Here is an 81,862-nt window from a genome sequence, read left to right as displayed (position 1 = left end):
GTACTTTGCCAGACGGTTGCACCCGTCGTCTTGTCAAGACACGCGATAGACGCAACAACGCCGGGCTCGCCCGACTTGAATATGTCCGTGCGGACAAAAAAGAGGTGCTTCCCATCCGTCGTAAATGTCGTATACGGTCGTATATACGCAAACGCGTTCGTGTATACTGACCAAAGCTTCTTCCCCGTTGCCTGGTCCCATGCAGTCGTCCATTGAGTCAAGTCGTCATGGTACGAGAAGGTATATAGCGTACCATCCAGGAACTGTGGTATGCCGGCGCAAGCATCATTGCCCAGGTTCAGATTTTCAGTGGCGTATGATGCAACAGCCTTGGCAGGTACCGCAAGCAGGCCGTTTACATCGACAAAGGTGCTATTGACAGTGCCCGACGTTGCCTGGTTCTGACATCCTGTCATGGCAGTACTGAGCAGTGTCAGTATGAGCAACCCTGCGATGATCCATGGACGCTTCTGTAGTTGTTTGTTCGTGTCCATTTCTTGCCCTCCGTCTTCCCTTCTTGATCCAATGGTGGACAGGAACCCGGTCACCAGAGCCGTCAGCGCGCCGTATCGGTGCGGTATCGCAGCGGACATTGTGTCCTCCACTACAAATATAACGCGTTGGTGATGTTTTTGCTAATCGGCTGGGCAGCAGACTTGGTCGCAGGTCTGTTCCACGTTGCACGTCTCTCGTTTTGTGTACTATACTAAACAAGGAGGCTTCATGGAGAATCTGCCGGACGAACTGGTCCAACTGATCGACCGCTTCAAGGAACACTTGGAGCAGTACAAGGGTGTCTCGTACGATGAAGCCAACACACGTACTGACTTCATCGATCCCCTGTTTGAGCTACTGGGCTGGGACGTCGCCAACACGGCCGGCTATGCCGAGCAGTACCGCGAGGTCATCCGGGAGGACAAGGTCAGCATCGAGGGCGGCACCAAAGCCCCTGATTACTGCTTCCGCATCGGTGGTGTCCGCAAGTTCTTTGTGGAAGCCAAGAAGCCGTCGGTCGATCTGCGCAACGACCCCAGTCCCGCCTACCAGTTGCGCCGCTACGCCTACTCGGCCAAACTGCCGCTGTCGATCTTAACTGACTTCCAGGAATTCGCTGTCTATGACACGCGCATCAAGCCCGGCCCCAATGACAGCGCCTCTGTGGCTCGTATCCAGTACTTCACTTTCGAGGACTATCCCGGGAAGTGGGCGTTCCTCACCGGTACCTTCTCCCGCGAGGCCATCCTGCACGGTGCCTTCGACAAGTATGTTGAGGACACGCGCAGTAAGCGGGGCACCAGCGAAGTCGACAAGGAGTTCCTGAACCTCATCGACCAGTGGCGCGAGAAGTTGGCGCGCAATATCGCCCTCCGCAACCGCGACCTGCCCCTCCACCAGCTCAACTTCGCCGTCCAGAAGACAATCGACCGCATCGTGTTCCTGCGCATCGCCGAGGACCGCGGCATCGACATCTATGGCACACTGCACTCCCTGCTCAACGGCACGAACCAGTACACGCGCCTGCTGCAGCTCTTCACCCAGGCCGACGCGCGGTACAACGGTGGACTCTTCAACTTCGCCGAGGACACGCTGACCCCGGGCCTGACGGTCGACGACAACATCATCAAGGACATCGTCCGCAGCGTCTACTACCCGCAGAGCCCCTACGAGTTCTCGGTGCTGGACGTCGCCATCCTGGGCAACATCTATGAGCAGTTCCTGGGCAAGACCATTCGCCTCACCACCGAGCACCGCGTCAAAGTGGAGGAAAAGCCCGAAGTCAAGAAAGCCGGCGGCGTCTACTACACCCCACGGGATATCGTGGAGTACATCGTGGACCATACCGTCGGGGAGGCACTCAAGGAGACGACCCCCACCAAGGTCGAGCAACTGCATATCCTCGACCCCGCCTGCGGTTCCGGCAGCTTCCTGCTGGGAGCATACGACAAGCTGCTCAGCTGGCACCTGGACTGGTACACTCAGGACGTACACCTCGCCAAAGCGCTCAAGGACCACTGTATCATTGAGCCGCGCGCAGGCGACTATCGCCTGACCATCGACGAGAAGCGCCGCATCCTGACCAACAATATCTACGGCGTGGACATCGACGACCAGGCAGTCGAGATCGCCAAGCTGTCGCTGACCCTGCGGCTGCTGGAGGGTGAGACCTCCGAGACCGCTGAGCTGTTCACGAGGGGTGGCCGCCAGCGCCTGCTCCCCAAGCTGGAGAGCAACATCAAGTGTGGCAACTCCCTTATCGGTCCCGACTTCTACAGCGACAAGCCCGAGAGTCTGTTTGTTGACGACGACACGCGCTACCGCATCAATGCCTTCGACTGGAAGGGCCCCAACGGTTTCAAGCAGGTCTTTGATACCCATGGCGGCTTCGACGTCGTGCTGGGAAACCCACCCTATATCCGTATCCAGACTCTCAAGGAATTCAACCCCCTTGAGGTCGAATACTACAAGGGAAAATACAAGGCAGCGAGCAAGGGCAACTACGACCTGTACGCCGTCTTCGTCGAGCAGGGTCTGAACCTGCTGAATGAACACGGCCGCCTGGGCTACATCCTGCCACATAAGTTCTTCAATGCCCAGTATGGCGAACCGCTGCGCAAGTTGATTGCTGATGGCAGTCATCTGCGGAGCATTGTTCATTTCGGAGACCAGCAGGTCTTTGGCAACGCGACCACGTACACATGCCTGCTCTTCCTTGACGCCCAGCCACACGAGAGCTTCCACATCGCCAAGGTCACCGACCTTGCCGCATGGCGCCGTGACCGTTCCGCCACCGAGGGAGATCTTCCAGCGATCACGGCCACCTCAGCCGCATGGAATTTCACCGTCGGCGATGGTGCAGCTCTCTTCGAGAAGTTGAACAAGATGCCGGTGAAACTGGGGGATGTGACACTGCGGATATTCCAGGGCATCAAGACAAGTGCTGACGCCGTGTACATTTTGGAGGAACGCGAACAAGGGAGCACAGACGTTCGCATCTACTCGCGAGCGACCGGACAGGAACACTCGCTGGAAACCGAACTCCTCCATCCTCTCGTCAAGGGCGGCAATAGCAAGCCTTATGCTCTGACTCGCGGCAAACTGCTTATCCTCTTCCCCTATTCACGCAGCACAGGAACGATGGCACTCATCAACGACAAGGAGCTACAGTCCCGGTTTCCACTTACATGGGAGTATCTGTTAGCCAACAAGCCGTACCTTGAACAGCGCGAAGGTGGCAGAATGCGCGGTCCGAAATGGTATGGCTACATCTACCCGAAAGCACTCGATGTCATGCATCTACCTAAGCTCTTCACCCCCGATATTGCGCCGCGTGCCTCGTTTTCACTCGACGAGATCGGTGACATCTTCTTCACCGGTGGCGTTGCTGGCGGCTACGGACTGCTTGCCGCACCGCCATACTCGCCAAAGTTTCTACTGGGGCTCCTCAACAGCAGGCTCCTGGATTGGATGCTGAAGAGAATCGCTACTTCCATGCGGGGAGGGTACTACAGTTTCGAGTCCCGCTTCATTCGAGACCTCCCCATCCGTCCCATCGACTTCACGAACCCCGCCGACAAGGTGGTACACGACGAGATGGTCCGCGTCGTCGACCAAATGCTGACGCTTCACCACCAGCTCGCTGCCTCCGGCACCGACCGCGAGAAGTCCGGTCTTCAGCTCCAGATAGCCGCCCTCGACCGCGCCATCGACTCCCTCGTCTTCCGTTTGTACGGCTTGAGGGTGGCAGAAAACGAAGTGCTTCAGCAAACCAAATAGGGGAGACTTTCGTGAGAACAGAGGCAGATGAACTCATTACCTATCTGGGCAGTTTCCGCAAGCGCTGGAATGTGGACACAACGGCAATACAGCGATTCGAGGAATTTCAGAGTCGAGCACTCCATACAGTGTCCACCGTGGTCGGATCCGATCTGATCTCTCGCCCTGAGCTCTCAAATGACTATTTGAGAATCATCGGGCGTCCACCTGATGTCCGTCTCAACTGGCTAGTCCATAGCGTCAGAGATACGCCGGTCTGGAAAGTTCTGGCAGACACAATGGTACAGGCGTGGGAGTTCGTCTTTCGCCTTGAGTCATTGTTTCACCTATCGTTTCGAGCGGAGACTCTGGAGCACTTGGCTGCTGGGATTCGAGAAGATATCAGAGCCTCCGGTGCGCCGATGGTGTTGGCACGCAGCAAAGGCAACTATCTCATCTACCGAAAGGGAGCGAGACTCCTTGATGAGAAGGTAGTGAATACAGACCTAGAATGGCTATCTGACTACCCAAAGGCGTTGACTGCGCTTGAGAACGCCCTAGCGCAGTCTGCTGATCCCGCCAAGCAACGAGAAATGCTGGACTCGCTGAGAGTCTCCTTGGAGAACTTCGTCAAGCAGCTGCTCGGAAACAGAAGAAGCCTGGAGAACAACAAAGAGGCTCTTCTCAAGTGGATGGACGAGCGTGGCTCTAATACCGAAACTCGGCAAATGATGAGCCAACTGTTCCAGTCCTACTGCAACTACCAGAACAATCACGTCAAGCACGGCGACGGCTGGAAGCCAGCCGAGGTTGGCTTCATCCTCTATCTGACCGCAACGTTCATCAACCTTCTTGTAGAACTGGACCACTAGCGGGGAAGCCCAACTTCGAGCATGCCCCTCTCCGACGACGACAGCATGTACAGCTATTCTGTGGAATTCATGGGGCTCACTGGGTCCTACCCCGATACTCCCGTACATACGAGACTCTGTTCCTATGACATCATCGATGGAGTGCCGGTGCTAATCGAATCGGCACCTCCAAATCAGACGCGACTATATGAACGCGCTTGGGATGACACTGATGGGCCGTTCGCTCCGCCTGCCGAGCTCCTCAAAGTAGCTATGTGGTTGTGCTTCCCCACGTTCCCAATGTTCGAGTTTGGCGAACGTTCTCCCGACTCGATGTTGGTGCAAAGCCCCTGTCCGCTAAGATGGCGTGCAGTTGGGGCCATCATCCGACGTGTGTTCTCCGATGCCACTGGCGAACTGGCAGTGCGCAACCCCTCCAATGGCTACAGAAGGCAAGTGCTGGATACTGGTGTGTCCACTGTGCATCTTGCAGGGTCGTCATCTTCCGTAGATACACTTGTGGAAATATGAAGCCATGACGATCGACAGACAGGGGCCGCTATTGCCAGTGAGGCCAGGATTCATGCTCTGTTCAGACACGACATACACGTACCAGAAAAGCTCGCCAAGCGATACTTCGACCTTCTATCAACCTCACCTCGGCTGGTACAGGTTGCCGTTCATTACTACGCCAGAGCATGCGCTCTCGTTAACCAGGGTTTTGCCGAAGAAGCAGGACTCAGCCTCTATTTGGTCTATGAGACGATCATGAAGGACTTCGAGCTTCTCCATGACCTGAAAGGCAAGAAGCGATCGCTGAAAGGACTCAAGAGGGCAATCAGACTTCCCTCTGGCTACTACGCCTGGCTGGATGAGCTCAGGGACGCAAGAAGTCATCTCCTTGCTCATCCCGACTACTGGATGTTTACGTGTGATCAAGGTGTAAACGATCCTGATAGCTACTGCTACGACCATTTCGTTGCACTCAGCCTGCTGCTCGTGAAATACGCACACTACCGTCGCCGGTATCCTGGAGAGGTCGAACTTCCTGATCCGAACGACTGACAACAGGGACTCCTGCCAGAACCACATACTAGGACACACACTCTCCTAATCCCGATCCTGCGCCTTCCCCGTATCAAACCAGTGTCACGTCAGTTTACATTTCTCACATTTGTGGTATCTTGTTAACCGTTCGTATGAGTGATTCGTGTGAATACGTAGAACTTTTCCCACGCGGCAACGTGGAGGTGCGAGATGGAGATTGGTACCAGACTACGTGTAGCTCGCAAGCAGAAGGGACTGTCCGTGCGAAAGCTGGGAGAGATCGTGGGCGTAAGCGGAGTTGCTGTATCCAAATATGAACGTGATCTGGACATGCCAAGTTCAGGCGTCCTCATGCGACTGTGCCAAGCGCTGGATCTGAGCCTGGAGCGACTCTTCAGGTCGACAGCCGTTGTCCTGTCGGAACCAGCATACCGCAAGCGCTCAGATCTGGCGGTCAAAGAGTGCAAGGCCATCATGAAGGCCGTTCAAGACAAAGCTGAGCGTTATAGCGAAGCCGAGGAGCTCGCACAACGTCACGAAAAGCTGAAGTTGCCCGTATTGAGTGTCAGCGATGCCGCAGATGTGGAAGACGCGGCCAAGAGATTACGTTCTGATTGGCATCTGGGCCATGATGCCATTCCGAGCATGGTGGCACTGCTGGAAGACCACGAGATCCAAGTCATTGAGCTGACTGCGCATGATCACTTCGATGCCTGTGCTCTGGAATCCGACGGTCGGCCCTTTGTCGTCGTTCGTACCGGAGCTCCCGTCGATCGAGTCCGATTCACGCTTGCCCACGAGCTGGCTCACCTGGTCCTGCAACATCCGTCAGGCAAGGTGCCAGAGGGACTAGCCAACCGCTTCGCCGGGGCATTTCTCGTTCCTGCTGATACTGCAATGCGCGAACTCGGTGAGCACCGCGATCATCTGAGCAGGGTTGAGCTGCAGTTACTCAAGGCAAAGTATGGCCTAAGCATGGGTGGATGGGTTCACCGCGCAGCGGACCTCAAGATCATCTCGTCCACCGAGAACATTCGATGGCAGAAGCTGCGCAATCGGGAGGGATGGCGCACGGAAGAGCCTTCGTGCGGGCTGACGCCCGAGACGCCACAGCGAATGGAGCGCATGGTCATGCGCGCGTATGCTGAGGGTGAAGTCACGGGAATGCGTGCGGCCGAGCTCCTTGGTTGGAGCCTGGAGAAGGTTCTCGGTAACGGAGAGGGGCATGTCGATTCACTCGTCGCTGAGCCTGGTCATTGACAGCAATATCTGGATATATCTGAGCACGTGCGGTCTTGTTGACGCCGCCTTCAGATTGGGCTCTCTTCACGTCCCAGATCTCATGCGCACCAAAGAACTCCTCACTGAACTGACGTGGCAGGACCTGAAGGATAAAGGTGCAGCGTTCGAGGAACTCACGTCCGATAGCGTGAGGACTCTCACCGAAATCCTGGACAGTACTGGTAGAGTTTCGGTCTGCGATGTGGTGTGCCTCGTACTAGCAGAACAGATGAATATCCCTCTCGTCACTCATGACAAGAGACTTCTCGCGGTAGCAAGAAAGAGGAATGTGCTCACACATAACTTTGACGCATTGCTTGAACTTATGGTGACAGCCGGCATCATTGATGAATCCGTCCGCACGGACGCCATCCAGACCCTGGTCGAACACAATATGAGGCCACAATGAACAACGATCGTCTCTTGACGCCTACAACGTCTGAGCCGTATTCTGCATTTCTTGAAGGAGGAAAGATATGAAGAGCATTCGTGAAATGACGGCCGATACTGAAGTGTATCGGCAGGAAATCAGAAGACTTGTCGAGACCGATCCGAAGGCAAAGCAGATATACCTCGAAATGAAGACTGAACTGGCTGCAGAATGGCAGTTGTGTGACCTGCGCAAGAGTGCTGACTGACTCAGAGGGTCGCCGCCGAACGCACCCACAAGACAGAGTGATTTGACTATCCATATGATTGCACAATACTTAAGAAAATGTTAAGGGTTGTGCAGATGGGAAAGACACGGGAATCGGAACGCAACATACGGAGCATTGCCTCTCGCCAGCAGGGATACTTCACTGCCAGGCAGGCTCTTGAAGCTGGTTACTCATATCCCTCACAGTACTACCAGAGTGAGACCGGAAACTGGATACGGGAGGGGTACGGCGTTTACCGCATTGCCGACTACACGGCGGCTGATCGACCGGACCTTGTGCTGTGGTCGCTCTGGTCACGTGACAGACAGGGCAAACCTCAGGGCGTGTTCTCTCATGAGACGGCCCTGTCCATCTATGAACTCTCCGACGTGATGCCTGCAAACCTCCATATGACAGTCCCGCTAGTATTCAGGAAGTCGGCCAGGGTACCCGCCGTCCTCGTCGTCCATCGTACAACGCTCGAGCCCGTCGACATTCAGGTAATGGAGGGGTACAGCATCACACGTCCCTTGAGAACAATCATCGATGTTGCTACCGCCGGGACCATCTCCAATGACCTTCTCGATCAGACCATCCGCCAAGCCCTCCAGCGTGGGCTCGTGCAGCAGGACGACCTGACCAACGCTGCTGAACTGAACTCGTCGTCTGCCTTCGCGGAGATCATGCGGAGCAACGCCTTGTTGCACTGCCGAGTGACCCGGCATAGAATGCTGCCATGAAATACTGCATCATCGACGCGTTTGCAGGCATTCTGGCCAAAGGGCCCGAAGAGGAGGTTTGACATGCCATTGAAGAAGGGGTACGGCAAAAAGACGGTTGGGGAGAACATCAAGACCGAACTCAAGGCCGGCCGTCCTCAGAAACAAGCCGTAGCAATTGCTCTTTCTGTTGCAAGGAAGGCCAAGAAGAGTCACGGCAAGTAGCAGAACGTGTCTGGACAGTCCAAAGCATCTGGCCAAGTTCGTCAGCACAGGCTGGAGTGTTGGGTGCGTTAGTCTGTAGCTCCAGATAACCTCACAGAGGCCTTGCTATTGTGTTTCGGGAATACTGACATTGCGCAACGAGGCTTCTCATCATAGAATACTGACATGAAATACTACATCATCGATGCGTTTACCGATAGGTTATTTGCAGGGAATCCAGCAGCGGTGTGCCTCCTGCAGGAACCGCTGGCGGACGAGGTCATGGCGTCCATCGCACGAGAGATGAACCTGTCGGAGACAGCGTTCGTCCTGTGGGAGAACGACGCCTGGCGTCTGCGGTGGTTCACGCCAACAGTGGAAGTGCCACTGTGCGGCCACGGGACCCTCGCTACTGCCCGGGCGCTGCGCGAGGCCGGCATCGTGACAGACGACGAAGTCTACTTCCGCAGCCTGAGTGGGGACCTTGCCGCCCGGTACCAGGAGGACTGGATCGAGCTCGACTTCCCATCGCTGCCCCCCACGCCTGCGCCCGTCCCCGCAGGGGTCCTCGACGCCCTGAAGCTCGACAGCGCTCCCCGTTGGACCGGTGTCAACGCCCACCGCTACTGGCTGCTCGACCTTGGGTCGGCGGCGGCCGTGCGTGTCCTGGCGCCTGACCGTGCAGCCACGATGGCAATCGACCTGCCCGGCATTGTCGTGACGGGAGCGGGTGATGCGCCATATGACTTCACGTCCCGCTTCTTCGCGCCCGCCGACGGCATCTTCGAGGACCCGGTCACCGGCTCCGCGCACGCGGCCCTGGCGCCCTACTGGAGCAGTGTGCTTGGCAAGACCGACTTCGTCGCCTACCAGGCATCCTCACGCGGAGGCATCCTGAAGGTGCGCCTCGCGGGCGACCGCGTGCTCATCGCAGGCGAAACGGTCGTGGTGGCCACCGGAGACCTGCGCATTCCCTGAGGCACCACCTGTAGGGCCACGCCTGCAGACAACGGTAGGATTGGATTCCTGCATGTGCGGGATGACATACCACACCACTGATGCCCCGCCGCTCCTGACCCTCGCACATATTCCCTCCTCCTTCAGCGCTGCCGACCCCCGGCAGCGCTGAACTATTTCTGGATACCTCCGTCAGCAAAAACAAACCCATTGCGTTATAGAGGTGAGGGGGTAAGGCAAATGCGTGCAGAGAAGTAGGGATACTGAAACGTCCTGACTTGTTGAAACATTTGGCCCAGTGATGGGAAGAAGTAGCGTCATTAACGAGAGGAGTAGTAGATGAAGTATCTCAAGAGCATTTTGGTTCTTGTTGTTCTGCTTGCACTCCTGGGGGCAAACCAGTCGGTCCTTGTCCGCGCCGACAAAGTATCTGCCGCCACAAATACTGAACAGGTACCTGTGATGGCAAATGGAAAGATCCATCCTTTCAGTGTCAGCATCGGAACTTTTGGTTATAAGGATACGAGTGAAACGTATACTGTTAAGGCTGGCAAGTATATCATCGCGTATCTGGAGAAGTCTGGTGGCCACGATGTCTATATGACGGTCATCTGCCCAGACGATCAGCATCTGGTCGGCGGAAACAACTATAAGGTGAAGTTCGCCAAAGAAGGCCAGACAAAGCTTCTATGGACAAACATTACTGCTACAACGAAATACGTGACGATCAGAATGAGTTCACCTGCACTGGCTCCCGTCCATGCAACAGGCACAGTCTCCACCGGCTGGTACACTAAAAATGACACGACGATCTATTAGTACTGACTGACAAAGGTCAGATCCCGGGCCTCTGCGGCTCTTTCTAAAGGAGTGGAATGGACATGAATCAGAAACAATCAAAAAAGGCAGACACATATTCAAGTGGATTCTATGTTCCTGACGCTCAACAGAAACAGCACAGGTCCTCGCCGCGAATGCATCGGCGCAGAAAAGGATGCCTGACGATTGTTCTTGTCCTGGCTCTTGCGACTGGATCGTGGATGTGGTACCGGTCACAGGTGACTGCACATGGAGACATCACTCCTTCGTCTCTCAACGCACCGTTCAGTATCCTGCACCCTATTTCATCTCTGGAAGCACGGAGAACGGAACAAGCAACATGGGGTGCTGTTGAAGCACAGAATCCGACTGCAATGGTGCACGAACTAACGCTTGAAGATGCTTTCTTTCGCCGTATGACGACAAAAGCACGGCAGTGGCAGGTTGTTGCCCTGGCAACTCCCAAGCAACTGACTGCTCCTCTTGATGGTGACCTGGAGGTAACATCGCCGTTTGGCCCGCGCGAGCATCCCGTTATTGGCCAGGAACTCGACCATCTCGGCATTGACCTGGTTGCGCCTCTGGGAACGTCCGTCAAGGCAGCCGAACGAGGAGTTGTCGCCTGGGAGGGACGCAAATGGGGATATGGCAATTGTATCGTGATCCGCCACTCCACCCATCTGGCGAGCATCTATGGGCACTTGAGCCATACCAATGTGCACGTTGGACAATCGGTCAGCAAAGGAGAGGCCATCGGGCTGTCGGGTTCCACCGGATTCAGCACCGGACCGCACCTACACTTTGAAGTACGAAGGGACAGTACGCCGGTTAATCCCCTGCCGCTCCTGGCATCTTCTTCAGGTGGATAACAAACACATCGTACATTGGTCAATTGGCACTATCCTAGCGGAGGCATACTATGGAAACAGAACGAAAGATACAGAAGAGACACCTCCTGCATATAAGCAGGAAAACAAGAAAACTGCTGCTCCTTATCATTCCAGTCGTTGTCATGCTCAGCGCCGTGCTCCTTGTCTGGCGGCCATGGTACACACCAAAGCCATATTCTTCTCTTCCCCCCGATCCATGGATCCATATGGTGTCCCCCCATTCAGAACTGCTGGAGGATCAGAAACTGGCGGACAGTGGCAAACACCCCGAACTTCTGGACCCACGAAAAGCATTGGCCGCCTCTCTTGCAACAGATGATGATTATCTCGATCTACGGCCTCAATATAGATTCAAAGTACAAGCCTCGGACTTTCAGGATTATGGAAAAGATCCCAAGAATGGAGACCAGCTCTTTCTTGGTATGTTTCCAAAGCAAGGTATATTCGTCTTCTTCCGGCTGCGCCAAGTTCTTGGTGCAGGACCAACCAAAGCCTGGTCTGTTATTGGATACCTGATTGTTCCTTACAGCTCATCATGGCAGGAAATAACAGAGGGTCAGTTTCTCCTCAACGGTCCCCAATAATCCCCTCAATAAGAGTTGTATACCCCCGAGCAATCCTCGGGGGTATACTATCATTGAAAAAGGGGGCGGATCTGGTGGAAGGCAAGTCTGACAAGGAACTTCTGAAAGATGCATTAAGCGACACGGGTGCAGTAGCTGTGCTGTATGAGCGATACCGTGACCGCATCCTTGCGTGTCTCATCCATACAGTGCTGGAACGAGACCTGGCCGAGGAGCTGACCGAGGCCACCTTTGCCAAGATGGTGGACAACCTGCCTAAGCTGGCGCATGGCAGTGCTCCTTTGGTTCAATGGCTGTATCGCGTCGCTAACAACGAGGCTATGTCATGGTTTCGCCATCATCGTGCTGAGGAACGGTACCTTGCGCGTGTCCGCGTCGGAGATAATGAGTCTGACCCTGACTATGATGACATGGTCAGTGAAGCACAACGTCACGAGAGCGAGCTGCGGACCGCTGCAGTGGGCCTGACCCCCTTTGAACGAGCGTGCGTCATGCTTTGTTACAGTGAGGAACTGAAGCCACGGGAGGTTGCCGCGATTCTTGGCTGTACAGCGAAGCGAGTGAGCAATGCCCTTCAGCATGCCTGTCGCATCCTACGCTCAGGCATCGAAGTAAATCCAGATGAATCGCGTTGTACTCATGAGGGGAAGGTGAGAGAATGTTGACGCAAGAGGAACTGGAACGTATTCTCCGGTCGGCCAACTGGAATGAGATCGACCCGGCACCCGACGACAAATGGAAGGAGAAAAGCGAACAACGCCTGATTAAACGGCTTGAACGCCTGCAGACCCATTGGCGTCATGTGCGGATCTGGCGCGGAGTCTGCTGTTCTGCAGTTGCAGTAACTCTTGTGATCGGGTGGTTTGTTGGAACCGCTCCGCTGAGAACAGCGATCCACGCCACGGCACAATTGTCCCCCAGTGTGCGTTTGCTTCAGGAAACACAGAAAGAAACACCCATCCCCGATGCAACGGAGCTGCTGCTGCATCAGATGTGGAATAAACTGATAGTACTAGTCACACCCGGGGCACGTTCAGCAGTAGTCACAGATGCACGATGGGATTCTGCGACGGGCCTGGTCCGCGCAGAAGTGCGGGGCGTGGATGGCTACATTCTGGTTGACCCTCACTCTGCGTCCGTTGTCGGCGTAGTGGGTATGAAAACGCCGGCCGATGCCAGTGTCCAGGAGTCGTCCATGCCTCTCTTTGTTCGGCTGGAGCTGGCACGGCAGCTTGCCATGGCTGATCCCATGGTACAAACGACCGGCCGCCGGGCGGTAGCAGTCTCTTCTCTGGCGGTTTATCATCTTGAGTCCACAAATCGTGCGTCCTCATATCCCACTTCTGAAAAGCAGCAGCGCATTCCGCCGGGAACGCTTGTTGCTGTGCTTCTGCAGAAATCCAGTGAAACCAGTCCCGACTTGATAGCGATCGTGGATACCAATGAACGGCGCGTCGTCCAGGTCATTAATTCAGCCCGATTAAAAGGACTGGTGGTTAGTAACCTCATCGGAACATACGTTGTGATAGATAACGACGGTAACTAGTCCGATCACGTCTTGTCCCTCTTGGCGGTAAGCGTAGACTGAGAAGTCAGGAGGCATCACAATGGCGACAGAGATGATCAGGCTGCACATAGAAGAGACCGGCCAGGACGTCCTATACCCGCGAGGGGTCCGTCTGGACTCGCTGGCAAAGGATTACGCAGCGTACCACACGTCACGCATCATGGCGGCACGCGTCAACAACGACATCCGTGAGCTGTTCAAGACGCTGAACCACGACGCCACCGTCCGCTTCATCGACATGAGCGTCGAAGACGGCGCACGCATCTACCAGCGTGGTCTCGTGTTCATCCTGTACGCTGCAGCACGTGACCTCTTTCCCGACCGGAGGCTCCGGGTCCTTCATTCGCTGGGGCAGGGGCTGTTCTGCGACTTCCGGGAGATGCGCGTGACCGACGACGAGATCGCCCAGATCAAGCAGCACATGCACGAGCTCATCGACCAGGACCTGGAGTACCAGAAGCAGGAGCTGTACAAGTGGGATGCCCTGCAGCTGCTGGAGAACCTGGGCATGCACGACAAAGCCGAGCTGCTGCGCTACCGCAGCAAGTCCACCGTCAACATCTACTACCTGGGCAAACACCCCAACTACTTCTACGGCTTCATGCCACACAGCACCGGTGATACGCCGCTCTTCGACCTCATCCCCTATCGCACCGGTATGGTGCTTGTCTTCCCCGGCATCACCAGCCCCACCGCTCTGCCGGACTACGTGCCTCAGGCCAAACTGGCCGACATCTTCGATGAGGCGGAGGAGTGGGGACGCATCATCGGCGTGGAAACGACGGGAGACCTCAACGATGTCGTGGCCGGCGGCGGAACCCGCGAACTCATCATGGTGAGCGAGATGCTGCATGAGAAAAAGATCGCGCAGCTGGCCGACCGCGTTACGGCCTCTGGAGCCCACCTGGTCCTCATCGCAGGCCCGTCCTCGTCCGGCAAGACAACAGTCAGTAAGCGGCTTGCCCTGCAGCTCAGGGTCAACGGCTTCGACCCTCATGCTATCTCGCTGGACGACTACTTCGTCGACCGCGACAAGACACCTCGGGACGCAGAGAGCCAACCCGACTTCGAGTGTCTGGAGTCGCTCAACACGGCGAGGTTCAACGACGATCTCAACCGTATCCTGGCCGGGGTGACTGTCACGCTGCCGAGGTACAGCTTCAAGGCCGGGACCTCCTCCGATACTGGCGAAACCGTCATTCCCAACGACCGCACCATTCTCGTCGTCGAGGGCATCCATGGGCTGAACCCACAGCTGACCGCGCAGATACCGGACCCCTTCAAGTTCCGCATCTACGTGTCGGCTCTCACCTTCCTCAACCTGGACGCCGACAACCGCATCCCGACGACGGACGTACGGATCCTGCGGCGCATGGTGCGTGACCACAACTTCCGCGGGTACTCGGCCCTGCAGACCCTGCAGATCTGGCACTCTGTCCGCATGGGCGAGGAACGGCACATCTTCCCCTTCCAGGAGAACGCCGACGCCATGTTCAACTCGTCGCTTGTGTACGAGCTGGCCTTCCTCAAGAACTACGCCATGCAGCTTCTGCTGCAGATCGACAACACGGTGCCCGAGTACTCCGAGGCACGCCGGCTGATCCGGTTCCTGGACTACTTCCTGCCGGTGATGGACATCGACGTCATCCCCAGCACATCCATCATTCGCGAGTTCATCGGCAACAGCTACTTCAACTACTAGGCGGGGGCACTCATGCACACGGACAGAATCATGCAACTGGCACTGGACATGGCGGGACTCACGGAGGTCCCGGAGGACACACAGGTGTACGTACCCGGTGAGATCACGAAGGCACTGGTGTGCATTGACGCCGACACGGGTCTGCTGAGCATCGCCCGCGACCTGGGGTACGATGGCGTTATCGTGCACCACCCGCAGGGAGACGACGCCATGCTGAATCTCCACCTCGTCATGAACCGACAACTGCAGACCCTCACGAAAGCAGGTGTACCAGAGGACGAGGCACGTGAGGCCCTGAGGCCCCGGCAATTCGGTGTCGAGCGAAACAACCATATGCGCAACTGGGACTACATGCCCAGCGTCGCCCGCCTGATGGGGATGCCATTCATGAACGTCCACTATCCCTGCGACCTGATGATGGAACGCATCGTGGACGCCCACGTTCAGCGGCGCCTGGCCGAGACTGGTCCTGCAGCGACCGTACAGGACCTCACCGCTATCCTGCTCGAACTCCCAGAGTACGCGCACGCGAAGACACGTCCCGCGGTGGTCGTCGGGGACCCCGCTGCGCCAGCCGGCAAGGTCGTCACCGCCTTCGCGGGCGGCACCAACGGTGGCGCTGCCGTCGTCCAGACGTACTGGCGCCATGGCGTCGGGACCGTGATGACCCTCCACATGGAGGTCGCCGACATCCTGAAGCTCCGCCAGTCAGAGGTCAAAGGGACGCTCGTCGTCGCCGGTCACATGGCCTGCGATTCCGTGGGACTCAATGCACTCATTCGGGTTCTGCGGGCAAACGGGCTCAATCTGACGCCAATGGGCGGCATCGTGCCAGGGGCGTAAAGACGACGATGTTGACACCTGCTTCACTTGTTTATTAGAATAGCTACATATACTTTCTTGCTGAGCGCCTGTTGTGAGCCGGCACGAAAGGGTGAGATATGCTGAATACGTTCATTATAACACTTCGAGAGGGAGTAGAGATAGCGGTCGTGCTGGCTATCATTCTGGCCCACCTGCGTCAACTGGGCGCCAGCCGGTCTGCGGGCAAGGTGTGGCTGGGGACAGTGGCGGCGGCGATTCTCAGCGTTGCGGCAGCTGTTGGTATCTTCGCCGTCCTGCACACGACGAAGGTCGAACGCTTCCAGGCGCCCCTCGAGGGAAGTCTGAAGTTCCTGGCGGTCATCATCCTGACGTGGATGACCCTCTGGATGAAGCGCGAGTCAGCAACGATCGGTTCCAGCCTACGGCAACGCGTGCTGCATGCCGTCAGTGGCGGTTCTGTGTGGACACTCGCCTCGCTCGCATTCATCTCTGTGATCCGGGAGGGTATCGAGACCGTCCTCTTCGTCGTCGGCTCCACGCAGCATGCCAGTCCAGCTGCAACCATCAGCGGCGCCGTGCTCGGCTTCACCGTTGCCGCCATTCTTGGCGAGATCGTTTATGGCGGGAGCAGGCGTATGGCTCTCAAGCCGTTTTTCACCGTCATGAGCGTCCTCCTCATCGTCATGGCCGCCGGTCTCCTGGTCGGGGGTATCGGCGAGTTCCAGGGTCTTGGGCTTCTGCCGACAGGAATCGCCCCTCTCTGGTCCACGCGGGCTCTACTGAGTGACACCAGTATCGTCGGCGGGCTCCTGGGTTCTATCTTCGGATATGTTGACAGCCCCAATCTCGTCCAGGTCATCACATGGATTGCCTACCTGACCGGAGCGCTGTGGGCATACTTTCGCCCAGCAACGTCAGCATCGATCACCCCACATCAGTCAGCTTGAGAACTCTTTGACTCTAGTGCGGAGCGCCAAACACTGAGGATGCGGTCACTGATGACCGTCCCCTATTCGGTTGTCTCGATGGGAGGCAGCCACTCCAGCGGATTGGTCGGTTCGCCATTCTGGCGCACCTCGAAGTGAAGGTGGGGACCAGTGCTGAAACCAGTGTTGCCCGTATACCCGAGGAGCTGCCCTTTCTGGACGCGTTCGTAGGGCTGGACCGTAAACTTCCACAGGTGGCCGTAGACGGTGGCAATGCCTCCACCATGCAGGAGGACGATCATGTTGCCATAGGCAGTCTTGCGGCCGATGTACAGGACCACCCCATCAGCGGGCGCAACGATGGGTGAGCCGTAGTGAGTGCGCAGGTCGATGCCCCGGTGAAACGCCTCTTCACGGATGATGGGGTGCATCCGTTCGCCATAGGGCGACGTGACCATCATGGGTCCTGCCAGCGGCCATGCCAGCTCCACCACGGGTTGGAGCTGGGCGACGATTGTGGGGTCGACACCGGCGATGACAGACCGGACCAGCTGGTCCTCGCGGTTGTCCTGGCGTATCATGGCCTCGTGGTCTCCGGCCTCGACTGCAGCCACGTCTGCCGCTTCTTCAGCCTCGGTCATCTGCAGAATGCGCTCCTGCTGTGCCACCTGGGCATCATAAACGACGCCAATCTCCTGCCACAGGAGACGTTGTCTGGCTTGCCAGACGTCCGCCGACTGCACGTAGGCGACCACATGACGCCCGTCCGCACGGTTACGGCTGAATCCGACTGCAACGACGACTGCCGCTGCAACGGCTATCACCAGCAGGATCCATCCCACTGCCTTGCGCATTTTCACTATCCAAACCTCCACGTTCGCGGCGCAGACTCATCTGGGCCTGACCTTTTAGTATATGGCGCTCGGCGCCCTGGGCAACGGCAACAATGCATTACGTTAGCCCTGATGCCTTCGCCGTCATGCTCGCGAAGGAGGGGACCAGGCAATGATGGAGGTATGGATTCCCGCATGCGCGGGAATGACAGATCAGAACAATGGTACGGTCGGCGTCACGAGGACGACCACGATCCTACTGCTTTGCCGGAAGGTCCTGCTGCGCCGTCAGCGCGCGGTCGATCTCCTGCAAGATGTGCTTGGCGCTGCGCCAATCCAGCATCAGGACGAGCAGGTCCCTCTTGTGTGCCTCGTTGATCACCTTGCCCGAGAAGGAATGGCTGATGTACGACGTCAGGACGACCACGAGGCGGGTAGTGGAAAGGACTGCCGGGTCGAGGTCTTCCTTGCCATTTGTGGCGATACAGACGCTGTTGGGAAGCCATGTCTGCAGGTTTCGGGACAATGTCTCATGTCCACCGGCGACCAGGACCCGCTCGGTGATGGAGCGCACGGTGTACTGCACTTCGGCCTCAGGCTCCTCGCGCGCCGAGAGAATGCCCATCAGCCGCGAGATCTCGGCCTCGCGCGCGCTCAGCCGGTCGCGTGCCCGGTCCAGCTCGCCGGTCAGGCGGTGCGCCTCGCGCAGTTGTATCACAAGGTCTGCGCGTGCCCTGCGCAGTTCCTCGCCATCTGCCGGGGCGCCGACCGACGGAGTCGGTTCGTAGGCAGTCGATGACTGTGTCACCGGCACCTGCCTCAGGGCGAAGAGTCCGGCGAGCATGCTGACGGCCGTCGCATCGTCGAGTCTGGCATCGGTTCCAGCAAGCAGGAAGGCAGACTGCCAGACGTCTCCCGGTCCTGGAGAGATGGTCTGGTCCACCTGCGCCACCTGCCTGAGAACGTCACGGGCAGCGCTCAGGCGCGTCGCAAGCTCCCGGTCTCCACTGTCGCCACCGGTCGCTCGCCACCACAGCTGGTCATACCTCAAAGCGGCATCATAGCGGGACCGGCTTACCAGATCGATCTCCGCGGCTGCCAGGGTCAGGCGGTGCAGCGCCTTGACGAGAGAATGGTCCAGAGCCTCACGCAACGGGGTCTCCGCCACTGGGACACCACAGACGCCAGCGTACCATGCCAGTACCACCAGTTCCACATCGGGCTCTTGCTGCTGTTCCCTGGGATGCATCGCCCTGAACCGCTCCAGGCTGATGCTCTCGCCGGCGCTGACCGTTTGCCACGCGCGGCGCCAGCCGTCCCGCATGATCTCACCCAGGCAGGCCCGCGCCTGCTGGTCATGCTGTGCCGCCAGCGATACTCCCACCAGCCTGCACGCATACGCAGCGTCTTCCATGGACAAGGTGACCAGCGCCGGGTGACGCACGAGCATGCTGCCCGCCGCGTGCGCGTCCCAGGTGGGGTGAGCCAGCCGCAGCGCGTCATCGATATGCCGATGCAGATGGGCATTCGCGGCACAGGCCGCAAGCGCAAACGGAGCAAGATCGGGCCGGATGGCCGGACGTACGGATGGGATGACGGAACCAGGGTGCTGTCCCCCAGCTAGTTGCGCTTTCAGTGCCTGCGCCAACCGTGCCTTCTCGTTCTCATCCATCGCTCACCTCCCATCATAAACAGTATATTGCCCGTCATGGCGTTGTCACGCCGCAACCATCAACATTCTGAAAGGGTACAGGAGCTGCGTGCGTTGGGCCAAGCCTTGCTGCAGAAAACCTGCTACAATAGAATTCGGATCGCTCAGCAAGGCGGTCTCGCATGACGACATCGCCGCCTTCTCCGTGCCGGGAAGCGGCCGCGACTGTTGCGCCGAGGATGCCGCACTCTGTTACATGGAGGTTTGGCATGAAAACACCGCTTAAAAGAAAAACTGTCACTCTGACCCAATTCGCCATGTTTCTCGCTATTGAAGCTTTGGTCTGCTTTACACCACTCGGCTCCCTTCCGGCGGTGGGACCGATCGTCGCGACGCTCGGCATGGTCCCCGTCATCATCACGGCCATCCTTCTCGGCACCGGCGCGGGCGCTTGTATGGGAGCGTTCGCCGGCTTGTTCAGCTTTTTGGTCTGGACGTTCACCCCGCCGAACCCTCTGGTCGCGTTTGTCTTTACTCCGTTCTACGCGCTCGGGACTACGCGAGGAAATGTGTGGAGCCTTGTCATCTGCTTTGTACCGAGGATTCTCGTCGGCGTGGTAGCGGGCGCCTGTTTCAAGCTGTTTACCCACCTGAACTGGAAAAGCGGCGTTGTCTATGGCCTCAGCGGAGCGCTGGGCAGTCTCACGAACACCCTGGGGGTCCTGGGAGGCATCTACGTCTTCTTCGGGCATAACTATGCAACGGTGCTGGGAAAAGGGTTCGACCTGCTCCTCGGATTGATCGGCCTGACCATCCTGACGAGCGGCATTCCCGAAGCGATAATCGGCGGGGTCGCCGCGTACGCCGTCTGTCGACCCATACAGAAGAATATGAAGCACGATTCTGACTAAATCCTACCGTTCAGCACCTTCGCCTTTATCCGGGTGCTGACAGGGACGGTATAGCGGGACATCCCTGCGGCTTGATATGACCGCGCAGCCCGCTGGACATGGAACGTTTCACAGTCCTGTTGGACGCCCAGCGCTGGCGTGGTACAATGCTTGCCGTAGTCATCCTTTGCGGGAGGAACACATGAATGTACTGGAAGAGATACGGGTCAAGGCGAAGGCCCTGCACCGCACCGTTATTCTGCCCGAGGGCAATGAAGACCTCACCCTGAAAGCGGCACGGATGCTGGTCGACGGCGGACTGGCCGACGTCATCCTAGTCGAGGACGAGACATCCATCCGTACCAACGCGACCCGCCTAGGCGTCGACCTGACCGGGGTGCAGATCGTGGATCCGAAGACGTCACCCAAGGCAGCCGAGTTTGCCTCCCTCATCTATGAGAAGCGCAAGGCCAAGGGCATGACGTCCGAGAAAGCGGCTGAACTGTCGGTTGACCCGATCTACTTCGCCACCTGCATGCTGGAGACCGGGATGGCGCATGCGCTGGTGACGGGCGCTGTACACAACACCGGCGACATGCTGCGGCCGGCGCTGCAGATCATCGGTACCGCCCCAGGCAACAAGACGGTCAGCTCGATGTTCCTCATGGTCATGCCCGACGGCAAGTTGCTGGGCTTTGGCGATTGCGCCGTCATCCCAGACCCCACTGTCGACCAGCTGGCGGACATCGCGATCGCTACTGCAAAGACGTACAAGACGCTGACCGGCATCGAGCCCGCTGTCGCGATGCTATCCTTCAGCACCAAGGGCTCCACCGAGCACGATATGGTTACCAAGGTCCGTGAGGCGACTGCACTGGCACACCAGAAGGCGCCCGAGCTCCTGCTCGACGGCGAACTACAGTTCGACGCCGCATATGTGCCGTCCGTCGGTGCGCGCAAGGCACCGGGAAGCCCGGTCGCGGGAAAGGCCAACGTCTTCATCTTCCCCGAGCTCAATGCCAGCAACATCGGATACAAGCTGGTCCAGCGGCTGGCGGGCGCCCAGGCGATCGGGCCCATCTCGCAGGGCCTGGCCAAGCCGGCCAACGACCTTTCCCGCGGCTGCTCGCCCGAGGACATCCGCGACGTCTGCTGCATCGCCCTTCTGAACGCGTAGTTGCAGGAACAGGCCCCCACGACATAGAAATCTGGGGGCAGTCGTGTGCTGCCCCTTTCGTGACTCCGGAGGAATGAATGGAACGGAAGAAACTCATCATCTACACAGCCGGTCATGCGTCAGTCAGAAAACAGCTTCTGCTGTTCTGGATCTTCTTCATCATCGGGGCGTTTACCATCGGAGGCGGGTACGCCATGATCCTCATGATGAAGCGCTATCTCGCCGAACAGTATCACTGGCTCAAAGACGAGGAATTCTATGACATGTTGGCCATCAGCCAGGTCACGCCCGGCCCGATCGCCGTCAACATGGCGACATTCGTCGGCTACACGCAAGGCGGTGTCCTGGGGTCCGTCCTTGCCACACTCGGCGTCAGTATCCCAGCCGTGGCTGTCATCATCGTCATTGCCGTCTTCTTCCCCGGCTTCAAAGACAACGTGTGGGTCCAACGCTTCTTCGCCGGCGTCATCGTAGGCGTCGTCGCACAGATAGCGACCATCGTCCTCGACATGGGCAAACGGCAGAAATGGACCATTGTCTCCGCTGTCGCCTGCGCGGCATCGCTCGGCATCCTGTTCTTCGTCCGCCAGGTCAGCCCCATCTGGCTCATTCTTGGCGGCGGCCTGGTCGGCCTCGCCATCGAAGCGTTCAAACCGCATGGGGCAACGCCGGCCGCCACAAAGAGGCCGTCATGATCAGCTTCCTCGCCTTGTTCGGCGTTTTCTTCAAGATAGGGATGTTCACGTTCGGCGGCGGACAGGCCATGATCCCGCTGCTGCAGAAAGATCTGGTCATCAATCTGGCCTGGATTCCCATGAAGGAGTTCCTGGACTTCGTGGCCATCAGCGAAATCACTCCCGGCCCCGTCGCCATCAACATGGCGACCTTTGTGGGGTACAAGCTGCGCGGTCTCACCGGCGCGCTGGTCACGTCGCTGGGTGTCATCCTGCCCTCGTTCATCATCATCCTCATCATCGCGACTGTCGCACACACGTTCCGCACAAACCGCTGGGTCTCTGCGTTTCTCGACGGCCTGCAACCGGTCGTGCTGGCCCTGCTCATCTATGCGGTCTACTCCATCGCCAGGGGCGGAATCCCCGCGTGGTGGGGATACGTCGCATCACTCGGCATCCTTTTGCTTATACTGAAGTATGGAAAGAAGCTCAATCTGTTCCTGGTGTTGCTTGCAGCCGGCGGACTCGGGCTCCTGATGTTCAGATAAAGGGGGAACTAAATGAAGAAAGCTATCGACAACTATCTCAACGAACACGAGAACGAGATGATGGTGGCGCTGTCCGGCGCCATAGCTATCCCATCGGTCAAAGACCCAGCGACGGCCAACTCGCATGCACCGTTTGGCAAAGAGGTCGGCCGTGCCCTCGAGTTCATGCTCAGGACCGCCGAAGGACGACGGTTCACAGCCGAAAACATGAAGAACTACGTCGGTCGCGTCCGCTGGGGCGGCGACGGGACACAATATGCCGTCCTGACCCATGTCGACGTCGTGCCGGAAGGAACAGGCTGGAGTGTTCCCCCTTTTGCCGGGACCATCAAGGACGGCCGGCTGTATGGCCGTGGCTCTACCGACGACAAAGGACCCGCCATTGCCTCCATCTTTGCGCTGGCTGCCGCCCGTGCGGCGCTGCAAGCGCAGCACATCGAGCCCAGGAACGCTATCATGCTGCTGTTTGGCACCGACGAAGAGTCCGGAATGGTCGACTTTGACTACTACTTCAAGAAGTACGGCATCCCCGAGGCCGGATTCAGCCCGGATGGTGAGTTCCCTATCGTCAACGGCGAGAAGGGTATCCTCAACCTGCAGCTGGTCGGTCACGGCATGCACGGAGGCATCCTGCGTCACGCCGAGGGCGGCACGCGTTCCAACGTCGTACCGCAGCACGCCGAGGCGGTCCTGATCACCGATCATGACAAGATGCAGCGCCTGCAAGGGTTGATCGAGCGCCTGCCCAAGGACGAGTTCTCAGTGTCAACGACGCTTGCAAACGGCGAGCTGAAGCTCAACGTGGAAGGCATGCCTGCTCATGCGTCTACTCCCGAGAAGGGCCGCAACGCCATCGGCAAGCTGCTGCAGGTGCTGGACGCCGTGCACTGTCTTGAGGACGACGAGTCCCTGCAGTTCCTTGCACGCGAGGTCGGTACCGAGTGGACCGGACATCGTGTGGGCGTCGACTTTGCGGATGAAGTCTCGGGTGTCCTCACGCTCAACCTGGGCACCCTGCATATTGACCACGATGACAGCACCGCGGTCATCAATATTCGGTATCCCATCAAGGTCACAAGCAAACAGGTCACCGACCAGTTCGTCGAGAAGTTGCTAGGGACCAAGATCGAATTCACGGTTATGTCTGACAGCACGCCACATTACGTCGACCCCGGCACGCCACTGATCCAGACACTCCAGAAAGCGTACACAGAGTACACGGGAACGGAAGCAAAGTGCTTTGCCATCGGTGGTGGCACATACGCGCGGCTCATCCCTGGCGCAGTGGCCTTTGGGCCACTGTTCCCCGGTCAGCCGATGACTGAACACGCTCCGGACGAGTTTATTGATGTCGACTCCCTGCTCAAGGCGACGCGCATCTATGCGTACGCCATGGCAGAGCTTCTGAAGGGATAAGGTGAGCATAGAGCGCGAAGTCAAGTATCAGGTCCTGGACCAGGCGTTGTTTCGCCGCCTGAACGCCATGGACCACATTGGAAACTTCGCGCTCGAGCACGCCGGAACCGTCGACATCCTGACCATCTACCTCGACACTCCCGAACTGGCCCTGTTCTACAGCCACCACGCCCTGCGCCTGCGCATCATGCAGGGCAGGGTTTTTCTCTCTCTCAAGGGTCCGTCCGCCGCACCGGATGGGCTGGTGCAGGAACGTCCCGAGGACGAGGTCGACGCCCCGGGGTTTTCGGAGAAATCGCTGCCAAGCGCAGAGGACATCCTGCGCCTGATGCCCTCGTCAGTGGAACTGCTGAAGGACGTGACCCTGTCTGCTTCCCTGCGATCGATGGATAAGCGCTCCCTGCACTACGTCCTCCATGGGGGCGAGCGCGCTTACGAGATCGCGTGTGACACAGTCGTCTTCAGCTCCCCCCGCAAGCCCGGTCACAAGGCAGACGCAACCGAACTGGAGATCGAACAGAAAGCCGGTTCGGTCGAGGGTCTTCAGGACCTGATGCGCGCGTTCGAGACGTTCTTCGCCGTCGTCCCCCGCCGCGCCTCATCCAAGTACCAGGACGGGCTCAAGGCACTCGAACTCATCTGACGGACATTCTGTCATCAATTGTGAATCCCATTGTGCCTGACACCAAAGGAATTCACAATTGATCAGCGAAAGACGCGAGTGAGCATACGACGCAGATCGTCGAGGTCGAGGGGCTGTCCCAAAACGCCGTCGATGGACGATGCCTTGTCGGCAGGATAGCCGATACCCTGTGGACAGATGACAATGACTGGCAGACCCAGACGCCCGCGGCCTTCCACCGCCGCATCCAGGTCGGAGCTGTCGCCGATGACGGCCAGTACTACGCTTGGAGCGAAGCGCGCCACGTCCTGCGCAGCGTCTTCCCAGGTCAACGCCGCTTGCGCTGTACATCCTGTCGCGCCGAGCAGCATGACCATCGGTGACGGCTTGCCGACGACCAGCACCCGCGTCCCCCTGAGGTCCATCCCCTGAGCCGGCGTCGTGGCGCCAGAGCCGGACGAAGCCTGTTGTGCTACCTCTCTTGCCACCGTCAGAACTATGCTGATGACTCCGGGGGCGGACGTGACGTCAAGCGACGCTCCACTCCTGGTTGCCACCGCCTGCGCCGCCGACGCCAGCAGTTCTGCCTCCGTGCCATCCTCACTACTGATCGCCTGGGTAACACCGTGGAGCTCCAGTCGAATCTCTGCACGTTCGCTCGTCGGATCACCGGCAATGGTCAACTGGGCGCCCGTGACCGGCCTGAGCCGAAGGACACCGGATTTGATGAGCAGAACCAGGTCGTTCTGCAGATCGTTCTCGGTCATCCGCACGGGAACGGCATGTCCGGGCAATTCCTTTGTGACTGTGACTCCCTTGAGATACAGCGTCCCTGCCAAGTCGAGCGCATCCGAGGCCGCCTTGACCGCGTCGCACGTCGCCCCACCTTTTGCGGTGTCGCGCGCGAAGTTCAGGAGCTTGCGTGCCAGAACTGAGGCCCGCGTGGCGGACTCCTCGATAGCAGCCATCGACACCGCGACGGGACTATCTTCGGGTACGTCCATCTTGGCCAGCGCCGCGTTGCCAAGCACCCCCTGCATCATGTTGTTAAAGTCGTGGGTCACCTGCACGGACAGCTCCGCCACACTGCGATAACGGGCCAACGTCAGCAGGTTCCCCTGCACTTCGTCGACCATTGCTCTGAGGATAACCACACTCATGACGGAGGCCACGCAGCGCAGACAAACCGCAGACGGCTTGCCGACACCCATACCGTCGCGTGCAAACTCGGCGACCACCAGTCCAATGGTCTGCCCCCGGTCGCGGAGCGCTGCCACGCCGACCGCGGAAACATCGCCCTCATCCGCCGTCGCCCAGCGGACCACGCCATCCGTCAGCACGGCTCCCAGCATCGAGGCCTCCACAACCGGCACTCTGACGCGCGCAAGCGTCTCACCGGGATTATGTCCTGTCGCAACAAGGTCCAGCAGGTCCTCGGCCACTACCTTGCGGTAGACGGAGAGGAGCATCTTGCCGGTCACGTCGCCGAGAGCCGCCTGGGCTTCCAGCACGGCCTGCTCAGTCGAGACTGCGTCCACCACGCGCACCATGCTCCGAAGGCACGAACACGGGCAGCTCCCAGGAACACAGGAAGCATCCGGCTCCTGCCGTGCCTGGTCGGCCGGCAGCTCCACCATCGTTTTCCAGCTCCATTCCTTCATCCCGTCCCCCTCTCGACTGTGTCTCATGCACCGGTGTAGACGGTATGCACATATGGACTTGCCGCAGCGCGTGCCAGTGCAGCATAGGAGAGCTGGAACTCCAGGACATCGCCGGTGGCGACGTCACTCTCCCCGTCTGTGATGTCGACAATCAGGTGATCGCTGGACCCTCCCAGCACCACTGCACCGTCCATGACCGGCGTCAGTCCATCGATATCAGTGTCCATCCTGCCCAGCGCAACCACCGCTCGGCGTCGCAGCCCTTTCGAACTGACGCGCAACCGTGGGCTGGGGCCTGCGATATCCGACCGGACCAGTCCCTCGGGTTCAGCCTGCTTGTCCTGCAGCTCGATGACTTCCGCCCGCAAAATGGCGGTGTCCTGACGCAGCCACGGGATAAACCTGCCGTCGGCCGTGCTCGTCCCCAGCACCAGAGCCTCACCGATGCGGACCTGGGTGATGCCGGCGGGCATGGCACCGTGTTCGACGAGCGCCAGCGTCAGCGAACCCCCTGTCGAGACAGTCTCGCACGCCAGTCCCAGCTGGTCACGCAGCGCCTGCGCAGAGCGCACCAGCAGTTGATGATTGCGCGGCGTCGCCTGAACGCGGGCAAAGCACCCCACGTTGGTAGCCACGCCAGCCACATGAAGGCCCGGCAACATCATCGCATACCGCGCAAAGGCAACCAGCTGGTCGGGGGACATCCCTTCGCGCCGGTCACCGACGTCGATCATGGGAACAACGTTGATGGTGCGGTGAGCAGCCCGAGCGGCGTCCGAAACGCATACCAGGATATGCCGCTCGCTGACGAGAATGCAGTCACAGGCTTTGACTGCCGCTTCCACCTGGCCAATCATCGGAGACCGGATCAGCATGCACCGTGAGGCATCGGGGTTGTCTGCCTTGAGCCGTGTAAGGTTCTCCACACGCGAATCTGCCACATGCACCAGTCCGCCTCGGGCGCAAGCGCGGACCACCTCGGGAGTCGAGCGCAAACTCTTGAGCACCGGGACGACCTCGATGCCGGCAGCGTCGCAGCATTCTTTCAGCCTCCTCGCATTGTCTGCGAGAGCGTCCAACGAAATTGCCAGCTCTGGAAGTATCTTCATGGGAATCCCTTTCTTCACCCACCGCCAGCGGGAGCAGCAGTCCCCCCGGCGGCGCCATCTGTGCCGATCTGATGTGCCTGTGTCAATCGACCCTCCCAGGTCAGTGTCTCAACAACCGCGTTCTGGGTCCGCCGATACTCCCGTGCCACGTACGGTGACAGCATAGAGTGCAGCAGTGCCACGTACTTCATCCTGAAACGCACGACATCGCCTTCGCAGAAGTCGTGCTCAGCCTCTGTCACGTCGAGGACCATATGATCGCTGGAGCTGCCGGCTATCGTGACACCGTCGTCCAGTGGTATCAAAGCGTCCGCATCCGTGTCGGCGTATCCCAGCGCCACCACGGCGCGCCTGCGGACACCGCGGTCCACGACATGGGGCTGCCGGCCTTCCGCGTCCAAGCCCACCGGCCCGTCGGGCGCGCTGGGCTTCTCCCGGACCTCGATGACCTCGGCCTCCAGTACGAACGCGTCCTGGCGCAGCCAGGGAATGACACGCGAGTCGGTCGTGCTGACACCCAGCAGCAACGCCTCGCCGGCTCGCAGCTCGGTCACCGACGGTGACAGCCGGCCGTGCTCGATCAGGTCGAGGGCTACTGTTCCGCCAGTCGAGACAATCTTCAGGGGCAGCCCCGTCTCGCGACGGACACGCGCGGCTGAAGCACCGAACAGCTCCTGATTCTCGGCGGTGGGCAAAAGTCCGGTGATGCATCCCACGTTCGCCGCCAGACCCACGACCTCGACACCCGCAATCCTCGATGTAGCAAGGACGAAGGAGGTCAGCTCCGACGTCGGAACGCCGTCGCGACGGTCTCCCATTTCGACCACCACCAGGACATCACAGGTCGTTCCCTTGGCCAGAGCAGCCTCACCCAGCGCCTCCATAGCACTCAGCTCCGACATGAACGCACGGTCGGTGATATGGGGAACCAGATGGATCTGTGAGCGCGGAGGCTGCCTGAGGAGCGTCAATTCCAGGACGCCGAACTCCCCTTGACGCAGACTGGGAAAGTCGCGGATGCGCGAGTCGCCGATGCCGTGAATGCCGCCGCGCATAAACGCCTGAACGATCTCGACGTCGGACGTCACACCTTTGGTGACAGCCACGACACCCAGTCCGTGCTCCTGACAGAGTGAGCGGACCTTGGCGGCATTGTCGGTCAGACAATCGAGGTCGACGACGACGCGCGGAAAACTACTCACTGCATGCACACTCCTGCCGGCAGCGCTTGATTGGACTGGCAGCTCTGCGACGTATTCAGTGTAGCTCTCCCCTCAACTATGGAAAGACCAGGCCGCCGGCTTGCCCAAGTCGTACCACCTGAACGGAGATGGACGTCGACCGGAGCCGGCGTCCATCAATGTTGGGCTGAAATTGCAGAAGGTCACACGGTCGCGCGCTGAGCCTCCGTGACCATCCTGGTCTCAGGCCGCTCCGCGTCGATGCGTTCGACGGCAGCCTGAATGATGCGGCCGATAAGGTCCTCATAGGATAGTCCCATCAGTTCGGCCATGACGGGGATATCGCTCTTGCTCTTGGTCAGACCGGCCAGCGGGTTGATCTCCATGAACGATGGCTCGCCGTTTGCGTCGAATCGCATGTCGATACGGGCGCAGTCGCGACAATGCAGTGCCTTGAAGACACCCACGGCCAGGTTGCGCACCTTCTGGTATTCGTCGCCACTGAGATCGGCGGGGCACTCGGGAACGACGTACTTCTCCCAGTGGTGCTTGATCTCCGGCGTGTAGAAGAAATCCTTCTCGGTCCCGCTCAGCAGCTTGAACGACATCACACCCAGAACCTCAGGCTCCCGGTTGCCGATGACACCCACGGTAACTTCGCGGCCAGGCAGAAACTCCTCGATGAGGATACTCGAGCCGGGATATGCTGCCAGCACCACACTCACCTGGTTGCGGAGCTCATCGTCGCACGTGACCCGGGAGTTGTCGTTGATGCCCATGCTGGAGCCCTCACGGGATGGCTTGACGAACAGCGGGTACTTAAGCGCACCCGTCCGGATGATGGCCTCTACTTGAACAGGATTGTCCACAGACCAGAAGGCCGGCGTGTTGATACCGTTCTGCATCAGGACCTGTTTGGTCATCGTCTTGTCGAGCGCAAGGGACAAAGCCAGAGTGTCGGAGAAAGTGTACGGGATCCCCATCATGTCGAGGATGGCCGGCATCTGCGACTCACGCGCGCAGCCGTACAGTCCCTCGGCAATGTTGAAGACCAGGTCGACCGGCTGACGTTTCAGGTGCGCGATGGCGTCCAGTCCAAATCCAAGCCGCACAGGTTCGTGCCCGGCTGCGATAATGCCTTTCTCGATATTCCGAACCGTCTCCAGGGAATCAAACTCGTCCGCCCTGTCGGATGGGATTCCTTCTGCGGCTGCGACTTCAGTAGACAGATTGTAGGTAATACCTATGCGCATGATGCGTTCTCCTGGTTGTTGGATGGGTGGTGATGAGTAAGGTTTTGCTCATGACTATCCAGACCGACCATCGCCGAGGAGCGTAGAGAACGGCTGGAGCCGCCGCTCATCAGCGGGGAGAATCAATGCTGAAAGGCTGTTACCAACAGAAAGGGAACGTGTGTACAGCCCCCGCCTATGCCGCTTGCGGCTTGGGGGTGGTTCGTCGACAGACTCGTGGTCTTCGTACGAAAGAACCATTCTTGTATCTGTGTTCACGCAGTTGTCTCCCATGAAGCAAATTGACTTCGCACAAACTATAGTGAGGTCGATTTTCTTGTCAATAGCATCGACCCCACTTGTCACCCGCATTATGTGAGCATCTGAAAGAGGCTCTGTGTCAACGTTTCAGCTTCTTCTTGACCCCCGTAGCGCTCACAGCCTTCACTTCAGAACCGGACCCCTTGTGGTGCGAAACGGCCCTAGAAGCAGTGGCAGGAGCTTTTGAAACATTGTTCGGGACGGCGGTTGCTGCAGGAGACTTCACATTTCGTCTCGCGCCGACAGCCGGGGTCGCCGGCCTGCCGAAGGTCCCGTGCGCACCAGTGACCACGGCCAGCCGCTTTTCCACCAGACCCTTGCGGGCCTCAAGCGGCTTCAGCAGCTCATCACACGTCAGGTCGAGATTGATCGGCGTTACGGAAACATAGTCGCTGATCAGTGCATAGCCGTCGCTGCCGGGCTTGGCATCATGGGGACCCGAGTTGCCGGCAATCCAGTAGTAGGCACGACCGCGCGGGCTGAACTGCTTCTCCACGAAGTTCTCGTAGGCCCTGAACCCTTGTTTGGTGATCATGACCCCCTTGACGTCACTCAAGGGGACGTTGGGAACGTTGACGTTGAGGATGGCGGGTGCTTTGACCAGATTGGCATAGAACGCCGGTTCGGCCAGGACCTCCATGAGCACCGCCGCGGCCGTCTCAAAATGGTGGGGCTGCACGCCATGCACCATGTCCAGGCTGACCGCGATGGACGGATGCCCCTGGCGGAGTCCTTCGAGGGCGGCACTGACCGTCCCACTGTAGAGAACGTCCACCCCGACGTTCGGTCCATGATTGCACCCGCTGACCACGATATCCGGTGGATTGTCCTTCATCAGGTCGAGCAGAGCCACCAGGACACAGTCGGTAGGAGTCCCGCGAAGAGCAAAACCCTTCAGACCGCACGGCATGGTCACCTCGCGGATCGGCAGGATGTCACCCAGCGTAAGAGAATGGCTGGAGCCGCTCTGGTTGCCCTCCGGGGCGACGACCGTTACGTCGTACGTTGCTGCCAGTGCCGCTCCAACGGCGTTGATGCCGTTGGCAAAGATACCATCGTCGTTGGTGAGCAGGATCCGTATGCGTCGAACCTTCCTGGTTGCGCTCATGTCAGCTCCTTAGAACTCGTACGTCATGCCTTTCCTCAATGCGATCGTGTCCTTGATGTACCCGTTCAGTGCCTCGGGCGCCTTGGAATGCATAGGCACCAGAACACTGGGGTCTGCCCGCATGACCAGATCCCTGATATCGAGTTCACTCGCATGCCCGGGGGTAGCGATGCGGTAGAAGTCCATCCTGAAGTCCTTGACCCACTTCATAAGAACAGTATAGTTCGGATCGTATTGCCCGAGGGGTTCGCCGCCGGACTGGATGAAAACGGTATGCGGGGCGGGGTTGATCTCCACCAGCTCGCCAAGGTCGGAAAAATCGAGCTGCAGCATATACTTGGTGGGTTCTGCTGCGATGTCAGTCGCGCGCAGCGCGGTCACCAGGTACTCTTGCTCGAACAGCCGATAGTCGGGCGCCAGGTACTTGCCCGAACCACGCCTGGCAAGGTACACTTCGGCGTTCTTGATGAGCCGCTCGAGCTCGCTGTCGAAACGAGCGAACTTTCGGGCCATCAGCATATGCTGCGGCTGCAGGACCATTGTCCGTCCCGTCTTCTCTGCGACGCGCAGGAACACCTTGAGACGATCCGTGTCGAGGATGTAATAGTTGGTCAGCACGAGGCCGGCAGCCGTGCCAACCGCCCTCGTGGCAAGCTCCTGGATCTCATTCTCGGTCAACTGGTCGATACTGCCGAACCCGAGTCTGGTCCCCTCGGTGAGAAGAACCGTCTTGGCATGCTGCTTCTCCTGACGCATCAGCTCGAAGAAGGTGCGCACCCGCTCCGGATGCTTACCATGCAGACGATAGTCACTTGTATAGATGATCGACGTGGCCCCGCACCGCACTATGAACCCGAGAATGCCCAGGATGTCGTGGTCGCTGCGGACCGGCAGGACTTCGCAGTTCCCAATGTGCATGACCTTGTCGTGCTCGAACACGGTCACAGGACGCTGATCCATGCGGAGATCGAACTCACCCGTTTCGTCAAAGAACCGCAGAACCTCGAGCGTCTCGGCGCTCATGTACAACGGAACATTGACGTCCACCAGCGGCAGGAACCCGAAATGGTCGATGTGCCCGTGGCTCAGCAGGATGCCGTCCACCTTGCCACTGTCGAGGGTGGCGCCGAATTCCTGCTGAAGGAACTGCGACTGGGTCGGCGGATATAGACCCGCCATCGGCGGCAGATTGCCAAACCGGAGATAGTCTCGGATCTGCAGGTACGCCGCCGGTCTCAGGCGATCGCTGAAGTGGTCCGCACCGCCAAAGAAGTCCTTGCCGAAGTCGAGAAACAGGTTCGTGCCGTTGTACTGCAGGAGGGTCTTGCTCCCGCCTATCTCGTTTACCGCGCCATAGAAGGTCAATTTGACTGACATACTTCCTCCATGCAATCCAGGTACGAGCACGACCATCGTGCCCTGTGCAAAGCTATGTATTATACCTTTAAGTGATGGTAACAATATTCGTAGTAATAGGGGGAGTTCAGAGTGGGAGTTGATACTTGGTAATAAATGGTGTGGATAACCCCCCCTCTTCGACACCAGCCAGAGCCTCCGATAGAGTAACAACAAGAAGGAATGGGTTCTGGTATGAGCGAGCAAGAATTTCTTTATCAGATGAGATTAAAGATATTTCAAGAAGCGGATAAGAAAGAGATCCCAATTGTTCTTCTCTGTAAAAAACATCACGTGAGTAGAAAATGGTTCTACAAGCGGAAAAAGAGAAGAGAAAGATGAGGAGACGAAGGTTTAAGGTCCCAGATAAGAGCAGTTCCCAAGATACCCAATAGAGTGCCAAAAGAAATAGAAGAGCAGATTCTAAACTTCATAAAAGAGTATCCTCCCTATGGACCAGAATGGACAGAGGCAGAACTAGGATCTGTTGGTATCTTTGTTGGTCATAGCCGTATCTACAATATCCTTAAGAAAAGAGGCTTAACTACAGCGAAAGCTCGCATGGAATGGGTAAGGAAAGTATCTGGAGAGATCATCACCCAAGATGAAATAGCCAGAGATAAGGAGAAAACAAAGAATAATCACATAGAAGCAAATTAGGACAGGACACTTTCTATATCGGTTGCTTAAAAGGAAGAGGAAGAATCTATCATCAAGTTGCCTGTGATTGCTTCTCCTCTGTTGGAGCAGCTAACGTTTATGATAACAAACCTACCAAGGTTTCTCCAGACGTTGTAGAGAATCGTCTTGCCAAGAAGGTTGCTCCAGGAAAGATAGAGAGAATCCTTACCGATTGTGGAACAGAGGATACCCCCTGGCATGAGGAAGCAATACCAAATCACGAAGTTGAGAAGACATGCAACAGACTTGGGATAAAGCACGCCACGACTAAGGTAAAGCATCCCTGGACCAATGGTTACGGAGAGAGGCTCAATAAAACCCTCTTAGATGAATTCTACTTTGTTGCCTTCTGAAAGAAGTGATATGAGCGTATTGAGGAGTTGCAAATTGATTTGGATAACCTTATGGATTATTGCAACTACCGAAGGATGCATCACGGATACAAATTGAAGCAGAGTGGCTTTAGAATACCAGCAAAGGCACATCTTCAGAAGAATTTGACGTCAAATAAGAAAAGTGTTATACCAAAAGTACGAGAATCAATCAGAGGCGAAAAGGAGGGGGAAGAGAATTTGACTTTTGCCCATGATTCTGTTGAGACAGAGAACAACAAGAAGGAGGTTCTGGAGTGCCAACTTGTAATCACATCTTGAAGCCAGGACATTTTATAGAAGAAGGTATTTTAGTTAAAAGTATTTTAGTTAAAAGGAGATGAGAGAATTGAGAGAATTTAGAAAAATAATGGTTTTTACTGTACTCGTAACTTTTATGGTTTCAATGTTATTTATTGGAACTTCTTGCAAGCAAAAAGCAGTGGCACCCCAAACAACGGCAGCTAAGCCGGTTACTATTACCTGGTGGCACATCCAGACTGCAGACGCTGAAAAGGCACTGTGGCAAAGTCTTGCCGATGAATATATGGCCGCTCATCCGAATGTTACCATTGAGATTACAGTCCTCGCAAACGAGAACTTCAAGACCAAGCTGACCACTGTTATGCAATCTAATACCCCCCCCGACATTTTCCAGAGCTGGGGCGGCGGCGAGATGAACGAATACGCCAAGGCCGGTCTGCTCAAGGATATCACTGCCAACCTGGACAGTGGTGGCTGGCGTGATACATTTTCACCCGGTGCCCTGGGTGCGTATAGCTTCGAGGGGCGAAACTACGGCGTGCCGCGTGACATGGGCATGGTTGGCTTCTGGTACAACAAAGAGCTGTTTACTAAGGCCGGTATCGATAATCCGCCCACGACCTGGACCGAACTTCTTAAAGATGTAAAAATGCTGAAGAATGCTGGCATCACGCCCATCGCTGTGGGCGAGGGAGATAAATGGCCCGGTGCCTTCTGGTGGGAATACCTCGCCACCCGCATTGGCGGCCAGGCTGCCTTTGACGCAGCTTACTCCCGCAAGGGTGCCTTCACTGATGCCCCGTTTGTGGAAGCTGGCAATAAAATCAAAGAACTTGTCGCACTTAAGCCTTTTCAGAACGGCTTCCTGGGCGCGACCCAGAACGATGACGCCGCCTCGATGGGCAATGGTAAGTCTGCGATGGATTTAATGGGGCAGTGGGCTCCCGGTACCTATAACGACAGTAGTGCCGATAAAAAGGGACTTGGTGACAAGCTGGGCTGGTTCCCCTTCCCGACTGTTGAGGGAGGTGCTGGTAATCCTACCGACGCACTTGGTGGTGGAAACGGTTTCATTGTTGGTAAAAATGCCCCTCCAGAGGCCGTAGATTTCCTCAAATATATCAGCAGTGTGGATTCGCAAATCGCTCAGGCTAAAATAAACCTGAGTGTACCTGTTGTTAAAGGTGCTGAAGGCGGTCTGACCGATCCCTTGCTTAAGATCGTTCAGCAAGGTACAGCCGCCGCGAAATACTTCCAGCTTTACTACGACCAGGCAATGCCTCCAGCGGTTGGTTCTGTTGTGAACGATAGCGTGCAAGGACTTTTCGCTGGTACGTTGACGCCTGAAAAGGCTGCTCAACAGATTGAAAATTCCGCCGCTAAAGAAATAAAGTAAGTCACGTTTAAGTAAGAATGTGTGGGGATTGGGTTTTATAATACTCGATCCCCGCACTCTTTGTCAGTCAGAAAGGAGATTTTTTATGAAGACGACTTCAGTTAGCGAAGATGTTGTGGCATTGTCACGAAAGGCCGGCTCTGCTCGCCGCCTTCAAGACAAGCTGACCATTGTGTTGTTCTTGTTGCCAGCTATTGTACTTTTCTCTATCTTCCTAGTCTATCCAATCTTTCAATCCGTTTACTATAGTCTTTTTAGCTGGAAGGGTTTTGGTCCCGCGGTTGATTTTATTGGGCTGGACAACTTCAAACACATCCTGACCGACCGGATCTTTCTAAAGTCAGTGGGGAATGGGCTGTTAATCGTCGTATTATCTTTAACTATTCAACTGCCATTGTCTCTGGTATTGGCTCTCATGGTGCGGCGCAATCTGCGTGGGCGCGCCTTTTTCCGCATGATCTTTTTCATCCCTTACGTTCTTTCGGAGGTCATTACGGGCATTATATGGTTGATTCTCTACAACCCCGATCCAGCCTACGGTTTTATCAATGCTCTTTTGACCCGCATCCCGGGCTTCGAACCTCAAGCTTGGTTGGGAGATACCAGGACGGTTATGCTGGCCCTCTTTGTTGTGGTGACTTGGAAATATTTTGGATTTCACATGTTGTTGTATCTGGCAGGGCTGCAAAGCATACCGCCGGAAATCGAAGAAGCTGCTCTTATTGACGGCGTAAATGAACGCCAAATGATAACCTATATAACCATACCGTTGATCCGAAGCACCATCCGCACATCCGTCTATTTGTCTGTTTTGGGGTCGCTGCAGGTATTTGCCCTGGTCTGGATCATGACCAAGGGCGGACCGGTCAATGCCAGCGAGGTTATGTCAACGTATATGTATCGTTTTACCTTTGAGCGTTTCGAGTTTGGATATGGGTCGGCGGTGGCCATCGTGATGTTACTCATTTCCCTGATCTTTTCGCTGGTTTACCAGCGTCTTGTACGGCAAAAGATTACTTAAATTAGAAAGGATTAGTTTATGTCAGATAATTATTCATACCGACGCAGAACTCTTAAAAAAAATCTCCCAAGGTTTTTTCAGTATCTTATCCTTATTTTTGCCGCACTGTTTATAATTGTGCCTATTGTGATGATTATTTTCGGAGCACTCAAGACGCGCGGTGAGTTTATAACCCATCCTTACACTATTCCCATTCCCCCGAACTGGGAAAACTTCGCCAAAGTTTTAAGCATGCCAATTTTTTGGTCCATGCTGCGCAATAGTTTACTAGTAATGCTGGCGGCAACGGCTGGCGTGGTAATAATTTCCAGCATGGCTGCCTTTGTGTTTTCCCGCATGAAATTCCGTGGCCAGAGTATAGTCCTTAATTTTCTTACCCTGGGCCTCATGTTCCCCATTACTATTGCAATTTTGCCGGTATATCTTGTGGTGCGCCAAATAGGATTGACTAACAATCTTTTGGGAGTAGTCCTGGTTCAAATGGCATTTCAGCTTTCCATCTGTATCATAATTCTACGCACCTCTTTCGAGTCCGTACCTTATGAGTTACAAGAAGCTGCTTACATAGACGGTTGTAGTACCTTTGGCTTTTTCTGGCGCATCCTGCTCCCACTATCGCGTCCAGCTCTGGCGGCGATTGCATCTTTAACTATGGTTACCAGTTGGAACGATTTGCTCGTACCTCTAGTGTTGATAGATAAGAACTCGCTTTGGACTCTACCCCTCGGCACGATGCAGTTCCAGGGTGAATATGGAGTGAATTTGGCGTTGGTAGCGGCTTTCGTAACCTTGTCCGCGGTGCCAGCGGTCATCTTCTATCTCTTAGCGGAGCGGCAGCTTGTTTCCGGCCTTACTGCAGGCGCCCTCAAAGGTTAGGTATCTTGCGTAAAACACCGGATTTTTAACAAACCGTGGGCTCTGCCTGAGAAAGTCATATGGGATAATTTTATATATGTAAGGAGCTATTAGAATGGCAAAACAACGCGATATACAAAAGGAATCTTATCTAGATGCAAATCAACCGGTTAAAAAAAGAGTGAAGAATCTTTTGTCCCTTATGACCCTGGATGAGAAAATTGCTCAACTCAGCGGTATTTGGGTATATGAAATATTGGAGGGAAAACAGTTTTCAGATAACAAGGCCGATAGCCTAATGGGTCACGGTATTGGGCAAATAACCCGTCTTGGCGGAGCAAGTAATTTTGATCCAACGGTTTCTGCCAGAATGGCAAATCAAATACAGAGGTATCTGGTTGCAAATACCCGTCTTGGTGTTCCGGCTATCATCCATGAAGAAGCCTGTAGCGGGTATATGGCCAAAGGGGCCACCTGTTTCCCCCAGACCATAGGAGTAGCCAGCACCTGGGACTCTAAATTGGCAGAGGAAATGGGTGCGGTTATAAAAGAGCAAATGAGATCGGTGGGTGCCCATCAAGCTCTTGCTCCTGTATTAGATGTTTCCAGGGATGCAAGGTGGGGAAGGGTGGAAGAAACTTTTGGAGAAGACCCCTACCTTGTTTCGAAGATGGGGACATCCTATATAAAGGGAATTCAGGATAGTGACTGGAAGCAGGGGGTCATGGCAACTGGAAAACACTTTGTCGGGTATGGTATATCAGAAGGAGGAATGAACTGGGCACCGGCAGATATTTCCCAAAGAGAAATGCGCGAGGTATTCTTGATGCCTTTCGAAGCGGCTGTGAAAGAAGCCGGGATTGCCTCCATCATGGCAGGATACCATGAACTGGATGGCATTCCCTGTCATAGTTCAAAAGAGCTTTTAACGGATATCCTGAGAAATCAATGGGGCTTCGACGGGCTGCTGGTATCCGATTATTTCGGCATCAATATGCTCTATGACTATCACCATGTCGCAAAAGACAAGGATCATGCGGCCAAGCTGGCCCTTGAGTCCGGCATCGATGTGGAACTCCCGAGCACCGACTGCTACGGAAAATCATTGAAGGCTGTGGTGGAAAAGGGTTTGGTGAAGGAGTCGGTGATTGACACAGCGGTTATGAGGATACTCAAAATCAAATTTTTACTGGGGCTTTTTGAAAACCCCTATGTGGATGAAGAAAAAGCCGCTAAGGTATTTGATACACCAAAGCAGAGGGCACTTGCACACGAAATAGCACAAAAGTCCATTGTGCTTCTAAAAAACCAAGGAGATTTACTTCCCATCAGGAAAGATATTGCATCAATTGCTGTAATCGGGCCAAATGCGGATACTGTGAGAAATATCATCGGGGATTATGCATACCCCTGCCATGTGGAAGCACTCATTGAGATGAGCAAGAATACAGAAGTATTCAATACCCCTGTGCCTGAAAAATTGGAATTGATTGACAGCTTTGTGCCAATCTCCAGCATATTGAAGGGAATAAAGGATAGAGTCTCCAGAGATACTACGGTTCACTATGCAAAGGGCTGTGATGTGCGAAATGATTCCAGAGATGGTTTTACTGAAGCCATTGAAGCTGCGAAAAAATCGGAAGTGGCAGTTGTGGTTGTGGGTGACAAGTCCGGACTTGTTGAAGATTGTACAAGTGGAGAGTCTAGAGACAGGGCCTGTCTTAACCTACCAGGGATACAAGAGGAACTTGTAAGAGCTGTTTATGAAACTGGCACCCCAGTGATCGTTGTGCTTATCAACGGCAGGCCTTTATCCATCAAATGGATTGCTGAAAATATACCGGCGGTACTGGAAGCATGGCTGCCCGGTGAAGAAGGAGCCTGTGCGGTAGCCGACATCCTTTTCGGAGATTATAATCCCGGAGGCAAACTGCCCATATCCTTTCCAAGGTCTGTGGGTCAGGTACCGGTCTATTATAATCACAAACCCTCCGGCGGCCGTTCCCATTGGAAAGGTGATTATGTCGAGATGAGTAGCAAACCGCTGTTTCCATTTGGTTATGGTCTCAGTTATACCAGTTTTGAATATAACAATATGGTTATTATTCCAAAAAGTACGTCCTGGGACGGTCAAGTTGAAATAAGCGTTGATGTAAAGAATACCGGATCCCATACGGGAGATGAGATTGTGCAGCTGTATGTCAATGATATGCAGTCTGAGATAACAAGACCTGTAAAAGAATTGAAGGGTTTTAAGAGGGTCACTTTGAAGCCGGGTGAGAAGAAGACGATTACGTTTATTCTGTCGATAGCTCAGTTGGGCTTCTACAACAAAGACATGAAGTATGTTGTAGAACCTGGAACCATAAAAGTTATGGCAGGGAGTTCTTCGGAGGACATCCAGTCAACGGGGGAATTTGAAATAACCGGCGAAGCAACAGAAATAAGCAATGTAAAGAGATTTTTTACATCAATAAGAGTTAAATGACAAGTGGAACGTCATAGCAGGCAGCTAATAGTATATAGGAAGAGAATACAGCATGAATTTCGGAAAAGATACTGGACAGCGATTGAGGCCCCTTATATACCCTTATATAATTTATCGAAACGGGTATTACTATCTATTTGTTCCATTTGACTTCTGTTGCAGGGGAATACACAGCACTTATAAAATAATGGTTGGACGTTCCTGGAATATAACAGGTCAATATGTGGATAAAAACGGGATTGACATGATAGAGGGCGGCGGAAGCTCGTGCAGGAATGCGGTTCCTTGGCATCTGGACAAATCTGTAAGCGGAGGAAGAAATGGCAAAAGTCGTTCTGCAGAACGTGACGAAGCGCTTCGGCAAGGTCATCGCGGTCAACAGCATGTCCCTGCAAGCGGAGGATAAGGAATTTCTCGTCCTGCTGGGACCGTCCGGCTGTGGCAAGACGACGACGTTGCGCATGATTGCCGGCCTCGAACTGCCTGACGAGGGAAACGTGATCATCGGCGACAACGTCGTGAACGACGTCCCCCCGGCCGCGCGTGACATCGCCATGGTGTTTCAGAACTACGCCCTGTACCCTCACATGACCGTGCGCGACAACATCTCGTTTGGCCTCAAGCTGCACCACATCCCGGCAAAGGAAGTCAACGACCGTGTTGCAGACGTTGCACAGATGCTGGAGCTGCAGGACTACCTCAAGCGCGTCCCCAAGGAGTTATCCGGCGGACAGCGCCAGCGCGTTGCTCTCGCCCGTGCCATCGTGCGCAAGCCCAAGGTCTTCCTGATGGACGAGCCGCTGTCCAACCTGGACGCAAAGTTGCGCGTGCAGACCCGCGAGGAACTGATCAAGCTGCACCAGACGCTGGGCGTCACAACCATCTATGTGACCCATGACCAAGTCGAGGCCATGACTCTTGGTTCGCGCGTCGCCGTCATGGAAAACGGGTTCCTGCGCCAGATCGGCAAGCCACGCCAGGTGTACGACAATCCGACCAACAAGTTCGTCGCCGGGTTCGTCGGCACTCCTTCCTCCAACTTCGTCCCCGTGAACCTGGTCCTGGCCCCGACGCCCGCCCTGGACGTCGAAGGGCAGCGCATACACTTGTCCGCCGGCCAACAGCAGGCCGCCAAGTCCGTATCCGCCGGCAGCTACACGTGGGGCGTCCGGCCCGAGGACCTGCTGGTCGACGGCCAATCCAACATGCCCGAAGTCGCCGCCACGTTCAATGCGAAGATCTCGTTCGTCGAGATCATGGGCAGCGAGACCTTCATCCACACGAGCCTGGCCGGTGCCACAGTCGTCATGCGCGCAAGCAGCGCTTTCGAGTACGGCCGGGGTGACACGGTCAAACTGGTCGTGAACGTCGCCCGCACGCACCTCTTCCATACAGACTCCGGAGAAGCGGTCTTCTAACTGTAACTTTCTCGGGACGGTTCCGTTCCTGCGAGAGTGTTACACTCCCAACCCTGCCGCGACTGCGACGGGGTTTTGCGTATCGCATCAGTGAACAGGAGCGCTGTTGCAAAACAGGAGACGAGATCTTTCGTGCTCGCACAATGCCTGCGCAAGTCGTGGTATGCTATGTTCATATCATGACGGGGGATGAACCGATGAGCGAACAGGACCAGCGTGGACAGAACGAGTTCAGTGGAGGCAGCAGATACGACTGCATTGTCGTCGGGGCAGGTCATGCCGGCTGCGAAGCGGCGCTGGTAGCCGCACGTGCCGGGCTGAGCGTTCTAGTCCTGACCGGCTCCATGGACGCGATCGCGTGGATGCCGTGCAACCCGGCCATCGGCGGCCCCGGCAAGGCACAGGTCGTGCGGGAAGTCGACGCCTTGGGCGGCGAAATGGGCCTCAACGCCGAACGGGCCCTGACCCAGATCAAGCTGCTCAACACCTCCAAGGGGCGCGCAGTGCAGAGTGTGCGCACCCAGTGCGACAAGTGGCAATACAGCGCCAGCATGAAGCAAGTGCTGGAGGACCAGCCAAACCTGACGCTCAAGCAGGAACGCGTGGAGCGCCTGCTGACGCAGTCAGGTCACGTCGTGGGCGTCGTCACCAATTATCGCGTCCCCTACGAGGCGGACACGGTCATCCTGACGACTGGCACGTACCTGGGCGGCGTCATCCACATCAGCGACATCGCCATCCCTGCCGGACGTGCATGGGACTTCGCCAGCAGTGGCATCAGCGACTCACTCCGGGAGCTGGGTTTCGATGTCCAGCGCTTCAACACGGGCACGACACCGCGCATCGACAAGCGGAGTGTGGACCTGACCAAGTTCGTGCTCGAGGAGGGTGACAGTACCCCTCTGCACTGGTCGTTCCGCAGCAAACCGCGCGTCTGGGAGCACCAGTTGCCCAGCTACCTCAACTGGACCAACCCGCAGACCATCGACGTCACTCGCAAGTACATGCACCTGTCGCCATCCGTCATGGGACTCATGGTACATGTCGGCCCACGCACCTGTCCCAGCATCGAGGAGAAGGTCCGGTGGTATCCCGACAAGACGCGGCACCAGCTGTTCCTTGAGCAGGAAGGCCGCAGCACCAGCGAGATGTACGTGCAGGGCATGTATATGAGTGTTCCTCTGCCGATGCAGGAGGAGATCCTGCGCACCATCCCCGGCATGGAGCACGTGGAGATCATGCGGCCTGCCTACGCCATCGCCTACGATTACGTCAACCCGCAAGAGCTGAAGCTGACACTGGAATCAAAGCGCGTCGAGGGCCTGTTCCTGGCCGGTCAGATCAACGGTACGACCGGGTACGACGAGGCGGCGGGTCAGGGCATCATCGCCGGTATCAATGCTGCTCAGAAGGTCAGGGGGCGTGATCCCTTCGTCCTGCGGCGTTCGGACGGCTACCTGGGTGTGCTGGTGGATGACCTCACGACCAAGGAGCTCGTCGAACCGTACCGCATCACACCCAGTCACTGTGAATACCGCCTCATCCTGCGGGAAGACAACGCCGACCTGCGCCTGACGCCTCTCGCCCATGAACTGGGCATCATCGACGATGCCGCCTATCAGCGTGTCGTGTACAAGCAGCAGGAACTGGACCGCCTCAAGGAGGTCCTGCGGGCCCGTATGCTGAACCCGGACGGCCCGACGCTGGGAAGGCTTGCCGCCCTTGGCGTTGGCCCCATCCAGACGCCGACGTCGTTTGCCACGCTGCTGAAGCGCCAGGACTTCTGGAAGAAGGACCTGATCACCCTAGCCCCCGACCTCGCAGACGTCGACGACGAACTGCTGGAGGAGCTAGAGACCGAGGTGAAGTACGAGGGCTACATCGTCCGCCAGCAGGCCAAGGTGCGCGACTTGTCTCAGCTCGAGGGCTACGCCATCCCCGGAGACGTGGACCTTGCACTGGTACCGTCCCTGTCAAAGGAAGGGCGCGAACGCATGGTGACAGCGAAGCCGCAGACCCTGGGCCAGGCGTCCCGCCTCAGTGGTGTCCGCCCCGCCGACGTCGCGGTGCTGTTACATTATCTCCAGAACCGACGGCGCACCGAACTGGAGTCGCCAGAAACTGATAGCGGGTCCTGACAGATCCGCGATGTCGGACAGGCCGCCGTTCCGGCACAACACATGGCGGGCCTTACTGTCTTGCATAAAGCCCGGCAAGCTTGGGCATCTCGGCAAACAACGCGTTCGCTGCCTTATTGTCACCGTCGGCATTGGTGAAGACGATCACGCCGATGTCCCGCGAGGGCTGCAGCAGCACGAACGTGTCGAAGGTGTCACAGCTCCCGCGGTGCCAGCTCGTCGGAATGCCATCGATCAGCTCCTCGTGCCATCCACAGCTGTATTCGAGCACAGGCTCGTGCAGGCGCTGGATGTCCGCCGCCGACAGCACGCTCCCGTCGATATTCTCGAGTCCTGCCAGGTGCAGGCGGGCGAAGACGCTGTAATCCAGGATGGACATGCTGACGTCGCCTGCCGGGGCGAGGACAGTGGGCACCCTGTAGTGATCCGAGGGATTATGCGGCGTGACCACGCCGTTCTTGATGCGGTGGCCCCAAGGTTCGTCGTCACCGCACAGAAGTGGCCAGCCATACGCGGCTCGTATCTTCAGCGGACCGAACACACGCTGCTGCATCAGTTGCTCCCATGTTTTGCCCGTCACCCGCTCGGCGATCGCTACGGCCACGGCGTATCCAGCATTGGAGTACCGATAGACACCTGCCGGGCCGATGGGCGGGCGCGTCAGAAGCATGCGTGCAAATGCCTGCCGCTGCTGCGCCGGCGTCCCGGTGAACGGGGGGATGCTCGCCCATTCGGGATCCGTCGTGTAGTCTGCCAGCCCCGATGTGTGGGTCAGTAACTGTTCCAGCGTCACGTTCTTGTATCGTGAATCCATGACGGATGCAATGGCAGGGAACGCCTGTGCCATGGTCATGTCCCAGCTGAGTTTCCCCTCCTGGACCAGCGTCGCCAGCATTGTCGCTGTCATGGCCTTGGTCATCGAGCCTAGATGGAACAGATCCTTGGATGTGACCGCGTCTGTACCGCCAGCCTTGCGCACGCCATCGGTAGCGACATCGACGATCCCGTTTACATCAATGACACATAGTTCAAGGGCGGGAAGATGATACGTCTCACGGAGGGTCACAACGTCCCGCTGTAACGCCGTCGGCCGCGCGGGAATGACGATGTCCGGGCGGAGTCGGGTGGGAGCGTCCAACTCTAGCGAGGTGGGCCGCCGGGGAATGACGATGTCCGGGCGGAGTCGGGTGGGAGCGTCGGTGCGCGGAACTGGCCCAGCGAAGACCACCGCTGTTGCGACCAGCGCCACAACCGCCATGCTTATCCATCCGCGCCCCGTACGTCTGCTCATTTGTTTATTGTACCACTGGATCAACAGGAACTTCTTCAGAGAAACCTCTCGCGCGTCTCAAATCCCGCCTGGGAGATTCGGCCGTTGCAGGAGAAGCCGAATCATAGTAGGATTAGTTTAGAAACGCCTACGTGCTGGGAGGTCGTTCGTGGACATCGAGCTGGAGTTCGAGAGGGTAGACGAGGTTCTCGGGGTCGCACGCTCGCGTGGCGTGGAGCTGATCTTCGATACGGGCCATGGCATCGACAAGCAGGGCCTGTGGCCGATGGAGGTCCTCGTGGCGTCGCTGGGCGGATGTCTGAACCTCGACTTGGGAGCAGTGATGGGGCTGTCGGGATATCCCGTAGAGAAGCTGACCATGACGTTGCGAGGTCACCGGGACGACAACATTCCCTGCATCGACACTGCGTCGTATCACGTCGACATCTGGTCGGCACATCTATCCCAACAGGCTGCGGAGGAATTACTGTCATATGCACTGGGGCGCAGTACGATCTACAATACGCTGGCCAAGGCCGTCAAGCTCGATATCACCATCACGGCTCACACGTCGTGAACATAGCCGGAACCTTCACAGTCCAATAGGTGCATTTGGAAGTAACCCTGTAGTTGTGGAGGTACACATGACAAGAAAAACTATCGGGTTGATAAGCATTATCTTGGCAGTCGTCGTCGGTATCGGGGCGCTGATGACCATTCCTGCAGTATACGCAGAGACAAAAACAGTTGTCACAAGACAATCAGTCACTGCAGGATGCGCAGTGTCCCTTGCGCACAATGCGGACTCCCCCCGAGCATTTTTTCTCAATGCGAGGGGCGTATTGCCCAGAGTTGCCGCCAGAATCCGCCGTGCTTGCACGGCCTGAAGCAGTCCTCGTGACAGCCAACGTTCTGCGGCTCCGTCTAGCAGGGTACGGATCGGTCGAGGGCGTCTCTGCTGATCCCCCGAGCATGTTTTTTCAATGCGAGGGGCGCTTCTGAGAGATGGTCCACTCCAGCGGCTCTGCCGCGGCACGGTTTCTGTGCCAATCGGTCGTATTCCACAATCTTCATTCAACCAAAGTTAAAAGGAGATTAAACAATGAAGAAATTCCTATCTATATTTGTCGCCCTTGCCATGGTGCTCAGCCTGTTCGCAGGCGTCGGCGCTCGTACGGCAAAGGCAGCTGCAGCTCCTATCACCAAAGCTGCCACTGGCATCTCATTGACGGATGCCACACTGCACGGCCTCAGTGACGATGCTGCTGCGGGCCACAGTTTCTGGGTTTCGCTGAGCACGATCGACACGACAAGCGCGACACTGCCGACTGGCGTTTATTCTACGCCCGATCTTGGCACTATCGCTGCCAGTACGCAGTTCTCCGCCCTGCTTTCGTCTGCTGCCGGTCTCCCTGCGGTGACAGCGAGCACGACGTACTACTTCGTCGCTTGGTGCAGTGACGGTACTACTTGGACTCCAGGCGCTGTCATGTCGTTCACGACTGCAGCACCTCCTATTCTCGTAACGAGTATTGCCGTAACAGGTGCGGGGAATGCAACCACCGTAGTGAATGGTGGAACCCTGGCAATGAGTGCCGCGGTCCTTCCAGCTAACGCAACTGATGCAACTGTAACCTGGTCAGTAGCGGCAGGCACTGGAACAGCAACAATAGGTGCTTCAACAGGCGTGCTGACAGCAACAGGAGTTGGCACCGTAACTGTGACCGCAACCGCCCATGACGCTTCAGGCAAAACAGGCACGGAAGTCATCACCGTTACAACTGCGCCTACGTTGAGCAGCATCGCCATTGCTCCAGCTACAGTCACTCTTGCCGGCGGTGCCCAGCAGGTATTTACTGCGACCGCGACGTACAGACATGCTACGACCGCAACTGTTGCTGCAACCTACACTGCTACGCTTGGAACGTTCAGCGGAAGCACTTATACGGCCCCAGCTGCTACAGTGGCGGCTCAGACTGTCACAGTCATTGGTAGCTATCTTACCAAGACTGCCACCGCTATGGTAACAATTCTTGGTACCCATCTGTTGAGCAGCATCGCCATTGCTCCAGCTACGGTCACTCTTGCTGGCGCTGCTACGCAGGCATTTGTTGCGACCGCGACGTACAGTGATGCTACGACCGCAACTGTTACTGCAACCTACACAGCAACGCTTGGAACGTTCAGCGGAAGCACTTATACAGCCCCAGCTGCTACAGTGGCGACTCAGACTGCCACCGTCACTGGTACCTATACTGAAGGTGCTGTCACCAAGCTTGCCACTGCTGTGGTGACTATTTCTGCTATTCCAGTTACAAACCTTCAGGCGCTGAAGGCGCTGAAAGCGTTGTACAAGCAAATCGGAGACACTGCCAAGCTCATCCGCGACAAGGTCAAAGCCGCAAAGGCGGCGGGCAAGGATCTAACCGGACTTACCGCTGATTTGAAGACCGCCCAGAAGTATGCAACGCACAGAGCAGTCTCTCACGGAATCATGCTGACCGAAGTGGAACGTGCCATGCTGGAAACAATGCAAACGTCCATCCATAAGCTTGAGCAAGATCTGAAGACACTGCGAAAGGTCAAGACGCCCAAGGCAACCAAGGCAACACTTGATCTGTTCAGAGCGCACATCAAGACCGCCATCGCTGAACGTACTGCGTATCTCAAGACCATTCATACCGCTGCGCTGACACAGTACTCGAGCCGTCTCGTCACTCTGATTGCGGACGCCACCATGAAGCTCACATTCCTGCAGACCCTCCTCGGCAAACTTTGATAACAGCTGAGTAATTCTGCATGACCGGCGGGCAGGTGCCATGGCACCTGCCCGCCTTCCCATTTCTGGCGAGCTCGTGTATACTGTCTTATTCTGCCGGTCCGTACTACAGGCCCATGAGCGAAGGAGCCCTCATGAGTCGCACGCGTTTCATGGTCCTGTCATTCGTCGTATTGCTACTGTGTTGCGGTCTCTCCGGGTACATCCCGGTATCGCCCTCCACTGGTACCGGCACCACGACTGTCCGCGTGGTCAGCTACAACGTCGAGAACGCCTTCGACAACCACGTCGACGGCACAGAGTACTCAGACTATGGCCCGTCGTCGAACTACTAGGCGGACCGTCTCTGGAAGGTCAAGATCGACCATATCCATGAGGTCCTGCAGGCAGCGGACAAACCCCAGATTGTGGGCCTGGTAGAGGTAGAGGATGAGCGCATGGCCACGATGGTCCTCGACGCCGTCCGTGACCTTGGCTACAGGAACATGGCTATCACGAAGGGCGGGTCTGCCACGCAGTGCGTTCTCCTCTCCTCGTTCCCTATCCAGTCCGTCGTGTCTCTGCCTACGACCAGTGGGGTCCGCGACATCCTCGTCGCATCTGTGGATGTGGGCGGTCCCTTGCTGCACGTCCTGGTCAACCACTGGAAGGCCAAGGACTCGGGCGAGACGGAATCCCTGCGCATCAAGAGCGCGAAGGTCGCGCGTGCAGAGGTCGACCGGCTGCTGAAGCAGGACCCTGCCACAGATATCGTCCTGATGGGAGACTTCAACAGCACGGAAGATGAGCACAGGGCAACGGGCAAGACGACAGGCATCAACGACGTCCTGCGGACCACGGGAGACAGCACTTCCATGACGGCGCAGACCAGCCGATACCTGTACGACCCGTGGTTTGAGATGCCGGTATCCCAGCGTGGCTCGGAAGTCTACGGTTCCAGTTGGGAGTCCCTCGATCATATTATCATGAGTCCAGGCCTGTTCGACAGGACGGGGTTGAGCTATGACGTTGGGTCCTTCGACGCATTCCGTGCACCATTCCTTCTCTCATACCAGCGGGCCGCTGACGGCCGCCAGGTACCCAACCGCTGGCAGGAGTCAGGCAACCACCACGGGTCGGACGGCTACAGTGACCACCTGCCCATCATGGCCGAATTCACCGTCTGGCCGGACCACACCTGAACGCTTGCCCCATCCTCCCCGCGAAGGTGGAGTCCCACACGATGATGCAAGGATGGATTCCCGCATACGCGGGAATGACAGATGGGAAGATAGCCGCACGTATCTGGCAACAAAGACGCTCGGGTGCTATACTGCCGTCAAGGTGGTGCCCATGAGAAGAAGCACTGTTCTCCTGTTGTTCATCCTGCTCCTGTCCATCGCTGGCTGCAGCTCCGGACCCATGGAGTCGCACGAGGGCAACGTCAAGGTCACACTCCCGGCACGCCAGGAAACGGTCACGTTCGTCAAACAGGTCGACGGCTCATGGAAGAGCAGCGTCCGGACGACCGGCAGTGCCCGTGCGTTCGAGGCCACAGTCAGCTGGGAAGCGATGCAGCAATTATCACCTGACGTCCTGACCTCTCTGGGTCAGGGCAGCTTCATGACGTCGGCGGGAGCCCCCGAATTCGGGACGTTCGACCAGACGCTGATGCTTGTCAGCGCGGCCTCGGAGCCGGCCCCGGATGGCAAGGGAACCCTGCGCATCTTTATTACCAGTATGAAAGATGGCAGTCAGCAGGATATTGTCGACATCCCTGTCGTCCTGACGTCGGCGCCCTAGGAGGGGAACAAACGAGATCTGCTCGTGGTCTAAGAGCTGCGGGGAAATGCCCCGAAGAAGCGAGGTAGCTGCAGCTGCCGCGTCCGATGAGGGACCTGATCCTGCAAGTGGTGACGGGAGGGCCGTGCGTAGGCTCTCCCGTCACTGCGTTCAGTAGCCGGCGTCCCTTGTCACGCCGGCTACTGTCAGAATCCGAATCTCGCTTGTGGCAAGTCGAGGTAGCAGCAGTCCGTCAGCACAGCAGCGATGTCATCCTCCGACCCACCCGGGTACGACATGTCAGGGATCAGCTGCCACGACTCGACGTGCTGCATGGCTTCGCCGGGCTGCAGCGTGCGCAGGGGAGACAGCGTCTCCATCTCCAGCATGAAGTCGGTCGTGTAGCTTTCGTAGTTCACGCCGAAGTCCGGATATGTCTCACCCGGGACAAAAGGGAAACGTTTGATAAACACTGAATGCCGGTTGAAGTATGCAGCCCAGCCGGCCTCGTTTGTGACGCCCAGCTTGAACGGCTGCTTGACCGCCGGGTCCTGATGTAGAATCACAAACCGGTCGCCCCAGCGAACGCGCTCGTCGTCCATACGCGCGTAGGGCCACAGGGCAACACAACGGTTGGGCAGCAATCCGGTATCGACACGTGTCTGCGGGATGATCTCGACGCCTCCGGGCGCCATTACGGTGATAGCCCACGCAGCCAGGGGGACCGGCCACAGTCCCCGGTTGGTCAAGCGGTGTGTGACCGTCACGCCCGTTCCCGTCGGTTCCAGTGACACCTCCATCTCCTTCTGGATCCCTGTCGCCGCTTCGAGAGGGGGCTTCAGGCGTATGAGACCTTCACCCTCCTCAAATGTCACCGGCGCGTTGTCCGGCTGGTACGTCCGCGGACTGGCTTCGGGGCTGTGCCACAGGCGATGACCGCCGAAGGTATGCCACGTGTCGCCACCTGTGATCCCGTCCTCGTCGCGGACCTCACATAGAACGTTGTCCTTGCCCTCGAACCCGTACCGGACCACGCGCGGCCCAACGTCTGTCGTCAGCACCAGGTCCACGGTACCATTGCTAAGTCGCAGGCAATGGGACCAGCCCCGGAACACCACTTGTTCAACCATCGTTTCCTCCTACAAGCTTAGAGAGGTCGCAACTTGTCCGGCAACGGCCCATTGGCCATCCATGCCCGCACCACCTGGGCATACAGACCGGGATCCTGCACCGGCCAGTTGTGGCCGTGTCCCGCAACGATGAACGCGCATGCCGATGGTGCCGCGGCCACCAGGTCGCGAGCTGACTCCTTCATGACCTTCATCTCACGTTCTCCAACGGTGATCAGCACCGGACATGTGACCGATCCTAGTCCAGGCGGAACGCGGAACGCTACGTTCTCGACCGTCATGCGCCGGTATGATGCGGTGGTCAGCGCCGCCGTCTCGCGCGCAACGTCGCTCTCAAACTCGTCGGGAATCTCCAGAGCCTTCATGTTGGCCCGCACCAGCCACCGCGCGTTCCGCATCGGCATATACAGCGGTATCATCGCGTTCACGAGCCCGACGCCGGTGACGGGCCGTACCAGCGTCCCTGACGCGAACGCGCCAAGAACGACGTCCGGCCGAGAACCCAGCAATGCCACGGTCACTTGAGCCCCCAGCGAGAGACCTGCGATAAAGGCCTTGCCCCCGTGTGCGCGCTCCGCGATGAGGTCCGCGACCAGGCGCACCGTTCCAGCAACCGAGAAGGTACCCGCATCCTGACTCTTTCCGTGTTCCGGCATGTCGGGTATCAGCAGGTGAACTTCAGACAGCGCAGCCATCGTGTCGCGCCACATCCAGCCGCCGACACCTGCACCATGCAGCAGAACAATGGTCGGCGCCTTTGCTGGTCCCACTTCCTGAACGTACATGCCCATATCCTGCCTCCGCGCCGAGACCCAGCGTAAAACATGCTCGGCACACGCTCAGTGTATGCCTGCCGGGAAAGCGCGCAAGAACAGGGAGCTCGCACGGTGCCACGGAATGGCAGACGGAGAGAACCGGAGTCCTCTCCCTCGATTTGTATAGTGTTGCAAGGTGGCCCTAGCCGATGATGGCTTTCTCGGTCAGCAGCTCGCCACGGGCGAAGCGGCGGAAATTGTAGTGCTCGATGTCGATGCTGGGCTTGCCGTCGGCGACGTACTCGGCCAGCAGTCTACCGACGATCGGACCCATCATGAAGCCGTGTCCTGAGTAGCCGTTGGCCTGGAAGAAGCCCGGGACCTCATCGATTGGACCAAGCACGGGGTGGGCATCGGGTGAGACGACGTAGTAGCCGGCCCACTGGCGCATAAGCTTGACGCCGGCAAGGCGCGGCACAATCTCGCACGCCTCACTGGCGAATTTGGTGAGGAACTCGAACGTGGAGTCGATGTCCGTGGCGTTCTTGTCGCCGGTGTCGGTGCCACCCACGACGTTGCCGCGGTGCGTCTGCAGGTAATAGAGTGAGTTCTTGACCAGCATGGGACCCAGGAACTGCTCGAGAGGCTCGGTCGCCATGATCTGGTGCTTGTCGAGGCGGTAGGGCAGGTCGACACCGAGCATGGCCGCGATGCCCTTCGAACCGGGCCCGGCGGCGTTGACGACGTTCTTCGTCTCGATGTTGCCTTGGGTCGTGTGCACGGTGAACGTGTGAGCTGCAGTGCCCTCGATGCCAACAACGTCGGTCGTGGTCAGGATGTCCACCCCCAGGCGCCGCGCCGCCTGCGCGTAACCGGTGACAGTGTCGAAGGGGAAGGCCATGCCGTCCTTGTCATACCACTGGCCTGCAAGGAACGAATCGGTGTTGAGCGACGGACAGATCTCCTTCGCCTCCTGGCGGTCGACGATGCAGCTCATGACGCCGTGCTTGTTCTGGAACTCGACGTCGTGCTTCGCCTTCTCCACCAGTTCGGGCGTGTCCCACAGGAAGAGGTAGCCACACGCCTTGAAGTGGATGTCGTACCCGAGCTCGTCGGACATATGTACCCACATCTCCTCGGCTTCCCGAAGCAGGACGATCTGGTCGGGTCCGGTGAACTGGGCGCGAATACCTGAACCACAGCGGCCGGTAGAACCGCTGCCCAGGTAGCACTCTTCGAGAACCGCCACATCCTTGTAGCCCCTTTTGGCAAGTTCGTAGGCGATGGCGAGCCCTGAGATGCCGCCGCCGACAATGATGCAATCATAGCTACTTCTCATCGTCCGCCTCCTTGCCCTTCACGAAGAAACCGATGGGTACGGGATCGAGCGGCGGACGCGTCGTGGGGGTCATGATCTGGTCGAGCGTCCGGCCCGTTTCGCGCGCGAGGATCTGTGCTGCAAGCAAAATACAGGTCTTGCCCTGGCATGGCCCGAGGCCGAACTTGGCGTAGCGCTTCAGCGACTGCAGGTCAGCATAGCCTTCGTGGATGGCGTCTTTGATCTCCTGCACGGAGATGTCCTCACACCGGCAGGCAATCGTCTTCTCGTCTTCTCTGGTCATGTCGTCACCCCACCTTGATATTGCGCACCTGCTCACAGAGAGCAGGGTCATCGAACTCGACAGAAATGAGAGATGACCTGCTGACATTGTCGGCAGCCAGCACAAACTTCACCGTCGCGCTGCCGAGCGAAGCTCCGTCGCGACCCAGCAGTGTGACCGTGCCACCCTTGACGGGCAGCGGCAGGTACTCATACGGGACCGTGACCGACGGCTTCGCCTTTGACTTGTCATGGATGAAGATGGCAAGGCCGGGGCAAACCTTGAGGCAGCTCATGCATCCGGTACACTTGGCAAAGTCGACATGCGGGATGCCGTTGATGCCGTCCATGATGATGGCGTCGAACTTGCAGGCGCTGACACACGGGTTGCAGGGGATCTCCTGGATGCACTCGATAACAGCGACAGGGCCCTTCTTCTCGCGCTCTTCGGGAGGGAGGAAACCGTTCTCGCGCAGGTACGTGATATCGATGATCCCAGTTTCAAAGTAGCTCATTCAAGCACCTCGACGCATTTGAGTCCGATACAGATCTTGGCGCTGAACGGTCCGGCCCGGAGGTCATCCAGGTTGTGCCTGGTCTCCTTCTGTTCTTCGACCGGCACATCCATATGTCCAAGATCGTACGCGGCCTGGAGTCCTGCGATCTTGCCTTCCATCATGGCGGTGGAGGCCTCTTCGATACCGGAGGCGTCACCTGCGGCAAAGATGTCGGGATTGCTGGTACGCATCGCCCAGTTGCGCTTGGCGACCCAGCCGCCCAGCTCGCCCGTATAGGCGAGGTCCAGCTTTGCCTGCTCGAGAAGTTCCGTGGAAGGCTTGAGCCCCGCTGACAGACAGATCGTGTCGCACTCGATGCGCTGTTCGGTACCGGGAATCGGCTGCCACTTCTCATCAACCTCGGCGATAATCGCCGCTTCGACGTGGTCGGTGCCGACCGCTTCCAGCACGGTATGACGCGTCATGATACGGACGCCGTTCCGGGCAATCTTGCTCGCGTGGACGAGATACCCGCCTACCCGTGGCGCGCCCTCGATGACCCCGACAACCTCAATGCCTGCCTGCATCAGCTGGTAGCTGACGATGAGGCCGACGTTGCCAGCCCCGACCATCAGGACCTTCTTGCCAGGCTTGATGCCGTAGACGTTCATCAGCGTCTGCGCGGCTCCAGCCCCGAAGACGCCCGGCATATCGTTGTTCTTGAACATCAGCATCTTCTCGGCCGCGCCGGTGGCGACGATGACCTTGCGAGGGTGGAAGAGGACCGCGTGGTCCTGGTCGGCGGCGCAGATAGCGCCCTGAAACCACCCAAACGCAGTGAAGCCGCTGTACACCGTGATGTTGGGCGTCGCCGCGATCTCCTCGATGAGCTTCTTCGCGATGGTGACGCCGCGCGTCCCGGCGTTCTCTTTCGCCGAGCCGAAGAACTTGTGAGTCTGCTTGACCAGCTGACCACCCAACTGGGGGTTCTGGTCCAGCAGGATGACGTCCGCTCCGGCTTTTTCCGCCCAGAGAGACGCTTCCAGACCCGCCGGCCCACCGCCGATGACCAGGACCTCTACATTCTTCTCCTTCACGCCCTTCATGGCAGCCTGCACGTCAGGGAACTTGCCATCACCGTGCTGCGTCTCGACCTCCATCCCATCCCGAACCTGCAGGACGCAGGTACGCATATTGGGGATCCCGTCAACGCGCATCATACATGACGAGCATTTTCCAATAGCGCAGAACATGCCCCTCGGGCGATAGAACCGGGAGGAGGTACTGTACTGCTTCACGCCGGCTGCATACAGAGCCATCGCTACTGTTTCCTGGGGGTAGGCGGTAATCTGTCTGCCGTCGTACGTGACGTGCACCGGGTTTCCTCGGTTCCACGCAAGGATCGGATGCGTAGCAATGCGATTGTCTTCCACCTTTTTCACCTCTCCGATGCGAATTGATTTCCTACGCTTGCAGTATAGAAGCACACATGCATTTTTTCTACAAGCCAGTAAAAAAAACGACAAATCTCAGCGACACGACGACGCCTCCGAGCGCATGAAACGAAGGTTCAACAAGATATTGACCCCGGCCGGGTTCTGGGTTGACGGTAGAGTTGATATTGCATTTTTCTCTACATCTATCAACATGGTGCAGAACCACGGCCCCAGGAGGTACAACAGAAAAAAATGGACTCCGACAAAGGGGACGCCACCATAGGCTCTACCGAAAAAGCCCGTGCACAGTATCGATCTCACTACATTCCCACGAGAAACAGGAGGTAAGAGAATGAGAAAGGCCGTATCAGTACTACTGGTTTGTATGCTTGCCGCAGTACTCTTCCTTTCCGGCTGTGCCAAGAAGACCGGTACCACCGGACCCATCCAGATAGCGCTGCAAGCTCCCATCACTGGTGATTATGCTTATGAAGGTCAAATGGCAAAGCAGTCAGTCGAAGTTGCCGTAGAAATGATCAACAAAGCCGGCGGCGTCCTGGGACGTCAGATCGAAGTCACGGTGGTCGATGACGCTTCTACCCCCAAAGACAGCGCAATCGCAGCCCAGAAGGCCGTCTCAATGAAGGTTGTCGCCGTCATCGGCAGCTACGGTTCGTCGGTCACGGAACCGGCCGCAGATATCTACGAGAAGAACAAGATGGTCTCAGTGGGCTACGGCTGCACCGCCGTCCGACTGACCATGGACAAGCAGCGCAACTACTTCTTCAGGACCTGCGGCCGCGACGATGCCCAAGGCCTGTTCTTTGCCAAGTACGCCGTCGAAACGATGGGTGCGAAGCGCATCGGCATCATGCACGACAACAGCACCTTCGGCAAGGGTGTCGCGGAGGAAGCCAAGAAAGCACTCCAGCCATACATTGATGCGAAGAAGTGCGAGATCGTGTACTACGACGCCATCACTCCTGGCGAGAAGGACTTTTCGGCTGCCGTCACCAAACTGGGCGCCACCAAGCCTGACGTCTGGTACTTCACCGGTTACTATCCCGAAGCCGGCCTGCTGATCCGCCAGGCACGCGATGCCGGTCTGACCTGCCCGTTTATCGGTGGAAACGCCGCCGTCAACGAAGACTTCGTCAAGATCGCCGGTCTTGATGTAGCAAAGGGCGCTCTCACGACAGAGGAACCTCTGGTCATTGATGTCACGACCACCCTTGCTGGGCAGTTCCGCGACCTGTATCAGCAGAAGTTCAACACGCTCCCGGACTCCCCGTGGCCGGTCTACGCTGCTGACGCCTTGTACGCCATTGTGGGCGCCATCGGCAAGGCCAATTCCACAGATGCAGATACTATCGCTACCACCTTGCACACCAACATGACCGGAGTAGAAGGCATCACCGGCCCCCTGCTCTTCACAGCGCAGGGTGACCGAGAAGACGTCCATCAGGTGATGTACGAGGTCGCTGCCAACGGGAAGCTCGTCCTCCACAAGCCCTAGCCTCAAATCCTGATTGAAGCGAGGTCACCATGGCCACGTTCTTTGAACAGTTGATAAATGGCCTGACCATCGGTTCGTTCTATGCACTGGTGGCACTGGGCTATTCGATGGTGTACGGTGTCATGAAATTGATCAACTTTGCCCATGGTGACCTGTTCGCCCTGGGTTCGTATCTGGGCTACACCCTGCTGATCGCGAGTTCGTCCTGGGTGACGGTTCACTTCGGGCTCTGGGGAGGGATGGCCATAGCGATGCTGTTTGCCTTCGTGGGCATCGGCCTCGCAGGCGTCCTGATGGAACGCATCGCGTATCGCCCCGTCTATCCAGCTGGTCGACTTTCGCTGGTCGTCTCTGCGCTCGGTATGTCCATCTTCCTGCAGAACGGCATCATGGCCATCTGGGGCTCCCGCCCCCAGGCTTATCCCGCAGCCGTCGTCCCCTCCACACGATTCTCCCTCCTGGGACTGCCGGTGACCACCCTGCAGGTTGTCATCCTGCTGCTCTCGTTTACGCTCATGCTGGTCATCTGGTTCATCGTCGAGAAGACGACATTTGGCGCAGCCATACGCGCCACCGCTCTCGACCGCAGCACTGCGACGCTGATGGGCATCGATGTCCGCGTCGTCATTTTCTTCATCTTCGCCCTGGGCCCTGCCCTCGGGGGCATAGCCGGCGTCATGAACGGCATGTACTACCGTGCCATCAGCTTCAACATGGGCTGGACATACGGCCTCAAGGCGTTCACCGCCACCATCCTGGGCGGCATCGGCAACATCCCGGGCGCCATGATCGGCGGGTTGCTGCTGGGACTCATGGAATCGCTGTTTGCCGGTTACGTCAGTGGAGCATGGAAAAATGTCTTTGTCTTCGTCATCCTCATCGCTGTTCTCCTGTGGCGGCCGACCGGGTTGCTGGGCGAGAAGACGGCAGAAAAAGTCTGAGGTCGCTGCCATGGGAATCACAGAGAGCATGCTCAAGCGTGTCGGCCTGGGAGCGAACAAGCCCTCTGGCGACCAGCCCGTCACATTCTGGTCCAAGAACCGTGGGTGGCTCCTGCTTGCCGTCACCGGGGCCCTGTTCGCCGCATATCCGTTCCTGCCGTTTATGACCGACTACTGGATTGACGTCGCCTTCTTCGTAGGCGTCTATGCACTGCTGGGCCTCAGTCTCAACATCGTTCTGGGCGAGGTCGGCCTGTTCGATCTGGGGCACACCGCATTCTATGCCGTCGGCGCCTACGTCACGGCCATCCTGAACACGACCCTGCACGTGCCCATCATCGTGCTGCTGCCACTGAGCGCCCTGGTCGCCGCCGGCTTCGCCTACCTGGTGACATCGCCCGTCATCCACCTGAAAGGCGATTACCTGTGCATCGTGACCATCGGCATCGGCGAGATCGTGCGTCTAACGATGACCAACAATCCCTTCAACCTGACAGGGGGACCCAACGGTATCAACGGCATCGGTGGACCCAACCTCTTCGGGCTGGCCATCAACTCATCGACGCAGTTCTACTTCTACACCTGGATCATCATCGGGATCATCATCTTCTGCCTGGTGCGCCTGCAACACTCTCGCATCGGCAGAGCCTGGAACTACATCCGTGAGGACGAGACTGCGGCTGAAGCGAGTGGTGTGGACGTGCGTTCCTACAAGCTGCTGGCGTTCGTGCTGGGCGCCGCGCTTGCGGGTGTTGCAGGCAACATCTACGCGTCCAAGCAGATGTCTGTCTCACCACAGAGCTTCACCTTCATCGAGTCCTCGCTGCTCTTCTGCATCGTGCTGCTGGGCGGCCTCGGCTCTATCCCCGGCTGTATTCTGGGAGCAGCCGTGGTCGTCGTGTTCCCCGAGGTCTTCCGCCAGTTCGCCAGCTACCGTTTGCTGTTCTTCGGACTCGCGCTCATGCTGATGATGATCTTCCGCCCCGGGGGCATCTGGCCGCGCAAGCGAGAGGGCACCGGGCTGGATGGTCTCGGCATCCGGGGTCTCCCCAAGAAGGATGAAGACCTCATCCCTCTTGGCAAGCCCGACCCTTCCATCCTCAAGCCGGCCAGCAGGGCTGTCGTCAGAGGCGTGAAACTTCCGCCCGTCACCGTGGCGATGGACGAGGGGATGCTGCTGCAGACACATGGGGCTACGCTGAAGTTCGGCGGGCTGACCGCAGTGAACAACTTCGACCTAAACGTGCGGACCGGCAAGATCACCTCGCTCATCGGGCCCAACGGAGCCGGCAAGACGACGCTGTTCAACATGATCACGGGCATCTACAAGCCTACGTCGGGGCAGATCGACTTCCTGGGACGCGACATCACGGGTCTCAAGCCCCATACCATTGTCAGCTACGGCATCGCCCGCACTTTCCAGAACATCCGGCTGTTCCCGTCGTTGACCTGCATCGAGAACATCATGTCCGGCCCCCATTGTCATGCGCGGTCCGGGACATGGGCCGCCGTCATGCATACAATCGCCGAAGTCCGTGAGGAACGCGACATTGTCGCGACGGCTGCTTACCGCCTCGATCAGGTAGGTCTGTGGAAATACCGCAACGAACTGGCCAAGAACCTGCCCTACGGCAAGCAGCGCTACCTGGAGATCGCCCGCGCACTCGCGACCGCTCCCCACCTTCTGATTCTGGACGAGCCCTCTTCTGGACTCAACGACAAGGAAAGCGAGGACTTGATGGTCCTGTTGCAGGCCCTTGTCAAGGAGGGATTCACGCTGCTGCTCATCGAGCATCACATGCAGGTCGTCATGGGTATCTCGGACTGCATTGCCGTCATGGACATGGGGCAGAAAATTGCCGAAGGCCTGCCAAAGGACGTCTACAACAACCAGCGCGTCATCGAAGCCTATTTGGGCAAGGAGGATGACTGACATGGCGACCGTACTGGCAGTGAAGGACCTTGTCGTCAATTATGGGGCTGTGCAGGCTCTGAAGGGCATCACCGTCGAGCTTGGGGAACATGACATCGTCGCCGTGCTCGGCGCAAACGGGGCAGGCAAGACAACGCTGCTCAAGTCCATCTCGCGCATCCAGCCCATCAAGGGAGGTTCCATCGCGCTCAAGGGACGGGACCTTGCCACAGTACCGGCTTTCCAGCTCGCAGGGCTGGGTATCGCGCATGTGCCCGAAGGCAGGCACGTCTTTGCCACTCTGACGACGGAGGAAAACCTGAACTTGGGCGCCTACGGCGTCCGCAACATGCCGGCCGGCAAGGAACTGGAGAAGACCAAGGAATGGATCTTCAGCCTCTTCCCCATCCTCAAGGAACGGCGCAAGCAGCTGGCGGGGACGCTCTCGGGTGGCGAACAGCAGATGCTGGCCATCGGGCGCGGGCTCATCTCCAAACCCCACGTCCTGCTGCTCGACGAACCCTCACTGGGACTTGCCCCCATCATCCTCCAGGAGATCTTCCGGGTTATCCGGCAGATCCACGAGGAAGAGGGTGTCTCCATCCTCCTGGTGGAGCAGAACGCCCGCAAGGCACTGAGTGTCGCACGGTACGGCTATATCCTGGAGCTCGGCAAGATCGCCATCGAGGGCAACGCCTGTGACCTCAGGAACGACGAGGGCGTCCGCGCTGCCTACCTTGGGGGCTCCAAAGTCACTTGCTGACCTGAATCAGCGTTCCTCCTCTCTGGGGCCCGGTGTATGCCGGGCCCTCTTGCCCACACAGCAGAATCGAGGATGCACCACAGACGCAGTCAACCAGTACTGGCGCACCACGACGCGCCACCTTGAACAACGTGTTGATTGACCTACCATGTGAGCGGATTCACAACCAACCGGGAGGTAGAAGGTGAAGACCATCGAGGAAATGCGACAGGCACACAAGGTCCTGGCGACGTATTCCTACAAGCCTGCCAGAATCAACAAGGGGTACACAGACCGCAGATTGTACGTCAACCTGACGACAAATGTCATCGAGGAACGTGCCATCGACCCAATGGTCAAGGAGAAGTTCACGGGGGGGCGCGGCTACGGGCTGTACTATCTCTGGCAGGCGGTCAAACCGACGACGCACTGGAATGACCCCGAGAATGAGCTGATCTTCTGCGCCGGACCGCTCACCGGCATCACGCAGTACCCCGGTGCCGGCAAGATGCATTCGGTCACCATCTCTCCGGAGACGGGGGTTCCCGTCGACAACAATGGCGGTGGGTATCTCGCCCCGTACATGAAGTTCTCTGGCTTCGACATGGTCGAAGTACAGGGCAAGGCCACGGAGGATGTTATCATCTTCATCGATGGCAACAAAGGTCTCGTCACTATCGAGACCGCCCCTGAGGAACCTGACAACAGTTCCGACTTGCCAGAAGTCCTGCATGAGATGTATGCTGACGGCGCCGGCGATCGCAAGAACGTCAGTGTCGCAGTCTCGGGTACTGGTGCAGAGCACTCACTCCTCGGCCTCATCCATGTGAGCTACTGGGACGCCAAACGAAACCACACGCGCCTCAAACAGTTGGCGCGAGGCGGACCTGGGACTGTCTTCAGAGACAAGAAGATCAAGGCGGTGGTCGTTCATTTCGCCGGTACCACTCCTCTCATCAACAATCCAGCTGACCTGGAACCCATCAAGACCGCCGGTACCAGAATGAACAGGGAGATCCTGACGCTCGACCACACGCACAGCAGGATGCGCGAGATCGGCACGGCAAACACTGTTGAAATCCTTGATAATGTCGATGTTCTTCCGGTCAAGAACTTCAAGTTCGGCTCGGACGCCAGAACAGTCGACATCAGGAGCGACGTGTGGTTCCGCCTCATCAGTCAGGACATGCCCGATGGCTGCTGGCTGGGCTGCACCATGTCATGCGCCCATGGCATCGACACAGTTCAACTGAAGACAGGGCCCCTCAAGGGTCAGAAGGTGCTCATTGACGGGCCCGAATACGAGACGGTGGGTGGGCTGGGTTCCAACACAGGCAGTTTCGACCCGCTGTTTGTCGCCGAAGCCAGTTTCTACTGTGACTACTACGGTATCGACCTGGTAGGCTTCGCCACGACGCTCGCCTTCCTCATGGAGTGCTACGAGAACGGCATCATCAACAAGGAGATCACGGGCGGACTCGACCTGCACTTCGGCAGCGACATGGACGCTCTCGAGCTGATTCATCAGCTCGGTGAGGGTCATGGTTTCGGCGTGGTCGCCGGACTCGGCGTCCATAGACTAAAGAAGCTCCTGGCCGAGCAGTACCATGCTGATGCCGACTTTCTGAACGACATCGGCATGGAAATCAAGGGAATGGAAGTCTCAGAGTACATGTCCAAGGATTCGCTGGCTCAACAGGGCGGATACGCTATGGCCACCAAGGGTCCCCAGCACGACGAGGCGTGGCTCATCTTCATGGATCAGGTCAAGGGCCAACTGCCGACGTTCGATGACAAGGCCGAGGCTCTCTCCTTCTTTCCTCTGTTCCGGACCTGGTTCTCGCTCATGGGCCTGTGCAAGCTCCCCTGGAACGATTCTGAGCCGCGTGACAACCGTGACAAATATACGGGAATGCAGGCCGCCAAGATCCCTGAACACATCGAGAACTATCTCTTACTGTACAAGGGCATGACGGGTATCGCACTCGACCTTGACGGACTGCTTGCACAGAGCAAACGCGTGTATGACTTCCAGCGCGTCTTCAATCTGCGCATGGGCCAGGGGACGCGCAAGGACGACTGGATGCCGTACCGTGGCATGGGCCCGGTCACCGAAGAGGAGTACCTGTCCCGAGCGGAGCGCTACGACACGCAGTTGACTGAGGCCGCACACGTGGACATCACAGGCATGAGCCTTCAGCAGAAGATGGCAGCCCTGCGCGAGTACCGTGAATCGCAGTACCGCCAGCTTCAGGACGCGGTGTATGCCCGGCGCGGCTGGGATGCCGACGGAGTCCCCACGCTGGAGACAGTGAAAGCGGATGGTATCGACTTCCCCGAACTCGTCGACCTCATCGGGAAGCACGCACACAAAGTATAGTCTTCAGCCAGCTCTGCCACATCAGAAAGCCCGGCCTCGAAGAGGCCGGGCTTCTTTGCTGTTCGGGGAGAGGTGCGTCGTCTGCAGTTACAGGACCCAGTTGAAGAAATACCCAACGATGAGAATACCAACACCCACGACACCAATGAATGTTGCAAGCAGTCTTGGCTTGAGAACGCGGCGCAAGATAATCATCTCGGGCATCGAGAGTCCGGTGACAGCCATCATGAAAGCCAGTGTCGTCCCCAGAGGCAGACCCTTAGCCCACAACGCCTGAACGACAGGGATGACGCCCTCGGCGTTCGAATACAGCGGAATACCGATCGCAACGGCGATGAGAACCGCAAAGGGATTGTCACGGCCTGCGTATCTGGCCAGGAAATTCTCGGGAGCGTACCCATGGATAAATGCACCGATGGCAACGCCGACCGCCACCCATGGAGCCACTTTGCGGAAGATCTCACCTACGTATCTCCAGCTGGCGACGACGCGGTTGTTGAAGGTCATGGGAGCATCGCCCGCAGCGGCGCCGACCTTGATCATGTAGACATAATCCTCAACGTACTTCTCCATGTGAAGCCGACTGATAATGACACCCGACACAATCGCGATAAGGAGCCCCACTCCCACATAGAGCAAGGCGACCCTGGCCCCAAACAGCCCCCATAACAACACCATCGCGACCTCATTGATCATGGGACTTGCCACCAAAAACGAGAATGTCACACCAAGCGGTACGCCGGACTCCACGAATCCAATAAACATCGGAATGGCCGAGCACGTGCAGAAGGGTGTGAGAATGCCTAGAGAAGCAGCAAGGATGTTGCCGACGAACTGGTGCCGGTGAACGAGCAGACGTTTGATCTTTTCGGCGGGAATCCAAGTTCTGAGCATCGCGACCACAAACACGATAACGACGAGGAGCAGGTAGATTTTGGGGATGTCATACACGAAGAAGTGGATGGCTTCCGTTATCAGGCGCCCCTTTGGCAGGCGCAAAAGCGTATAGGTGAACCAGTCAGCAAACAGTGTCAGCATAGCAACCTCCGTTGATATATCAGCGTTTAAAAAAGGCGGTCGCCCGCCCTCCGGCTACCCCGTCAGGCGCCAGCGCCGACGATGGCTTTCTTTGCTTCCTCTGGCGACAGTACCCTGCCTGCGGTGATGACCTTGCCGTCAATGACAAGAGCAGGTGTGGACATGACACCGTAGGCCATGATCTGCTGAATATCCGTCACGTCGACGACCTCGGCTTCCCTGCCAAGCATTTCCAGCGCCTTGTGGACATTCGCCTCAAGCCCGTGGCAGCGCGCGCAGCCAGGACCCAGAATCTCGATATGCATGATTTCTCCTAGTTTGACAGTAGTCCTTCCATCGCCAGCATCAGTTGATGGATGCGGTCCTCGACTCGCGAGTAGTGCACGAACTGCCCTTCTCTTTGTGCCGAGACCAATCCTGCCTCGCGCAGGACCCTCAGGTGATGCGAGACCAAGTTCTGCGGGATGCCGAGCGAACGTTCGATCTCGCAGACACACTGCTCACCACCGCGCAACAACCTCAGAATCTTGATGCGCTGCAGACCAACCAGAACTGACACAAACTTCGCCTGCTCCTCGCATGCAGAGTTCCAGTCAGTACCTATGTTCCGTACCTCACAGTCAGGCGAACGCTCATCCATGTCACAACTCCCATTGATTCAATGTACATTGATATATTACACGAAGACATTCGAGTGTCAAGATCAACCCTCGAGACAATATACAGTGATGGCATCGACTTCCCGAGCTGGTCGAACTCATCGAGAAGCACGCGAGAGCATAGTCTAAGATTCGCCAACAGCAGGCAGCAAACTGCCCACACCATACGATGCCAGGCAGCTTGCTCTGACCTGGTTGCGTCAGCGAGTCAGCGTACCCCCTTGACCTGCTCTTTCTCCCCAGTCAGGATTTCTCGTATTTTGTGGTAGAACATGTCGTTCGATATGCCACCATAGAACGACCACTTGCCGTTCAGTGCGGTCAGCGGCAGCGAATATCCAGTTTCGACCTGTTGGCGGACTTGGTTGACCTGTGGGTCGCTGTCCTTGATGACGTCGATGAATCTCAGTGAGCACCGCTCCTTGACGTCGCTCGCATCGAGCGACGTCCTCAGACTGTCAAACATCTCACCCATCGTCTGCGTCGGCGTGGCGCACCCGCCTCCACCGCACCCACACGACGAGACCACTGGGGCCTGATCCCAAATGCCATAGACCTCGATCTCAACAATAGTCTCTGCCATTATGCAATCCCTCCAAATACGATTTTGTCCAGCATGTCCAGCTTGTCGATGCCACGAATGTCACTATCCATCATTGGAACCTGCAGCAACGCAGCTCCCGCAAAGCGTCGCTTCATGTCGTCCAGGTATTCCAACTGCATCTTCTTACGCTTCTGGAAGAACGGCGTCGTCGCCTGTTCCTCGGCAATCAGCAGGTTCGCCACGACGAGCTGTGTCGCAACGCCGATTATCACCAACTCCTGAGATGCACGCTGTGCCTCCAGGATGGGGGTGCTCTCGGGGTACATAACGAAGCTGAACGTCGTCAGGCCGGGATCCCGCATTGCGCCCAGTACTCGGTCAAACCGATCTTTCTGTAGCCGATCCCCCTCGGATAACCCCTCGGTCGCACCGGCCTTGAGTCTGATCTGTTCGCCCCAATCCAGAGGAAGTTCGAGGAGTCTCAGAGTATGCCCCGTCGGTGCTGTGTCAAAGACGATAACATCGAATCCCGGGGTACTCGACAGGTCGATAAAACGCTGGAAAGCTGCCATCTCCTCCGTGCAGGGAGAGGCCAGCTCCTCGGTCATGGCGCGGATCGTGGCTTCGTCGAATTTGGCCCGCGCGTCATCGAGAATCCCCTTCTTGTAGTCCTCAGTTGCCTGCTTCTGATCGATCTTCGCTGCAGACAACCCTGAAACACCGTCGACAGGTCCCACCTGGTCCGTCACCGTCCTGCCAAGGACGCTGCCGGTGTGTGCTGCAGGGTCGGTGGTCAGAAGCAGAGTCCGGTACCCTTGTCGAGCCGTGTGTACCGCGGTCAGGCAAGCAATGGTCGTTTTGCCCACTCCGCCCTTGCCTGCAAAGAACACCTGCCTGGCACCCTTCGAACTTGGATGCAACAGGCTCTCGACGTCATACATCTGTGGTGCCTCGCTGAAACAGCATCGGAGCGCACTTGCGGAACATCGCTACTCCCTTGATCTCACTGTCGAGCAACTCCATCGTCTGGACAGGCATACCCGCGTACAACTGCTTGGCGCGTTCCAGGTAGGTCTCCTGCATCTCGCGCCGCCTCCCAAAGAATGGATTCACCGTCTCAGCCTCCGGGATCAGCCCGTTCACGATGATTCTCGATGTCGCCACACCCAAGGCTACTAACTCCGCGATGGAACGTGATGTCTCCTCCAGGGATGTCTGTTCCGCCTGCATCACGAAGACAAACTGCGTCCGGACTGCATCCCGAAGTCGGGCTATCGCGTCGTCGTACTTCTGTTTGCTGTCTTGAATCAAGGCGACAGGGCCCATGCATGTCTGGCCACTCCCTTGAGCGCTGTCCCGAATGTGTTTGCTCCATTCAACCGGCAACTGCAGAAGCCGCAGCGTATGCCCCGTAGGCGCCGTATCGAAGACGATGACATCCCAGTTGTCGTCTTCCATGAAATCGGTGAACTTGTCGAACGCGGCCATCTCCTCTGTACATGGGCCACTGAGCTGCTCCTCCACAACCTTCAGCATCTCATCGTCAAAGAGCCCTCGCATAGGAGCCAACGAGCGCTCCTTGTACTCACGGGTGGCTTCGTCCGGGTCGATTTCCATGGCCCACAGATTGGGGACACCGGTAATGGGCGTTACGTGGTGACCTATGGGTTGCTCGAATACATCGGCCAGGTTCGATGCCGGGTCTGTTGTAACGATGAGGGTCTTCTTGCCGTTGTCTGCATAGTAGACCGCTGCCGTGCACGCCATAGACGTCTTGCCGACACCGCCCTTTCCTGAGAAGAAGATGTACTCAGGACGCATGCGCCCCTCCGTCCAGTGCAGCTCTCATCTCGCTGTATGATGGATAGTCCATGGTCTTGACGACCTTACCGTCGACGGTGGTCACCGGAAGGATCTTCTTGCCATTCGCTGTCACGAGCTTGTAGACGTCGGTATTGTCGCGGAACTTGAACGGCCGCTGGTTGATCGCATACCGCTCGACGGTAATGCCGGGTTCCTCCGCCTGAAGACGCCTCAAGTCCTCGTTGAGACGCACCAGGCGTTCATCAACCGACGGTCCACACAACCCAGTCGTGCAACACATAGCTGGTTCATAGAATTCGATTTTCAACGTGACCTCCCGAACAGCGAATGTGGTGAGAATATGGGTGGAGCTGTTTCGACTACGTGCGTCGAGTTTTCCGATGCAACGCGCGCGGGTGTCCTGCAACAGACCCCGTCTTGGCTTCGGCACGGCACAGGAACACTGGAGCGTCTGCCAGGCGGGCCCGGTCCTCAGGAAACTGGGCGTGAACCTGCTCCACGAGAAGAGACACAAATTGGTGCGTCTCGGGCTGCAGGTCTTCGCGAATCGAATACACCGTCCAGTAGCTCTCTCTGGAGGTCGACAGGAGCCCCGCCTCGAGAAGGACACGCACGTGGTCCGACACAGTCGCCTGAGACAGACTCAGGGCAGCTTTCACCTCACAGACGCATAAAGCCCGCACGCCAAGGACACCGACAATGCGCGCCCGTGTCTCGTCCCCCAGCGCCTTCGCAACCGCAATCATGTCCACAGTGCTTGTACTGTCCATTTGCATCGCCATTCTCCGATTACATCGCCCAATTCCGATTTAGAGTATGTCGATTCCTGGACATGTCAAGAACGAATCTTCTTCCTTTCTCAACGAAGGCAGAGATTGGTAAAGCGCCCCTCGTGTGGAGGCGCTCACAGGGTGTCTGCTGCCTGCAGAGGGTCTGGTTGCCGCTACCCGCAGCAGGTCAGAAGGACTGTTGCTCGGTGCGCGCGATGATCTCCTCCTGCAGGCCAGGCGTCAGATCGCAGAAGTAGTCGCTGTAGCCGGCCACGCGGACGATGAGGTCACGGTACTTGTCCGGCTCGGCCTGAGCGGCACGCAGGGTCGCGGCGGTCACGACGTTGAACTGGATGTGATGCCCGTCCAGCTTGAAATAGGAGCGGATCAGGTGCGTGAGCGCGCCGAGTCCCACATCCCCTTCCACCAGTGATGGCGAGAACTTCTGGTTGAGCAGGGTGCCGCCGGTGCGCACATGATCCATGCGAGCCGCCGACTGGATGACGGCGGTCGGGCCTTGCCTGTCGGCCCCTTGAACAGGCGATATGCCATCTGACAGTGGTTGCCACGCGCGGCGACCATCCGGCATCGCGCCAGTCACCGAGCCAAAGTACACATGAACCGTGGTCGACAGGTAGTTCACATGATACGTCCCGCCCTTGGTATTGGGACGGCCGTCGATCGCGTCGAATACCACGTCGAAGAGCTGAGCCACGATGTCGTCGGCCGCCGGGTCGTCGTTGCCATACTTGGGTGAGCGGTTCCACAGCAGCAACCGCGTTCGTTCATGATCCACAAAGTCGGCGTCGATGGACGCCAGGACCTCGTCCATGGTCAGGTCCTTCTGGTCGAAGACATGCGCCTTCAGCGCAGACAGGCTGTCGGTGCAACTCCCCGGTGCCGTGACCTGGATGTAGGTCGAGTTGTACCGTGGGCCACCGTCGTTGTAGTCACGCCCCCGCGCAATGCAGTCCTCCACAAAGAGTGACAGGAACGGCGCCGGCATCTGCTCGGCATACAGCCGCTCGATGACGTTGTTGCCACGCACCTTGATGTCCACGAAGTGATGCAGCTGCGCTTTGAATGCTTCAAACAGCTCGTCATAGCCGACAAAGGTTCGCGGATCACCTGTGTGCAGACCGATGACCTTGGCTATGCGAGGGTCCAGACCGTCATGCAGGGTCACTTCGAGAATCTTGGGCAGATTCAGGTAGCCGGTGAGGATGTACGCCTCACGGCCGAACGCACCGGTTTCGACACAGCCGGAGATCCCACCCATGCGGGCATCGACCACAGACTTGCCCTGGCGGAGGAGCTCCTCGACGACCATGTCGGCATTGAAGACAGAGGGCTGACCCCAGCCTTCGCGGATGATCTCGGCGGCACGCCTAAGGAAGCGGTCTGGACTCTTGCGGCTGAGCTGGATGTTCGAGGACGGCTGCAGCAGGTGCATGTCGTCGATGACGTCGAGCAGGAGATAGCTGACGTCGTTCACACCGTCAGAGCCATCGGGGCGCAGTCCACCCATATTGATGTTGGCGAAGTCCGTGTACGTTCCGCTTTCGGCAGCCGTCACGCCCACTTTTGGCGGCGCAGGCTGATTGTTGAACTTGACCCAGAAGCACTCCAGGAGTTCCATGGCCGACTCGCGCGTCAGTGTGCCGTCGGCAAGCCCCTTCACGTAGAACGGCTCCAGGTGCTGGTCGAGGCGCCCTGGACAGAACGAATCCCAGGTATTGAGCTCGGTCACGACGCCCAAATGCACAAACCAGTATGCCTGCAGCGCCTCCTGGAATGTGCGCGGAGCCTGCGCCGGAACCCAGGAGCAGACCTCGGCGATGCGCAGAAGTTCCGCCTTGCGCACGGGGTCTTGCTCTGCATTGCCCATTGAACGGGCCAAGGCGGCATTGCGCTCTGCATAGCCCATCATCGCGTCTGCGGCAATGGCCATTGCCTGCAGCTCTTCGCGGCGCGCGGTTGCCTGCGGGTCGTTCAGAAAATCGAGGCGGGCAATGGCTTCTGCCACCTCCGCCTTCAACTCCAGCAACCCCTTGTGATAGATGACGTCGCCCAGCACGGTATGGCCCGGTGCACGCTGCTCCATGAACTCCGTAAACACGCCGGCTTCGTAGGCATCCTTCCATGCAGGTTCCATCAGAGCAAATATGCGGTCACGCATGGACCGCCCGTTCCATGCAGGGATGATCTCGTCCTGCTGGATGCGGCGACCCTCGTCGTCGACCTTGTAGGAGATCTTCTCCCGCGTATCGAGGACGGTGAGGTCCTGCATGCTGTGGCAGCACAGCTCAGGAAAGGACGGCACGGCTTTGGGCGCAGGACCACGCTCGCCCACGATCAACTCGCCAGGCCCGATGAATAGCTGCTTGTGTTCAAGAATGTACTGCAGGAGGCGTGCGCGGTAGACAGGTGCTGACCATCCCCGCGCCTGCCGGTCGAATTCCGTCACCAGATGCGCTCGCTCCAGGGACAGCCGGGGCGCTGCGGCAAGACTCTCCTGACGCAGACGTGCAACACGCTCGTTCATGCTAGCCTCCCACCGACGCTTCGATGCCGGCGTCTGCGAACACGCGCCGGATGTTCTCCATGGCTTCCGATAAAGGAGGCTGCAGGTCGGCCAGCTGGTACGGCCTTCCAAGCCTCCGGTACTTGTCCGTCCCGATGCGATGGTAGGGCAGCAGGTCGATGCGGGGCAGTCCCAGCTGCTTCATCATGACCGCTGTCTGCCGCACGTTGTCATCATCGTCATTGATCCCCGGGATGACCGGCAGCCGCACGATCACATGCAACCCTCGGCGGGCAAGAAGTTCCAGGTTGGCCAGGATGCGTCTGTTATCGACCCCGGTCGCTGCAGCATGCCGTTCTGCATCCATCAGTTTAACATCGTACAAAAAGAGTCCGATATTGTCCGTCAGATTGGTGAGGATCAGTGCCGATGTCATACCGCACGTCTGGACGGCGGTCGTTATGTCAGCTTCTGCGCACGCGTTCAGCAGTTCCGCCAGAAACTCTGGCTGTGCAAAGGGCTCGCCACCGGAAAACGTGACGCCACCACCCGACTCTTCGAAGAACACGCGGTCCCGAACGAGCTCGCGCATCACCTCTGCCACTGTCATGATCCTGCCCACAATCATCCTGGCTCCAGCCAGACAGGCGTCGACACACCGTCCGCATGCGGTACACGCGTCGGTGGCCCCCGGTATTCCATCCACCAGGACTGCCGCGCCCGTCGGGCATGCTGTCAGGCAATCGCCACACCCCGTGCACCGTTCCGCCACAACCATAAGCTCGGGACCCCGGTTCTGGCTCTCGGGGTTGTGGCACCACCGGCACGCCAGCGGACAGCCCTTGAGGAACACGACCGTGCGAATCCCCGGCCCGTCATGCAAAGCATAGTGCATGACATTGAACACTGTGCCACTCATACGTATGCTCCACACGGTCTTTTCATGCATGATGCCCCTTGTCGCCGTTTCATGAAGTCATTCTAGCACAACACGCAGCAAGGTCATATTGTCCAACTGTAGTCACACGACAAGTATGGAATCTACCTCTAGTGGCTCTGCAGATGGGGGGTTTCGGTGCCCCCCTTCCACGTAATGGTGAGGAGAAAACCCCAGTCGCGTTCAGGATCGGAGAGGCCTTCCGAAGCTCCCGTATACCCACTCACCCACGGATGGAATGGTCCGAGGATCCTACTTGCCTGCTCCATTATGCCATGCAGTCCGGTGAGCTGATACTGCGCTTCCGTGACGTCGCCCGACGTGCCGGTCCACCATATTTTGAGCTCATCAAAGGAGCTCTCATGCCAATCCTTGTCCAGCTTTTGGACTCGCACAATGTCCTCCGCCTTCCAGTGCGCAGAGAAACCGACAAGCGTCGTGGTTCTCGCTGGCAGAAGCAAGAAGAAGTAGAGGCATACGCTGGCGAACATGACCCACAGAGACGCCCAGATGATCGTTGCTGCTAGCTTCCTGTTCTTCACAAGGCCCTCCAAGATACACTCTCAACAAGATTGGCGGACTGCAACCCGGTCACCAGATCCGGGTCAGACACACTGATCCGGCTCTGGCATGAACAGAGATGAGTCCTTCGCTATGCGTCATGTCTATGAAACACCCTATTGAAAGAGATCGTTGGAAGGAAAAGAAATAATCCCAAGTGTATCAATGGAGGAGCCCTGCTTTCCGTTCGCGTCAAAACTTGTTATAGCTGTTTTGTCTGAACGAAGGCCTCCAAGGACTATTCCAGATACGTCTACGGCATAATATATAGCGTTCCAACTGGCGTCGGGACACTCAATAATCAATGTACTATTGTCGCTTAACAACTTAGCCTGGATTGAATACTCAGCGTCGGTAGGAGTTCCGAGATAGAGCTTAGCCAAGAGTGTGTTGATCTTCTCCGGCAACGTTACTGAAGGTGAGGTCGCTGCCGTATCAATGCAACCAATTTTCCTATCACTGTGAGTAAAATAAAGGAGTGATCCGACACGTGCAAAACTCGAACCCTGGTCTGAAATGATGATTCCACCAAAGGCGTCGTCACACCGTACCCACGTTCCTTTAGTGCTGTTCATACGAAGAAGCCAGATAGAGCCCGATGCATTCTTCACTACTTTCTCTGATGCTTCAACAAGAACAAACCCATTCGTAATGCTGCCGCTTCCATATTCCACGACCATCTGTGTCTGGCCAGAAGGGACAGGAACGGTCAGTGTTTGTGCCTTTGAACCAGAAGCAACGCCTTGTTCAGTTATGGCAAGAGTCTTGCCATCTAGTGTTTTATTTGGCAGAGCGTCCAATTCCAGGGGCACGCTCACAAAAGCGCTCTCATCTGATACGTACCATCGATCGATAAAGCCGTCTTGTGTTAATAAATGTTGCATTCCCTCTGGAGGAGTCAAAAGATTTACGTCCCAACTGGATATCGTTGTTATGAGGGGCTTCTTGCTTAGGTAGCTCCATTGTTGAACGACTCGAACGGGTGAACCAGGTTGCCAGCACAGTATTCCTCCGTTAGGAATATCTTCCACATGAACGGCAGCCGTACCGGAACTCTTTAAGGTATTTTTTCCAATGTTCCATAAAAAGGGAACCGCATCAAACTTGGAAGGGGAGGCATCAGCTTCCACCATTAGATTGATCTTTGGGCCGTCTACTATAACAACTTTCTGGGCACAACCTGCCACAAGAACTATTGCAAGCAGGATGCTCAGGAATGTGGCCGTTATGGAACAGGATCGTGATTTCGTTGTTCTCATGTTGCATGCCTCCAACGCATACTTCGCCTGCGACATTGCGCACTCGGCTAGCCGGCTCATGCCTTCGGCTGAGTTTCTCCCACCACGTCGTCAATGAGCCATGTGCCGTTGACCTTCTTGAGCGTAAGTGTGATGTTCGTTTCTCCGGCGTTGCCACCATGAGCCAGTTCGTTGCTGTCCATCATGATTCGGTTTCCAACCACCGTGTAAGACCCGTTATCCAGCCTCTGTACGGAGACAATCTCAATGCCTTCCGGCCATGGGCTTGATGCGGCCCTTCCTGGGATCCTCGACGTGTCCTGCACGAATTCCTGATACAGCCGGTTGGTAATGAGCCGCTTCAGGTTAAAGTCCACTGCCGTGATGATGTCCTCCTGTTTGGGGTCGCTCAGACCCACATCCTTGAGGCGCGCGCCGAATTCGCCGACAACCTGGTAGATCGCGTTGATGTCTGCCTGATTCGGCTGAGTCGTCGTAGACGGTCTATACAAGAAATAGCCGCCAACCGAGATGACGAGAAGCAACACTATACCTACTGCGATAAACTTGACTAATCCGTTAGTAGTCATGCTATACGCCTCCAACACGTGCTCTCAACAAGAACAATGGAGTGGAACCCGGTCACCAGCGCCGTCAGTGCGCCACATTGGCTCTACTGCACAAAACGGTACTTCTGAACACACCAGATGCCAGTTGAACCGGTACGGACAGGCTGCACCAGCACAAGCTGAACTGTACGCCCGTCCTGAAGGCTCACCGTAACGTCGCTCTGCCCATTCCGTTGCTTCTTGTCCTGCATATTGCTCACTGGGATAGCAAGGTTATATACCAAGAAGTCACCAGTCACCTGTTCCGGATCAAGTTCTCCTGGCCGATGTCCATCATCAACCTCTGTCTGAAGAGCAGACATCTTCGCTGAGTCAATGGGCACTTGTACCCAGGCAGGACTTGCTGTATCGAATGCATTTGCCCTACAGCCTGTGCACATGACAGCTGCTGCAAGAAAAGCAACAAGGAAAAGAATCCAGCCGATCCTATGTCGCTGAATCTGTCTTGTTAGCGGCATCTTCCTGCTCCTTGATCCAGTTCTGACGGTAGATGGTTTCTTCCTGCCACCAGGTCTGGATCCATGTGCGGAACGCAGGATACTTGGTGCCAAGTGTTTCTTTTGTTTCCTCATCAATAGTGGCAAAGACAGCAGCCTCACGTGCGTTCGCTGCCTCAGCTGTTGCTGCAGTTTCTCCTGTATCCGGGATGAGTTCTATTCCCATAAGGCGCTGACCCTCTTCCATGCCATACTGCTTGAGTTCTGCCATGGCTGCATCGCTGAGGCCAAGGTCTTTCTGCAGTTTGATGATGTCTGCGCTCAGTTTCACATCGTACGCCGTCCAGAACAGATAGTTGAGAACCTCCCTGTTCCCCCATGGGTCGATTACGGCACCTGTGCTGGTTCCACGCTGTCCACTGAACAGGAGAAGCGAGGTAAGCATGACAACAATGATCGAGCCAACCACGAACTTTGTACTTCTTCTCACTGTGTACCTCCCTGAACGATTCTTTCTCTGCATTGGCAATTGCCGAATTCCCGACAGTGGGGCTCTTACGTTCTATCTACCTGTGACCAGCGCCTGCTTTCGCCAGCGACTCACATTGTAGAAACCGAAAGTAACGAAATGGTAACGATTCCTGGTTTCCTCTCAGATCCTTGCCAACTTCCTCTTCTCATGAAGAAGACGCAAAGGGAGGAGGATTTGCTGATGATGTCTTCTCTCACCTATATAACGCAGATCTCGCCAAATGTCTGAGAACAGTCCAAAGAACCACACGCTTCTCGACACAAGAATGGATTCCCGTCTTCGCGGGAATGACGGAGACTGACACACCTTCCACCTCGGTCCGCCAGGCGCCTACCCATCGTGGCACGACTCACCTGCGGGAATCGGCCCACCCACGGAACTCCGGGACAACAGGTTCGACCGCGTCCGAACGTCGTATCAGCGAGGGAGCACCAACGTCACCGTCGTTCCCGACGCAGGTGTACTGACGGCGCTGACGGACCCCCGCATGCACGAAGCAGCCTGCTTCACGATAGCAAGGCCCAGGCCTGCACCACCATAGACGCGGTTGTGGCCGGGATCGGCTCGATAGAATCGTTCAAAGATGTGCGGCAGGGCTTCTGCGGCGATACCCTTTCCATGATCGGTAACGCTTATCCGGATCCTGCGCCGTGAAACCGCACTAGCGCTCATCTCAATTGCAGCGTCGGTCGGCGACCACTGCGCTGCATTCTGCACAAGATTCTTGAGGACTACGACAGTCAGATCGTGATTGGCAGACATCAGGACATCTGGCCCAGCGACCTCTAGCCGCAGATTCTTCCCCTCCAAGAGGGAGGCCAAACTTTGCTGAACTTCAGCACAGAGCATTCCGAAGGGAACGGGCGTTCCGGGGCGTGCAGCTGCATGTGACAGACGGGCCAGCAGGAGGAGCGATTCCACAGTGCTTGAGGCGGAATGCACCTGGCGCCCAATAGCTTCTATATAACTGCGCACCTGATCGGGCGTAGACTGTGGGCGCAATGCCATTTCAGCGTCAAGCTGAATAGCGGCAAGCGGCGTCCTCAATTCATGGCCGGCATCGCCGGTAAACCGCCCCAGGCGTTCCAGAGCCACTGACGCAGGATGGGCGGCGATCCTGCTGAAGGATAGCGTTGCAGTAGCTGCCAGCATCACTCCAAATGCGACCAGCAGCCATGATGTGTGGTGAGATGAATCGATCTCCGGCAGGCTATCGTCTGTGGGCATGCCAAGCAGGATGCGCACAGGCTGACCGCCAATGCCAACTATCCTGGCGGAGACCATGAATGACCGGGCTGGTACACTGCCCTTCGCGGGGACATGGACAATGCCCACTGTTTGACTATGGAAACTACTAATGTCGTCAGGCGGTGTTCCCCAGATTGAACGAACTCCCTGGGTTCCCTCCGCGACGACAAAACCACCGGTCTTGATGCAATTAGTTAGTGATACGGCATGATCAACAAGGCGCGACATTTCTTGCGAGGAAGTGACCGGCACCTGTGTTGTGGGGATAAGCGCCTGCAGTATGTCGCCATCGCTGAGCAACATGTCCTGAGTGAGATTGTGCGCCACATTTAGCTGACCAGAAATGCCCACTTGCACAGCAGACACCAGGAGAAACACCACTAGTAGCGTCACGAGAATCGTATATAGGCCATAGGTACGACGCAGTGGCGCAAGTGCGTCTGGTTCAAGATGGTCATCGAAACTCAACGGCCAGGAAAGGAGGGCCGCGACAACCAGAACGGGCGGTGTCAGCGTCAGGAATGCCTGCCAAACACCTGCACTCCAAGGAGATGTCACCACGACGAAAGCCCACGCCTTCACACCCAGGCGCTCAATGTTCTCAAGGCGATACGGAGACGTCAGCAGAACGAAGGCCAGTTCCGCGCCCAGCAATGGTACTGCCACTGCAACGAAACGTAGAACTACGGAACGGAATTTGCTCGTCATACGTTGTTGTTCCCTACCCCAATACCGTAGCCGATGCCTCGCACCATGCGGATGAAACCCGGTGCGCCCGCCGCGTCCAGTTTCTTGCGCAGCCGCCAAACATGAACCTTGAGCGTGTCAGTCCACAGGGAAGCATGATCGTCCCAGACGTGATCTTCCAGCTCGCCGCGTGGAATGAGACGACCAGCATTACGCAGCAAGTACTCAAGAAGCCGCTCTTCGTGAATGGTCAGGGGCACGGGTTTGCCCGAGACGGCGCACACGCGCGTCACGGGGTCAAACGAAACTGTCCCTGCTGACAAGATGACCTGTTGCACGGCTGGTTCCCTGCGGAGCAACGCACGCACACGTGCCAGCAGTTCATCAATGGCAAACGGCTTGACCAGGTAATCGTCAGCTCCCTGGTCCAGTCCGGCAACGCGTTCCCCGACAGTATCCCGGGCCGTGATGATCAAAACGGGCGTCCGGTTCCCTTCGGATCGGAGTCGTCCCAGAACCTGGAGCCCATCCATCCCCGGGAGCATCAGATCAAGGAGAAGAAGATCATATGCCTGCTCGACATGGACCTTAGTGAGTGCGCTGGTTCCATTGTCTGCGGTGTCGACGGCATAGTGCTCCTGCCGCAGCGCATCTGCGACCGCCCTGCAGATATCCGGTTCGTCTTCAACTACCAGGATTCTCATACGTCGGTTCTCCTTCACCTGACCTGTGGCCGATGCTCGTGTATCTTTGATGAGTATATCATTGATGTCCCGATGGTTGCCTCTCGGGTTGATGCCAACTAGGAGATACTACTACAACCAAGAGCTCGGAGTCGTATCGACAACTTCTGTCACTCGAATAGTGCTGGCGAAATCGAGCACTACGCCCCGCGACACTTCAACACGTTGGCCGGAACGCCCGTCGCGTATTTTTCGGTCCCCTTGGCAAAGCATATCACTATATCGTCACCGGCCGCTACCTTAACCATCCCAACGATCGCATGAGTCACTGCGGCAGGTTGTCTCCGTGGCAGCAATAAGAAACGTGCCCCAATCGAGATGACGAGGAGTAGCAACATCATGCCAACAACGATCGACCTAGCCAGTTCTTCGTATTCATGCTATACGCCTTCCTACAGGGGCTCTCACGAGAAACAATAGAGCTGGAACCCGGTCACTAGATCCGGACCAGTGTGTCTGTGTTGGGTCTGGTGCGAACAGAAACAAGCCCTTCGATGATGTCCAAGAAACATCCTATTGAAAGAGGTCGATGGAAGGAAAGGAGGTACTCCCTGGTGTAGGAATCGAGGAGCCCTGCTTGCCCTTCGCGTCAAAACTCACTATCGAAATCTTGTTCCCATACAGACTTCCAAGGATTGTTCCGGATGTGTCCACTGCGTAGTCATACCCGCCATTCCAATTGGCAGCGGGATATTCAATAATCAGCACGCCATTGTCGCTGGCCAGCTGTGCCTGAAGTGGCCCCTCAGTATTTGTCGGCCCGTTACTGTAAAGCTTGGCAAGGAGCGTATTGATGTTCTCTGGCAATGTTACTGAAGGTGAGGTCGCTGCCGTATCAATGCAACCGATTCTCGTATGTGAGTGAGTGAAGTAGAGCAGCGATCCGACCCTGGCGAAACTTGGATCCTGACCAGCAATGATCTCTCCATCGAATGCGGACAAATCACCGCACCGTGCCCATGATCCCGCCCCATTGTTCATGCGAAGAAGCCAAAGGGAGTCCGCCGCATTCTTTGCCACTTTATCTCGTGTTTCAACGAGAACAAACCCGTTGGTAATGCTGCCGCTTCCATATACCACGTCTATCTGCGTCAGGCCAGAGGGGACAGGGACAGTCAGTGTCTGTGCCTTTGAAGCAGGGGCAACGCCCTGCTCTGTTATTGTGATAGTCTTAGTGCCAGGCGTTTCATTGGATAGACCTGGTTGCTCGGGAACGTTCACAAAAGCGTTTTCATCTGAAGCGTACCATCGTTGGATGGGGGCACTGTCTTTTGTCAGCAAGTACTGCATTCCCTCAGGAGGAGTCAGAAGATTTGCATCCTTGGATATCGTTGTTATGAGGGCTTTCTTGCTCAGGTAGTTCCATTGTTGAACGACTCGAACCGGTGAACCAGGTTGCCAGTATAGCGGAAGACCCCCGTTATCGGAATCGGTCACGTGCACGACGGATGTGCCAGAGGTCTGCAGTGTGCTTTGCCCGATATTCCACAGAAGAAGTGCTCCTGCGTCGTATTCTGACGATGTGAAATTGGTTTCCACCATCATGCTGATCTGCGGGCCTTCCACTGGGACAACTTTCGGGGTACAACCCGTTGTTACTAAAACCACCGCAAGCAGGATGCTTACGAATGTAACAATCCTCGAACAGTACCGTGATGTCATGGTCTTCATGCTATGCGCCTCCAACACGTGCGTTCAAAGAAAGCGGTGGATTGGAGCCCGGGCACCAAAGCCGTTAGCGTGCCGTATCGATCTGGCAGCGTGACGGAGACCATGCTCTCCGTCACGAAATGCAGCGAAGCTCTATGAACCCGGAGTGGCTACAGGTGCCACAGAACCCTTAACGGACGCATCTGAAGCTATGGATGCGGCATTGGCATACGCTTGTGCAACGGTCGTCCAGACGGAACGCATGTCCTTGAAGAACTGAGCTGCAGGAATGAAGTTGCTCCCCACTGCTCCGCTATCTACGTATACCTGAAGAGTGCTGATGTCGATGTTCCCGGCAATATCTACGTTTGCAGTAACCTTGATTGGATAGCATGTCTCGGTCGGAACGGTCATGGCAGACTCAATCGTGCTGCGCCAGTAGGCAATGTCGTCTTCGACAGCTTTCTTGGCGGTGACAGAGAGTGCAGCGCCATGATCTTGAAGATACTGAAGTTCTCCGGCAATGATCGGTTGATCATCGCGAGGTCCACCATTCAGGACATCCATTGCTTCGATGTCCATCGTGACTGCCATCTTGCCTGCCTGAATCTGTTTGCTGGTGACCGTGATGACGGGTTCAGCAGTCAGGTGATGGTTTCCCGCCGCTTCTGCCTGTTCAGCGAAAGAACGCGCTGCGGTGAGAAACGGCTGCGTATTAGTACCGTCCGACGCCGTGACAACGACAGCAGGCCGTATTGCTGTCGCACACAAGACCAGAATCAGAACGATCGAAAGGTACACTAGCCTCTTCTGAGTTCTCAGTTGTTTCATTCCTCTCCTTCTCTTGGATGTACCAAGAACATGTACAAACCTTCCTTCTGGTTCGCTTCTACGCCGCGAACTTGCAGCGCCCCAGTATGTGGAGGCCGGCACGTGTCACCCCATTCGTCTTACTCACTCCCCCATCTATATAACGTACATCTCACCAGATGTCCGAAAGAGCCGGCTATCGTCGAACTAGGCCGCGCACGGCAAACGCTTGTTTAACCCCTCGTCGGTATACAAAGATGCGTAGACCTGTCCGTAGGAGGATGGCAAAACGCTCGTTATGTGATATGAGTCCCACTCCCAGTGAATGCGACAATACAGACCATAGATAGGACTGCCAAGAACGTAGGCCACTACGCTAGGCGTGACATCATTGGATCCAGGGACCAATGCCTTGGGAGATGCAGTGGCCGGTTCTTCGTGAAACCAATCATTGCTCGTCGACTGCGCCTTGATCTGAGTATCGATGGCAGCTTGGAGATCAGGAGCTACCCGTGGTACGATCTTGGATACCAAGTCGGCATTCCAGCGAACATGCACGCCTTTGGCGGGGTTGTCGGCATACGCGATCACTTCGGAAAGGTGGGATCTGCAGAACTCCTCGAAGTCCGCGTCGCTCATGGTCAGAACCTGTTGTGTGAACGCTTCCTCTTGGGACCGTGTCAGCACTTGATGGCCGGGGACTTTATCCAACAGTGACGCTGACGACGCTGTCATCGAATAGATCGGTGAAGAGAGCACCATTTCCCGGAATTGTTGATCATAGTGAGTGGTCTCGGCCCTTGATATACAGCCTCTCGAAACATAGCAGGTTGCGATCACCGCGATGATGACAAGCATGGAACCGATTGCACTGCCATGACGGTGCCATTGCATCTATCACCTCCTGTTTCAGACTCCGCACAATCTTGTGCGGGCACCAATGGTGTAATCAGCGAAAGTAACGGAATGGTAACGGAATCTTCCCCTCAGGGATGTTTCTTGACGATGAGGATCGCTGGCACTTGTTGTTGAGCCAGTTCAGCCCAATTTTGAATGAGTCGATGCGCTTCATTGCCCTTTGTGTCTGCTCGCCTACAATGGTTGCTGAGGTGAGACGATGGCGACGGTAACGGTGAGAGTGTATCTGACAGAAGCCTTCAAACAGGGCCCCATTCCACTCTCGGCCACAACCTGCATCGAGGCGCTGCGAAGACTTGTCACGGAGTATCCCGTGCTGAAGGGCGTCATCCTCACCGAAGAGATGAAGCTGAAGCGGGATTACATTTACCTGCTCAACGGGAAAAGTATCGAGTTCCTGGGCAAGGAAGACACGTTACTCAAGGATGGCGACACAATTTCACTGTTTCCACCGATCGGCGGTGGCTAGACAGCAGAGACGCTCGACGATCCCCTGGTCTCCTGACAAGGTGGCCCCTTACAGGGCCACCTTGAAAACAGACGGATACAAGTCTGCGTGCGCAATGGTTCCATGCAGGACAGGGTTGATCATGGTACTGATGTCGGTCTGGTCTCTCATCATCCTGAGATACACACCGGGGTTGACGACGCCTTCGCCGACGAAGACAAAGCCTTTCAACCGGCCGTCCTTGACGACGATCTTCCTGTACTCACCGTCACTCACGTTCCTGTAGACATCGCCTTCGTCATGCGTACTGAGCCCGCCGGTGAAGATAGTCTGTCCAAAGACCATCAGGATATTCCTGAGGACGTCGCCACCGTAGGGCATCTCCATGCCGAGCATATTTTCGGCAGCGTTGTTCGCTTGCTCTACAGCTACAGGCCAGAGAGCGTGAAGCGTTTTCTGGCCCAGCAGGATGTCGTCGGTCTCGACGGCATCCCCCGCGCCATAGATACCCGGTACACTTGTTTCAAGAAACCGTCCAAGAACGACACCTTTGTTGAGCCGTACATCCGTTCCCTTGAGAAAGCCGGTGTTGGGGCGCACGCCTTTGCCATAGACGACGCAGGAGCTGCTGAGAACTTTTCCTGATGCGAGCTTCACCTCCAGGGCGCCGTCCTTCTCCCCTATTTCCTGGATGTCCTCGCCCTTGAGCAGCTCCACATCGAGTCCTGCAAACGACTTCTCGATGATTGCAGAGGCTTCTCGATCGACGATCTGGGACAGGACCCTGTCCGAAGAAATGACATAGGTCACAGGGATACCAAGCTTCACAAGAGCGTCACCTATTTCAGCATTGACCAGCCCGGCGCCCGCCAGAATGACCCTCTTTTCCGTTGACTCCGCTATTCTCTTCCGAATGACCTCAATATCTCCGATATTCCTGACACCGACCACTGAAAGAAGTCTTGCGCCAGGTATGTCGGGGATGAACGGAGAAGTGCCCGTCGCTATCAGGAGTCTGTCATAGTCGAGCTGCTCGCCATCCTTGGTATGCACGGTTTTCGACACCGTGTCGACCCCGTCGACGTACTTGTTGAGCATGACGTCGACCCCGTCCACTGAAGGCAGCGTACAGTTCGCAAACCAGGTCATCCCGGAAAGCATGTAGGGAAGGGACATCTTGCCATATGGCTGGACTCCCTCCCCCGAGAGGACGATCACCTCCTGCTCCGGGCTGAGTTTCTTTATCTTCGCTGCTGCCGTTATTCCGGCGACAGAGGCGCCGATAATCACGTGTCTCATGACAGGTCTTCGAGTCCCAGATCTTTCAGTCTGTCCTTTGTGGGAACGCTGTCCTCGCCCCATCCTCTCAGGGAGTAGTACTCACCCAGCATCTTGCCGAGGTCCTCGACTTCGCCTTTGGAAGGGCCTGATGGGATCGGCTCCTTGAGGATTCTCGGAGGCAGAGTGTCGTCCTTCCCGGTAAGCCCTGACTTCAGGTTGAAGAGTTTCTCCATGTTCCAGATTCTCTCGCCGATCTTCAGGAACTCCTTGTCGTCACAGTCAAAACCGGTAGCAGCTGAGTAAAGTTGTGCAAGGTCCTTTGCCTGTAATCCAAATGTCGTAAACAGGCATGTCCCCGTAGAATCAAGTGCTGCCGTCAGGTCCTGCAGGAACTTGGTAACAGCGGCCTTACCCTCATAAACCAGCCTGTCAAGACCCGGGGAGAGTATTTC

Annotated in this window: 78 protein-coding genes and 1 pseudogene; 42 read left to right on the top strand and 37 right to left on the bottom strand. The window is 57.0% G+C overall.

Going from position 1 to position 81,862, the window contains the following annotated elements:
- A partial coding sequence (locus tag SMC1_RS03795; protein WP_133299407.1) for a hypothetical protein occupies positions 1-593 on the bottom strand: 593 nt, incomplete at its 3' end.
- Positions 594-723: 130 nt separating this feature from the next.
- Between SMC1_RS03795 and SMC1_RS03790 the strand changes: the two genes are divergently transcribed.
- From SMC1_RS03790 to SMC1_RS03715, 17 genes are all read left to right on the top strand, one after another.
- Positions 724-3,774 (top strand): Eco57I restriction-modification methylase domain-containing protein, encoded by a 3,051-nt coding sequence (locus SMC1_RS03790; RefSeq protein WP_119085470.1) that lies wholly within the window; start codon positions 724-726, stop codon positions 3,772-3,774.
- Between the two features lie 11 nt (positions 3,775-3,785).
- On the top strand, positions 3,786-4,625 hold the full coding sequence (locus SMC1_RS03785) for a hypothetical protein (RefSeq protein ID WP_119085469.1): 840 nt from the start codon (positions 3,786-3,788) through the stop codon (positions 4,623-4,625).
- 747 nt (positions 4,626-5,372) lie between these two features.
- Positions 5,373-5,669, top strand: coding sequence for a hypothetical protein (locus SMC1_RS10335; RefSeq protein ID WP_126855162.1), 297 nt, complete (start codon positions 5,373-5,375; stop codon positions 5,667-5,669).
- A gap of 192 nt (positions 5,670-5,861) precedes the next feature.
- The gene (locus SMC1_RS03770) at positions 5,862-6,911 is read left to right on the top strand and encodes a helix-turn-helix domain-containing protein (RefSeq protein WP_119085466.1); all 1,050 of its coding nucleotides are present in this window, start codon (positions 5,862-5,864) and stop codon (positions 6,909-6,911) included.
- Entirely contained in the window at positions 6,877-7,341 is a 465-nt protein-coding gene (locus SMC1_RS03765; RefSeq protein ID WP_119085465.1) for a PIN domain-containing protein, read from the top strand. Before SMC1_RS03770 ends, SMC1_RS03765 begins: the two co-directional genes overlap by 35 nt.
- Positions 7,342-7,408: 67 nt before the next feature.
- A complete protein-coding gene (locus SMC1_RS10530) occupies positions 7,409-7,570 on the top strand; it encodes a hypothetical protein (RefSeq protein WP_165849190.1) in 162 nt (53 codons plus the stop codon).
- Positions 7,571-7,665: 95 nt separating this feature from the next.
- Positions 7,666-8,310, top strand: coding sequence for a type IV toxin-antitoxin system AbiEi family antitoxin domain-containing protein (locus tag SMC1_RS03760; protein ID WP_119085464.1), 645 nt, complete (start codon positions 7,666-7,668; stop codon positions 8,308-8,310).
- A gap of 63 nt (positions 8,311-8,373) precedes the next feature.
- Positions 8,374-8,514, top strand: a complete 141-nt coding sequence (locus SMC1_RS10525) for a hypothetical protein (RefSeq protein ID WP_165846669.1) — start codon at positions 8,374-8,376, stop codon at positions 8,512-8,514.
- 165 nt (positions 8,515-8,679) lie between these two features.
- Positions 8,680-9,471 carry a PhzF family phenazine biosynthesis protein gene (locus SMC1_RS03755; protein ID WP_119085463.1) on the top strand — a complete coding sequence of 264 codons (792 nt, stop codon included), beginning with the start codon at positions 8,680-8,682 and terminating at the stop codon, positions 9,469-9,471.
- A gap of 318 nt (positions 9,472-9,789) precedes the next feature.
- Complete coding sequence (locus tag SMC1_RS03750; RefSeq protein WP_119085462.1) at positions 9,790-10,269, top strand: hypothetical protein; 480 nt, start codon at positions 9,790-9,792, stop codon at positions 10,267-10,269.
- A gap of 62 nt (positions 10,270-10,331) precedes the next feature.
- Entirely contained in the window at positions 10,332-11,138 is an 807-nt protein-coding gene (locus SMC1_RS03745) for a M23 family metallopeptidase (RefSeq protein WP_165849188.1), read from the top strand.
- Positions 11,139-11,188: 50 nt separating this feature from the next.
- A complete protein-coding gene (locus tag SMC1_RS03740) occupies positions 11,189-11,743 on the top strand; it encodes a hypothetical protein (RefSeq protein ID WP_119085460.1) in 555 nt (184 codons plus the stop codon).
- Positions 11,744-11,817: 74 nt separating this feature from the next.
- On the top strand, positions 11,818-12,408 hold the full coding sequence (locus tag SMC1_RS03735) for an RNA polymerase sigma factor (protein WP_165849187.1): 591 nt from the start codon (positions 11,818-11,820) through the stop codon (positions 12,406-12,408).
- Entirely contained in the window at positions 12,402-13,289 is an 888-nt protein-coding gene (locus SMC1_RS03730; RefSeq protein WP_119085458.1) for a hypothetical protein, read from the top strand. The genes SMC1_RS03735 and SMC1_RS03730 overlap by 7 nt, the downstream gene beginning before the upstream one ends.
- A gap of 61 nt (positions 13,290-13,350) precedes the next feature.
- On the top strand, positions 13,351-15,012 hold the full coding sequence (locus tag SMC1_RS03725) for a nucleoside kinase (protein ID WP_119085457.1): 1,662 nt from the start codon (positions 13,351-13,353) through the stop codon (positions 15,010-15,012).
- 12 nt (positions 15,013-15,024) lie between these two features.
- Positions 15,025-15,855: a hypothetical protein gene (locus SMC1_RS03720; protein ID WP_119085456.1), complete on the top strand. Its 831-nt coding sequence runs from the start codon at positions 15,025-15,027 to the stop codon at positions 15,853-15,855.
- A 98-nt stretch (positions 15,856-15,953) separates the two neighbouring features.
- The gene (locus SMC1_RS03715) at positions 15,954-16,784 is read left to right on the top strand and encodes an FTR1 family iron permease (RefSeq protein WP_119085455.1); all 831 of its coding nucleotides are present in this window, start codon (positions 15,954-15,956) and stop codon (positions 16,782-16,784) included.
- Between the two features lie 62 nt (positions 16,785-16,846).
- On the opposite strand, the gene SMC1_RS03710 is transcribed toward SMC1_RS03715, so the two are convergent.
- Both SMC1_RS03710 and SMC1_RS03705 read right to left on the bottom strand, forming a co-directional pair.
- The gene (locus tag SMC1_RS03710; protein ID WP_119085454.1) at positions 16,847-17,617 is read right to left on the bottom strand and encodes a M23 family metallopeptidase; all 771 of its coding nucleotides are present in this window, start codon (positions 17,615-17,617) and stop codon (positions 16,847-16,849) included.
- 235 nt (positions 17,618-17,852) lie between these two features.
- The gene (locus SMC1_RS03705) at positions 17,853-19,268 is read right to left on the bottom strand and encodes a hypothetical protein (RefSeq protein ID WP_119085453.1); all 1,416 of its coding nucleotides are present in this window, start codon (positions 19,266-19,268) and stop codon (positions 17,853-17,855) included.
- Between the two features lie 248 nt (positions 19,269-19,516).
- On the opposite strand from SMC1_RS03705, the gene SMC1_RS03700 reads away from it, so the two are divergent.
- The 6 genes from SMC1_RS03700 to SMC1_RS03675 all read left to right on the top strand — a co-directional run bounded on the left by SMC1_RS03700 (position 19,517) and on the right by SMC1_RS03675 (position 24,595).
- Positions 19,517-20,158 carry an ECF transporter S component gene (locus SMC1_RS03700; protein WP_119085452.1) on the top strand — a complete coding sequence of 214 codons (642 nt, stop codon included), beginning with the start codon at positions 19,517-19,519 and terminating at the stop codon, positions 20,156-20,158.
- A gap of 181 nt (positions 20,159-20,339) precedes the next feature.
- Positions 20,340-21,314: a phosphate acetyltransferase gene (gene pta / locus SMC1_RS03695; RefSeq protein WP_119085451.1), complete on the top strand. Its 975-nt coding sequence runs from the start codon at positions 20,340-20,342 to the stop codon at positions 21,312-21,314.
- A 77-nt stretch (positions 21,315-21,391) separates the two neighbouring features.
- Entirely contained in the window at positions 21,392-22,009 is a 618-nt protein-coding gene (locus SMC1_RS03690; RefSeq protein WP_119085450.1) for a chromate transporter, read from the top strand.
- Entirely contained in the window at positions 22,006-22,536 is a 531-nt protein-coding gene (locus SMC1_RS03685; RefSeq protein ID WP_165849186.1) for a chromate transporter, read from the top strand. Before SMC1_RS03690 ends, SMC1_RS03685 begins: the two co-directional genes overlap by 4 nt.
- Before the next feature lie 12 nt (positions 22,537-22,548).
- The gene (gene pepV / locus SMC1_RS03680) at positions 22,549-23,952 is read left to right on the top strand and encodes a dipeptidase PepV (protein ID WP_119085448.1); all 1,404 of its coding nucleotides are present in this window, start codon (positions 22,549-22,551) and stop codon (positions 23,950-23,952) included.
- A 1-nt stretch (position 23,953) separates the two neighbouring features.
- Entirely contained in the window at positions 23,954-24,595 is a 642-nt protein-coding gene (locus SMC1_RS03675; protein ID WP_119085447.1) for a CYTH domain-containing protein, read from the top strand.
- A gap of 62 nt (positions 24,596-24,657) precedes the next feature.
- Here the strand turns inward: SMC1_RS03675 and SMC1_RS03670 are convergent, their stop codons facing one another.
- From SMC1_RS03670 to SMC1_RS03645, 6 genes are all read right to left on the bottom strand, one after another.
- Complete coding sequence (locus SMC1_RS03670) at positions 24,658-26,235, bottom strand: hypothetical protein (protein ID WP_119085446.1); 1,578 nt, start codon at positions 26,233-26,235, stop codon at positions 24,658-24,660.
- Between the two features lie 23 nt (positions 26,236-26,258).
- Entirely contained in the window at positions 26,259-27,344 is a 1,086-nt protein-coding gene (locus tag SMC1_RS03665) for an alanine racemase (RefSeq protein WP_126855160.1), read from the bottom strand.
- A gap of 14 nt (positions 27,345-27,358) precedes the next feature.
- A complete protein-coding gene (locus SMC1_RS03660) occupies positions 27,359-28,546 on the bottom strand; it encodes an alanine racemase (protein ID WP_165849185.1) in 1,188 nt (395 codons plus the stop codon).
- A gap of 182 nt (positions 28,547-28,728) precedes the next feature.
- Positions 28,729-29,778, bottom strand: a complete 1,050-nt coding sequence (locus SMC1_RS03655; protein WP_119085443.1) for an ATP-grasp domain-containing protein — start codon at positions 29,776-29,778, stop codon at positions 28,729-28,731.
- Between the two features lie 379 nt (positions 29,779-30,157).
- Entirely contained in the window at positions 30,158-31,186 is a 1,029-nt protein-coding gene (surE, locus tag SMC1_RS03650) for a 5'/3'-nucleotidase SurE (protein WP_119085442.1), read from the bottom strand.
- 9 nt (positions 31,187-31,195) lie between these two features.
- Positions 31,196-32,563: an MBL fold metallo-hydrolase gene (locus SMC1_RS03645; protein WP_165849184.1), complete on the bottom strand. Its 1,368-nt coding sequence runs from the start codon at positions 32,561-32,563 to the stop codon at positions 31,196-31,198.
- Positions 32,564-32,977: 414 nt separating this feature from the next.
- Between SMC1_RS03645 and SMC1_RS10330 the strand changes: the two genes are divergently transcribed.
- The 8 genes and pseudogenes from SMC1_RS10330 to mnmG all read left to right on the top strand — a co-directional run bounded on the left by SMC1_RS10330 (position 32,978) and on the right by mnmG (position 43,213).
- Positions 32,978-33,241 (top strand): hypothetical protein, encoded by a 264-nt coding sequence (locus SMC1_RS10330; protein WP_126855159.1) that lies wholly within the window; start codon positions 32,978-32,980, stop codon positions 33,239-33,241.
- A 741-nt stretch (positions 33,242-33,982) separates the two neighbouring features.
- Positions 33,983-35,293, top strand: coding sequence for an extracellular solute-binding protein (locus SMC1_RS03630; protein WP_207799293.1), 1,311 nt, complete (start codon positions 33,983-33,985; stop codon positions 35,291-35,293).
- Between the two features lie 85 nt (positions 35,294-35,378).
- Positions 35,379-36,314, top strand: coding sequence for a carbohydrate ABC transporter permease (locus SMC1_RS03625; protein WP_119085438.1), 936 nt, complete (start codon positions 35,379-35,381; stop codon positions 36,312-36,314).
- Positions 36,315-36,332: 18 nt separating this feature from the next.
- Positions 36,333-37,190, top strand: coding sequence for a carbohydrate ABC transporter permease (locus SMC1_RS03620; protein ID WP_119085437.1), 858 nt, complete (start codon positions 36,333-36,335; stop codon positions 37,188-37,190).
- 94 nt (positions 37,191-37,284) lie between these two features.
- The gene (locus SMC1_RS03615; protein WP_207799292.1) at positions 37,285-39,657 is read left to right on the top strand and encodes a glycoside hydrolase family 3 N-terminal domain-containing protein; all 2,373 of its coding nucleotides are present in this window, start codon (positions 37,285-37,287) and stop codon (positions 39,655-39,657) included.
- Between the two features lie 100 nt (positions 39,658-39,757).
- Positions 39,758-39,922 (top strand): annotated as a pseudogene (locus SMC1_RS11225) (family 43 glycosylhydrolase); the annotation flags it as partial.
- Positions 39,923-39,977: 55 nt separating this feature from the next.
- Entirely contained in the window at positions 39,978-41,075 is a 1,098-nt protein-coding gene (locus tag SMC1_RS03605; RefSeq protein WP_119085435.1) for an ABC transporter ATP-binding protein, read from the top strand.
- A gap of 197 nt (positions 41,076-41,272) precedes the next feature.
- Positions 41,273-43,213 carry a tRNA uridine-5-carboxymethylaminomethyl(34) synthesis enzyme MnmG gene (gene mnmG / locus SMC1_RS03600; RefSeq protein WP_119085473.1) on the top strand — a complete coding sequence of 647 codons (1,941 nt, stop codon included), beginning with the start codon at positions 41,273-41,275 and terminating at the stop codon, positions 43,211-43,213.
- Between the two features lie 52 nt (positions 43,214-43,265).
- On the opposite strand, the gene SMC1_RS03595 is transcribed toward mnmG, so the two are convergent.
- On the bottom strand, positions 43,266-44,471 hold the full coding sequence (locus SMC1_RS03595; RefSeq protein ID WP_207799291.1) for a serine hydrolase domain-containing protein: 1,206 nt from the start codon (positions 44,469-44,471) through the stop codon (positions 43,266-43,268).
- A gap of 181 nt (positions 44,472-44,652) precedes the next feature.
- Between SMC1_RS03595 and SMC1_RS03590 the strand changes: the two genes are divergently transcribed.
- The 5 genes from SMC1_RS03590 to SMC1_RS03565 all read left to right on the top strand — a co-directional run bounded on the left by SMC1_RS03590 (position 44,653) and on the right by SMC1_RS03565 (position 49,044).
- The gene (locus SMC1_RS03590) at positions 44,653-45,060 is read left to right on the top strand and encodes an OsmC family protein (protein ID WP_119085433.1); all 408 of its coding nucleotides are present in this window, start codon (positions 44,653-44,655) and stop codon (positions 45,058-45,060) included.
- Between the two features lie 525 nt (positions 45,061-45,585).
- Positions 45,586-47,262: an Ig-like domain-containing protein gene (locus SMC1_RS03580; protein ID WP_119085431.1), complete on the top strand. Its 1,677-nt coding sequence runs from the start codon at positions 45,586-45,588 to the stop codon at positions 47,260-47,262.
- A gap of 134 nt (positions 47,263-47,396) precedes the next feature.
- Positions 47,397-47,597: a hypothetical protein gene (locus SMC1_RS03575; protein ID WP_119085430.1), complete on the top strand. Its 201-nt coding sequence runs from the start codon at positions 47,397-47,399 to the stop codon at positions 47,595-47,597.
- A gap of 24 nt (positions 47,598-47,621) precedes the next feature.
- The gene (locus SMC1_RS03570; protein ID WP_119085429.1) at positions 47,622-48,443 is read left to right on the top strand and encodes an endonuclease/exonuclease/phosphatase family protein; all 822 of its coding nucleotides are present in this window, start codon (positions 47,622-47,624) and stop codon (positions 48,441-48,443) included.
- Positions 48,444-48,594: 151 nt separating this feature from the next.
- Positions 48,595-49,044 carry a Gmad2 immunoglobulin-like domain-containing protein gene (locus tag SMC1_RS03565; protein ID WP_165849182.1) on the top strand — a complete coding sequence of 150 codons (450 nt, stop codon included), beginning with the start codon at positions 48,595-48,597 and terminating at the stop codon, positions 49,042-49,044.
- A gap of 185 nt (positions 49,045-49,229) precedes the next feature.
- On the opposite strand, the gene SMC1_RS03560 is transcribed toward SMC1_RS03565, so the two are convergent.
- The 6 genes from SMC1_RS03560 to SMC1_RS03535 all read right to left on the bottom strand — a co-directional run bounded on the left by SMC1_RS03560 (position 49,230) and on the right by SMC1_RS03535 (position 54,438).
- A complete protein-coding gene (locus tag SMC1_RS03560) occupies positions 49,230-50,153 on the bottom strand; it encodes a DUF4380 domain-containing protein (protein ID WP_119085427.1) in 924 nt (307 codons plus the stop codon).
- A gap of 17 nt (positions 50,154-50,170) precedes the next feature.
- Positions 50,171-50,938: an alpha/beta fold hydrolase gene (locus SMC1_RS03555; protein ID WP_207799290.1), complete on the bottom strand. Its 768-nt coding sequence runs from the start codon at positions 50,936-50,938 to the stop codon at positions 50,171-50,173.
- Positions 50,939-51,110: 172 nt separating this feature from the next.
- Complete coding sequence (locus SMC1_RS03550) at positions 51,111-52,247, bottom strand: NAD(P)/FAD-dependent oxidoreductase (RefSeq protein WP_119085425.1); 1,137 nt, start codon at positions 52,245-52,247, stop codon at positions 51,111-51,113.
- The gene (locus SMC1_RS03545) at positions 52,237-52,530 is read right to left on the bottom strand and encodes a (2Fe-2S)-binding protein (RefSeq protein ID WP_119085424.1); all 294 of its coding nucleotides are present in this window, start codon (positions 52,528-52,530) and stop codon (positions 52,237-52,239) included. The genes SMC1_RS03550 and SMC1_RS03545 overlap by 11 nt, the downstream gene beginning before the upstream one ends.
- Before the next feature lie 4 nt (positions 52,531-52,534).
- Positions 52,535-53,023 (bottom strand): 4Fe-4S binding protein, encoded by a 489-nt coding sequence (locus SMC1_RS03540; RefSeq protein ID WP_119085423.1) that lies wholly within the window; start codon positions 53,021-53,023, stop codon positions 52,535-52,537.
- The gene (locus tag SMC1_RS03535) at positions 53,020-54,438 is read right to left on the bottom strand and encodes an FAD-dependent oxidoreductase (protein WP_119085422.1); all 1,419 of its coding nucleotides are present in this window, start codon (positions 54,436-54,438) and stop codon (positions 53,020-53,022) included. The genes SMC1_RS03540 and SMC1_RS03535 overlap by 4 nt, the downstream gene beginning before the upstream one ends.
- A 355-nt stretch (positions 54,439-54,793) precedes the next feature.
- Here SMC1_RS03535 and SMC1_RS03530 point away from each other — a divergent pair, with 355 nt between their 5' ends.
- The 5 genes from SMC1_RS03530 (at position 54,794) to SMC1_RS03510 (ending at position 61,932) form a co-directional block, all read left to right on the top strand.
- Positions 54,794-55,957 (top strand): branched-chain amino acid ABC transporter substrate-binding protein, encoded by a 1,164-nt coding sequence (locus SMC1_RS03530; RefSeq protein ID WP_119085421.1) that lies wholly within the window; start codon positions 54,794-54,796, stop codon positions 55,955-55,957.
- Positions 55,958-55,986: 29 nt separating this feature from the next.
- Positions 55,987-56,898 (top strand): branched-chain amino acid ABC transporter permease, encoded by a 912-nt coding sequence (locus tag SMC1_RS03525; RefSeq protein WP_119085420.1) that lies wholly within the window; start codon positions 55,987-55,989, stop codon positions 56,896-56,898.
- Positions 56,899-56,908: 10 nt separating this feature from the next.
- The gene (locus SMC1_RS03520; RefSeq protein ID WP_207799289.1) at positions 56,909-58,831 is read left to right on the top strand and encodes an ABC transporter permease subunit; all 1,923 of its coding nucleotides are present in this window, start codon (positions 56,909-56,911) and stop codon (positions 58,829-58,831) included.
- Position 58,832: 1 nt separating this feature from the next.
- On the top strand, positions 58,833-59,573 hold the full coding sequence (locus tag SMC1_RS03515) for an ABC transporter ATP-binding protein (protein WP_119085419.1): 741 nt from the start codon (positions 58,833-58,835) through the stop codon (positions 59,571-59,573).
- A 184-nt stretch (positions 59,574-59,757) separates the two neighbouring features.
- Positions 59,758-61,932, top strand: coding sequence for an aldehyde ferredoxin oxidoreductase family protein (locus SMC1_RS03510; protein ID WP_207799288.1), 2,175 nt, complete (start codon positions 59,758-59,760; stop codon positions 61,930-61,932).
- An 87-nt stretch (positions 61,933-62,019) separates the two neighbouring features.
- Here the strand turns inward: SMC1_RS03510 and SMC1_RS03505 are convergent, their stop codons facing one another.
- The 19 genes from SMC1_RS03505 to SMC1_RS03405 form a co-directional block, all read right to left on the bottom strand.
- Complete coding sequence (locus SMC1_RS03505; RefSeq protein ID WP_119085418.1) at positions 62,020-62,970, bottom strand: permease; 951 nt, start codon at positions 62,968-62,970, stop codon at positions 62,020-62,022.
- Positions 62,971-63,032: 62 nt separating this feature from the next.
- Complete coding sequence (locus tag SMC1_RS03500) at positions 63,033-63,275, bottom strand: thioredoxin family protein (RefSeq protein WP_119085417.1); 243 nt, start codon at positions 63,273-63,275, stop codon at positions 63,033-63,035.
- 8 nt (positions 63,276-63,283) lie between these two features.
- The gene (locus tag SMC1_RS03495) at positions 63,284-63,610 is read right to left on the bottom strand and encodes an ArsR/SmtB family transcription factor (RefSeq protein WP_119085416.1); all 327 of its coding nucleotides are present in this window, start codon (positions 63,608-63,610) and stop codon (positions 63,284-63,286) included.
- A gap of 227 nt (positions 63,611-63,837) precedes the next feature.
- Positions 63,838-64,212: a hypothetical protein gene (locus SMC1_RS03490; protein ID WP_119085415.1), complete on the bottom strand. Its 375-nt coding sequence runs from the start codon at positions 64,210-64,212 to the stop codon at positions 63,838-63,840.
- Positions 64,212-65,114 carry an ArsA family ATPase gene (locus SMC1_RS03485; RefSeq protein WP_119085414.1) on the bottom strand — a complete coding sequence of 301 codons (903 nt, stop codon included), beginning with the start codon at positions 65,112-65,114 and terminating at the stop codon, positions 64,212-64,214. The genes SMC1_RS03490 and SMC1_RS03485 overlap by 1 nt, the downstream gene beginning before the upstream one ends.
- Positions 65,107-65,994: an ArsA family ATPase gene (locus SMC1_RS03480; protein WP_119085413.1), complete on the bottom strand. Its 888-nt coding sequence runs from the start codon at positions 65,992-65,994 to the stop codon at positions 65,107-65,109. The genes SMC1_RS03485 and SMC1_RS03480 overlap by 8 nt, the downstream gene beginning before the upstream one ends.
- Entirely contained in the window at positions 65,984-66,304 is a 321-nt protein-coding gene (arsD, locus tag SMC1_RS03475; protein ID WP_119085412.1) for an arsenite efflux transporter metallochaperone ArsD, read from the bottom strand. The genes SMC1_RS03480 and arsD overlap by 11 nt, the downstream gene beginning before the upstream one ends.
- 52 nt (positions 66,305-66,356) lie before the next feature.
- Positions 66,357-66,773: an ArsR/SmtB family transcription factor gene (locus SMC1_RS03470; RefSeq protein WP_207799287.1), complete on the bottom strand. Its 417-nt coding sequence runs from the start codon at positions 66,771-66,773 to the stop codon at positions 66,357-66,359.
- Between the two features lie 181 nt (positions 66,774-66,954).
- Positions 66,955-69,312: a trans-4-hydroxy-L-proline dehydratase gene (gene hypD / locus SMC1_RS03465; protein ID WP_119085410.1), complete on the bottom strand. Its 2,358-nt coding sequence runs from the start codon at positions 69,310-69,312 to the stop codon at positions 66,955-66,957.
- 1 nt (position 69,313) lies between these two features.
- The gene (locus tag SMC1_RS03460; protein ID WP_119085409.1) at positions 69,314-70,210 is read right to left on the bottom strand and encodes a glycyl-radical enzyme activating protein; all 897 of its coding nucleotides are present in this window, start codon (positions 70,208-70,210) and stop codon (positions 69,314-69,316) included.
- A 128-nt stretch (positions 70,211-70,338) separates the two neighbouring features.
- On the bottom strand, positions 70,339-70,770 hold the full coding sequence (locus SMC1_RS03455) for a hypothetical protein (RefSeq protein ID WP_119085408.1): 432 nt from the start codon (positions 70,768-70,770) through the stop codon (positions 70,339-70,341).
- Positions 70,771-70,905: 135 nt separating this feature from the next.
- Positions 70,906-72,048: a hypothetical protein gene (locus SMC1_RS03450; protein WP_126855158.1), complete on the bottom strand. Its 1,143-nt coding sequence runs from the start codon at positions 72,046-72,048 to the stop codon at positions 70,906-70,908.
- A 56-nt stretch (positions 72,049-72,104) separates the two neighbouring features.
- Positions 72,105-72,617: a hypothetical protein gene (locus SMC1_RS03445; RefSeq protein WP_119085406.1), complete on the bottom strand. Its 513-nt coding sequence runs from the start codon at positions 72,615-72,617 to the stop codon at positions 72,105-72,107.
- Positions 72,618-73,082: 465 nt separating this feature from the next.
- Complete coding sequence (locus tag SMC1_RS03435) at positions 73,083-73,583, bottom strand: hypothetical protein (protein WP_119085404.1); 501 nt, start codon at positions 73,581-73,583, stop codon at positions 73,083-73,085.
- Positions 73,584-74,042: 459 nt separating this feature from the next.
- On the bottom strand, positions 74,043-75,581 hold the full coding sequence (locus tag SMC1_RS03430; protein ID WP_119085403.1) for a sensor histidine kinase: 1,539 nt from the start codon (positions 75,579-75,581) through the stop codon (positions 74,043-74,045).
- Positions 75,578-76,264 carry a response regulator transcription factor gene (locus SMC1_RS03425; RefSeq protein WP_119085402.1) on the bottom strand — a complete coding sequence of 229 codons (687 nt, stop codon included), beginning with the start codon at positions 76,262-76,264 and terminating at the stop codon, positions 75,578-75,580. Before SMC1_RS03425 ends, SMC1_RS03430 begins: the two co-directional genes overlap by 4 nt.
- Before the next feature lie 552 nt (positions 76,265-76,816).
- Positions 76,817-77,974 (bottom strand): hypothetical protein, encoded by a 1,158-nt coding sequence (locus SMC1_RS03415; RefSeq protein ID WP_119085400.1) that lies wholly within the window; start codon positions 77,972-77,974, stop codon positions 76,817-76,819.
- Between the two features lie 132 nt (positions 77,975-78,106).
- On the bottom strand, positions 78,107-78,784 hold the full coding sequence (locus SMC1_RS03410) for a hypothetical protein (protein ID WP_119085399.1): 678 nt from the start codon (positions 78,782-78,784) through the stop codon (positions 78,107-78,109).
- Positions 78,785-78,970: 186 nt separating this feature from the next.
- Positions 78,971-79,657, bottom strand: coding sequence for a hypothetical protein (locus SMC1_RS03405; RefSeq protein WP_119085398.1), 687 nt, complete (start codon positions 79,655-79,657; stop codon positions 78,971-78,973).
- Positions 79,658-79,880: 223 nt separating this feature from the next.
- On the opposite strand from SMC1_RS03405, the gene SMC1_RS03400 reads away from it, so the two are divergent.
- Positions 79,881-80,150 carry a MoaD/ThiS family protein gene (locus SMC1_RS03400; RefSeq protein WP_119085397.1) on the top strand — a complete coding sequence of 90 codons (270 nt, stop codon included), beginning with the start codon at positions 79,881-79,883 and terminating at the stop codon, positions 80,148-80,150.
- Between the two features lie 48 nt (positions 80,151-80,198).
- Here SMC1_RS03400 and SMC1_RS03395 read toward each other — a convergent pair whose 3' ends face one another.
- Together SMC1_RS03395 and SMC1_RS03390 are read right to left on the bottom strand one after the other, a co-directional pair.
- Positions 80,199-81,428 carry an NAD(P)/FAD-dependent oxidoreductase gene (locus SMC1_RS03395; protein WP_165849179.1) on the bottom strand — a complete coding sequence of 410 codons (1,230 nt, stop codon included), beginning with the start codon at positions 81,426-81,428 and terminating at the stop codon, positions 80,199-80,201.
- On the bottom strand, positions 81,425-81,862 hold a 438-nt coding region (locus tag SMC1_RS03390; RefSeq protein WP_207799286.1), incomplete at its 5' end, for an aldehyde ferredoxin oxidoreductase C-terminal domain-containing protein. The genes SMC1_RS03390 and SMC1_RS03395, both read right to left, overlap by 4 nt.

This window comes from Candidatus Cryosericum septentrionale (assembly GCF_003570995.1).
GTDB lineage: Bacteria > Caldisericota > Caldisericia > Cryosericales > Cryosericaceae > Cryosericum > Cryosericum septentrionale.
This window is presented reverse-complemented; position numbering and strand designations above follow the sequence as displayed.

Excerpts from the sequence above, each read along its gene's own strand:
- SMC1_RS03485 (WP_119085414.1), bottom strand. The coding sequence starts at position 65,114 with ATGTATGACGTCGAGAGCCTGTTGCATCCAAGTTCGAAGGGTGCCAGG.
- SMC1_RS03670 (WP_119085446.1), bottom strand. The coding sequence starts at position 26,235 with ATGAAGGAATGGAGCTGGAAAACGATGGTGGAGCTGCCGGCCGACCAG.
- SMC1_RS03545 (WP_119085424.1), bottom strand. The coding sequence starts at position 52,530 with ATGACCAGAGAAGACGAGAAGACGATTGCCTGCCGGTGTGAGGACATC.
- SMC1_RS03615 (WP_207799292.1), top strand. The coding sequence starts at position 37,285 with ATGGCAAAACAACGCGATATACAAAAGGAATCTTATCTAGATGCAAAT.
- SMC1_RS03760 (WP_119085464.1), top strand. The coding sequence starts at position 7,666 with ATGGGAAAGACACGGGAATCGGAACGCAACATACGGAGCATTGCCTCT.
- SMC1_RS03690 (WP_119085450.1), top strand. The coding sequence starts at position 21,392 with ATGGAACGGAAGAAACTCATCATCTACACAGCCGGTCATGCGTCAGTC.
- SMC1_RS03555 (WP_207799290.1), bottom strand. The coding sequence starts at position 50,938 with ATGTACGTTCAGGAAGTGGGACCAGCAAAGGCGCCGACCATTGTTCTG.
- SMC1_RS03745 (WP_165849188.1), top strand. The coding sequence starts at position 10,332 with ATGAATCAGAAACAATCAAAAAAGGCAGACACATATTCAAGTGGATTC.
- SMC1_RS03425 (WP_119085402.1), bottom strand. The coding sequence starts at position 76,264 with ATGAGAATCCTGGTAGTTGAAGACGAACCGGATATCTGCAGGGCGGTC.
- SMC1_RS03400 (WP_119085397.1), top strand. The coding sequence starts at position 79,881 with ATGGCGACGGTAACGGTGAGAGTGTATCTGACAGAAGCCTTCAAACAG.
- SMC1_RS03415 (WP_119085400.1), bottom strand. The coding sequence starts at position 77,974 with ATGAAGACCATGACATCACGGTACTGTTCGAGGATTGTTACATTCGTA.
- SMC1_RS03580 (WP_119085431.1), top strand. The coding sequence starts at position 45,586 with ATGAAGAAATTCCTATCTATATTTGTCGCCCTTGCCATGGTGCTCAGC.
- SMC1_RS03490 (WP_119085415.1), bottom strand. The coding sequence starts at position 64,212 with ATGGCAGAGACTATTGTTGAGATCGAGGTCTATGGCATTTGGGATCAG.
- SMC1_RS03700 (WP_119085452.1), top strand. The coding sequence starts at position 19,517 with ATGAAAACACCGCTTAAAAGAAAAACTGTCACTCTGACCCAATTCGCC.
- SMC1_RS03445 (WP_119085406.1), bottom strand. The coding sequence starts at position 72,617 with ATGACTACTAACGGATTAGTCAAGTTTATCGCAGTAGGTATAGTGTTG.
- SMC1_RS03530 (WP_119085421.1), top strand. The coding sequence starts at position 54,794 with ATGAGAAAGGCCGTATCAGTACTACTGGTTTGTATGCTTGCCGCAGTA.
- SMC1_RS03750 (WP_119085462.1), top strand. The coding sequence starts at position 9,790 with ATGAAGTATCTCAAGAGCATTTTGGTTCTTGTTGTTCTGCTTGCACTC.
- SMC1_RS03550 (WP_119085425.1), bottom strand. The coding sequence starts at position 52,247 with ATGAGAAGTAGCTATGATTGCATCATTGTCGGCGGCGGCATCTCAGGG.
- SMC1_RS03540 (WP_119085423.1), bottom strand. The coding sequence starts at position 53,023 with ATGAGCTACTTTGAAACTGGGATCATCGATATCACGTACCTGCGCGAG.
- SMC1_RS03410 (WP_119085399.1), bottom strand. The coding sequence starts at position 78,784 with ATGAAACAACTGAGAACTCAGAAGAGGCTAGTGTACCTTTCGATCGTT.
- SMC1_RS03770 (WP_119085466.1), top strand. The coding sequence starts at position 5,862 with ATGGAGATTGGTACCAGACTACGTGTAGCTCGCAAGCAGAAGGGACTG.
- SMC1_RS03625 (WP_119085438.1), top strand. The coding sequence starts at position 35,379 with ATGAAGACGACTTCAGTTAGCGAAGATGTTGTGGCATTGTCACGAAAG.
- SMC1_RS03505 (WP_119085418.1), bottom strand. The coding sequence starts at position 62,970 with ATGCTGACACTGTTTGCTGACTGGTTCACCTATACGCTTTTGCGCCTG.
- SMC1_RS03665 (WP_126855160.1), bottom strand. The coding sequence starts at position 27,344 with ATGAAGATACTTCCAGAGCTGGCAATTTCGTTGGACGCTCTCGCAGAC.
- SMC1_RS03470 (WP_207799287.1), bottom strand. The coding sequence starts at position 66,773 with ATGCAAATGGACAGTACAAGCACTGTGGACATGATTGCGGTTGCGAAG.
- pepV (WP_119085448.1), top strand. The coding sequence starts at position 22,549 with ATGAAGAAAGCTATCGACAACTATCTCAACGAACACGAGAACGAGATG.
- SMC1_RS03595 (WP_207799291.1), bottom strand. The coding sequence starts at position 44,471 with ATGGCGGTTGTGGCGCTGGTCGCAACAGCGGTGGTCTTCGCTGGGCCA.
- SMC1_RS03495 (WP_119085416.1), bottom strand. The coding sequence starts at position 63,610 with ATGGATGAGCGTTCGCCTGACTGTGAGGTACGGAACATAGGTACTGAC.
- mnmG (WP_119085473.1), top strand. The coding sequence starts at position 41,273 with ATGAGCGAACAGGACCAGCGTGGACAGAACGAGTTCAGTGGAGGCAGC.
- SMC1_RS03575 (WP_119085430.1), top strand. The coding sequence starts at position 47,397 with ATGAGTCGCACGCGTTTCATGGTCCTGTCATTCGTCGTATTGCTACTG.
- SMC1_RS03405 (WP_119085398.1), bottom strand. The coding sequence starts at position 79,657 with ATGCAATGGCACCGTCATGGCAGTGCAATCGGTTCCATGCTTGTCATC.
- SMC1_RS10335 (WP_126855162.1), top strand. The coding sequence starts at position 5,373 with ATGAAGGACTTCGAGCTTCTCCATGACCTGAAAGGCAAGAAGCGATCG.
- hypD (WP_119085410.1), bottom strand. The coding sequence starts at position 69,312 with ATGAACGAGCGTGTTGCACGTCTGCGTCAGGAGAGTCTTGCCGCAGCG.
- pta (WP_119085451.1), top strand. The coding sequence starts at position 20,340 with ATGAATGTACTGGAAGAGATACGGGTCAAGGCGAAGGCCCTGCACCGC.
- SMC1_RS03655 (WP_119085443.1), bottom strand. The coding sequence starts at position 29,778 with ATGCGCATAGGTATTACCTACAATCTGTCTACTGAAGTCGCAGCCGCA.
- SMC1_RS03525 (WP_119085420.1), top strand. The coding sequence starts at position 55,987 with ATGGCCACGTTCTTTGAACAGTTGATAAATGGCCTGACCATCGGTTCG.
- SMC1_RS03430 (WP_119085403.1), bottom strand. The coding sequence starts at position 75,581 with ATGACGAGCAAATTCCGTTCCGTAGTTCTACGTTTCGTTGCAGTGGCA.
- SMC1_RS03710 (WP_119085454.1), bottom strand. The coding sequence starts at position 17,617 with ATGCGCAAGGCAGTGGGATGGATCCTGCTGGTGATAGCCGTTGCAGCG.
- SMC1_RS03450 (WP_126855158.1), bottom strand. The coding sequence starts at position 72,048 with ATGAGAACAACGAAATCACGATCCTGTTCCATAACGGCCACATTCCTG.
- SMC1_RS03395 (WP_165849179.1), bottom strand. The coding sequence starts at position 81,428 with ATGAGACACGTGATTATCGGCGCCTCTGTCGCCGGAATAACGGCAGCA.
- SMC1_RS03520 (WP_207799289.1), top strand. The coding sequence starts at position 56,909 with ATGGGAATCACAGAGAGCATGCTCAAGCGTGTCGGCCTGGGAGCGAAC.
- SMC1_RS03480 (WP_119085413.1), bottom strand. The coding sequence starts at position 65,994 with ATGCGTCCTGAGTACATCTTCTTCTCAGGAAAGGGCGGTGTCGGCAAG.
- SMC1_RS03720 (WP_119085456.1), top strand. The coding sequence starts at position 15,025 with ATGCACACGGACAGAATCATGCAACTGGCACTGGACATGGCGGGACTC.
- SMC1_RS03715 (WP_119085455.1), top strand. The coding sequence starts at position 15,954 with ATGCTGAATACGTTCATTATAACACTTCGAGAGGGAGTAGAGATAGCG.
- SMC1_RS10530 (WP_165849190.1), top strand. The coding sequence starts at position 7,409 with ATGAAGAGCATTCGTGAAATGACGGCCGATACTGAAGTGTATCGGCAG.
- SMC1_RS03790 (WP_119085470.1), top strand. The coding sequence starts at position 724 with ATGGAGAATCTGCCGGACGAACTGGTCCAACTGATCGACCGCTTCAAG.
- SMC1_RS03645 (WP_165849184.1), bottom strand. The coding sequence starts at position 32,563 with ATGTCAGTCAAATTGACCTTCTATGGCGCGGTAAACGAGATAGGCGGG.
- SMC1_RS03730 (WP_119085458.1), top strand. The coding sequence starts at position 12,402 with ATGTTGACGCAAGAGGAACTGGAACGTATTCTCCGGTCGGCCAACTGG.
- SMC1_RS03755 (WP_119085463.1), top strand. The coding sequence starts at position 8,680 with ATGAAATACTACATCATCGATGCGTTTACCGATAGGTTATTTGCAGGG.
- SMC1_RS03740 (WP_119085460.1), top strand. The coding sequence starts at position 11,189 with ATGGAAACAGAACGAAAGATACAGAAGAGACACCTCCTGCATATAAGC.
- SMC1_RS03560 (WP_119085427.1), bottom strand. The coding sequence starts at position 50,153 with ATGGTTGAACAAGTGGTGTTCCGGGGCTGGTCCCATTGCCTGCGACTT.
- SMC1_RS03685 (WP_165849186.1), top strand. The coding sequence starts at position 22,006 with ATGATCAGCTTCCTCGCCTTGTTCGGCGTTTTCTTCAAGATAGGGATG.
- SMC1_RS10525 (WP_165846669.1), top strand. The coding sequence starts at position 8,374 with ATGCCATTGAAGAAGGGGTACGGCAAAAAGACGGTTGGGGAGAACATC.
- SMC1_RS03500 (WP_119085417.1), bottom strand. The coding sequence starts at position 63,275 with ATGCATATCGAGATTCTGGGTCCTGGCTGCGCGCGCTGCCACGGGCTT.
- surE (WP_119085442.1), bottom strand. The coding sequence starts at position 31,186 with ATGAGCGCAACCAGGAAGGTTCGACGCATACGGATCCTGCTCACCAAC.
- SMC1_RS03765 (WP_119085465.1), top strand. The coding sequence starts at position 6,877 with ATGTCGATTCACTCGTCGCTGAGCCTGGTCATTGACAGCAATATCTGG.
- SMC1_RS03460 (WP_119085409.1), bottom strand. The coding sequence starts at position 70,210 with ATGAGTGGCACAGTGTTCAATGTCATGCACTATGCTTTGCATGACGGG.
- SMC1_RS03605 (WP_119085435.1), top strand. The coding sequence starts at position 39,978 with ATGGCAAAAGTCGTTCTGCAGAACGTGACGAAGCGCTTCGGCAAGGTC.
- SMC1_RS03725 (WP_119085457.1), top strand. The coding sequence starts at position 13,351 with ATGGCGACAGAGATGATCAGGCTGCACATAGAAGAGACCGGCCAGGAC.
- SMC1_RS03705 (WP_119085453.1), bottom strand. The coding sequence starts at position 19,268 with ATGGATGAGAACGAGAAGGCACGGTTGGCGCAGGCACTGAAAGCGCAA.
- SMC1_RS03565 (WP_165849182.1), top strand. The coding sequence starts at position 48,595 with ATGAGAAGAAGCACTGTTCTCCTGTTGTTCATCCTGCTCCTGTCCATC.
- SMC1_RS03515 (WP_119085419.1), top strand. The coding sequence starts at position 58,833 with ATGGCGACCGTACTGGCAGTGAAGGACCTTGTCGTCAATTATGGGGCT.
- SMC1_RS03620 (WP_119085437.1), top strand. The coding sequence starts at position 36,333 with ATGTCAGATAATTATTCATACCGACGCAGAACTCTTAAAAAAAATCTC.